At 71.0% G+C, this 112,032-nt stretch carries 100 protein-coding genes, 3 rRNA genes and 3 pseudogenes (2 of these 106 running past the window's edge); 45 read left to right on the top strand and 61 right to left on the bottom strand.

Features of this window, described 5'->3' with window-relative positions; genetic code table 11:
• Positions 1-942, bottom strand: partial view of a glutamate-1-semialdehyde 2,1-aminomutase gene (hemL, locus tag ACJ9NR_RS22715; RefSeq protein WP_412494170.1) — the 5' portion only. It extends 378 nt beyond the left edge of the window; the window shows 942 of its 1,320 coding nt (coding positions 1-942); its start codon is at positions 940-942; its stop codon lies beyond the left edge, outside the window.
• Between the two features lie 550 nt (positions 943-1,492).
• Between hemL and ACJ9NR_RS22710 the strand changes: the two genes are divergently transcribed.
• On the top strand, positions 1,493-1,930 hold the full coding sequence (locus tag ACJ9NR_RS22710) for a hypothetical protein (RefSeq protein WP_003974483.1): 438 nt from the start codon (positions 1,493-1,495) through the stop codon (positions 1,928-1,930).
• A 67-nt stretch (positions 1,931-1,997) separates the two neighbouring features.
• Here the strand turns inward: ACJ9NR_RS22710 and ACJ9NR_RS22705 are convergent.
• Positions 1,998-2,234, bottom strand: a pseudogene (locus tag ACJ9NR_RS22705) (site-specific integrase); the annotation flags it as partial.
• A gap of 34 nt (positions 2,235-2,268) precedes the next feature.
• Between ACJ9NR_RS22705 and ACJ9NR_RS22700 the strand changes: the two are divergent.
• A pseudogene (locus ACJ9NR_RS22700) lies at positions 2,269-3,398 on the top strand (hypothetical protein).
• Complete coding sequence (locus tag ACJ9NR_RS22695; protein ID WP_412494169.1) at positions 3,395-3,748, top strand: ASCH domain-containing protein; 354 nt, start codon at positions 3,395-3,397, stop codon at positions 3,746-3,748. The pseudogene ACJ9NR_RS22700 and the gene ACJ9NR_RS22695 overlap by 4 nt, the downstream one beginning before the upstream one ends.
• A gap of 279 nt (positions 3,749-4,027) precedes the next feature.
• Here ACJ9NR_RS22695 and ACJ9NR_RS22690 read toward each other — a convergent pair whose 3' ends face one another.
• Positions 4,028-5,164: a sensor histidine kinase gene (locus ACJ9NR_RS22690; RefSeq protein WP_412494168.1), complete on the bottom strand. Its 1,137-nt coding sequence runs from the start codon at positions 5,162-5,164 to the stop codon at positions 4,028-4,030.
• Positions 5,161-5,829, bottom strand: a complete 669-nt coding sequence (locus tag ACJ9NR_RS22685) for a response regulator (RefSeq protein ID WP_412494167.1) — start codon at positions 5,827-5,829, stop codon at positions 5,161-5,163. The genes ACJ9NR_RS22690 and ACJ9NR_RS22685 overlap by 4 nt, the downstream gene beginning before the upstream one ends.
• Positions 5,830-6,016: 187 nt before the next feature.
• Between ACJ9NR_RS22685 and ACJ9NR_RS22680 the strand changes: the two genes are divergently transcribed.
• The 10 genes from ACJ9NR_RS22680 to fxsT all read left to right on the top strand — a co-directional run bounded on the left by ACJ9NR_RS22680 (position 6,017) and on the right by fxsT (position 21,309).
• Complete coding sequence (locus tag ACJ9NR_RS22680) at positions 6,017-6,505, top strand: hypothetical protein (RefSeq protein ID WP_412494166.1); 489 nt, start codon at positions 6,017-6,019, stop codon at positions 6,503-6,505.
• Between the two features lie 183 nt (positions 6,506-6,688).
• Positions 6,689-7,402 carry a DUF5819 family protein gene (locus ACJ9NR_RS22675; protein ID WP_412494165.1) on the top strand — a complete coding sequence of 238 codons (714 nt, stop codon included), beginning with the start codon at positions 6,689-6,691 and terminating at the stop codon, positions 7,400-7,402.
• On the top strand, positions 7,399-8,490 hold the full coding sequence (locus ACJ9NR_RS22670) for an HTTM domain-containing protein (protein ID WP_412494164.1): 1,092 nt from the start codon (positions 7,399-7,401) through the stop codon (positions 8,488-8,490). Before ACJ9NR_RS22675 ends, ACJ9NR_RS22670 begins: the two co-directional genes overlap by 4 nt.
• Positions 8,483-8,851 carry a thiol-disulfide oxidoreductase DCC family protein gene (locus tag ACJ9NR_RS22665; RefSeq protein ID WP_412494163.1) on the top strand — a complete coding sequence of 123 codons (369 nt, stop codon included), beginning with the start codon at positions 8,483-8,485 and terminating at the stop codon, positions 8,849-8,851. The genes ACJ9NR_RS22670 and ACJ9NR_RS22665 overlap by 8 nt, the downstream gene beginning before the upstream one ends.
• Complete coding sequence (locus ACJ9NR_RS22660) at positions 8,839-10,032, top strand: M23 family metallopeptidase (protein ID WP_412494162.1); 1,194 nt, start codon at positions 8,839-8,841, stop codon at positions 10,030-10,032. The genes ACJ9NR_RS22665 and ACJ9NR_RS22660 overlap by 13 nt, the downstream gene beginning before the upstream one ends.
• Before the next feature lie 89 nt (positions 10,033-10,121).
• Complete coding sequence (locus tag ACJ9NR_RS22655; RefSeq protein WP_412494161.1) at positions 10,122-12,068, top strand: S53 family peptidase; 1,947 nt, start codon at positions 10,122-10,124, stop codon at positions 12,066-12,068.
• Between the two features lie 831 nt (positions 12,069-12,899).
• Positions 12,900-13,943, top strand: coding sequence for an effector-associated domain 2-containing protein (locus tag ACJ9NR_RS22650; protein WP_412494160.1), 1,044 nt, complete (start codon positions 12,900-12,902; stop codon positions 13,941-13,943).
• The gene (locus tag ACJ9NR_RS22645; protein WP_412494386.1) at positions 13,943-15,505 is read left to right on the top strand and encodes a VMAP-C domain-containing protein; all 1,563 of its coding nucleotides are present in this window, start codon (positions 13,943-13,945) and stop codon (positions 15,503-15,505) included. Before ACJ9NR_RS22650 ends, ACJ9NR_RS22645 begins: the two co-directional genes overlap by 1 nt.
• 6 nt (positions 15,506-15,511) lie before the next feature.
• A complete protein-coding gene (locus ACJ9NR_RS22640; RefSeq protein WP_412494159.1) occupies positions 15,512-16,720 on the top strand; it encodes an AAA family ATPase in 1,209 nt (402 codons plus the stop codon).
• A complete protein-coding gene (gene fxsT / locus ACJ9NR_RS22635) occupies positions 16,717-21,309 on the top strand; it encodes an FxSxx-COOH system tetratricopeptide repeat protein (protein WP_412494158.1) in 4,593 nt (1,530 codons plus the stop codon). Before ACJ9NR_RS22640 ends, fxsT begins: the two co-directional genes overlap by 4 nt.
• Here the strand turns inward: fxsT and ACJ9NR_RS22630 are convergent.
• Positions 21,306-23,222 carry an aKG-HExxH-type peptide beta-hydroxylase gene (locus ACJ9NR_RS22630; RefSeq protein ID WP_412494157.1) on the bottom strand — a complete coding sequence of 639 codons (1,917 nt, stop codon included), beginning with the start codon at positions 23,220-23,222 and terminating at the stop codon, positions 21,306-21,308. The two genes, fxsT and ACJ9NR_RS22630, sit on opposite strands and share 4 nt — an antisense overlap.
• Positions 23,223-23,576: 354 nt before the next feature.
• Between ACJ9NR_RS22630 and ACJ9NR_RS22625 the strand changes: the two genes are divergently transcribed.
• On the top strand, positions 23,577-23,981 hold the full coding sequence (locus tag ACJ9NR_RS22625; RefSeq protein ID WP_412494156.1) for a CU044_2847 family protein: 405 nt from the start codon (positions 23,577-23,579) through the stop codon (positions 23,979-23,981).
• A gap of 20 nt (positions 23,982-24,001) precedes the next feature.
• Here the strand turns inward: ACJ9NR_RS22625 and ACJ9NR_RS22620 are convergent, their stop codons facing one another.
• The 4 genes from ACJ9NR_RS22620 to ACJ9NR_RS22605 form a co-directional block, all read right to left on the bottom strand.
• Complete coding sequence (locus tag ACJ9NR_RS22620) at positions 24,002-25,441, bottom strand: sensor histidine kinase (RefSeq protein WP_412494155.1); 1,440 nt, start codon at positions 25,439-25,441, stop codon at positions 24,002-24,004.
• Positions 25,442-26,149: a response regulator transcription factor gene (locus ACJ9NR_RS22615; RefSeq protein WP_412494385.1), complete on the bottom strand. Its 708-nt coding sequence runs from the start codon at positions 26,147-26,149 to the stop codon at positions 25,442-25,444. It abuts the gene before it with no gap.
• 186 nt (positions 26,150-26,335) lie between these two features.
• On the bottom strand, positions 26,336-26,938 hold the full coding sequence (locus ACJ9NR_RS22610) for a CE1759 family FMN reductase (RefSeq protein ID WP_412494154.1): 603 nt from the start codon (positions 26,936-26,938) through the stop codon (positions 26,336-26,338).
• Complete coding sequence (locus ACJ9NR_RS22605) at positions 26,935-28,095, bottom strand: LLM class flavin-dependent oxidoreductase (protein ID WP_412494153.1); 1,161 nt, start codon at positions 28,093-28,095, stop codon at positions 26,935-26,937. The genes ACJ9NR_RS22610 and ACJ9NR_RS22605 overlap by 4 nt, the downstream gene beginning before the upstream one ends.
• 156 nt (positions 28,096-28,251) lie before the next feature.
• Here ACJ9NR_RS22605 and ACJ9NR_RS22600 point away from each other — a divergent pair, with 156 nt between their 5' ends.
• Entirely contained in the window at positions 28,252-29,067 is an 816-nt protein-coding gene (locus tag ACJ9NR_RS22600) for a DUF6597 domain-containing transcriptional factor (RefSeq protein ID WP_412494152.1), read from the top strand.
• Positions 29,068-29,255: 188 nt separating this feature from the next.
• Here the strand turns inward: ACJ9NR_RS22600 and ACJ9NR_RS22595 are convergent, their stop codons facing one another.
• Entirely contained in the window at positions 29,256-30,146 is an 891-nt protein-coding gene (locus ACJ9NR_RS22595) for an NADP-dependent oxidoreductase (RefSeq protein WP_412494151.1), read from the bottom strand.
• 123 nt (positions 30,147-30,269) lie between these two features.
• Here ACJ9NR_RS22595 and ACJ9NR_RS22590 point away from each other — a divergent pair, with 123 nt between their 5' ends.
• Positions 30,270-30,698: a winged helix-turn-helix transcriptional regulator gene (locus tag ACJ9NR_RS22590; protein ID WP_412494149.1), complete on the top strand. Its 429-nt coding sequence runs from the start codon at positions 30,270-30,272 to the stop codon at positions 30,696-30,698.
• Between the two features lie 89 nt (positions 30,699-30,787).
• On the opposite strand, the gene ACJ9NR_RS22585 is transcribed toward ACJ9NR_RS22590, so the two are convergent.
• Positions 30,788-31,207, bottom strand: coding sequence for a hypothetical protein (locus ACJ9NR_RS22585; RefSeq protein ID WP_412494384.1), 420 nt, complete (start codon positions 31,205-31,207; stop codon positions 30,788-30,790).
• 204 nt (positions 31,208-31,411) lie between these two features.
• Here ACJ9NR_RS22585 and ACJ9NR_RS22580 point away from each other — a divergent pair, with 204 nt between their 5' ends.
• Genes ACJ9NR_RS22580 through ACJ9NR_RS22570 form a run of 3 tightly spaced genes read left to right on the top strand, consistent with a single transcriptional unit; the run spans position 31,412 to position 32,720 of the window.
• A complete protein-coding gene (locus ACJ9NR_RS22580) occupies positions 31,412-31,750 on the top strand; it encodes a YnfA family protein (protein ID WP_412494148.1) in 339 nt (112 codons plus the stop codon).
• A 53-nt stretch (positions 31,751-31,803) separates the two neighbouring features.
• Positions 31,804-32,580, top strand: coding sequence for an SDR family NAD(P)-dependent oxidoreductase (locus ACJ9NR_RS22575; protein ID WP_412494147.1), 777 nt, complete (start codon positions 31,804-31,806; stop codon positions 32,578-32,580).
• Positions 32,580-32,720 carry a hypothetical protein gene (locus tag ACJ9NR_RS22570; protein ID WP_412494146.1) on the top strand — a complete coding sequence of 47 codons (141 nt, stop codon included), beginning with the start codon at positions 32,580-32,582 and terminating at the stop codon, positions 32,718-32,720. Before ACJ9NR_RS22575 ends, ACJ9NR_RS22570 begins: the two co-directional genes overlap by 1 nt.
• Positions 32,721-32,732: 12 nt before the next feature.
• On the opposite strand, the gene ACJ9NR_RS22565 is transcribed toward ACJ9NR_RS22570, so the two are convergent.
• The gene (locus tag ACJ9NR_RS22565) at positions 32,733-33,926 is read right to left on the bottom strand and encodes an RtcB family protein (RefSeq protein ID WP_412494145.1); all 1,194 of its coding nucleotides are present in this window, start codon (positions 33,924-33,926) and stop codon (positions 32,733-32,735) included.
• A gap of 216 nt (positions 33,927-34,142) precedes the next feature.
• Between ACJ9NR_RS22565 and ACJ9NR_RS22560 the strand changes: the two genes are divergently transcribed.
• The 3 genes from ACJ9NR_RS22560 (at position 34,143) to ACJ9NR_RS22550 (ending at position 37,478) form a co-directional block, all read left to right on the top strand.
• Positions 34,143-34,997 carry a DUF3558 domain-containing protein gene (locus ACJ9NR_RS22560; protein ID WP_412494144.1) on the top strand — a complete coding sequence of 285 codons (855 nt, stop codon included), beginning with the start codon at positions 34,143-34,145 and terminating at the stop codon, positions 34,995-34,997.
• 135 nt (positions 34,998-35,132) lie between these two features.
• The gene (locus ACJ9NR_RS22555; protein WP_412494143.1) at positions 35,133-36,050 is read left to right on the top strand and encodes a DUF3558 domain-containing protein; all 918 of its coding nucleotides are present in this window, start codon (positions 35,133-35,135) and stop codon (positions 36,048-36,050) included.
• 156 nt (positions 36,051-36,206) lie between these two features.
• Complete coding sequence (locus tag ACJ9NR_RS22550) at positions 36,207-37,478, top strand: DUF2637 domain-containing protein (protein WP_412494142.1); 1,272 nt, start codon at positions 36,207-36,209, stop codon at positions 37,476-37,478.
• Positions 37,479-37,493: 15 nt separating this feature from the next.
• Here ACJ9NR_RS22550 and lysS read toward each other — a convergent pair whose 3' ends face one another.
• Complete coding sequence (gene lysS, locus ACJ9NR_RS22545; protein ID WP_412494141.1) at positions 37,494-39,230, bottom strand: lysine--tRNA ligase; 1,737 nt, start codon at positions 39,228-39,230, stop codon at positions 37,494-37,496.
• A gap of 128 nt (positions 39,231-39,358) precedes the next feature.
• Here lysS and argS point away from each other — a divergent pair, with 128 nt between their 5' ends.
• Positions 39,359-41,119: an arginine--tRNA ligase gene (argS, locus tag ACJ9NR_RS22540; RefSeq protein WP_412494140.1), complete on the top strand. Its 1,761-nt coding sequence runs from the start codon at positions 39,359-39,361 to the stop codon at positions 41,117-41,119.
• Between the two features lie 63 nt (positions 41,120-41,182).
• Here the strand turns inward: argS and ACJ9NR_RS22535 are convergent, their stop codons facing one another.
• A complete protein-coding gene (locus ACJ9NR_RS22535; RefSeq protein WP_412494139.1) occupies positions 41,183-41,995 on the bottom strand; it encodes a class I SAM-dependent methyltransferase in 813 nt (270 codons plus the stop codon).
• Positions 41,996-42,069: 74 nt separating this feature from the next.
• On the opposite strand from ACJ9NR_RS22535, the gene ACJ9NR_RS22530 reads away from it, so the two are divergent.
• Positions 42,070-42,660, top strand: a complete 591-nt coding sequence (locus ACJ9NR_RS22530) for a TetR/AcrR family transcriptional regulator (protein WP_412494138.1) — start codon at positions 42,070-42,072, stop codon at positions 42,658-42,660.
• Here the strand turns inward: ACJ9NR_RS22530 and ACJ9NR_RS22525 are convergent.
• Positions 42,652-43,059 (bottom strand): ATP-binding protein, encoded by a 408-nt coding sequence (locus tag ACJ9NR_RS22525; protein ID WP_412494137.1) that lies wholly within the window; start codon positions 43,057-43,059, stop codon positions 42,652-42,654. The genes ACJ9NR_RS22530 and ACJ9NR_RS22525 overlap by 9 nt on opposite strands.
• 112 nt (positions 43,060-43,171) lie before the next feature.
• Between ACJ9NR_RS22525 and ACJ9NR_RS22520 the strand changes: the two genes are divergently transcribed.
• Positions 43,172-43,987 carry a helix-turn-helix domain-containing protein gene (locus ACJ9NR_RS22520; RefSeq protein WP_412494136.1) on the top strand — a complete coding sequence of 272 codons (816 nt, stop codon included), beginning with the start codon at positions 43,172-43,174 and terminating at the stop codon, positions 43,985-43,987.
• Positions 43,984-44,166: a DUF397 domain-containing protein gene (locus ACJ9NR_RS22515; protein WP_412494135.1), complete on the top strand. Its 183-nt coding sequence runs from the start codon at positions 43,984-43,986 to the stop codon at positions 44,164-44,166. The genes ACJ9NR_RS22520 and ACJ9NR_RS22515 overlap by 4 nt, the downstream gene beginning before the upstream one ends.
• Before the next feature lie 238 nt (positions 44,167-44,404).
• On the opposite strand, the gene ACJ9NR_RS22510 is transcribed toward ACJ9NR_RS22515, so the two are convergent.
• Positions 44,405-45,307 carry an SAM-dependent methyltransferase gene (locus ACJ9NR_RS22510; RefSeq protein WP_412494133.1) on the bottom strand — a complete coding sequence of 301 codons (903 nt, stop codon included), beginning with the start codon at positions 45,305-45,307 and terminating at the stop codon, positions 44,405-44,407.
• A gap of 268 nt (positions 45,308-45,575) precedes the next feature.
• Between ACJ9NR_RS22510 and ACJ9NR_RS22505 the strand changes: the two genes are divergently transcribed.
• Positions 45,576-45,767 carry a hypothetical protein gene (locus tag ACJ9NR_RS22505; RefSeq protein WP_412494132.1) on the top strand — a complete coding sequence of 64 codons (192 nt, stop codon included), beginning with the start codon at positions 45,576-45,578 and terminating at the stop codon, positions 45,765-45,767.
• Positions 45,768-45,788: 21 nt separating this feature from the next.
• Here the strand turns inward: ACJ9NR_RS22505 and hemB are convergent, their stop codons facing one another.
• Complete coding sequence (gene hemB, locus ACJ9NR_RS22500; protein WP_412494131.1) at positions 45,789-46,781, bottom strand: porphobilinogen synthase; 993 nt, start codon at positions 46,779-46,781, stop codon at positions 45,789-45,791.
• 122 nt (positions 46,782-46,903) lie between these two features.
• A complete protein-coding gene (locus ACJ9NR_RS22495) occupies positions 46,904-47,548 on the bottom strand; it encodes a class I SAM-dependent methyltransferase (protein WP_412494383.1) in 645 nt (214 codons plus the stop codon).
• Between the two features lie 9 nt (positions 47,549-47,557).
• Between ACJ9NR_RS22495 and ACJ9NR_RS22490 the strand changes: the two genes are divergently transcribed.
• A complete protein-coding gene (locus ACJ9NR_RS22490; RefSeq protein ID WP_412494395.1) occupies positions 47,558-47,746 on the top strand; it encodes a hypothetical protein in 189 nt (62 codons plus the stop codon).
• A 19-nt stretch (positions 47,747-47,765) separates the two neighbouring features.
• On the opposite strand, the gene ACJ9NR_RS22485 is transcribed toward ACJ9NR_RS22490, so the two are convergent.
• The 6 genes from ACJ9NR_RS22485 to ACJ9NR_RS22460 all read right to left on the bottom strand — a co-directional run bounded on the left by ACJ9NR_RS22485 (position 47,766) and on the right by ACJ9NR_RS22460 (position 54,433).
• On the bottom strand, positions 47,766-48,467 hold the full coding sequence (locus ACJ9NR_RS22485; RefSeq protein ID WP_412494130.1) for a hypothetical protein: 702 nt from the start codon (positions 48,465-48,467) through the stop codon (positions 47,766-47,768).
• A gap of 170 nt (positions 48,468-48,637) precedes the next feature.
• Positions 48,638-50,344, bottom strand: coding sequence for a bifunctional uroporphyrinogen-III C-methyltransferase/uroporphyrinogen-III synthase (locus ACJ9NR_RS22480; RefSeq protein WP_412494129.1), 1,707 nt, complete (start codon positions 50,342-50,344; stop codon positions 48,638-48,640).
• The gene (gene hemC / locus ACJ9NR_RS22475; protein ID WP_412494128.1) at positions 50,341-51,339 is read right to left on the bottom strand and encodes a hydroxymethylbilane synthase; all 999 of its coding nucleotides are present in this window, start codon (positions 51,337-51,339) and stop codon (positions 50,341-50,343) included. The genes ACJ9NR_RS22480 and hemC overlap by 4 nt, the downstream gene beginning before the upstream one ends.
• A complete protein-coding gene (locus ACJ9NR_RS22470; protein WP_412494127.1) occupies positions 51,336-53,114 on the bottom strand; it encodes a glutamyl-tRNA reductase in 1,779 nt (592 codons plus the stop codon). Before ACJ9NR_RS22470 ends, hemC begins: the two co-directional genes overlap by 4 nt.
• Entirely contained in the window at positions 53,111-53,875 is a 765-nt protein-coding gene (locus ACJ9NR_RS22465) for a redox-sensing transcriptional repressor Rex (protein ID WP_412494126.1), read from the bottom strand. The genes ACJ9NR_RS22470 and ACJ9NR_RS22465 overlap by 4 nt, the downstream gene beginning before the upstream one ends.
• A 288-nt stretch (positions 53,876-54,163) precedes the next feature.
• Entirely contained in the window at positions 54,164-54,433 is a 270-nt protein-coding gene (locus ACJ9NR_RS22460; RefSeq protein ID WP_412494124.1) for a glutaredoxin family protein, read from the bottom strand.
• A 161-nt stretch (positions 54,434-54,594) separates the two neighbouring features.
• Between ACJ9NR_RS22460 and ACJ9NR_RS22455 the strand changes: the two genes are divergently transcribed.
• The 3 genes from ACJ9NR_RS22455 (at position 54,595) to ACJ9NR_RS22445 (ending at position 58,062) form a co-directional block, all read left to right on the top strand.
• Positions 54,595-55,506, top strand: coding sequence for an HAD family hydrolase (locus ACJ9NR_RS22455; RefSeq protein ID WP_412494122.1), 912 nt, complete (start codon positions 54,595-54,597; stop codon positions 55,504-55,506).
• Between the two features lie 329 nt (positions 55,507-55,835).
• On the top strand, positions 55,836-56,612 hold the full coding sequence (locus tag ACJ9NR_RS22450; RefSeq protein ID WP_412494121.1) for an ECF subfamily RNA polymerase sigma factor, BldN family: 777 nt from the start codon (positions 55,836-55,838) through the stop codon (positions 56,610-56,612).
• Positions 56,613-56,838: 226 nt separating this feature from the next.
• Positions 56,839-58,062 carry a DUF5667 domain-containing protein gene (locus ACJ9NR_RS22445; RefSeq protein WP_412494120.1) on the top strand — a complete coding sequence of 408 codons (1,224 nt, stop codon included), beginning with the start codon at positions 56,839-56,841 and terminating at the stop codon, positions 58,060-58,062.
• Between the two features lie 48 nt (positions 58,063-58,110).
• Here the strand turns inward: ACJ9NR_RS22445 and ACJ9NR_RS22440 are convergent, their stop codons facing one another.
• From ACJ9NR_RS22440 to ACJ9NR_RS22420, 5 genes are all read right to left on the bottom strand, one after another.
• Positions 58,111-59,163 (bottom strand): lysophospholipid acyltransferase family protein, encoded by a 1,053-nt coding sequence (locus ACJ9NR_RS22440; protein WP_412494119.1) that lies wholly within the window; start codon positions 59,161-59,163, stop codon positions 58,111-58,113.
• 14 nt (positions 59,164-59,177) lie between these two features.
• Entirely contained in the window at positions 59,178-60,239 is a 1,062-nt protein-coding gene (locus ACJ9NR_RS22435) for an NAD-dependent epimerase/dehydratase family protein (RefSeq protein ID WP_412494118.1), read from the bottom strand.
• Between the two features lie 280 nt (positions 60,240-60,519).
• Complete coding sequence (locus ACJ9NR_RS22430; protein ID WP_003948845.1) at positions 60,520-60,618, bottom strand: 30S ribosomal protein bS22; 99 nt, start codon at positions 60,616-60,618, stop codon at positions 60,520-60,522.
• A gap of 154 nt (positions 60,619-60,772) precedes the next feature.
• Positions 60,773-60,982 carry a helix-turn-helix domain-containing protein gene (locus tag ACJ9NR_RS22425; RefSeq protein ID WP_016437488.1) on the bottom strand — a complete coding sequence of 70 codons (210 nt, stop codon included), beginning with the start codon at positions 60,980-60,982 and terminating at the stop codon, positions 60,773-60,775.
• Between the two features lie 129 nt (positions 60,983-61,111).
• Positions 61,112-61,927 carry a phosphatase gene (locus ACJ9NR_RS22420; protein ID WP_412494117.1) on the bottom strand — a complete coding sequence of 272 codons (816 nt, stop codon included), beginning with the start codon at positions 61,925-61,927 and terminating at the stop codon, positions 61,112-61,114.
• 241 nt (positions 61,928-62,168) lie between these two features.
• Here ACJ9NR_RS22420 and ACJ9NR_RS22415 point away from each other — a divergent pair, with 241 nt between their 5' ends.
• Complete coding sequence (locus ACJ9NR_RS22415; RefSeq protein ID WP_412494116.1) at positions 62,169-62,624, top strand: spore-associated protein A; 456 nt, start codon at positions 62,169-62,171, stop codon at positions 62,622-62,624.
• An 86-nt stretch (positions 62,625-62,710) separates the two neighbouring features.
• Here the strand turns inward: ACJ9NR_RS22415 and ACJ9NR_RS22410 are convergent, their stop codons facing one another.
• The 7 genes from ACJ9NR_RS22410 to ACJ9NR_RS22380 all read right to left on the bottom strand — a co-directional run bounded on the left by ACJ9NR_RS22410 (position 62,711) and on the right by ACJ9NR_RS22380 (position 71,838).
• Positions 62,711-63,883, bottom strand: a complete 1,173-nt coding sequence (locus tag ACJ9NR_RS22410) for an acetoin utilization protein AcuC (RefSeq protein WP_412494115.1) — start codon at positions 63,881-63,883, stop codon at positions 62,711-62,713.
• On the bottom strand, positions 63,834-65,072 hold the full coding sequence (locus ACJ9NR_RS22405; protein ID WP_412494114.1) for an MFS transporter: 1,239 nt from the start codon (positions 65,070-65,072) through the stop codon (positions 63,834-63,836). Before ACJ9NR_RS22405 ends, ACJ9NR_RS22410 begins: the two co-directional genes overlap by 50 nt.
• A 95-nt stretch (positions 65,073-65,167) precedes the next feature.
• A complete protein-coding gene (locus ACJ9NR_RS22400) occupies positions 65,168-65,896 on the bottom strand; it encodes a VC0807 family protein (protein ID WP_412494113.1) in 729 nt (242 codons plus the stop codon).
• Positions 65,897-65,988: 92 nt separating this feature from the next.
• Positions 65,989-66,633 (bottom strand): HAD family hydrolase, encoded by a 645-nt coding sequence (locus tag ACJ9NR_RS22395; RefSeq protein ID WP_412494382.1) that lies wholly within the window; start codon positions 66,631-66,633, stop codon positions 65,989-65,991.
• 62 nt (positions 66,634-66,695) lie between these two features.
• A 5S ribosomal RNA gene (gene rrf, locus ACJ9NR_RS22390) occupies positions 66,696-66,812 on the bottom strand.
• Positions 66,813-66,882: 70 nt separating this feature from the next.
• Positions 66,883-70,002 (bottom strand): 23S ribosomal RNA (locus ACJ9NR_RS22385).
• 310 nt (positions 70,003-70,312) lie between these two features.
• Positions 70,313-71,838: ribosomal RNA gene (locus tag ACJ9NR_RS22380) — 16S ribosomal RNA — on the bottom strand.
• The 16S, 23S and 5S rRNA genes sit together here, the layout of an rRNA operon.
• A 756-nt stretch (positions 71,839-72,594) precedes the next feature.
• Here ACJ9NR_RS22380 and trpS point away from each other — a divergent pair.
• On the top strand, positions 72,595-73,692 hold the full coding sequence (gene trpS, locus ACJ9NR_RS22375; RefSeq protein ID WP_412493538.1) for a tryptophan--tRNA ligase: 1,098 nt from the start codon (positions 72,595-72,597) through the stop codon (positions 73,690-73,692).
• Here the strand turns inward: trpS and ACJ9NR_RS22370 are convergent.
• From ACJ9NR_RS22370 to ACJ9NR_RS22340, 7 genes and pseudogenes are all read right to left on the bottom strand, one after another.
• Positions 73,650-73,925 (bottom strand): annotated as a pseudogene (locus ACJ9NR_RS22370) (helix-turn-helix domain-containing protein); the annotation flags it as partial. The gene trpS and the pseudogene ACJ9NR_RS22370 overlap by 43 nt on opposite strands.
• Before the next feature lie 18 nt (positions 73,926-73,943).
• Positions 73,944-74,756, bottom strand: coding sequence for a pyrroline-5-carboxylate reductase (gene proC / locus ACJ9NR_RS22365; RefSeq protein WP_412493539.1), 813 nt, complete (start codon positions 74,754-74,756; stop codon positions 73,944-73,946).
• A 95-nt stretch (positions 74,757-74,851) separates the two neighbouring features.
• Positions 74,852-75,589, bottom strand: coding sequence for an ABC transporter permease (locus ACJ9NR_RS22360; protein ID WP_412493540.1), 738 nt, complete (start codon positions 75,587-75,589; stop codon positions 74,852-74,854).
• Positions 75,586-76,386: an ABC transporter ATP-binding protein gene (locus ACJ9NR_RS22355; RefSeq protein ID WP_412493541.1), complete on the bottom strand. Its 801-nt coding sequence runs from the start codon at positions 76,384-76,386 to the stop codon at positions 75,586-75,588. Before ACJ9NR_RS22355 ends, ACJ9NR_RS22360 begins: the two co-directional genes overlap by 4 nt.
• Before the next feature lie 177 nt (positions 76,387-76,563).
• The gene (locus tag ACJ9NR_RS22350) at positions 76,564-77,337 is read right to left on the bottom strand and encodes a class I SAM-dependent methyltransferase (protein WP_412493542.1); all 774 of its coding nucleotides are present in this window, start codon (positions 77,335-77,337) and stop codon (positions 76,564-76,566) included.
• A 78-nt stretch (positions 77,338-77,415) separates the two neighbouring features.
• Positions 77,416-77,934, bottom strand: coding sequence for an EamA/RhaT family transporter (locus tag ACJ9NR_RS22345; RefSeq protein WP_412493543.1), 519 nt, complete (start codon positions 77,932-77,934; stop codon positions 77,416-77,418).
• Between the two features lie 54 nt (positions 77,935-77,988).
• Positions 77,989-78,339: an SH3 domain-containing protein gene (locus ACJ9NR_RS22340; RefSeq protein ID WP_412493545.1), complete on the bottom strand. Its 351-nt coding sequence runs from the start codon at positions 78,337-78,339 to the stop codon at positions 77,989-77,991.
• A 182-nt stretch (positions 78,340-78,521) separates the two neighbouring features.
• On the opposite strand from ACJ9NR_RS22340, the gene ACJ9NR_RS22335 reads away from it, so the two are divergent.
• Entirely contained in the window at positions 78,522-80,705 is a 2,184-nt protein-coding gene (locus ACJ9NR_RS22335) for a serine/threonine-protein kinase (protein ID WP_412493546.1), read from the top strand.
• 86 nt (positions 80,706-80,791) lie between these two features.
• On the opposite strand, the gene ilvD is transcribed toward ACJ9NR_RS22335, so the two are convergent.
• The 4 genes from ilvD to ACJ9NR_RS22315 all read right to left on the bottom strand — a co-directional run bounded on the left by ilvD (position 80,792) and on the right by ACJ9NR_RS22315 (position 85,439).
• Entirely contained in the window at positions 80,792-82,645 is a 1,854-nt protein-coding gene (gene ilvD / locus ACJ9NR_RS22330; protein ID WP_412493547.1) for a dihydroxy-acid dehydratase, read from the bottom strand.
• Positions 82,646-82,914: 269 nt separating this feature from the next.
• Positions 82,915-83,526 (bottom strand): TetR/AcrR family transcriptional regulator, encoded by a 612-nt coding sequence (locus ACJ9NR_RS22325; RefSeq protein ID WP_412493548.1) that lies wholly within the window; start codon positions 83,524-83,526, stop codon positions 82,915-82,917.
• Positions 83,523-84,347, bottom strand: coding sequence for a sugar phosphate isomerase/epimerase family protein (locus ACJ9NR_RS22320; RefSeq protein ID WP_412493549.1), 825 nt, complete (start codon positions 84,345-84,347; stop codon positions 83,523-83,525). The genes ACJ9NR_RS22325 and ACJ9NR_RS22320 overlap by 4 nt, the downstream gene beginning before the upstream one ends.
• 159 nt (positions 84,348-84,506) lie before the next feature.
• Positions 84,507-85,439: a Ppx/GppA family phosphatase gene (locus ACJ9NR_RS22315; RefSeq protein ID WP_412493550.1), complete on the bottom strand. Its 933-nt coding sequence runs from the start codon at positions 85,437-85,439 to the stop codon at positions 84,507-84,509.
• A gap of 71 nt (positions 85,440-85,510) precedes the next feature.
• Between ACJ9NR_RS22315 and ACJ9NR_RS22310 the strand changes: the two genes are divergently transcribed.
• A complete protein-coding gene (locus ACJ9NR_RS22310) occupies positions 85,511-86,359 on the top strand; it encodes a DUF3109 family protein (protein ID WP_412493551.1) in 849 nt (282 codons plus the stop codon).
• Positions 86,360-86,686: 327 nt separating this feature from the next.
• On the opposite strand, the gene ACJ9NR_RS22305 is transcribed toward ACJ9NR_RS22310, so the two are convergent.
• Positions 86,687-88,393, bottom strand: coding sequence for a BACON domain-containing protein (locus ACJ9NR_RS22305; protein WP_412493552.1), 1,707 nt, complete (start codon positions 88,391-88,393; stop codon positions 86,687-86,689).
• 217 nt (positions 88,394-88,610) lie between these two features.
• On the opposite strand from ACJ9NR_RS22305, the gene radA reads away from it, so the two are divergent.
• Positions 88,611-90,020, top strand: coding sequence for a DNA repair protein RadA (gene radA, locus ACJ9NR_RS22300; protein WP_412493553.1), 1,410 nt, complete (start codon positions 88,611-88,613; stop codon positions 90,018-90,020).
• An 80-nt stretch (positions 90,021-90,100) separates the two neighbouring features.
• Entirely contained in the window at positions 90,101-91,225 is a 1,125-nt protein-coding gene (gene disA, locus ACJ9NR_RS22295; RefSeq protein ID WP_412493554.1) for a DNA integrity scanning diadenylate cyclase DisA, read from the top strand.
• A gap of 469 nt (positions 91,226-91,694) precedes the next feature.
• Here the strand turns inward: disA and ACJ9NR_RS22290 are convergent, their stop codons facing one another.
• Positions 91,695-92,555: a hypothetical protein gene (locus tag ACJ9NR_RS22290; RefSeq protein ID WP_412493555.1), complete on the bottom strand. Its 861-nt coding sequence runs from the start codon at positions 92,553-92,555 to the stop codon at positions 91,695-91,697.
• A gap of 168 nt (positions 92,556-92,723) precedes the next feature.
• Here ACJ9NR_RS22290 and ACJ9NR_RS22285 point away from each other — a divergent pair, with 168 nt between their 5' ends.
• The 5 genes from ACJ9NR_RS22285 (at position 92,724) to cseC (ending at position 97,224) form a co-directional block, all read left to right on the top strand.
• Complete coding sequence (locus tag ACJ9NR_RS22285; protein ID WP_412493556.1) at positions 92,724-93,656, top strand: HhH-GPD family protein; 933 nt, start codon at positions 92,724-92,726, stop codon at positions 93,654-93,656.
• 240 nt (positions 93,657-93,896) lie between these two features.
• Positions 93,897-94,436, top strand: a complete 540-nt coding sequence (locus tag ACJ9NR_RS22280) for a SigE family RNA polymerase sigma factor (protein ID WP_412493557.1) — start codon at positions 93,897-93,899, stop codon at positions 94,434-94,436.
• The gene (locus ACJ9NR_RS22275) at positions 94,424-95,065 is read left to right on the top strand and encodes a hypothetical protein (protein ID WP_412493558.1); all 642 of its coding nucleotides are present in this window, start codon (positions 94,424-94,426) and stop codon (positions 95,063-95,065) included. Before ACJ9NR_RS22280 ends, ACJ9NR_RS22275 begins: the two co-directional genes overlap by 13 nt.
• 90 nt (positions 95,066-95,155) lie before the next feature.
• Positions 95,156-95,860 (top strand): two-component system response regulator CseB, encoded by a 705-nt coding sequence (cseB, locus tag ACJ9NR_RS22270; protein WP_412493559.1) that lies wholly within the window; start codon positions 95,156-95,158, stop codon positions 95,858-95,860.
• Entirely contained in the window at positions 95,749-97,224 is a 1,476-nt protein-coding gene (gene cseC / locus ACJ9NR_RS22265) for a two-component system sensor histidine kinase CseC (RefSeq protein WP_412493810.1), read from the top strand. The genes cseB and cseC overlap by 112 nt, the downstream gene beginning before the upstream one ends.
• A 119-nt stretch (positions 97,225-97,343) precedes the next feature.
• On the opposite strand, the gene ACJ9NR_RS22260 is transcribed toward cseC, so the two are convergent.
• On the bottom strand, positions 97,344-98,915 hold the full coding sequence (locus tag ACJ9NR_RS22260; protein WP_412493560.1) for an MDR family MFS transporter: 1,572 nt from the start codon (positions 98,913-98,915) through the stop codon (positions 97,344-97,346).
• Positions 98,916-99,082: 167 nt separating this feature from the next.
• On the opposite strand from ACJ9NR_RS22260, the gene ACJ9NR_RS22255 reads away from it, so the two are divergent.
• Positions 99,083-99,679: a TetR/AcrR family transcriptional regulator gene (locus ACJ9NR_RS22255; RefSeq protein ID WP_412493561.1), complete on the top strand. Its 597-nt coding sequence runs from the start codon at positions 99,083-99,085 to the stop codon at positions 99,677-99,679.
• A 34-nt stretch (positions 99,680-99,713) separates the two neighbouring features.
• Here the strand turns inward: ACJ9NR_RS22255 and ACJ9NR_RS22250 are convergent, their stop codons facing one another.
• On the bottom strand, positions 99,714-100,463 hold the full coding sequence (locus ACJ9NR_RS22250) for a M23 family metallopeptidase (RefSeq protein WP_412493562.1): 750 nt from the start codon (positions 100,461-100,463) through the stop codon (positions 99,714-99,716).
• Between the two features lie 512 nt (positions 100,464-100,975).
• Between ACJ9NR_RS22250 and ACJ9NR_RS22245 the strand changes: the two genes are divergently transcribed.
• A complete protein-coding gene (locus ACJ9NR_RS22245) occupies positions 100,976-101,575 on the top strand; it encodes an HAD family acid phosphatase (RefSeq protein ID WP_412493563.1) in 600 nt (199 codons plus the stop codon).
• Positions 101,576-101,678: 103 nt separating this feature from the next.
• Here the strand turns inward: ACJ9NR_RS22245 and ACJ9NR_RS22240 are convergent, their stop codons facing one another.
• Entirely contained in the window at positions 101,679-104,204 is a 2,526-nt protein-coding gene (locus tag ACJ9NR_RS22240) for an ATP-dependent Clp protease ATP-binding subunit (RefSeq protein ID WP_412493564.1), read from the bottom strand.
• Between the two features lie 459 nt (positions 104,205-104,663).
• Here ACJ9NR_RS22240 and ACJ9NR_RS22235 point away from each other — a divergent pair, with 459 nt between their 5' ends.
• Entirely contained in the window at positions 104,664-105,248 is a 585-nt protein-coding gene (locus ACJ9NR_RS22235) for an SCO3374 family protein (RefSeq protein ID WP_412493565.1), read from the top strand.
• An 8-nt stretch (positions 105,249-105,256) separates the two neighbouring features.
• Here the strand turns inward: ACJ9NR_RS22235 and ACJ9NR_RS22230 are convergent, their stop codons facing one another.
• From ACJ9NR_RS22230 to panC, 9 genes are all read right to left on the bottom strand, one after another.
• Positions 105,257-105,592, bottom strand: a complete 336-nt coding sequence (locus ACJ9NR_RS22230; protein WP_412493566.1) for a histone-like nucleoid-structuring protein Lsr2 — start codon at positions 105,590-105,592, stop codon at positions 105,257-105,259.
• 331 nt (positions 105,593-105,923) lie between these two features.
• On the bottom strand, positions 105,924-106,475 hold the full coding sequence (locus ACJ9NR_RS22225; protein WP_412493567.1) for an amino-acid N-acetyltransferase: 552 nt from the start codon (positions 106,473-106,475) through the stop codon (positions 105,924-105,926).
• A gap of 9 nt (positions 106,476-106,484) precedes the next feature.
• Complete coding sequence (locus ACJ9NR_RS22220) at positions 106,485-106,928, bottom strand: BlaI/MecI/CopY family transcriptional regulator (protein ID WP_412493568.1); 444 nt, start codon at positions 106,926-106,928, stop codon at positions 106,485-106,487.
• A gap of 94 nt (positions 106,929-107,022) precedes the next feature.
• Positions 107,023-107,202 (bottom strand): hypothetical protein, encoded by a 180-nt coding sequence (locus ACJ9NR_RS22215; RefSeq protein WP_412493569.1) that lies wholly within the window; start codon positions 107,200-107,202, stop codon positions 107,023-107,025.
• A 72-nt stretch (positions 107,203-107,274) separates the two neighbouring features.
• Entirely contained in the window at positions 107,275-107,934 is a 660-nt protein-coding gene (locus tag ACJ9NR_RS22210) for a hypothetical protein (RefSeq protein WP_412493811.1), read from the bottom strand.
• A gap of 117 nt (positions 107,935-108,051) precedes the next feature.
• A complete protein-coding gene (locus ACJ9NR_RS22205; RefSeq protein WP_412493570.1) occupies positions 108,052-108,849 on the bottom strand; it encodes a type III pantothenate kinase in 798 nt (265 codons plus the stop codon).
• A gap of 9 nt (positions 108,850-108,858) precedes the next feature.
• Positions 108,859-109,836 (bottom strand): carboxylating nicotinate-nucleotide diphosphorylase, encoded by a 978-nt coding sequence (gene nadC, locus ACJ9NR_RS22200; RefSeq protein ID WP_412493571.1) that lies wholly within the window; start codon positions 109,834-109,836, stop codon positions 108,859-108,861.
• A gap of 5 nt (positions 109,837-109,841) precedes the next feature.
• Positions 109,842-111,611 (bottom strand): L-aspartate oxidase, encoded by a 1,770-nt coding sequence (locus ACJ9NR_RS22195; protein WP_412493812.1) that lies wholly within the window; start codon positions 111,609-111,611, stop codon positions 109,842-109,844.
• Between the two features lie 11 nt (positions 111,612-111,622).
• On the bottom strand, positions 111,623-112,032 hold the 3' portion of the coding sequence (gene panC / locus ACJ9NR_RS22190; RefSeq protein ID WP_412493572.1) for a pantoate--beta-alanine ligase. Its footprint extends 640 nt past the window's final position; 410 of the gene's 1,050 nt are visible here — the last part of the coding sequence; its start codon lies beyond the right edge, outside the window — the gene reads right to left on this strand; its stop codon occupies positions 111,623-111,625.

The raw sequence follows: 112,032 nt of genomic DNA, 5'->3' as shown, positions 1-112,032 counted from the left end.
CGTGGCGACCGGGTTCCCGGAGAGGGTGCCCGCCTGGTAGACGGGTCCGGCGGGCGCGAGGTGCGCCATGATGTCGGCGCGACCGCCGAAGGCCGCGGCCGGGAAGCCGCCGCCCATGACCTTGCCGAAGGTCATGAGGTCGGGCCTGACCCCGTCGACGCCGAACCAGCCCGCGCGGCTGGTGCGGAAGCCGGTCATGACCTCGTCGGAGACGAACAGGGCGCCGTTCTCCGAGCAGGCGTCCTTCAGCCCCTGGTTGAAGCCGGGCCGCGGCGGTACGACGCCCATGTTGCCGGGCGACGCCTCGGTGATCACACAGGCGATCTCGCCGGGGTGCCGGTGGAAAGCCTCGTTGACGGCCTCGAGGTCGTTGTAGGGAAGGACGATCGTGTCCCCGGCCTGGGCCCCGGTGACGCCGGGGGTGTCGGGCAGGGCGAAGGTGGCCACACCGCTGCCCGCCGAGGCCAGCAGTGAGTCGACGTGACCGTGGTAGCACCCGGCGAACTTGATCACCTTCGTGCGCCGGGTGAACCCGCGGGCCAGCCGGATGGCGCTCATGGTCGCCTCGGTCCCGCTGGAGACGAGGCGCACCTGCTCCAGGGGCTCGACCCGCCCGACCATCTCCTCGGCGAGGGCGACCTCGCCCTCACCGGGCGTACCGAAGGACGTGCCGTGCGCGACCGCCGCCTGCACGGCGTCGATCACGGCCGGGTGGGAGTGCCCGAGGATCATCGGACCCCAGGAACACACCAGGTCGACGTAGTCCCGCCCGTCCGCGTCCGTCAGATAGGGCCCCTTGCCGGACACCATGAACCGGGGCGTGCCGCCCACGGCCCGGAAGGCGCGCACCGGGGAGTTCACACCGCCGGGCGTGACGGCCGCGGCCCGGTCGAACAAAGCCTGCGAGACAGGCGCTTCGTATGCATATGGCAGTTCGCTCATGACCTGCGACTTCTCCGACCTTCTCCGAATCGTCGGGCTCCGGGTTGCCAGTGACCTCCTCAGGGTAGGCCAGGGTGTGACCACGGCAGCCGGGCGCCGCCGCTGACCCGGGAGACAGCCGCCCGCCGGCTCGATCTGCGAAACTGAGTGCTGACACACACAGCTCGATGGGCCCTTGCGTACGTATAGGAGTACGAAAGGGTGTACGGAGGCTTCTTCAGAGGCTGCGGAGATCCTGCGGACAGGTGTTTCACCGCACGTTTCGGCGCGCGGCCGTGGGGGAGGTCACTGACACGATGATCGGGTTGCGCGGCGGGGGCCACGCGTCCTAGAAAAGCACTCGGGTGGAGATATGCATCGCGGTGGCGGACTGGGCGAGGGGACTGACGACCTGGGTCCTCGACGTGCCCGGCGGGGAAGGCACCGACGCGAGGCGGAGGAGGCCGAACCCCGGCAGGCTCAGGGTGTACCGAGTGAGTCCGGGCGGATCGACCGGCGGATGGACCGGCGGGACGAGATGCTCCGGGCGGGGAGCAGGAATGGTGGTCGGGTGGGGGTGACGTACAAGTACTTCGGCGCGCCGGACGGTGCGACGGCGGCCCGCGTCCCGATCTCGATGCGCCCCGAGGAACTCGGCGGCGACGAGCTCGGCATGAACGGCATGTTCACCAAGATCAAGCCGGAGACGATGGCCGCGATGGTGCTGACCGGCATAGAAGGCGTCCCCCTGCACAAGGTCCCGCCGCTGGAACTGGTCGTCCTGCACCCCGACTACGCGGTGGTCAAGCTCCCCATGACGGTCGTCGACCCTCTGCGCGGCATAGGCGAGGAGGCGGTCGGCGCGGCGGCGTTCATCTGGTCGACGGTCCCCGACCGCGGCGGCCCGCGCGACGCGTTCAACGTCTACCAACTGCTGCACGAGTGGCAGGACTTCTCGCATCGCCTTCATGAGGCGGGGCATCAGCCTTATTGCCTTGTGTGGCCCTGAGCTGGGGTTTCTTGCGGATCGGGCGGGGTCTTCGGGCCTCGCCCTTTTTGGTGCCGGACGGGGGCCGTCAGGCGGCCAGGGCACATTGAGGGCACATTGGTTTTGTTGGGGGTGCTGATGTGCCCTGGGTTGCGGGCGGGCCGCCGTCGTCTTCCGCTTCCGCCTCGGCTTCCGTTTCCGTGAAGGCGTCGTTGATCGCCTTGCGGGTGCGGGTCTCGCTGGACGGCAGCAGGTGCGTGTACGTCCGCAGCGTGAAGCCCGGGTCCGAGTGGCCGAGGTACTCGGAGAGTGCCTTGATGCTCTCCGCCTTTCTGCCCCAACCTCTCAAGGGGACATGTGTGACAACCCACCTCGTCTCACCGAACACCGTTCTCGCCAACGCACTTCTCCGCGCCGAGGACATCCTGACTCCACGCATCCTGGCCACCCCATCCGAGCGGATCGTGCTCGTCGTAGGCACCCAGATCAACGGTGCCCCGCACATCGGCACTTCCCTCGTGCAGTCCCTGGCCTTCGCCATAGCCGCCCGCCTGCGCGACCGCTTCGGTATCCCCACCGAGGTCCTCTTCAGCGCCCTCGACAACGCCCCGTACGAACTGGCCATCGACCCCGCCAGCGGCCACCGCTACCAACGCGCCTACGCCCAAGGCCTCGGCGACACGGCCGTGGCCGACCTCGTCAGCGCCCTCTATCAACCCCTCTTCACGGCGCTGTCCCCGGCGCCTGGGAATCCCGCACCGCATCGAGACCTACACCCAGCAGCAGGCCAGCCAGCACTTCCGCCGAACCTGGCTACGACTGCTCCCCCGCCTCGACGCCGCCCGCTGGTGGCTCGCCCCCTCGGCCTCCCTCCATCGGCACCCCGCACCTGCGCATCCCCTGCCCACATACAGGCTGCGGCTGGGCGGAGAAACACGCGGAACACACACGAGTCCATCTCACCGACCGAGAAAGAGCCACCGTCGCCGCAGTCTGCCTCCACCACGGCCCCTACCGAACCACCATCACACCCACCGCCGGTGCGTACCTCGACCTAGCCACCCTCTACCGCAACCTCGTGAAGGAACTCGCCCTCACCGGCGCACCGCCCTATGGGACTCTGCACGTCATGGTCAAGGGCGGCGACTGGATGTTCGGCTCCCTCCTCGTCGACGAGTCTCTCCAGGCCGTCGGCCTCACTCGCGCCCAACTCCCCGCCCGCCTCTTCTGCCCGCAGGTCGTCACCGACACCGGCGCGAAGCTCCCCAAGTCCCTCATCTGCGAAGGCCATGCCCCCTTGCCGGAAGGCGCCGCCGGCTGGATGCTTGACACCCAGCAATGGCCGGGCACTGTCACCGAATACGCCGACCAACTGCTGGCCACGGCCCAGACCCTGCTCTCCGCCCCCCGACACTTCTTGCGCTCGTACTCCGCGGCCGAGATCGGTCGCCTGATCACACCAGCGCCCAGGAGCATTTCCGCCCGATGAGCAACGCCGCCCCACGCGTCCACGAACTCAACCTCTACCGCCAGTACTTCGACCTGGTCGCCGCCGGCACCAAGACCATCGAGGTTCGGGTCAAATACCCCCACCTCGCCGACCTTGCCGCCGGCGACACCATCCGCTTCCGAATCAAAGGGACCGACGAGACCTGTCATGTGAGCATCCAACGGGTCACCGAGTACGCCGACTTCGAAGCCATGCTCGACAGCGAGGGGTCGGACAACGTCAACCCGACGGCCACCCGCGACGAACAACTCGCCAACATCCGGAAGATCTACCCATCCGAGAAGGAAGCCCTCGGCGTCCTGGCCATCCGGATGAAGCTCAGCGGCTGACGCACTGCGAGCAGCCCCTCGTCCGGGCATCGCCCCCGCTCCTGCCGTCCAGCACCACCGCCCAGCCAGGCGCTTCCGCCATCGAAGCCACTGCCGCTGAGCGGGACCATCGTACTCGGCACCTTGGGCGGCACTCTCGACGAGGAGTGGAGACCAGCAGCAGCGACTCCACGTCCACGTCGCCCCCGGCCAGCAACTCGCGGGAGAAGGTGATGTTCTGGCCGGTATCAGCGGCCTTCGGCCCGCCCGGCACGCCCACGCCCAGCGCATGCTGGCGGGCTACCTATGCCAACCGTGTTGGAACACCGCCTGTACGAAAAAACCGCCCTCGTCGGTCTTGCCGTACGTGAACTTGCCCTGAGCTTTGACCACTTGGCTGGCCAAGCCCGTGAGGCCGTGCCCGCCATGTGGCATCGACGACACGGCGACGCGAGGGGGCTCGTTGCGCACCATCACGACCAGCCGCTCCGACGAACTGTCCCGAGCAGACGACTCGATTGTCACCTCGATCCGCGCCCCTGGCGCGTAGCGCACCGCGTTCGTCAGGGCCTCCTGTACAACACGGTAGGCGGCGCTCTGGATGTCGGCGGGCCAGCGGTCGGGCTCTTTCACGGCTATTCGGGCTGTGTCAAACAGGTCGGCACGGGCTAGAAGCTGTGCGATCTGCCGCAGGCTGCCCGTCCGCGGATCGTTTTCCGGGGGGCGCAGCATCCCGGTGACGGCACGCATCTCGTCGAGCGCCCTGCGACTGAGTGAATGGATGGCGGCGGCGTCCTCGGCAACAGCCAGGTCCTGTGTGCGGGAACCGAGAGCCTCCGCTCGCAAGGCGATCAGGCTCGCCGCGTGGCCGATGGAGTCGTGCAGCGTACGGGCCAGCGCGGACCGTTCCTCCATGGAGGCCAAGCGCCGGGTGAGACGCAGTTCCTCGGACCGGCTGCGCCTGAGCTCGATGTAGCTGCTGACGAGCGCCCTGTGGGAGCGGAACTGGAGGCCGATCGCCGTCGGCGCGGCCGAGGCTGCGGCAGCGTGGACGATGAAGATGACCCAGCCTTTGAGCGTGCTGGGCGTTCCACGCCCGGGCAGCAGGGACTGCGCGACAGCGACGGTCGTGACCGCTGCAGTGCAGGCGCCGGCGATCCGCAGTGAGTACCGCCTCCCGATGTGAAAGAGGGCGATGATCGGAGCAAGCACGATGTCGCCGTCGGCCATGCCCACGAGGGCGAGCGCGAGGACGGTCAGCGGGCAGCGGCGGCGCATCACCAGGGCGAGGACAGTGACGATGGACACAGCAAGCTGGTGCGGATGCCAGCCAGGTGCGTGGGCATGCCACTGCAGCAGGTCGACTCCCGCGAGGAGCAGCACCCCGGCGTCGACGGCCCGCTCGCCGGTGAGCCTCCTGCGTCTCCTGCCGATCACGCCGACTTGTTGAGCAGCCCGAGCCTTTCCGCGGTCAGCGCGGCCCGCACCCGGTTCTTTGTGCCGAGCTTGGCCAGGACCGCGCTGACATGTGTCTTGACGGTCTCTGGACTCAAGACAAGGCAGTCGGCGATCTCACGGTTAGTGAGGCCGCTGCCCAGGAGTTCGAGGACTTCGCGCTCGCGCTGCGTGAATTGTGCGGCACGGTCGCGGGCTTCGGCGTCCCTCACGGAGCGAGATGCGAACCTGCGGTAGCCGTCGATGACGGTCGGCGCGACGGGCCGAGACACCGCGCCGACTCCGGCGACTGCCTCTCGGACGGCGTCGGCAAGTTCGGCAGCGGTTGCGTCCTTCAGCAGATAGCCGATGGCGCCCTCCGCGAAGGCCCGCAATACGTCCGAGTCGGCCGCGAACCGCGTCATCATGACGACGGCCGGTGGATCGGCCAGCCTCCTGAGGCCGCGCAGCACCGTGATGCCGTCCACCTCAGGCATCCGCAGATCGAGCAGGACGACATCCACCCTGTTCTCCCGAGCGAGCCGGACCGCCTCCCGTCCGGAACAATCGCCCGCCACGCGCAGATCGGAGCATTCGGGACGCTGAAGCATCGCGCGTAGAGCGGACCGTACCAATGACTCGTCATCAACTATCAGCACGCTGGTCATGACTCCCCCATGGCTGCCAGTGGCTCTCCCCGTGCACCCGGTGGTCAGCCGGGTGGTGTGGCTCAAGAGCTGTCCGTGACTTGAGGATACGCGTGCGCCTTCCCCCGGCTGGGGGGAGAAGGACGCGAAAACTGGCCAGATCAGGGGATGGGAACAGACGTGCCATTGACGCAAGCATGATCCCTGCATGCAAGCGCGTACGAAATCGTACGAAACACAACAGTTGAGCATCGTCGATGTGAACTGCCTTGCTCGATCTGACCACATCCGAAGGGAAAGCTTTGTGAGAGGTAAGAAGCTCATAGCAGGCTCCGTGTTCGTCGGCGTGGTCGCCGCGGCAGCCAGCGGTCTCATGGCATCGACCGCGTCCGCGTCGTCTCTGCCCCAGCAGAAGACCGCGGCCGACGACTCGGTGCAGCGCGCGACCGTCCTCGATGGCGGCGCCAACCCGCAGTTCCTGCACGCCATCGCCAACGACATCGTCGCCGGCGTGACCGGAGCCGTCGGCGCGAAGGCCGTGGAGACGGCTGTGAAGGTCACGACCAAGCTCAGGTCGTCCTCCAGCGAATCGTCTTCGTCGTCCGAATCGTCCTCTTCATCCAGCGGCGGCCCGGTGACGAGCCCTGCCTCGCTGCACGGCATCATCCCGGGCGACGCACAGTTCGACGCGAACTGAGCTCCGACCGTGAAGTGACCGGCCGGAGTTGACCCCGGCCACGGCCGCCCGGCGCGCCGCACCAGACGCGCCGGGCGGCCGCCCGACCGACACACATGGGGGATGCATTCCCGGATGGCAGCGCACACGAAATCCCTTGACGGGACGGACCTCGGCGCATCAAGTCCTTACTCATCGCATGACATGGCACCCGACACCTCGAACGACGGCGAGTCCCTGCCCCACCGCCATTCCGCAATTGCCCGCGTCTCCGTTCCGGTACGAGTCCGGCTCTGCGTGGTCCTCGGCATGCTGCCCGTGCTTGCCTTCACGGCGGCATGTCTGGTGTACAACGCCCCGCAGTCACCGGCTTCCGTGCGGTTGATCGGACCCGCCCGCCAGGTTCTCGAACCGTACTTCTGGCAGGACTGGCAGCTCTTCGGCCCCACACCTGGCACCAGCAACGACCAGGTCTACCTGCGGGCGCGGATTCAGTACGGAGGAAAGGTGGTCGAGACGGCCCCGGTCGAGGTCGAGAAGGCGATCGACGAAGCCCCCCGTGGTTTCCGTATCAATCCCACGAAGCTGCCCGGCATCATGCTCGCCTTCGACCAGGCCAGCAGTCACTACGCGAGTGCGGCCACCCGGATCAAGAAGCTTCCCGCGGCGCAGCACAAGGCCGCGCAGGCTGCCTTGGACAAGCGGTACAAGGCAGACTTCGAGGAGATGCAGCGGTTCTTCTCGGCCCGTGCGCACTCGTTGTACCCAGGGGCGCGAATCCTTGCCGTGCAGGCGACCTACAAGACGCAACCGATCATCCCGTTCTCGGAGCGGTACGAGAATCCCCGTCCGAAGGAGACGATCAAGGGACTCTTGCAAACGTCGTGGATGCCCTACGTACCAGGAGTGGCCAAGTGACAAGGCATCCATCTCGCGCAACGCGCGCCTGCAAAGTGGCAGGCTCCTTCTTCCTCGCCCGCCTGGACGGGTTCGCGCTGCGGCTCGCCGGCCGGGAGCGGCGCCTGATCGGTCTCGCCCTGATGCGGCTGGTCATCGGCTTCGCAACCATCCTGTACTGCCTCGCCGACTACTCCAACCGGCAGTTCCTGTGGGGCCCGCACGCCTACAACAGCCCTTCCACGGCATCCGCCCAGATCCCGGGCGGCGGCTTCTCGCTATACCTGCTCAGTGACTCGCAGGCATGGTTTGAAGTCCTCTTCCACGTGACGATCTTGGCCTCCGCCGCGTTCATGGTTTTCGGCGGCCGCATGCTCACGGTCGTACAGGCGGTGCTGATGTGGTCACTGCACTACCGCAACCAGGACCTTCTGGAAGGCGGCGACAACCTCGCCCAGATCCTTGTGATCTTCCTGGCCTTCACTGTCTCCAACGCCTACTTCGCCCCCGGCGCCAAGAAGCGGCGTGAAAAGCTCCTCGCCCCCGACCGGACGCCGGCCGTTTCCACCGTGCTGCACAACCTCGCCACGTATCTCATCATCTTCCAGACCGCCGTCCTGTACTTCGCGGCCGGCTACTGGAAGATCTTCGGCAAGGTCTGGCAGGACGGTGTTGCTATGTACTACATCAGCCGCGAGACCGAGTTCCACATGTCGGCCAGGTTTGCCCATCTCATGGCCAACGCATATCTGGGCACGGCAGTCTCATACGCGACGATCGCCATCGAGTTGGCCTTCCCGTTTGCCCTACTGTCGTCGCGGGCCTGGCTGCGCAAGGCCAACACCCTTGCGCTGGAGGCGATGCATCTGGGCATCGCAGCTTTCATGGGCCTCGTCTGCTTCGGGCTGCTGATGATCGGCGCGGATTGTGTCTGCCTGCGTGACGAGGACTACCGGTCGTTGTGGCGAAGCCTGCAGACAGGCCGGGCCCGGATGGCAGCGAATTGGCCGGGGGAGGCGGGTCGCCGCCCGCGCGAACTGCTGATAGGCGGCTCCGCACCCCGAATACCGGGTACACCTCTTCGGAAGGGAGTCCACGATCATGTCTGAGCCTCTGCTCGTCTTCGACGGCGCCTGTGGCTTCTGCCGCGCCACGGTGACGCGCCTCGCGTGTACCCCCCGTCTGCGCCTTACGGGACGCCTCTTGCCGTATCAGGCCGTGGATCTGGCCTTATACGGGTTGACCGAGCAGGATGCGCGCGAGCGCATGTGGCTTGTGTACGACGGCCGGCGCCACGGCGGAGCACAGGCGTTCGCCGCGTGGTTCGCGACGGGCGGCCCTCCCGCCCGGCTGATCGGCCGGACACTCGCCCTGCCCGGCGTACGGCATGCAGCCGACGCGATCTACAGACTGGTCGCCCGCAATCGGCACCGCATCCCCGGGCCGTGGGAGCACACGTGCGCGATCTGACGCCCGAGCCGCAGCTCCCGGCCCAACTGCCGGAAGCACAAGCTCTGTCGCGGTTCCTGACCGCGGGACCGGACGAGTGGCCCCACCTCGCACCGCGCGTGACGGAAGAGGTCGGAACGGACACTCTGGAGCGGATCGTCCGCGCCACCACCGCCCGCATCGGAGAGCTCCTCACCGTGACAGACAGCCCCGACGGGCTGATCCTTTCCGGTAGCAACGGCCAGGTACGCGCCTGGGCCCAAGCGGCACCCGACGGCGAACTCACGGCACTGCGCATCGAAGGCGCCCGCTACACGCCTCCCCGGCGCCGCCGGCGTATGCCTGCTCCCCTGGCCTGGGCGGGGTATCTGGCCCTGGTCACCCTCTGGAACGTCCTGACCGTCTGGACGGCCACAGACCGCACCGCTTGGCTCGGCGACATGGCTGGCCTGGCCGCCTTCTACGTGGCCGTCGAGGGATGCGGCGCGCCTGCGCAGCAACCCCGGCTGCTGCGCCGCACGGTCGAAGCAGCCGCCGTCGCAGCCCTCGCCTCCGCATGCCGACTGCCCGGTCTGCCGACGGGGCACGGCATCCCGCGCCTCGCAGGCGGCGTCGCCCTCCTGGCGGGAGCCGTGTGGCTGGTCGCCGCCGCCCGACGGCACCGCTGGAAGGCACCCCTGTCCCAGCCGCTGCTGTTCCCACTGGAGGGCACGTGGTATGTCGTGCAGGGTGGCGGCCGCTTACTGAACCACCATGCTCAGGTACCAGAGCAGCGCGGCGCCCTCGACCTGGTAGCGCTCGGCCCGCGAGGCACCCGTACTCGGCCGGGCCGTGACCTGACCGCATACGCCGCCTACGGGCGCCCTGTCCGCTCTCCTTGCGACGGCCGCGTGATCTCCGCCGCCGACACGGTCCAGGACCAACAGCCGGGTGAAATCCGCTACCAGCCGCCCTATGGAAACCACGTGTTCCTCGACACCGGCCGGGAGATCGTCAAGCTGGCACATCTACGCCCCGGCTCGGTGACGGTGGCCAAGGGCGACATCGTCCGCGCGGGCCAACTCCTCGGCGAGGTCGGCAACACCGGTAACAGCACCGAGCCGCACCTGCACATCCACGCCGAACGCGACGGCATCGGGCTGGACCTGGAATTCACCGGAGTGTCTGGGCGCCTGCACCGCGGGCGAATGATCCGCGCCTGAAGCAACACGCACCCTCCAACACTCCGCGATGCGCCACATCCTCCCCCAAAGGCGCCCACCTGACCCTCTCAAAGGAAGCCTGCGCTCCTATGCGCCCTCTTCACATACGCCGCGCTTTCGCCGCCGCGACAGCCGTGGCCGCAATGGCCGCCGCCCTCGCTCCCACCGCCCGCGCCGCCGAGCCGCCGAGTCCCGTGTCTCTCTCGACCAACCGCCCCCACCACGCCGCCCCGGGGACCGACGCCGGCCGGATCCCCGCAACCACGAACCTCACCGCCCGCCTTTACCTGGGCACCCGCGACCCGGACGGTCTCGGCGCCTTCCTCACCGCCGTAACCACCCCCACCAGCCCCCACTACCGGCACTTCCTCACGCCGACCCAGTACGAGAGACGCTTCGGCGTGACCCCCAGTACACGGCACAGAATCAGGCAGTGGCTCACCAGCGCACACCTGCGCATCACTGCGGACGCTCCGCACTATCTCCAACTTGTCGGCACTGAAGCCGACTTCGCGAGGGCTCTGGGCACCGGTATCCACCGCTACAACACCCCGGGCGGGACCGTCCAGGCACCCGCCGGTGACCTACGCGTTCCCCCCTCTCTGACCCAAGATGTGAGGGGCATCGAGGGTTTCGCCTTCAACGTGCCAGCCGCCGCCCGGCCCCTGGGCCGCCCAGAGCCGAACTCTATCGATCAACAGGCCGCCTGTTCCTCGTACTTCGGTGAACGCCCCGCCACCACCCTCCCGAAGGCATACGGGAGAACGCAGACCTACGCCCCCTGTCCCTACACTCCGCCCCTACTGCGCGGCACCTACGGCGTGACCGCCTCAGGAGCAACCGGCAAGGGCCGCACCGTCGCCATCGTGGGCGCCTACGGCAGCCCCACTGCAGAACAGGACGCGAACACCTACGCCACGGCCACCGGCGACCATCCCTTCCGGCCCGGTCAGTACCGCGAGCGCCTCACCCCGTCCGACTGGAACATCACCAAAGCATGTGCACCACCGGAGAGTTGGGCAGGCGAGCAGGCACTTGACGTGGAAATGGCCCACGGGTACGCACCCGATGCGGACATCCTCTACGTCGGCGCCAACTCGTGCCTGGACGCGGACCTCATGGACGCCGAGTCGTACATCATCGACCACCGCGCCGCCGACGCCATATCGAACTCGTGGGCCGAGGTCATCCACACCAGTCGGCCACACCTCTCGCCCGACCTCCTCAGAGCCTGGAACATGCTGTTCCGCCAGGCAGCAGCTGAGGGCATCGGTGTGTACTTCGCCGCCGGCGACTGCGGCGACCAGTCACCCGACGCGACCCCTGGCGGCCTAAACTGCGACCCGAACACCACCCAGGCACAGGCCGACTTCCCCAGCGGCTCGCCCTGGGTGACCTCTGTCGGCGGCACGACACTGGCTACCACCAAGGACGGCAGCTACGCCTGGGAGACCAGCATGGGCGACAACCTGTCGATCCTCTCCCCGCAGGCAACCGAGTGGGAGCCCATGCCCGGCCTGTTCACCTTCGGCAGCGGCGGCGGCCCCAGCGACTTCGGCCGGCCCTGGTACCAGCGCGGCACCGTCCCCGCCTCGCTCGCCCACGGTCACCGCGTCACACCGGACATCTCGATGGAGGGCGATGGCGCGCTTCCTGTCATGATCGGCTATACCGTCTCCGGGCGGTACGAAACGGTCGGCTACGGAGGCACCTCCGCCGCCACCCCGGCCTTCGCCGCCCTCCAGGCGGACGCCGAGCAGCTGTCCGGCCACAGCCTGGGCTTCGCCAATCCCTTGCTGTACGCGATGCGAAACGCCGGAGTCTTCCGCGACATCCGGGACCCGTCCCGGCCGACCGCCGTCATCCGCGACATGGGTCCGGAGGCCGGAACGTATCGCTATCTCCTCTACACACTCGGCCACGACCACGGTCTCAAGGCGACCAAGGGCTACGACATGTCCTCCGGTCTGGGCTCACCCGCCCCGTCGTACCTGGATTGGTTCCGACGCCAAGGCGGCTGGAGGGCAAAACGGTGATCGGTGGTGCTCCCGCTCCCATCCGATCGTTGCCGCCCGTCTGCGGGCCCCATGACGCTCGTACCCTGAGCCCATGAGGGGCACATCCAGGGCACATGAGCCTGGGAAACGGCGTTGACCTGTGAGAACTACCGAGAGGAGTTTTCCCAGGTCAACGCACATTTCCCTGCGAAGCCGCAGGTCAGCGCCCTCCCACCACCAATCGCTGCACGAGTGGCAGGACTTCAGCCACCGGCTGCATGAGGCGGGGCATCAGCCCTATTGCCTGGTGTGGCCCTGAGCCGGGCTTCATCGGCTGCCGTCTGCTGACAGCGGGCGGGGACTTCGGGTCTCGGCCGGCCGATCAGTGTCGTGCGGCCGTCGGGCAGGCGGGTGGGGAGCGGGAGCCGCTGCCGGCGTGCGGACTCGGCGAGATCGGCCGGATCGGCGGGACGGGCCCGCCCGGTGCTGGTCGCGGCACGCGAACCGGACGTCGCCGCGGACGATCCAACGGTCGGCGGCGCACAGGTTATTGGCATGGCGACCACGACCTCCCCGGACCTCCCCCTGCGCGCGCCCGCCGCGTGCTCGGCACAGGTGGTTCGTGCACGGCGTCGCCGGCTCCGCCGTCAAGGGTGATCACGGCACGGACCGCACGGGCGCCGACGTCCTCCGAGCGCTGTGAACCCCCGTGTCACCGTGCGCCCCCGCGTACACCGATGATTCGCCGTAGCCCCTTCCGGTAAGGCTCCGGGATACGCACAGCCCGTGTGCCGGGCGCATGCGCTTCGTACGCTGGTTCATTGGTGGGGCTGTCCGTCGACGGTTCCACGCGGGGGAAGGGGCAAGACAGTGGTCAACGGGGACACGGCGGACTCGGCGGCGTTAGGAGGGGTCCGCGTCCTGTCACCGCGCGGAGCCGTGCAGGGTGCCGGCATTCTGGTGCTGCCGGGAACGGTGCTGACCTGCGCGCACGTCGTGGCGTCGGCCCTCCGCCCGGGCCGGGACGGTCTCGAGGCGCCGACCCGCGCGGTACTGGTCGACGCCCCCGGGCATCCGGACGTCGCGGCCGGCGAGGCGGTTGTCGTCGCCCGCGGCTGGTTCCCCGGCCCGCTGGCGGGCGGTTCCGGCGCAGACCTCGCCGTACTGCGCACTCGGTGGTCGCCCCCGCGGAGCCTGGCCCCGGCGCGGCTCGGTCCGTGCGGTGAGCCGGACCTGCGCGAAGTGGGCGCCTGCGGCCACCCGGTGGGCGCGCCCGACGGCCTGTGGTCCACCGCCCGGCTGGTGGGGCGCGGCGGCCCGCACCGGGACTGGATCCAGCTGGAGGGGCTCGGCGCGGCCGGCGCGCGGGTGGGCCCCGGCTTCAGCGGGGCCGGGGTGTGGGACCCGGCGGCCCGTCGCGTCGTCGGGATGATCACCGCCGCGTACGGCGACCGGCAGGCCAAGGTGGCCTGGATGCTCCCTATGGAGGCCGCCGCGCGGATGTGGCCGGATCTGGCCGGGGCGGTGGAGCCGCCGGGGCGGGGCGTGCCCGGCGGGCCGGGACGGGATGCACCCGGCGGGCCGGGGTGGTGGGCCGGTCCGCCGTCCGACCGGGACCAGTTCGCGCTCGCCGACGCCCTGCTGAACGTGGCTCAGGTCGAGGAGGACCACGGGGCCGCGCTGCGCGGCCTGCTGCCGCCCGCGATCCGGCGCGCCGTCCGCACCCACGCCCGGCCCCGGTTGCAGCTCTTCTTCCTCGTCCAGGCCTGCGCCGAACACCCCGGCGGCAGAGAGGCGTTGGTCGGTGCCCTGCGGTTGCTCGACGACGAGTCGCAGGCCGCGAAGGCGGCCCTCGGCCTCTTCGAGGACCTCTGGCCGGCGGCCCCCGCGGCCCCCGGAGGCGGGGCCCGGTGATGCACAACCACGGTGCCTGGGGACCGCCCAAGGTCCTCCTCGACGCGCTGGACGCCCTGCCCTGCCTGGAGGAGCCGGGGATGCTCCAGGAGTGCGCGCGCCAGGTGGGCCGGGCACTGGGGATCAGGGTCGCCCTGCCGGAGACCAGCCGCCGCCGCGTGTCCCTGCTCTTCCTGCTCCAGGCGGTGGTCCCCTGCCCGGACGGCCTGCAGGTGCTGGGCAGCGTCGTCGGAATGGTGGAGGGGGAGACCCGCCACATGGCCCGGGTGCGGACCGCGATCGCGCTCGCCGAGGTACCGCTGTTCTCCCCCGACACCTGGCAGCGGCTGATGAACCTCCTCGGCGACCTGGACGTGCTCGACATCGCCGGCGCCTTCCGCGCGGCCCTGGGCGACCTCCCCGAGCCCCTGCCGGCCCACTGCGAGGAGCCCTGGCTCGCGGTGCTGTACGCGGCCACCCTCAACGCCCGGCCCGGCGAGCCGCTCCCCTGCGTCCTGCTCGTCGAGCACCTCGCCCGGTACGCGCAGGGACAGCAGCGCCAGGCACTGCTCGAATGGGCGGCGGAGCACCACTGCAGCCCGGAGGCGCACCCGGGCAGCGCGGCCGAGACCGCCCTGCCCGCGGCCGCCGGGGGCGAGACCGGCCCCCCGGCCGACCGGCCCCCCGCCGGCTACGGCCCCGTAGGGCCCCCGGCGCCCGCGGTGCCGCTGCCGGGAGTCGACGCGGACGGCGTCTGGGCGCCGGCCACCTGGCTGCTGATCCGGCTGCGCCCGCTGCCCTATCCCGAGCACGACGGTGTCCGGCAGCTGACGTACTGGCGCCAGAACGGCGACGATCTGAACCCCTATCCGGTCAAGGGCGGGGATCTGCAGATCGACGTCGCCGACCTGCCCGACAAGGTGAAGTCGCTGGTGCACGAGGCCGAGACCGGCTGGGCCTATCTGTGCAGGGAGGACCCGACGCTGGAGTTCGTCCTGCCGCGGGACCTCATGGACCTGCCGGTGGAGACGTGGGCGAAAGAGGGGTTCGGAAAGGCGGGCGCAACCCTCGGGAAGGACCATCCGGTCGTGCTGCGCAGCCTCGAACGGGTGGAAAGCAAGGCCACGCATGGACGCTGGTTCAGGCGCTGGGACGCCCTGAAACCGGGGTGCCGGGGGCCGGTCCACTGGTTCCCCGAGGAGCACCCCGACCGGCTGCTCGCCAACCCGCACCCGGTCATGGTCGTGCTCAGCGGGCCGCCCGGCGGGCAGCAGGGCGCGCGGCACGGGGTCGATGAGCTGGACGCGTCCCTGCGGGCGGGAGTGCCCATCGTGGTGTGGGACCGCAGAGGGGGCGTCGATCCTGTTTTTCGTAACGAATTGCAGGAACTGGCATCGGCCAAAGGCATACACCGGTTACCTGACGAAGTCAGGTCGTTGCGTATTGAGCCCGGGGGCGGGGATGCTGCTGGGGGCGGCTCGTCTACGCTCGGTCGCCACGCGGCATTGCTCTGGGACGACCCCTACCGCCTGCCGGGCGGGCAGGGAGAGGCGGCGGATTCTTCCGCGCAGGGGGAAGGGTAGGACGAGATGCTTCCAGAGGACGGTGTGTCCGGGGGGACGCGTCCGGCCGGGGACGCGCCCGCGGACGGCACCGGCGGGTCCGGACCCGACGGCGCGGACCGCGGCGGCCCCGACCACCGGTGGTGGATCTACCGCGGGACGGGCCGGCCCCTGTACGACACCGGCCTCGCCGAGCTGCTGCCGCCGCCCCCGCCGTGGCGCCGTTTCGCCGGCGGACCGGCGGTGGCGCCGCCCCCGCCGGACGACGAGGAGATCGAGCGCCGGCTGGGCCGGATCAGCGCGTTATCCAGCGGTTCGGACCAGGTCAGGCGCGAGGCCGACATGGTGAACGCGGCTCTGCTGCTGCGCCGCCCGCTGCTCGTCACGGGGCGCCCGGGCACCGGCAAGTCCTCCCTCGCCTACCGGATCAGCCGGGAGCTGAGGCTGGGCCGCGTCCTGCGCTGGCACATCACCAGCCGCACCACACTGCGCTCGGGACTCTACGAGTACGACGCGATCGGCCGCGTCCAGGACTCGGCGGCCCTGCGCGCCCTGGACCCGGTGAGCGGGAACGGCGCCGCGGCGAACGGCCGGCCGCCGGGCGAGGAGCAGCTCCCGGGGATCGGCGACTACCTCCAGCTCGGCCCGCTGGGCACGGCGCTGCTCCCCTACGAGCTTCCCAGAGTGCTGCTCGTCGACGAACTCGACAAGAGCGACCAGGATTTGGCCAATGACCTACTGAGCGTGTTCGAGGAGGGGCAGTTCCCGATCGCCGAGCTGGTGCGGGCGCGGCGGCTGCACCCGCGGGTCACGGTGATGACCGACGACCCGGGCCGCAGCGCCGAGATCGTCGACGGCGTCGTCAGGTGCCGGGCCTTCCCCCTCGTCGTGATCACCTCCAACGGCGAGCGCGAGTTCCCCCCGGCGTTCCTGCGCCGGTGCCTGCGGCTGCGGATGCCGGAGCCCGACCGGCCGCAGCTCGTCGACATGGTCATGGCCCATCTGCGCGAGGCGGCCGGCGGCACGGGGGGCACCGACCGCGCCGACGGCCTGATCGACCGCTTCCTGCACAACAGCCGGGAACGGGGCGGCCTGGCCGTGGACCAACTGCTCAACGCCGTGTTCCTGGCGACCTCGGGCCGCTTCCCCGGTGACGACGAGGAGGCACTGGAGGACCTCGTGGACGCGTTGTGGCACCGGCTCGACGGAGCGGGGGCGGAATCGAGGGCCGGATGACATCGGCGTCCCCCGAACCGCCTTCCCCGGGCACGGCACCCGGAGGAGGGCCGCGGCCTGCCCCGGACCAGGAGCTGCCGGCCTGGACGGAGCTCGCCGACGCGCTGTACCTGGCGGCCTGCCAGGACGCGGCGGTACCGCTGTTCGACGCTCCCGGGCGGGCGGCCCGGGAGCGCGGCGAGCGGCCCCGGCAGCCCAGGCACCGCCCCGAGGCGCCCACCGGGCCCGACGGGCGTGACCCGCGCCGCTCCGCCGGGCCCGCGGCCGGCGGGGATCCGCAGCCGTCCGACGCCCTCCCGGCGCTCGGCGTGCTCCCGTCGGCCGGCGGCACCCGGTTACGCCCGCCGGCCGCCCCGGGCTCCGGCGGGGAGACGGACCCCGAGCAGACCGGGTGGCCCGCGTCCCCCCGGCTGGCCGACGCGCTCGCCCTGGCGCGGTCGCTGCGCCCGCTGCGCCTGTTCCGCGACTCGCCCCGGGAGGTGGAGCTGGACGAGGAGGCGACCGCCGAGCGAGCGGCGATGGCGGGGATGTGGACACCGGTGTGCCGTTCGCTCCCCGAGCGCCGTCTGGACCTGCTGCTCCTGGTGGACGAGAGCCCCTCGATGGCCCTGTGGTCGCACACCACCCGCCAGATCGCGGAACTGATGGAGCAGACGGCGGCGTTCCGCACCGTGCGGCTGGTCCGCTGGGACCTGGACGACGACGCGCCGGCGGGCCTGCGGGCGGCCGACGTCCACACCGGTGACCGGCAGCTGCTGCTGGCCGTGACGGACGGCGGCCACGGCGCCTGGCGCACCGGCCGCGCCGCCTCGGTACTGCACCGGCTGGGCCGCCTGTCCCCGGTCGCCGTACTGAGCCTGCTCCCCCAGCACCTGTGGGACCTGACCCTGCCCACGGTCACCCGCACCCGGTTACGGGCCGTCTCGCCCGCCGCGCCCAACCGCTCCTACGACGCCGACCGGAAGCACCCCCACAGCGACTCCCTCGGGCTCCAGCCGCGCGACGCCCCCGAGCCCGGCCCGCAGAACGCCGTCCCGGTGCCCGTCGTCGAGCTGCGGCCGACCTCGCTGGGCCGCTGGGCCCGGCTGGTGGCCGCCACCGGCGGTGAGTGGCACGGCCTCGCGGCGCTGTGGACCGCCCCGGGCCGGGACCTGCGCTCGGCGGCGGTCGGCCCGGTCCCCGAGGACCTGGCCGACCTGGTGGCCGAACCGCCCGGCGCCGAGGCCGGCGACGCCGTCTCCGCCGAGTCCTCGGCCGTACGGCGGGCCAAGCGGGCCGCCGCCATGGTGCGCCGCTTCCGGGCCACCGCATCCCCCGCCGCCTACACCCTCGCCCAGCGGCTCGCGGCGGCCCCGCTCAACCTCCCCGTCATGCGGCTGATCCAGCAGGCCCTGCCGGAGGCGCGGTTCTGGAACCTGGCCGAGATCATGCTGCTGGGCCTGGTGCGCCGTACCGACGACGAGGCCGACGTCGAGGACGCCCACCGCGTGTCCTTCGACTTCGAGGAGGGCGTGCGCGAGGAGCTGCTCGCCCTCGGGAGCAGGGCGGAGACGATCCGCGCGCTGCGCCGCGTCCAGCGCCATCTCGGCCCGCGGCTCGAGGCGCTGTGGGGAGAGGGCGGCGAGGCTCTCGTGGCGCCGGAGGGCGAATTCGCCGACCCGCCGATGACGGAACAGACGCGCCCGTTCGTCTCTCATCTGTACACGGCACTGTGCGCGGTGTCGGGTCCCTACCTCGCGCGCGCCAACCATCTGGGCCGTCTCCTGCAGCACACGGGCGGCCCCCGACCGGCCAGGCAGGTCACCGCCGTCGGCGGCCCGGCCACGCCGGGACACAAGCGGCCATCAGGGTACTCATCCGGCGAAAAGCAGGCAAAGTTGCATATTCCACCCGAGGGCACGGTAAAATCCGGGCCTCGAACATCTCAGGCCCCGGACCCGGCGAACACCCCGCGCCCTACGGGGACTTCGTCCACGGCGCCGCCATCCGCCGCCGCCCAGCCCACCCCGACCACCCCCTCCCCTGCGCCTGTGCCTGCGCGTCCACGACAAGGAGGCCTGCCCGTGTCTGCCGGTCTGCCCGTTGCCCCGGGTCCGCGAAGCCCGCACGACCCGCCCCGCATCTGGGGGAACGTACCGCAGCGGAACCGGAACTTCACGGGCCGGGAGACGCTGCTCGACCGGCTGCAGGAGCGGCTCGGCAGCGGCGTCACCGCCGTCCTCCCGGAGGCCCTGCACGGCATGGGCGGTGTGGGGAAGTCCCAGATCGCCATCGAGTACGTCTACCGGCACAGCCGTGAGTACCGGCTCATCTGGTGGGTCCCCTCCGAGCAGGAGAGCCAGATCGTCCAGTCGCTGATCGAACTGGGCGAGCAGATGGGCCTGCAGGCGGGTTCCGAGATGAGCGCGGTGCCCGCCGTCCTCGACGCCCTGCGCCGGGGCGAGCCGTACCGCGACTGGCTGCTGGTGTTCGACAACGCGGAGAACCCCAGGGAGGTACGCAAGTACTTCCCCAGCGACGGGCCGGGCCGCATCGTGGTGACCTCCCGCAACTCCCAGTGGTCCACCGACGTCAGCTCCCTGGAGGTCGACGTCTTCGCCCGCGAGGAGAGCGTCGCGCTGCTGCGCCGGCGCAGCCAGAACCTCCCCGACGAGGCCGTCGACCACCTCGCCGCCGCCCTCGGCGACCTGCCGCTGGCGGTGGAACAGGCGGCGGTCTGGCTGGCCGAGACGGGCATGCCGGTGCAGCAGTACCTCGAGGTGTACGAGCGCAACTTCACCGAGATCATGCGCTCCGACCCGCCGGGCGACTACAACCGGCCGGTGGCCGCCGCGTGGAACGTGTCCCTGGGCCGCCTGCGCGAGACCCGCCCGGACGCCCTGCAACTGCTCCAGGTCTGCGCGTTCTTCGCCCCCGAGCCGATCGAGTGGGACCTCTTCTCCGCGGTGCGCGGCATCTCGGTCCCGCAGGAACTGCAGTCCGCCCTGGACGACCCGGTCAGACTCGGCCGCGCGGTACGCGAGATCGGCCGCTACGCCCTGGCCCGGATCGACCACCGCCAGAACACGGTCCAGATGCACCGTCTGGTGCAGCGCGTGCTGATCGAGCAGATGAATCCGCAGGAACAGGCGACGATGCGGCACGCGGCACATCAGCTGCTGGCGCACGCGGACCCGCGGATCCCGCGGCGTGCCGCCTACTGGCCGCGCTACTCCTCGCTTCTGAGCCATCTGAGGGCCTCCAGTGCGGTGGAGTGCGAGGATGCCTGGGTCCGGCGGCTGGTCCTGAACGAGGTGCAGTTCCTGCGCGCGCGGGGCCAGCACGAGGAGGCGCTGAACCTCGGAGAGCGCGCCGCGGAGATCTGGCGCGAGCGCCTGGGTGAGGACCATGAGGAGGCCCTCGCCATCGACCAGCAGATCGCCGAGGCACTGCGCGAGCAGGGCGTCGACCTCCCCCGTGCCTACGCCCTGCAGTCCGGACTCGTGGAACGCTTCCGCCGTGTCCTCGGCGAGGGCCACGAGGACACGCTGCAAGCCCAGAGCTTCATGGCCATCCACCACCGCAACCGTGGGCACTTCGAGGAAGCCCGGGAGATGGACCAACGGGTCTACGAGACCAGTCTGAGGGAGTTCGGCAGGGACGACCCGGCCACCCTGCTCGCGGCCCACAACTACGCGGTGAGTCTGCGCCTCGCCGGGGACTCGGCGACGGCGCGCGAACTCGACTACGACACCTGGCAGCGCAGGATCGAGGTTCTGGGCGAGGACCACCTCTCCACACTGGCCACCCGGGACGCCTATCTGCTCGACCTCCAGGAAGTCGGCCGGTACGAGGAAGCCCTCGAGGGCATCGAGCTGCTGGCGGAAGAGGTCACCGAGAGGCTCGGTGAGCAGCATCCCTTCACGGCGCTGGTGAACCGCGGGCGATGTGTCATCCGCCGCAAGATGGGCGACCACGAGGGCGCGTACGCGCTGTCACGCCGTTACATCGAGCTGGTCCGGGACATCTTCGGCGCCGACAGCCGCACCTACCTGCTGATGGCCGTCAGCCACGCCAACGACCTGCGCCAGATCGGCAAGCTCCAGGAGTCGCGCGCGCTGAGCGAGGAGGTGCTGGAGCAGCACCGCGCCAGGTACGGGCGGGAGCACCCGCACAGCTATGCCTGCGCCATGAACCTCGCGGTGACCCTCCGGCTGCTCGGGCAGCCCGAGGCCGCGCTGGAGCTCGACCTGGAGACGGTCGAGGGTCTGAACCGCACACTCGGTCCGGTGCACCCTCGTACGCTCCTCGCCCGGATGAACCTGGCCAGCGACCACTTCGCCCTCGGCCGCCCCGAGGAGGCCTGTGCCATCGACGAGGCGGTCGCCGAGAAGTCGGCGCAGCTGCGGGAGAACCACCCGGCGAACCTGGCCGTGCAGCTCAATCTCAGCTATGACCTGAAGGCGCTGCGCCGGACCGAGGAGAGCGAGCGGATGTACGCCGAAGCCCTCCAGCGGTACCGGGACGCACTGGGCCCGTCCCACCCCGCCACGCTGGACGGTGAGAAGGGGCTGCGGGCCAATGCCGACATCGACCTGATCTCGCTCTAGTCGTCGACCCGCACGCTCCGGTCGGTCCGGGCGGGGCCGGAAACGGCTCCGCCGAGCCATGCGGCCAGGTGGAAGGGGTCCGGGAAACCGCTCCCCGAGGCGGCGACCGCCCGGCAGACGCCGGCCACCACCTCCGGTCTGTCCAACAGGATCGCGCTGCCCGTCTCCCGGGTGCGGGCCGGCACGGCCAGCGCGGCGCCGATCCACGCTTCGACGTTTCGCGGGTCGCGCTCGGTCACCTCCCGGTAGCAGCGCTCGGCCCGCCGGGCGTCCCCCGCGACCACCGCGTATTCGGCCCGGCGAGCCGGATCCGCACCGCCCTCCGCCTGCCGGCGTTCACGGGCGAATCGGTCCGGCGCCGACAGGCGATACCTGGCCAGCGGCCCGAAGGTGTCCAGACGGACCAGCTCCGGGCGCGGGCGCAGGACGGACGGCGGTACGGCGGGTGCCGGGTCCCCGGCCGTCCAGGCCGCGGCGCACCGCGCGGCGTCGGCCTGCCCGATCTCCAGGTGCCGCGCCCGCCAGAGCGCGCGGCGCAGCAGGCAGTAGTCGCGCGCCAGGCGGCCGGGGACGGCCGGCACGTCGTCCTGCTGCCACTCCCGGACGAGGGCGGCGATCCCGTCCACGAACAGGTGGCCCGCCTCCGTCAGGCCGCTCTGGGTCACGAGCGGGGTGACGGCCTCCTGCAGCTGTTCCCTGAGCACGGCGAACTCGAAGTCGGCGCGCTCCGCCTCGGTCCCCGTCACATGCCTGCGGTGGATCCGCCAGAACCGCGCGGCCCCGCTGAACGCGTACAGGCCGTGCAGCAGCCCCAGCGCCGGGCGGGGGTCGCTTCGCCAGGGGGCGTAGTAGAGCCGCGGTGTCCGCGGACCCCCGGGCACGTCGTCGGGAGCCTGGACCAGCCGCACCACGGTGAGCAGCGCGTTCAGCTGCTGGTGCCGGGTCTCGTGGACGAGGACGGCGGCCGTCTGCGTCGCGTCGTAGGGCAGGGAGAGCGTGATCGCGCCGAAGGAATCCACCGAGGACGCGCTGGCCACCAGGCCGCCGCGGGCCGTCTGGAAGGGTCTCGGCACGAACGCCCTGACGAGCGCTCTCAGCGCCGCGGCGTCCGCCGGGGACTCACGGTCCAGCACGGCGTACGCCTCGGCGAGGCGGTCCTCCCACAGCTGTGCTCGGCGCCCGGCCAGCCGGCCCGGCGACTTCGGGTGCCGCATGAAGTCGCGGTACGGCGTCACCGTGTCCAGCCACGGTCCCCTTCCGGCCACGCTCCCGGTGGTGTGCGGCGCGAGGGCCCCCAGCACGCGCAGCGGACGCCATCCCGGCGCCTCACCGGCGGGGAGGCGCGGCAGCTCCACGACCGCGAGTTCCCCCCGTACGACGGCGCCGTCCCGCTCCACCCGGACCTCCGCCTCGCTCCACCGGCGCCGCGCCACCGGACCCGCCACTCCCAGGCCGGGCATCCACACCGTGCCGCGGTGGGCCGGCACCCGGAGCACGGCCGGGATCCGGGCGCGCGCGGCGGCCGCCGCGGCCAGCGCCTGGAACTGGCCGAGATCGGCCCACAGCGGTACGGGCGACGGCGTGCCGTCGGATCCGCCCAGGCGCCTGAGCAAGCGCGTCGCCCAGGCCATGACGGCGGGATCGGTGAGCACGCTCTCCACCGCCTCGGGCGCCTCCCGCTGGGCCAGGCCCAGCAGACGCCAGGCCTCGTGCGCCGACGGTACGCCGCCACGGCGCCGGGCCCGCCCGGACGCCTCCTCGGCGTGCTCCAGCAGCGCACGCAGTACCAGAAGGAGCTGGCTGCGCTGGGTGGAGCGGAGCAGGTGCAGGTCGGCGTCGCTCGCACGACCCGCCGCGATGGCCCTGAGGGACTCCCGGGAGAGCCGGTGGACGTCCAGCGACCGGCCGGTCACGGTCGTCGCTGGCCCTGCCCGCGCTCACGCAGGAATCTCATCTCCTCGCTGTTGGACTCGTTGAGCGTTCCGAAGGCCAGGCTGACCCTGTGCTCCGCCCGCCTCAACGCGCGTCGCAGCGTTGGATCGTCGCGCGAGTGCAGCTCCGCCAAAGAGATCCCAGACAGATCGAGCAGGTCGGAACAGAAGTCCTTCGCAGACTCTGCCATACCGTGGTTCCCCCTGACGTGGTGGTTTGGCGGCTCGCGGTGCGCTTCCATGGTGGCTGCATTGGCTCTGGAGCGGAAGACGGCCGCAGGTCATACAGCGTGGGGCCGACGTGGGTGCGGGGCAGGGACCAGGAGGGGGCAGGGTATGACGCAGTTGGTGCGCTTCTCGTCGCGGGAGGGCGGCGGGGACGTGGTCGTGGAGGTCGCGGAGGACGAACCGGGCGTGGTGGAGGTGTCCCGGCTGGGCAACGCCGTCGCCGACGCCACCGCCTCGTTCGAGGAGGGCATCGACCGTATCCGGACCGCGGCCTCGTCCGCACTGCGGCGGCTGCGGGAGATGCCGAGCCGTCCGGACGAGGTCGGCCTGGAGTTCGGCATGCGGTTCAACGCCGAGTTCGGCGCCGTCATCGCCAAGTCCCAGGGCGAGGCGCACATGACCGTGACGCTGACCTGGCGGGCGGACGCGGACGGCGACGGTGCCGCTGCCCGTGCCCGTGCCGACGGCGACGGCGACGGCGACGGCGACGGCGACGGCGACGGCGACGGCTGAGGGTCGGCCCGCGCGCGTCGTCAGTCCCTCTCGCGCGCCCCGCCCGCCGGCACCCCCACGACCGTGAACCCGATGACCGACCCCCCGCCCTCCCGCTGGAGGGCGAAGGGCGCGCCGCCGTGGGCCGTGGCGACCTCGCGGACGATCGACAGGCCGAGCCCGGAGCCGGGCAGGGAGCGGGCGTCGGCCGCGCGGTAGAAGCGGTCGAAGACGCGGATCAGGTCGCCGTCGGCGATGCCGGGGCCGCGGTCGAGGACCTCGACGCGGACCGTGCCGGGCCGGGCCGGGCCGGCGACGGAGATCTCGATGGGGCCGGTGCCGTCGCGGTCGAACTTGGCCGCGTTCTCCACCAGGTTGGAGATCGCGCGCTGGAGCATGCCGGGGCGGCCGTCGGCCGTCGTGTCGCCGCTCGCGCGGACCGTGATCTCGTGGCCGGTGCGGCGCCGGGCGAGCCCCGCGACGTCCTCGGCGATCTCGGCGAGGTCCACCCGCTGCGGGGGCTCGGTGTCGGACTGCCCGGCGGCGAGGTCCACGAGCTCGTTGACCAGGTCGGTCAGCTCGCGGGCCTCCTGGCCGAGGTCGGCGACCAGCTCCTCGCGGGCGGCCGGGGGCAGTTCGTCGATACGGCGCAGCAGTGAGATGTTGGTGCGCAGGGAGGTGAGCGGGGTGCGCAGTTCGTGGCCCGCGTCCTGGACCAGCCGGCGCTGGTCCTCCTCCGACTGCGCGAGCCGGCCCAGCATGCGGTCGAAGGCGCGGCCGAGGCGGCCGACCTCGTCGTAGCCGGTGACGGGCACGTCGACACCAAGCCGGCGGGTGCGGGCGACGCCCTCCGCGGCCGAGGTCAGGATGATCAGCCGGCGGGTGATGCGCCGGGCCAGCCACCAGCCGAACAGACCCGCGGCGAGGACCACCGCGGCCATCAGGATCAGGGTGCGCTGCTGAAGCGCCCGCAGCAGGTCCTCGGTGTCGCTGAACTCCTGCGCGACCTGCACCGCGCCCCGCCCGTCGCCGAGGGAGACGGTCGCGACGCGGTAGACGTCGGCGGCGACGTCGACGTCCTTGTGCTCGAGGAGCTTGCCGGCCGTCCGGCTCGCCGCGATCGCCCGGTCGCCGGCGCCGACCGGGAGCGCCGGCCGGCCGCGGTCGACGACGTCCCCGGCCGGTCCCAGCACCTGCACGTCCGTCCGGGCGGGCCGTACCACGTCGTGGCCGGGCGCGGACGAGGAGAAGTCCTCGGGTGTCATCCGGTGCTGCCGCACCTCGTCGCGCACGTCCTGCACGACCTGGTCGAACACCGATTCCTGGTCGACGCGGACCAGCCGGGCGGCCGCGCCGTACGACAGCACCCCGACCAGCACCGTCACGGCCGCGGTGACCGCCGCGAACGACACCGCGAAGGTGGTGCGCAGCGAGACCAGCCCGGGCCGCCGTCTGTCCAGCAGCCGCCTGAGCCGGCTCACTCAGTCCTCCCGCAGCACGTACCCCACACCGCGGACGGTGTGGATCAGTGCCGGTGCCCCCGGCTCGTCGAGCTTGCGGCGCAGGTAGCCGACGTAGACGGCGAGGTTCTTGGAGCCGGGACCGAAGTCGTAGCCCCAGATGCGGTCGTAGATGGTGGAGTGGTCGAGGACGATCCCGGCGTTGCGGACCAGCAGTTCCAGCAGCTCGAACTCCGTGCGGGTCAGCTCCAGCTCGCGCTCCCCGCGCCAGGCGCGCCGCGCCTGCACGTCCATGCGCAGCCCCGCGGCCTCGATCTGCCGGTCGGGGGCGTGCGGCCGCTCCTTGGGCACGTCCACGGGGGTGCCGTGGTCGGGGCTGGTGCGGCGCAGCAGCGCGCGCAGCCGCGCGAAGACCTCGTCGACGTCGAACGGCTTGACCACGTAGTCGTCGGCGCCCGCGTCCAGGCCCGCGATCCGGTCCGCGGTCTCGACGAGCGCGGTGAGCATGAGGATCGGCGTGCGGTCGCCCTCGGCCCGCAGCACCCGGCAGACCTGGAGCCCGTCGATGCCGGGCATCATCACGTCCAGCAGGAGGACGTCCGGCGGGGACTTGTGGGCCTGCGCCAGCGCCTCGACACCGTCGGCGACCGCGGTGACCTGGTAGCCCTCCAGGCTCAGGGCCCGCTCCAGGGCATGTCGGATGGCGCGGTCGTCTTCGGCGAGCAGCACAGTCTGGGGCACGTACCCAGTCTGCCTTGGCCTCCGGCGGTTCAGCCGGGCGTACCGGCCTACGATCAGCCTTTTTACCGCGCTCTCACCGTCACAGAGGCAACCCGGGCGCGATGTCTACCGTCTTCTCACCCTCCGTCGCCCACCCCCCGGGGACCCGTGGGGCGGCCCCGTCGGGCCCCGTCCTCACGCGTCGGGCGGGCCGGCGGGCGACAGTGCGGCGAGTTGCTCGGCGAAGGGCACGACGGCGAGGCCGTCCTTCGGCGGGCGCGGCGCCGACGGGCCCGTCATCAGGGCCGCCAGCTCCCCCGCCGCCCGTTCGATCCGGTCGGCCAGGCCCTCCGCGCCCCAGTCCTCCGAGGCGGCGAAGACGCCGGTGGGGACGACCACCGCGCGCAGGTGGGCGAAGAGGGGGCGCATCGCGTGCTCGAGCACCAGTGAGTGCCGGGCCGAGCCGCCGGTCGCCGCGATCAGCACCGGCCTGCCCGTCAGCGCGTCCCTGTCGAGCACGTCGAAGAAGGACTTGAACAGGCCGCTGTAGGACGCCGAGAACACCGGCGTGACGACGATCAGGCCGTCGGCCCCGGTCACGGTGTCGAGCGCGGCGGACAGGCCGCGGCCCGGGAACCCGTTGGTGAGGTGGTGCGCGATCTCGACGGCGAGCTCGCGCACCTCGACGACCTGGACCTCGACCGGGGCCCGGCCGGTCACCGCGGCCGCGAGCCGGTCGCCCAGCAGCCGCGTGGCGGAGGGGACGCCCAGTCCCGCCGATACGACGACGAGTCTCATACGGCGGCCTCCTCCTCGGCGCCGGTGGAGTCCCCGGCACCGGCGGAGTCCCCGGCTGCGGTGGAGCCCTTGGCCGCGGTGGAGCCCCTGGCCGCGGCCAGCAGGGACGCGTGGGTCGGTGCCTCGGGCACACCGGCCGGGCGCCGGGCGGCGAACTCCTCGCGCAGCACCGGCACGACCTCCTCGCCCAGCATGTCGAGCTGCTCCAGCACGGTCTTCAGCGGCAGCCCGGCGTGGTCCATCAGGAACAGCTGGCGCTGGTAGTCACCGGCGTACTCCCGGAAGGCGAGCGTCTTCTCGATCACCTGCTGCGGGGAACCGACGGTCAGCGGGGTCTGCTCGGTGAAGTCCTCCAGCGAGGGACCGTGGCCGTACACCGGGGCGTTGTCGAAGTACGGGCGGAACTCGCGGACGGCGTCCTGGGAGTTCCGCCGCATGAACACCTGGCCGCCGAGGCCCACGATCGCCTGCTCGGGCGTGCCGTGCCCGTAGTGCGCGTAGCGGGTCCGGTACAGCTCGACCATGCGCTGGGTGTGGTCGGCCGGCCAGAAGATGTTGTTGTGGAAGAAGCCGTCGCCGTAGTACGCGGCCTGCTCGGCGATCTCCGGCGAGCGGATGGAGCCGTGCCAGACGAACGGCGGGACCCCGTCCAGCGGCCGCGGCGTGGCGGTGAAGCCCTGCAGCGGCGTGCGGAACCTGCCCTCCCAGTCGACCACGTCCTCGCGCCACAGCCGGTGCAGCAGCGCGTAGTTCTCGATCGCCAGGTCGATGCCCTGCCGGATGTCCTTGCCGAACCAGGGGTAGACCGGGCCGGTGTTGCCGCGGCCCGTCATCAGGTCCACCCGGCCGTCGGCCAGGTGCTGCAGCATCGCGAAGTCCTCGGCGATCTTCACCGGGTCGTTGGTGGTGACGAGGGTGGTGGAGGTGGACAGGATCAGCCGCTCGGTCCGCGCCGCGACGTAGCCGAGCATGGTGGTGGGCGACGAGGGCACGAACGGCGGGTTGTGGTGCTCACCGGTCGCGAAGACGTCGAGCCCGACCTCCTCCGCCTTCAGCGCGATGGCGACCATGGCCTTGATGCGCTCACGCTCGGTCGGCGTACGGCCCGTCGTGGGATCCGGGGTGACGTCTCCGACGCTGAAGATCCCGAACTGCATGGTCGCTCAACCTCCACTTTGTTGACGCTTCAACCATACCGCCGAACGGTGACCTCCCCCCGCGTATTCCGCGGACCGGACCGCCAGTGCCCGGGTCACGACCACCGGAACCTGAGTATCAGCATCAATGTCAGTGCCCCGTCCTAGGCTCGGCGCATGGCCGCCCCACGCCGTGACACCCGAGGCATCGTCGACGCCGCGGAGCTCTTCGCGCGCGTCCGCTTCCGCCGCCGCGAACCGGCCCGGCCGCTGCGGCCCTACCTGGAGCACTACTGGCTGATCGACTGGGACCTCACCCAGCCGTACGCCTCCCACGTGGTCCCGCACCCGTCCGTGAACATCGTCTTCCAGCGGTACGGCGGCCAGGAGCCCTTCGCCGAGGTGTCCGGGATCGGGCTGGAACTGTTCACGCAGAAGCTGGAGGGGCGGGGGCGGGTCTGCGGGATCCAGTTCCGCCCGGGCGGGTTCCGGCCCTTCTTCCCCGACCGGCCGGTGTCGCAGTGGACGGGCCGCCGGGTCCGCCTCCCGGACACCGGCACCCGGGCCGCGGACGCCGACGTACGCGCCGTCCTCGCCCCCGACGCCGAGGACGCCCGCGTGGCCGCCCTCGACGCCTTCCTGCTCTCCCTCGGCCCCGGCCCCGACCCGCAGGCCGAGCTCGCCATGGCCCTGGTCGACCGCATCCGCACCGACCGCACGATCCGCCGCGTCACCGGCTTCGCCCGGGTCGAGGGGATGTCCGTACGGCTGCTCCAGCGCCTGTTCGCCGGGTATGTGGGCGTCGGCCCCAAGTGGGTCATCCTGCGCTACCGCATCCACGAGGCCCTGGAGCGCGCGGAGAGCGACCAGGACGTGGACTGGGCCGCCCTCGCGGCCGACCTCGGCTATGCCGACCAGGCCCACCTGGTACGGGACTTCACGGCGACGGTGGGGGTGCCGCCGACGGCCTACGCGGCGCGGGGCGTGCGCTGACCGACGGGCGCCACCGCGCGGGAAGAACCACCTTGCCGGCCGGCCCGCCGCCCTCTCGCCCTGCCGGGCGCCCCGCGGGGTGGCGGCGGCCACGGAAGCCGCCGGGCAGCCACGGGGGCCGTCGGGGCCGGTCGCGCGGCCCCGGGCCCCTTCGCGGCGCGCCCCGGACGAGACCCCGTCCCGGCCGTTCAGGGGACCAGGACCAGGCGGCCCCGCACGCCGCCCTGGTCCAGGCGGGCGTGGGCCTTCGCGGCCTCCTCCAGGGGGTAGGTCTCGGCCACCCGGAGGGTGAGTACGCCCTCGTCCACCAGGGCCGCCAGCTTCGCGAGGCGGGCGCCGTCTGCGGTCACGGCGACCGCGGTGCTCCGCACGCCGCGCACCGGCTCCGGGTGGCCACCGGGGCGGACGCCCACGTAGGCCCCGCCGTCACGCACCCACTCCAGGGCCGTCCCGCCGAGGACCGCGGCGTCCAGCACGCCGTCGTAGGCGCCCGCCTCGGCGGTCCCGGACACGAAGTGGGCGGCCCCCAGCGACCGCAGCAGCTCCTCGTCGCCCTCCCTGGCGAGCGCGGTCACCGTCAGGCCCCGGTGGGCGGCGAGCTGGATCGCGAACCCGCCGACCGCGCCCGCGGCACCCGTCACCAGCAGGGTCTGTCCCGCCTCCAACTCCAGCAGCTCCAGAGCCTGTTCGGCGGTCAGGGCGTTCAGCGGCAGCGTCGCCGCGTGCACGGCGTCGACCGTGGCGGGCGCCTTCGCCACCGCGTCCGTGTCGACGACGACGTACTCGGCGTGCGTGCCCAGCGGCCGCACCATGCCCGGGTCCAGGGCCACCACCTCCTCGCCGACGCTCCAGGCCGTCGCGACGCCGGTGGCGTCCACGGTCCCGGCGACGTCCCAGCCGAACCCGATCTGCTTGCCCGCGCCCCCGAAGAAACCGCCGCGCACGCCCGCGTCCACCGGATTCAGCGTGGCCGCCGCGACCTTGATCCGCACCTGGCGCGCGCCCGGCTCGGGCACCTCCGTCTCGACGACCTCCACGGCCTCGGGCCCCCCGAAGGTCTTCACCACTGCAGCACGCATGACTGTTTCTCCCGTGATCGAGATGATTCGTGACGTTTTCCTGTGCTGCGACAACCCTAGGAAGAGCTACTATCCAGGAGGAAGTAGTTACCTGAAGGTGCCTACCTCACCCGGAGGGAACCCATGGCGACCATGACCGCGGCCCAGAAGCGCGACCAGGCCCGCGTCGCGTACGACGCCTTCCTGCGCGCCTGCCCGACCAACCAGCTCCTCGACCGTCTCAGCGACAAGTGGGTCAGCCTGGTCGTCGCGGCCCTGTCCACCGGGCCCATGCGCTACAGCGACCTCAGCCGCAAGATCGCGGGCGTGAGCCCCAAGATGCTGACGCAGACGCTGCGTTCGCTGGAGCGCGACGGCATCCTCACCCGCACGGTCACCCCCTCCGTGCCGGTCCGGGTGGACTACGAGCTCACCGAACTCGGCGGCAGCCTCGCCCAGTTGATGACGGCGGTGAAGACCTGGGCCGAGACCCACTTCGACGAGGTGCACGCGGCACGCGAGCGCTACGACGCCGGGAACGACGGCGCGCGGACCCCGGCGCAGCGGACGTGACGGCGCGCGCGCCACGGCCCGGGAACGTCCGTCCCTGCCCGGCAGAAGCAGGACCCGGCAGAGCCAGGACCCGGCAGAAGCAGGACGCGTCAGAAGTAGTACTCGTCACCGGTGTCGAGGACGAGCACCCGCAGCCGGTCGTTCGGCCGGTTGCGGTCGACCGAGCCCCCGCTCCACACCGTGTCCGTCTCCAGGACCACCTCCGGCGGCGCGCCCCGCAGCCGCACCCGCAGCCCGATCGGCCGGCCCACGGCGTCCGCGGCGAGCGCCCCCACCCGGCACAGCACCACCCGCGTCCCCGACCTCGCGCACCCCTCCGGCAGCGCCTGCCCGTTGACGAGCGGCACCGACCAGCGCAGCCGCACCGTCGCGTCCGGCACCGCGGACGGCCCGTGGTTGCGCGGGACGAGCCGCAGGTCCACCCGGCCGCCGGTCAGGGAGACGGCGCCGTGATAGGAGAGATCGGCCTCGGGAGCGCCGCCGGCCGTGGCGGGCGCCGCCGCGCCCATGGCCGCCAGCGCGGCACCGCACACCGCGAGGGTCCGCGTCCTTCGCCGCATACCGCCTCCTCACTCCACAGGGCCGCCGGGGCGCGTCGGACGTGTCCCGCGCGCGCCCCGGGCGGCCGGACGTAGTGGGATGTATCCCACGCGGAGCGCGGTGCGAGGCGCCTGCCATCAGGTGACAGCGCCCGCGCGTGCGAAGCTGCCGTCATGCCGATCGCCCGCTCCGCAGCCCTGTTCGTCGTCGCCGCGATCTTCGAGATCGGCGGCGCCTGGCTGGTCTGGCAGGGGGTGCGCGAGCACCGCGGCTGGCTGTGGGCGGCCGGGGGCGTGCTGGCCCTCGGCGCCTACGGCTTCGTCGCCACCTTCCAGCCCGACGCCCACTTCGGCCGCATCCTGGCCGCGTACGGCGGGATCTTCGTGGCCGGCTCGATCCTGTGGGGCGTGGTCGCGGACGGCTACCGCCCGGACCGGTGGGACATCACCGGGGCGCTGGTGTGCCTGGCGGGGATGGCCGTGATCATGTGGGCGCCGAGGAACGGCGGCTGAGCCTCACTTACGCTGAACGGAGCCGACCGCTCACTCCGGACCAGGAGCACCCCATGCCCACCGCAGCCCCGTCCGCCGCCTCCCGTATCGCGATCGTCACCGGTGCGAGCAGCGGCATCGGCGCCGCCACGGCCCGGCAGCTCGCCGCGGCCGGCTACCGCGTCGTCCTCACCGCCCGCCGCAAGGACCGTATCGAGGCGCTGGCGGAGGAGATCGCCGCGGCGGGCCACTCGGCCACGGCGTACCAGCTCGACGTCACGGACCGCGCGGCGGTGGACGAGTTCGCGAGCGCCTTCAGGACGGTCGGCGTGCTCGTCAACAACGCGGGCGGCGCGCTCGGCGCCGACCCGGTGGCGACCGGCGACCCGGCCGACTGGCGCGCGATGTACGAGACGAACGTCATCGGCACCCTGAACGTCACCCAGGCGCTGCTGCCCAAGCTGGTGGCGAGCGGCGACGGCACGGTGGTCGTCGTCTCCTCCACCGCCGGGCACGGCACGTACGAGGGCGGCGCGGGCTACGTCGCCGCCAAGCACGGCGAGCACGTGCTCGCCGAGACCCTCCGCCTGGAGATCGTCGGCCGGCCGGTCCGCGTCATCGAGATCGCCCCCGGCATGGTCAGGACGGAGGAGTTCGCCCTCACCCGCTTCGCCGGCGACGAACAGAAGGCGTCGAAGGTCTACGAGGGCGTGGCCGCACCCCTCACCGCCGACGACGTGGCGGAGACGATCACCTGGGCGGTGACCCGCCCCAGCCACGTCAACGTCGACCTCCTGGTGCTCCGCCCCCGGGCCCAGGCATCCAACACCAAAGTCCACCGGGAGGTGTGATGTCACAGGACGCGGACCGCCGGCGCCTGGCCCTGGAGACGAAACGCGAACGGTACGTCTGGTACTACCTCGCGTACTTCCTCTTCGGCATCCACGTCGTGGCGTTCGTCATGATCTACGCGGTGCTGCACGCGAAGTAGGCCCGCCTCGGGTCAGCCCTTCACGCAGACGACCTGCCTCAGCTTCGCCACGACCTCCACGAGGTCCCGCTGCTGCTCGATGACCTGCTCGATCGGCTTGTAGGCGCCCGGGATCTCGTCCACCACGCCGGAGTCCTTGCGGCACTCCACGCCCCGCGTCTGCTCCTCCAGGTCCTTCGTCGAGAAGCGCCGCTTCGCCGCGTTGCGGCTCATCCGCCGACCCGCGCCGTGCGAGGCCGAGTTGAAGGACCTCTCGTTGCCGAGACCCTTCACGATGTACGAACCCGTGCCCATGGAGCCCGGGATGATCCCGTACTCGCCGGAGCCCGCCCGGATCGCGCCCTTGCGGGTCACGAGCAGGTCCATGCCCTCGTAGCGCTCCTCGCTGACGTAGTTGTGGTGGCAGGAGATCTCCGGCTCGAAGGCCGGCTTCGCCTTCTTGAACTCCTTGCGGATCACGTCCTTCAGGAGCGCCATCATCAGCGTGCGGTTGTACTTCGCGTACTCCTGCGCCCAGAACAGGTCGTTGCGGTACGCCGCCATCTGCGGGGTGTCCGCGACGAAGACGGCGAGGTCGCGGTCGACCAGACCCTGGTTGTGCGGGAGCCTCTGGGCCACGCCGATGTGGTGCTCGGCCAGTTCCTTGCCGATGTTGCGGGACCCGGAGTGCAGCATGAGCCACACCGCACCGGATGTGTCGACGCAGATCTCGCAGAAGTGGTTTCCGCCGCCGAGCGTTCCCATCTGCTTCGCGGCCCGCTCCGCACGGAACCTCACCGCCTCCGCGACCCCGTCGAACCGCCCCCAGAAGCCGTCCCACCCGGCCGTCGCCAGCCCGTGGAGGCGGCCCGGATCCAGCGGAGCGTCATGCATCCCCCGCCCCACCGGGATCGCCTGCTCGATCTTCGACCGCAGCCGGGACAGATCACCCGGCAGGTCGTTCGCCGTCAGCGACGTCCTGACCGCCGACATGCCGCAGCCGATGTCGACACCCACCGCCGCGGGGCACACCGCGCCCCGCATGGCGATGACCGAGCCGACCGTCGCGCCCTTGCCGTAGTGGACGTCCGGCATGACCGCGAGGCCCTTGATCCAGGGCAGGGTCGTGACGTTGCGGAGCTGCTGCAGGGCCGCGTCCTCGATCGTCGCCGGGTCGGTCCACAGGCGGATCGGGACCTTCGCGCCCGGCATTTCCACGTACGACATTTCGTCCTCATTCCCCCGGAAACACAACAGAAGCAAGAAAACGCAAAACCGGCGCCACGGTCGATGAAACAGGACAACGGACCGGCGTCCACGGCAGTGCGTGCGATACACATTGTCTCCAGGGGACGCCCCCGCCCGGCAAGCGAATAACCAGCGAACAACCAGCGGGGACACTGGAGCCACGGCCCCACTCCCCACGTCGAGAGGAGCCAGCCCGTGCAGCGGAAGGCCTACGTATCCGGCGTCGCCGCACTTCTCGTGGCGCTGCTGGCCGGCTGCACCGGCGGCTCGGGCGACGGCGGTTCGACGGACGACGCCAACCCCGGTGACACCGGCACCGCGACCGCCGCGGCCCAGCCGGGCAAGTACCGCACGCTCCCGGAGCCGTGCAGCGCGGTCGGTCACGGCACCCTCGACTCGCTGCTGCCGGGCATCAAGCAGATCCCCGACGAGCAGCAGCGCGAGAAGGCGTACGAGGGCGAGGCCACCCTCACCTACAACACGGACCGCAAGGTGGGCTGCCGCTGGAAGGTCCAGTCGCAGGACGCCACCGACCATCTCCTCGTCGACTTCGAGCGCGTGGTCTCCTACGACAACTCCGTGAGCGACGACACCCAGGCGCAGGAGCTGTTCGCGCAGAAGCAGGCGGCGGCCGACCTGCCCGCGCCCGGGGCCTCCGGCAGCGCAGGCGCGGATTCCGGGGCAGGCGCCACCGGCGGCATCCGGCCCGGCAGTTCGCCCTCCGCCCCGGCCTCCCCCTCCGCCTCCCCCTCCGGCTCGGCCTCGGGCCCGGCTTCCGCCTCCGGCTCCCCCTCCGTCGCACCCTCCGATCTGCAGCCCCGCGTCCTGAGCGGCCTCGGTGACGAGGCGTATCTGGACGACGCTCTCAGCGGCTCCGCCTCGACGGCTCAGCAGCGCACGGTGATTGTGGCGTTCCGCACGTCCAACGTGATCGTGACCATCCAGTACGAGGAGCAGCCGGCGGTCGTCGGGACGGCGCCGGACAGCAAGGAAATGCAGGACAGGGCCCGGAAACTGGCGGCTCAGCTGGCCGACGCCCTGGGCGGCTGACGCTCTTTCGGCCGCCTGGGACGTACGGCCGCAAAGCCTGTGAAGCAGAAGCACACAGTTTCCTCACCGCGTACCGTGGCCCCTCGGACCCGAACCGCCGACCGCAGGAACCACAGCGTCATGAGTGAAGGAACCATGCAGCGAGCAGCAGAGCGAGAGCAGCGCGACCAGCGAGACCGGCAGCCGAGGCGCGCGGGGCGTGTCGCCGTCTGCGCACTCGCCCTGCCCGTGATGGTGTTCGCGGCCGCCTGCTCCTCGGACTCCGGCTCCGGTGACGGGGGGAGCAAGGACGCGGGTGGCGACACCCCCTCGTCCGCCTCGGGTGCGAGCGCCTCGCCGACGGTGCAGGCGGCGGCGTACCGGAAGCTGCCGGGTTCGTGCGGGGTGCTGTCGAAGAAGACGCTGACCTCGCTGGTGCCCAAGGGCGTGAAGTCCGGCAAGGAGGGCACGTCGGACGACACCGCGACGCGGGCGAGCTGCTCCTGGAGCAGCCTGGACAACAACGGCGTGAAGGGCTCGCAGTTCCGCTGGCTCAACGTCTCGCTGCTGCGCTTCGAGTCGGACGCCCGGCGCGGCGAGGGCAACCAGCTGGCGCACGCGTACTACGCGAAGCAGGTCAAGGACGCCCAGGGGACCGAGGGCGCGAAGAACACCACGTCGCAGCCGGTGGCCGGGACGGGCGACGAGGCCACGCTGGTGCGCTACGACCTGAAGAAGAAGGAAGGCGCCTTCAAGCAGCAGACGGTCGTGACGCGCGTCCAGAACGTCGTCGTCACGATCGACTACAACGGCGCGGGCCTGGCCGGTGAGAAGACCCCGGACGCCGGTTCCCTCGCGAAGTCCGCGGAGCGGGCGGCGAAGGAGGCGGTTGCCTCCGTCGCGTCGGCGAACGGTGACGGCACGGGCGGCGGTTCGGGCTCCGGCACGGGTTCGGGCACGGCGAAGCCCTCGCCCTCCGGGTCCGCCCCGGGCAAGTCGGCGTCCCCGTCACCGTCGAAGGCCCGGAAGTCCTCTTCGCCCGCCCCGTCCTCTTCAGCGTCCAAGAAGAGCTGACCGTCACATCTGGACGCCGATTCGCAGCTCAGCCAGGCTTTTTGACGGAGCCCGGCCCCCTCGCGGGACCGGGCTTCTGCCGTCCCGGCACCGCGTTCGCCGGACACTTGTGCCACTCTGTTGCGCGCAACAGCACGCATGGGGAGGGGAGTACGGGTGGCCGCGCCACTGCAGCTGACTCGGATGCACCGCGTTCTCATCGGCGTGGTCGTGACCGGCGCCGTGATCATCGCCGGCATCGGCTTCGCCGGTTCGTACGCGGCGGTGCGCGAGTTGGCGCTCAAGAAGGGCTTCGGGAATTTCGCCTACGTCTTCCCGATCGGCATCGACGCGGGCATCTGCGTCCTGCTGGCCCTCGATCTCCTGCTCACCTGGATCCGCATCCCGTTCCCGCTGCTGCGGCAGACGGCGTGGCTGCTGACGGCGGCGACGATCGCCTTCAACGGCGCCGCCGCCTGGCCGGACCCGCTGGGCGTGGGCATGCACGCGGTGATCCCGGTGCTGTTCGTGGTCTCCGTCGAGGCCGCCCGGCACGCGATCGGCCGTATCGCCGACATCACGGCCGACAAGCACATGGAGGGCGTCCGCATCACCCGCTGGCTGCTCTCGCCGGTCCCGACGTTCCTGCTGTGGCGGCGCATGAAGCTGTGGGAGCTGCGCTCCTACGAGCAGGTGATCAAGCTGGAGCAGGAGCGGCTGGTGTACCAGGCCCGGCTGCGCTCCCGCTTCGGCCGCGCCTGGCGCCGCAAGGCCCCGGTGGAGTCCCTGATGCCGCTGCGCCTGGCGCGCTACGGCGTCCCGCTCGCGGAGACCGCTCCCTCGGGCCTGGCGGCCGCGGGGATCGAGCCGGCGGTGCTGCCGCCGGCGCGCGTCCAGCAGATCGCCCCGCCGGCGGCCGGGCGGGCGCCGGAGCCGGCGCCCGTCCCGCAGCAGCGGGCACCCGAAGCCGAGCAGTACGGGCCCGAGCAGTACGGGCCCGGGCAGTACGGGCCCGAGCAGGACCAGAGCCCCTGGTTCAACGTGCCCCAGCAGGTCGAGTACCAGGGCGACTACGACCCCGACTTCGACCCCGAGCAGTACGCCCAGTGGTACGCGGAGCAGCAGCAGGCCGACGAGTACCAGCAGGAGCAGGAGCAGCAGCAGTACGACGAGCCCTCACCCGAGGAGACGGGCAGCTTCCAGATCCCGGTGAGCCCGGGCCGTACCCGTGACCTGGGCGAGGGCGGGGGCAGCCCGGAGCCGGACGAGGAGTCCTACTACCAGGTCTTCAAGCAGTCGATCAACGGCAGCTACCCGACCCCGCGGGAGTTCAGCGACAACGCCGAGGCCACCTTCGGCGCCGCGATCCCGGACGCCGAGGCCAAGCGCATGGTGATGCGCTTCCAGAACCGCCACACGGCGGAACTGGAAGACGATCACATCGCGTAGACCCCGGCGCCGGGGCTATGCGCCGAGCAGGCGCCGCACCCGCTCCTGTCCCACCGCCAGCAGCAGCGTGGGCAGGCGCGGACCGGTGTCGCGCCCGACGAGCAGGTGGTACAGCAGCGCGAAGAACGTCCGCTGGGCGGTCTTGATCTCCGGCGGCAGTTCCCTGGGCGTGGCGTCCGCGGCGAACCCGGCCTGGACCTTGGGCACGCCGTAGACGAGGTGGGTCAGCCCGTCGAGCGACCAGTGCCCGGCGAGTCCGTCGAGCAGCAGCCGCAGGGACTGCCGGGACGGCTCGTCGAGGGACTTCAGCAGCTCGGCGTCGGGCTCGTCGCGCACGATGGTCCGCTGGTCGGCGGGGACCTGGGTGTTGATCCAGGCCTCGGCCCTGTCGTAGCGCGGCCGGACCTCGTCCAGCGTGCCGAGGGGGCGGGCGGGGTCGAGTTCGCCGAGGATGCGCAGTGCCTGGTCCTCGTGCCCCGCGGTGATGTCCGCGACCGAGGCCAGCGTCCGGTACGGCAGCGGGCGCGGCGTCCTCGGCAGCTCGCCGGCGGCCGTGCCGACGGCCCGCGCGTGCGCGGCCACGTCCCCCGGGAGGGCGGCACCGTCGGCGACCTTGGCGTCGAGCTTGTCCCACTCGTCGTAGAGGCGCTGGATCTCCTGGTCGAAGGCGATCTTGAAGGACTGGTTGGGCCGGCGGCGGGCGTACAGCCAGCGCAGCAGCTGCGGCTCCATGATCTTCAGCGCGTCGGCGGGCGTGGGCACGCCGCCGCGCGAGGAGGACATCTTCGCCATGCCGGAGATGCCGACGAAGGCGTACATCGGACCGATCGGCTGCTCGCCGCCGAAGATCCCGACGATCTGCCCGCCCACCTGGAAGGACGATCCCGGGGAGGAGTGGTCGACCCCGCTGGGCTCGAAGATCACGCCCTCGTACGCCCACCGCATCGGCCAGTCGACCTTCCAGACCAGCTTGCCGCGGTTGAACTCGCTCAGCCGGACGGTCTCGGAGAAGCCGCAGGCCGTGCAGGCGTACGTCAGCTCGGTCGTCTCGTCGTCGTAGGAGGTGACCGTGGTCAGGTCCTTCTCGCAGTTGCCGCAGTACGGCTTGTACGGGAAGTAGCCGGCCGAGCCGGAGCCGTCGTCCTCGGCGGCCGCGCCGGAGCCCTCCGCGGCCTCCAGCTCGGCCTCGTCGACGGGCTTCTGCTGCTTCTTGGCGGGGGCCTTCTTCGTCCGGTACTGGGCGAGGACGGCGTCGATGTCCTTGCGGTGCCTCATGGCGTGCAGGATCTGCTCGCGGTAGACGCCCGAGGTGTACTGCGCGGTCTGGCTGATCCCGTCGAACTCCACGCCGAGTTCGGCCAGCGAGGCGGTCATGGCGGCCTTGAAGTGCTCGGCCCAGTTCGGGTACGGCGAGCCCTTGGGCGCCGGGACGGAGGTCAGCGGCTTGCCGATGTGCTCGGCCCACGTCTCGTCGACCCCGGCGACACCGGCCGGCACCTTGCGGTAGCGGTCGTAGTCGTCCCAGGAGATGAGGTGGCGCACCTCGCGGCCGCGGCGCCGGATCTCGTCGGCGACCAGGTGCGGGGTCATGACCTCGCGCAGGTTGCCCAGGTGGATCGGTCCCGACGGGGAGAGCCCGGACGCGACGACGACCGGTTTGCCCGGGGCCCGGCGCTCCGACTCCTCGATGACCTCATCCGCGAAACGGGAGACCCAGTCGGCTGTCTCGGTGCTCTGAGCCACGATCGGCACGTCCTTCTTTCTGAACGGGGTGACGCTCCATTCTCACAGACGGGCATGCGACGGAGAAAACCGCTTTACCCTCCGTGGGATACTTGCTGGGTCTATCCATCCCCACGAGGAGAACGGCACCCATTCCTATGGCCTCGGTCACGTCCCTCAGCGACTCCGTCCAGCAGCAGCTCGCGTCCGCCCTCTCGGCCACCCTGCCGGAGGCCGCCGGTGCGGACCCGCTGCTGCGACGCAGCGACCGGGCCGACTTCCAGGCGAACGGCATCCTCGCGCTCGCCAAGAAGGCCAAGGCCAACCCCCGGGAGCTCGCGGCGCAGGTCGTCTCCCGGGTCGCGACCGGCGACGAGCTGGTCAAGGACGTCGAGGTGTCCGGACCCGGCTTCCTGAACCTCACGCTCGCCGACCGGGCGATCACCGAGAACCTCGCCGCCCGGTACGCGGACGGCGACCGGCTCGGCGTGCCGCTGAAGCAGAACGCGGGCACCACGGTCATCGACTACGCCCAGCCGAACGTGGCGAAGGAGATGCACGTCGGTCACCTGCGCTCCGCGGTCATCGGTGACGCGCTGCGCGGCATGCTCGACTTCACCGGCGAGAGGACGATCGGCCGGCACCACATCGGCGACTGGGGCACCCAGTTCGGCATGCTCATCCAGTACCTGTTCGAGAACCCCGGCGAGCTGGCCCCCGCGGCCGACGTCGACGGCGAGCAGGCGATGAGCAACCTCAACCGGGTGTACAAGGCCTCGCGGGCCGTCTTCGACGCGGACGAGGAGTTCAAGGAGCGGGCGAGGAAGCGGGTGGTCGCCCTCCAGTCCGGCGACAAGGAGACCCTCGAGCTCTGGCAGCAGTTCGTCGACGAGTCGAAGGTCTACTTCTACTCCGTCTTCGAGAAGCTGGACATGGAGATCCGCGACGACGAGATCGTCGGCGAGTCGGCGTACAACGACGGCATGCCGGAGACCGCCCGCCTCCTGGAGGAGATGGGTGTCGCGGTGCGCTCCGAGGGCGCGCTCGTCGTGTTCTTCGACGACATCCGGGGCAAGGACGACCAGCCGGTGCCGCTGATCGTGCAGAAGGCGGACGGCGGCTTCGGCTACGCGGCCTCCGACCTGACGGCGATCCGCAACCGGGTCACCGACCTGCGCGCCACCTCGCTCCTGTACGTGGTGGACGTGCGCCAGTCGCTGCACTTCAAGATGGTCTTCGAGGCGGCCCGGCGGGCGGGCTGGCTGACCGACGCCGTGACCGCGCACAACATGGGCTACGGCACGGTGCTCGGCGCGGACGGCAAGCCGTTCAAGACGCGTGAGGGCGAGACCGTACGGCTGGAGGACCTGCTGGACGAGGCGGTGCAGCGGGCCGCCGAGGTCGTCCGGGAGAAGGCGCAGGACCTCACCGAGGACGAGATCCAGGAGCGGGCCGCGCAGGTCGGCATCGGCGCGGTGAAGTACGCCGACCTGTCCACCTCCCCCAGCCGGGACTACAAGTTCGACCTGGACCAGATGGTGTCGCTGAACGGCGACACGTCCGTCTACCTCCAGTACGCCTACGCCCGGATCCGGTCGATCCTGCGCAAGGCGGGCGAAGCGAAGCCGGCCGCGCACCCGGAGCTGGAACTGGCGGCGCCGGAGCGGGCGCTGGGCCTGCACCTGGACGCGTTCGGCGACACGGTCTTCGAGGCGGCGGCGGAGTACGCCCCGCACAAGCTGGCGGCGTACCTCTACCAGCTGGCCTCGCTGTACACGACGTTCTACGACAAGTGCCCGGTGCTGAAGGCCGAGACGCCCGCGCAGGTGGAGAACCGCCTCTTCCTGTGCGACGTGACGGCCCGCACCCTGCACCGGGGCATGGCCCTGCTGGGCATCCGGACGCCCGAGCGGCTCTGAGCCACCCCGGTACGCCGGCGTCCGCGAACCGCGGCCCGGCGAAGGGCGCCGGGGAGGAACGCGTCAGCTCCGTCTCGCGGTGACCGCCAGCGTCGCGTACGGCATGGTGATGCTGCCGCCCCGTGCGTCGATGGCGGCGCCCGCGGCGTGCAGGACCTCGGCGAGGGCGTCGGGCGGGAGGCGGGTGAAGGCGCCCTGGGTGGGCACGACGTCCAGCCAGGCGTCGCGGGTGTAGGTGAACTCCCAGTCGTGGCGCCACTGTCGGGGTTCGCCGAAGCCGCCGACGTCCCGGATCACGTCGGCCATCCCGGCCAGGAAGGTCTGGTAGCCGTCCACCATCGACCTCGTCAGGGCCGCGCGGAAGTCGAACGGCGCGTCGGGCATGACGCGTTCGCAGACGTCCGCGACGGCTTCGGCGAGGTCGGCCGGGATGTCGGCCACGTTCCAGAAGGGGGCCAGCAGACCCCCGGGCCGCAGCACGCGCGCCGCCTTGGCCACGCCCGCGACGGGGTCGACCCAGTGCCAGGCCGTCCCGGCGACGACCGCGTCGAACCGCCGCTCCCCCGGCTCCCACGCCTCGAACGCCGCCACCTCCACGTCGAGGTCCGGGTCCGAGCGCCGCGCCCACGCGGCCATACGGGCGTCGGGTTCGACCCCGAGCACCCGGCACCCGGCGGCCCGGAACTGCCGGGCGGCGATCCCGGTGCCGCAGCCGACGTCGAGGACGTCCGGCCCGGGAAGGGCGCCGACGATCCGCCGTACGAGGGCATCGGGATAGCGGGGCCGGGCGCGGTCGTAGCGCTCGGCGTCGCCGCCGAACGATTCCGCGATGTCCCGCCGCTGATGGGGCTGGTTCCCGGAGGGTACAGTGGGCATGCGCCCACTATGAGTGGGCGAGCGCCCACTCGTCAATGGGCATGCGCCCACTCGCGCCGTGAACAGGAGGCGGTATGCCGACCGGTGTGGCCATCCGCGACCCGCGCCAGCAGCTCTTCGACGCCGCCGAGCGCATCCTGCTCCGGGACGGCGCGAACGCGCTGACCAGCCGGGCGGTCACGGCGGAGGCGGGCGTCGCGAAGGGAGTGCTGCACCGGCACTTCGCGGACTTCGACGCGTTCCTGGCGGAGCTGGTGCGGGAGCGCATCCGGCGGCTGGAGGGTCTGGGCACCGCCCTGAACGAGTCCGCCGGCACGGGCACGGTCACCGGTAACCTCACCGGAGCCCTGGTGGACCTCTTCGACCCGGTGGCCACGTCGGTCGTCGGCCTCGTCATCGCCCGCGACGAACTCCGCGCCCGCCTGCGCGCGGCCGGCTCGGCGGGCATCCCGCTCATGGGGGAGGCGGCGGCCGTGCTGGCGGCCTACCTCACGGCGGAACGCGACCTCGGCCGCATCGCGCCGGACGCCGACGTCTCCGTCCTGGCCCCGACCCTGCTGGGCGCGGCACACCTGCTCCACGCGGACCGGGAGGCGGGGGCGCCGGACCGGGAGACGGTACGCAGGACGGTGACGGCGGTCGTGGCGGGCGCCGTGTCAGCGTGACACCAGGTCCCACTCACACCACACGGCTTTGCCGGGACGGCGCGGCTGCACACCCCACTTGTCGCTCAGCGCGGCGACCAGCAGCAGCCCGCGGCCGGCCTCGTCGGCGGCGTCGGGGACGCGCGGCTCACCGGGGCCGCTGTCGTGCAGCTCCACGCGCAGCAAGTCACCGTCGTACCGGACGCGCAGCAGGAACCCGCGGCCGGGCGGCACACCGTGCGCGAGCGCGTTGGTGGCCAGCTCACTCACGCACAGCGACAGATCATCGGCACGGTCCCAGTCGGCGAGGCCCCAGTAGTGCAGCGCGCCGCGCGCCAAACGCCTGGCGGCGGCGACGGAGCGGCGGTCGCGGGCGTAGAACTGGTCGCGCTGGAAGGGGGGTTGAGTTGCGGTGTTCACGGTACGACGGTCGCGCAGTGTCACTACCGTGGATCACCGAGTGAGCCCGTACGGAATTTCTGTACGGGTTCGCACGGGGTGCGGCGCGACGTGGCTGGGGAGTTGGACGGGCATGAACTCCAGGAAGAAGAACCTGTCGGCCATGAAACTGGTGGGCGCGCAGGTGGGGACGGCCCGGCGGGCGGCGGGGCTCACCCAGCGCCGGCTGGCCGAGCGGCTGATGGTGGACGAGGAGACGGTCGCGTCGATCGAGCAGGGCCGCCGTCCGCTGAAGCCGGACCTGGCCGAGCAGCTGGATCACCTGCTGGACACGAAGGGGACTCTGGCGGCCGGGGTGGCCAACCTGCCGGAGATCGACCAGTTCCCGATGTGGGCCGAGCTGTACGTCCAGCACGAGCGCGAGGCCATCGCCCTGTCGTGGTACGACGCCCTGGTGGTCCCCGGCCTGCTCCAGACCGAGCCGTACGCCCGCGCGCTGCTGGGCGGGCGCGTCCCCGCGTACCACGCCGACGAGTTGGATACGAAGGTCGCGGCACGCGTCGGACGGCGGGAGATCCTGCACCGCCAGATCCCGCCCACGGTGAGCTTCGTCGTGTGGGAGCCCGCGCTGCGGATGCCGACCGGCGGACGGGACATCCATCTCGACCAGTTGCGGTTCCTGCGCGAGTACTCCGAGCTCCCGGGCCTGGCCCTGCAGATCCTGCCGTTGAACCGCGCGTCGCACGCGGGGGATGCGGGACCGTTCACCCTGCTGGAAACGCCGGACCACCAGCACCTGGCGTACACCGAGTCACAGCGCGGCAGCCAGTGGGTTTCTGACCCGGACGAGGTGTCCATCCTTGCGCGCAAGTATGCGATGCTGCGGACGCAGTCCCTCACCACCGAGGACTCCAGAAGCCTGCTGGAGCGTTTGCTAGGAGAGCAATGAGCACCACACTTCAGTGGTTCAAGTCGAGCTACAGCAGCAGCGAAGGCGGCCAGTGCGTCGAAGTGGCCGTATCCCCCGGTGCCGTTCACGTCCGCGACTCCAAGAACGGCGAAGACGACGGCCCCGCCCTCCGGGTGAGCCCCGGCACCTGGACCGCGTTCGTCGAAGCCACGCGGTGACCCAGGCGCCGGAGGGGTTCCGGGAGGCGGGACCCGGGGCCGTCGCCGAGGCGGAGGCGTTCAGAGGACGCCGAGAACACCGTGCAGAATCGCGACCACAGCAGCGAGCAGACCACCGACGAGCGTGCCGAGCATGGGAGACCTCCGTGAGCGGAATGTGAGTTTTCTACCGCTCTCGATAACGCCCCGTGATCGTCCGCGTTACGGTTCTGCCCGCGGCCTTGCCCGGCCGCCCGCCTCAGGTCTTGTTGCCGACTCCCGCGTACACGTTGATGTCGGCGTCCGTGACGTCGTTGATGTCGGCGTAGCGGACCTTCTCGATGTCGTCGAGGCCCGCGAGGTACGAGGGCTCGGGCTGGTCCGGGACGGGGGCCGCGTGGTCGGCGCGCCAGTGGTGGACGGGCACCACCCCCGGCTCCACCACCTCCAGGGAGCTCTCCGTGAAGAAGCGCTCGACCTCCGCCCGGGTGCGCAGCACGAAGGTGAAGCCCCGCTCGGTGTAGGTCCGCTGGACCGCCCGGATGTTCTCGGGGTTGAGGTCCTCGGTGAGATGGCTGAGCACCAGCCGGCTGCCGGCCGGCAGCGCGTCGACGAGCTCGCGCACGATCGGGTACGCCTCCTCGTCCTCGACGAAGTGCAGGATCGCCACGAGGCAGAGCGCGATCGGCTGGTCGAAGTCCAGGGTCTTCGCGGCCTGTTCGAGGATCTGCGCCGGGTTCTTGAAGTCGGCGTCGATGTAGTCCGTACGTCCCTCGGGGCCGCTGGTGAGCAGCGCCCGCGCGTGGGCCAGCACGACGGGGTCGTTGTCGACGTACACCACCCGTGCGTCGGGGGTGGTCCGCTGGGCGATCTGGTGGACGTTCTCCGCGGTGGGCAGGCCGGTGCCGATGTCGAGGAACTGGCGGATGCCGTCCTGCTGGACCAGCGTGCTCACCGCCCGGCGCAGGAAGTCGCGGTTGTGCCGTACGTCGAGGTAGCCGCGCGGGTTGGCGGCGAGCCCGGCGGCCGCCGCCGCGCGGTCGACGGAGTAGTGGTCCTTGCCGCCGAGGAAGACGTCGTAGACGCGGGCCGGGTGCGCCTTGCTGGTGTCGATCCTCCTTCTCAGCTCGGCGGGATCCTGGCTGAGGGCGTCACCGGGCATGGGCGTCTCCCTGGAGAGTCGGCGGGTCGTTCAACAGGCAACGGGCAGTCGCCAACAACCTAACTCCCCGCGGGACTTGATGGTGCCCATAGCGTGGTCCCGGCACGGCGGCGTCCCGGACGGGCCTTCCGGGACAGGGCGTCCCAGCAGGTCAGGACGGGTACCGCGAGTGCGGCGTCCCGAATCCCCGGACGGGAGTGGCGGGCCGGGCGGATCACCGAGCAGGCTGGTGTCCCGACCCCGAGTTCACCATCGAGAGGGCCGACCCATGTCCGCATCCCCCACCCGTGTCCGGGCCCGCCTGCTCCTCGCCGCGACGGCCGCGCTCGCCGCGCTCGTGCTGACGGCGTGCCGGGACGGCGAGGGGCTGCGCGACGAGGGACCGTCGTCCCTGACCACCCCGGCCGCGCGCTCGGCCCCCGCCGCGTCCTCGCCACCCGCGTCACCCGCGGCGCCCTGAATGCCCGCGCCCGCGCCGCGCTCAGCGCAGCTTCTGCGCGACCTCGACGGCCCAGTAGGTGAGGATGTTCTGCGCGCCGGCCCGCCGGATGCCGGTCAGGGCCTCCAGGATGGCGCGGTCGCGGTCGATCCAGCCCTTCTCGGCGGCGGCCTCGATCATCGAGTACTCGCCGGAGATCTGGTAGGCGACGACCGGCACGTCCACGGAGTCGGCGACCCGCGCCACGATGTCGAGGTAGGGGCCGGCCGGCTTGACCATCACCATGTCGGCGCCCTCCTCCAGGTCGAGGGCCAGCTCCCGCATGGACTCCCGCGCATTGGCGGGGTCCTGCTGGTACGTCGTGCGGTCACCCCGCAACGACGAGCCGACGGCCTCGCGGAAGGGGCCGTAGAAGGCTGAGGCGTACTTCGCGGTGTAGGCGAGGATCGCGACGTCCTGCCGCCCGATCCGGTCGAGCGCCTCACGGACGACACCGATCTGCCCGTCCATCATCCCGCTGGGGCCCACCACATGGGCGCCCGCGTCGGCCTGCACCCGAGCCATCTCGGCGTACCGCTCGAGGGTGGCGTCGTTGTCGACCCGCCCCTGCGCGTCCAGGACGCCGCAGTGCCCGTGGTCGGTGGTCTCGTCGAGACACAGGTCGGACATCACCAGCAGGTCGTCGCCGACCTCGGCCCGCACATCGCGGATCGCGACCTGCAGGATCCCGTCCGGGTCGGTGCCCGGCGTCCCGCAGGCGTCCTTCTTCCCGTCCTCCGGCACCCCGAACAGCATGATTCCGGAGATCCCCGCCGCCACCGCCTCCGCGGCCGCCTTCTTCAGACTGTCCCGCGTGTGTTGCACGACCCCGGGCATCGCCGTGATCGGCACGGGCTCGTCGGCGCCCTCACGGACGAAGGCCGGCAGGATGAAGTCGGCGGGGTGCAGCCGCGTCTCGGCGACCATCCGGCGCATCACAGGGCTGGTCCGCAGCCGCCGCGGCCGCGCACCGGGGAAGGATCCGTACTTCGACATACCCCCTACGCTACGCCCGCCCCGGGAGCACCTTTACCGACGCGGCGTCGGGGCCGCACCCCCCGCCCTCCCGGCCGCGCCGCTCCCCCGGCGCACGCCGGAACGCGGCCGGGCGTGCCCCGTCAGTCCGTCCTGCGCGCGGTGAGCAGCAGGTACTCCCACTCCATGACCGTCGCGCCGGCCGTGCCGACGTCGTGGGTGCGGGCCAGGTCGGCCAGGTCCCGGTCGAGGGAGGCGACGCGCTCGGGGTCCTCGGCGTTGGCCCGGTAGACGCTGATCGTCGGGCCGTAGCGCTCCTTGAAGTAGTCCCGGAACGCCTCCGGCGTGGGGAACCGGTCGACCACGACCGTGCGCCGCTCGGCACTCACGTCCGTGGCACGGTCCCCGAGGAGGGCGCGCACGTACTCCGGGTCGCCCCACAGCGGAGGCGGCTGCGCGCCCGGCGGGGGCGGCGGCGCGTACGGCTTCATCGCCGCCAGCATCCGGCCCAGGAAGCCCTGCGGCGTCCAGCTCAGCACGCCGAGGGCGCCGCCCGGCCGGCAGACCCGGAGCAGTTCGTCGGCGGCCCGCTGGTGGTGCGGGGCGAACATGACCCCGACGCAGGACAGGACGGTGTCGAACGCGGCGTCACCGAACGGCAGCGCCTCGGCGTCGCCCTCCTGCCAGCGCAGCCGGGCACCGGACTCCTCGGCCAGCCGGCGCCCGGCGTCCAGCAGCGCCGGGGTCAGGTCGCAGGCCACCACGTCGGCGCCCGCCAGCGCCGGGATCGCGGCGCCGTGGCGGTGACGTTCACCGCGAGCCTGCGCAGCCTGGTCCGGGTCTGGCGGGGCGACCTCGGCTGGTCCGACGCGCTGCGCGCGGGCTCCGTCCGCGTGGACGGCCCGGAGGCACTGCGCCGCGCGGCCCCCGGCTGGTTCACCCTGTCGACGTTCGCGTCGGTACCGCGGCCGGGCCGGCACGCCTGACCGCGGACCCGCCCGCCCCTCAGCGTCCGCCGACGCCCGCGAGCACGCGATCGACGATCTCCCGCCGGTCGGTGGCGCGGAACAGCCGGGACCGGAGGTCCTCCAGCCGGCGGACCGCACTGAGCGGAACCCGCTCCGCCTCCATGTCGTCCACGCATCTGCCGACGGCCTGGAGCCCCCAGTACTGGTTGAAGGGGAGCGGTTCACCGCTCGCCGCGTCCACCAGCACGCTCAGCACCTCCGGCTCGGGCAGCGCGTACAGACGCGCATAGGCCGCCAGGCGCAGTCCGGCGTCCTGGGAGCCGAGCAACGCGGCCGCGTCGAAGTCACGCACCCGCTGCGTCGCGCGCACCAGGCGGGCGAAGATCTGGTCCATCCGGTGGTTCCGCGCCTGGCCGCTGCGCTGCTGGAGGCGTACGTTCACGTATTCGGCGGCCAGTTCCCGGACCGCGCCCATGGCGGCGGTGTCGTCCACGGCCCCGCCGTCGGGACCGTCACCGACGAGCGCCGCGCTCGCCGTCCGCTGGACGGCCTCGATCCTGCGCTCGATGTCCCGGAACTCGATCCTGCCGATACCCGGCACCTCGATACTGCGGAACAGCTCGCCGAGCCACGGCACCGCGGCCACCACCAGCAGCGTCACCGTGACACCGTCGATCCGCAGGCCCGGCGCCAGCACATGCACGACCGCCAGTCCCGCACCGGCACACGTCAGCACCACCGCGGCGCCCCGACGCCGTAACCACCGGGCCCCACCCGCACGCCGTTCCCGATCTCCCTCACCCATGGGGATCAGCATCGCAGGCGGGCGAGGGCGAGGAAGGCGGTTATCACGAGGCGGAGCGTTCCTGCAGAAACGCTCCGCCTCGTCGGGTCCGCCGCCGGAACGGCTCAGGTCGTCGTACGCCGCCGCCGGGCCCCCGGCCGCCGCTCGCTCGGCCGCGTCACCGGGTCCCCGGCCTCCAGCGCCGCGGCCCGCCGCCGCAGGCCGAAGTCCGCCAGCGCCTCGGCCAGTTTGGAGACGGACGGCTCCGGGGCCATGACGTCGACCCGCAGCCCGTGCTCCTCGGCCGTCTTGGCGGTCGCCGGGCCGATGCACGCGATGACGGTCACGTTGTGCGGCTTGCCGGCGATGCCGACCAGGTTGCGCACGGTGGACGACGAGGTGAACAGGACCGCGTCGAAGCCGCCGCCCTTGATCGCCTCCCGGGTCTCCGCCGGCGGCGGCGACGCCCGCACGGTCCGGTACGCCGTGACGTCGTCGACCTCCCAGCCCAGCTCGATGAGCCCGGCGACCAGGGTCTCGGTGGCGATGTCCGCACGGGGGAGGAAGACACGGTCGATCGGGTCGAAGACCGGGTCGTACGGCGGCCAGTCCTCCAGCAGGCCCGCGGCCGACTGCTCACCGCTCGGCACCAGGTCCGGCTTCACACCGAAGGCGACGAGCGCCTTCGCGGTCTGCTCGCCCACCGCCGCGACCTTGATCCCGGCGAAGGCACGGGCGTCCAGCCCGTACTCCTCGAACTTCTCCCGCACCGCCTTGACGGCGTTGACGGAGGTGAAGGCGATCCACTCGTAGCGCCCGGTGACGAGCCCCTTGACGGCCCGCTCCATCTGCTGGGGCGTGCGCGGCGGCTCGACGGCGATGGTCGGCACCTCGTGCGGCACGGCGCCGTAGGACCGCAGCTGGTCGGAGAGCGACGCCGCCTGCTCCTTCGTGCGCGGCACGAGCACCTTCCAGCCGAACAGCGGCTTGGACTCGAACCACGACAGCTGGTCGCGCCGGGCGGCGGCGGAACGCTCACCGACCACGGCTATCACCGGCCGCCCGCCCTCCGGCGAGGGCAGCACCTTGGCCTGCTTCAGGGTCTGCGCGATGGTGCCGAGCGTCGCCGCCCAGGTCCGCTGACGCGTGGTGGTGCCCGCGATCGTCACGGTCAGCGGCGTATCGGGCTTGCGGCCCGCCGACACCAGCTCCCCGGCCGCCGCGCCGACGGAGTCGAGCGTCGTCGACACGACCACGGTCCCGTCGGAGGCCCCCACCTCCGTCCAGCAGCGGTCCGAGGCGGTACGGGCGTCCACGAACCGCACGTCCGCACCCTCGGCGTCGCGCAGCGGGACACCGGCGTACGCGGGCACGCCGACCGCGGCCGCGACACCGGGGACCACCTCGAAGGGCACGCCCGCGGCGGCGCAGGCGAGCATCTCCTCGGCGGCGTAAGCGTCCAGGCCAGGGTCCCCGGACACCGCTCGGACGACCCGCCTGCCGCCCCGCGCGGCCTCCATGACAAGATGTGCGGCATCCCGTACCGCGGGGACCCCAGCGGTTGTTGACGAACCGTCAACAACCGCCAGCTGAGGTGTGCCCGTGCCCGGGTGGGAGTCCGAGGAAGGGCCCCCGTCCGTGTGCACCTCGGCGGCGCCTTGTCTGGCGTGCTTGCGCACCACGTCGAGCACGTCGTGCTCGGCGACCAGAATGTCCGCGTTCGCCAGCGCCTCCACGGCGCGCAGAGTCAGCAGTCCCGGATCCCCGGGTCCGGCACCCAGGAAGGTGACGTGCCCGTGTTCGAGGCCGGTGGGAAGGGTGGTGGGGCTCAATGTGCTCGCTCCCCCATCAGACCGGCCGCGCCCTGGGCGAGCATCTCGGCCGCGAGTTCACGGCCGAGCGCCATTGCCTGGTCGTACGTCTCGGGCACGGGACCGGTGGTGGACAGCTGCACCGTGCGCGCGCCGTCGGGCGTGCCGACCGTCCCGCGCAGGCGCATTTCGTTGACAGTCTGCCCGTCGCCCTGGGGGTCGCCCCAGGCTCGAGCGAAGTCGAGGACCGGGGGAAGGTCGGCCAGCGCGCCCACGGGGGCGCTGCAACCGGCCTCCAGGGCGGCGAGCAATGACCTCTCGGCGGTCACGGCGGCCCGGGTGAACGGGTCGTCGAGCTCTTCGAGTGCGGCGATCAGGTCCGCGTGGTCCGCGGCGCACTCGATCGCCAGTGCCCCCTGGCCGGGGGCGGGCAGAACCGTGTCGACCGACAGGAAGTCGGTCACCTCGTCGCTCCGGCCCAGCCGGTTCAGGCCGGCGGCGGCCAGGACGACCGCGTCCAGCTCGCCTTCCCGCACGTACCGGATCCGGGTGTCGACGTTGCCCCGTATCGGGACCGTGCGTATGCCCAGCCCGTGGGCGGACGCGTACGCGTTCAGCTGTGCCATGCGGCGCGGCGAGCCCGTCCCGACGCGCGCGCCGCGCGGCAGGTCGGCGAACTTCAGCGCGTCCCGGGCGACGATCACGTCACGCGGGTCCGCACGCGGCGGGACGGCGGCCAGCACCAGTCCCTCTGGCTGCGCGGTGGGCAGGTCCTTGAGCGAATGAACCGCGAAGTCGACCTCGCCCCGCAGCAGCGCCTCACGCAGCGCCGTGACGAACACGCCCGTGCCGCCGATCTGGGCGAGGTGCTCGCGGGAGGTGTCGCCGTAGGTGGTGATCTCGACGAGCTCGACGGGCCGTCCTGTCACCCGGCTCACGGCGTCCGCCACCTGCCGGGACTGGGCCATGGCGAGTTTGCTCCGCCTGGTGCCCAGTCTCAATGCCTTGCTGTTCATGCCGGCCCTCGGTTCTTGCTGTTCTCTGAGTCGTCGTCGGCGCGGGAGACCGCGGCCACCGCCTCCTGGTCGAGGTCGAAAAGGGTCCTCAGGGCATCCGCGTACCCCGCTCCGCCCGGTTCGGCCGCGAGCTGCTTGACCCGTACCGTCGGCGCGTGCAGCAGCTTGTCCACGACGCGCTTGACGGTCTGCGTGATCTCGCTGCGGTGCTTGTCGTCGAGCCCGGGCAGCCGCCCCTCGAGCCGCGCGATCTCGTTCGCGACGACATCGGCGGCCATCGTGCGCAGCGCGACCACGGTGGGCGTGATGTGCGCGGCCCGCAGCGCGGCGCCGAAGGCGGCGACCTCGTCGGAGACGATCCGGCGGACCCGGTCGACGTCGGCGGCCATCGGCGCGTCGGCGGAGGCCTCCGCCAGCGACTCGATGTCGACGAGCCGGACGCCGGCCAGCCGGTGCACGGCCGCGTCGATGTCGCGCGGCATCGCGAGGTCCAGCAGGAAGAGCACGGGCGCGGGCCTCGGGGGCCCGGCGACGGGCTCGGGCCTGCGGAGCTCGGGGATCCGGCCGACCCTCGCGGTGAGGGCGGCGAGCGCGGTGATCAGCTCGGCGTCGGACTCGGGCGTGCGGCGCGCCTCGCCCGCCGCCCTGAGGGCCTGGGAGGCGCCCCCGTCGCGGCGGTCCACGGTGCCGTTGTCCACCCAGGCCGCGTGCTGCTCCAGGGTCGCCGCGTCCATCCCGGCGACGGCGGCCTCCCCCATCACGGAGAAGCCGGCCTGCGCGGCGGACAGGTCGAGCGGGCAGTTCTCCTCGGTGCCGGCGGAGGCGGGCGGCAGCGCAGACGCGTCGGTGCGCGCGTCCGGTTCGGCGCTCTTGGGCGCGCCGGCGGGCGCGACCGGCCCGGCAGCGCTCTCCGGCACGGCGGCGGGTGCGTCCGTACGGTCCTCGACCGCCGCCGTGACCGCGTCGGCCGGCAGGACGAGGCCCGTGGCGCCGGTGCAGGAGACGACGACGTCGGCACGTGTCAGCTCGACCGGCACCGATGCCATCGGTACCGCGCGGGCGGCCACGTCCGTGCCGTCGGCCTCGGTGAGTATCTGCGCCAGGCGCTCGGCGCGCTCGGCGGTGCGGTTGGCGATGACGATCTCGGCGACCCCGGCCCGCGCGAGCGTGGCGGCGGCCAGCGAGGACATCGAACCGGCCCCGACGACCAGCGCCTTCTTGCCGCGCGCCCAGTCATCGACACCGCCCCCTGCGGCCAGCTGCTCCAGGCCGAAGGTGACCAGGGACTGCCCGGCGCGGTCGATGCCGGTCTCGGAGTGGGCCCGCTTGCCGACCCGCAGCGCCTGCTGGAACAGGTCGTTCAGCAGCCGTCCCGCCGTGTGCAGGTCCTGCGCCTTCGCCAGCGAGTCCTTGATCTGCCCGAGGATCTGCCCCTCGCCCACCACCATGGAGTCGAGGCCGCAGGCCACCGAGAACAGATGGTGGACGGCGCGGTCCTCGTAGTGGACGTAGAGGTACGGCGTGAGCTCCTCGAGACCGACCCCGCTGTGCTGGGCGAGCAGCGTGGACAGCTCGGCGACCCCGGCGTGGAACTTGTCGACGTCCGCGTAGAGCTCGATGCGGTTGCAGGTGGCGAGGACCGCGGCCTCGGCGGCGGGCTCCGCGGCGACCGTGTCCTGCAGCAGCTTGATCTGGGCGTCCGGGTTCAGCGCGGCGCGCTCCAGGACGCTGACGGGGGCGCTGCGGTGACTCAGTCCGACGACGAGCAGGCTCATGCCGGCATCACGGCGGGTACGTCCCCGTCCGGGCCCTTGTCGGCCGAGTTCCCGCGCGCGGCGGCGACCGGTCCGGCGCCGTCGGTCCCGGCGGCCTCCTCCCCGGCCTTGCGCTGCTCGTGGAAGGCGAGGATCTGCAGCTCGATGGAGAGGTCGACCTTGCGTACGTCGACCCCTTCGGGGACGGACAGCACGGTCGGCGCGAAGTTCAGGATGGAGGTGACCCCGGCGGCCACGAGCCGGTCGCAGACCTGCTGGGCGGCGCCGGCGGGGGTGGCGATGACGCCGATGCTCACCCCGTTGTCCTCGATGATCTTTTCCAGGTCGTCGGTGTGCTGCACGGGGATGCCCGCGACGGGCTTGCCCGCCATCGCCGGATCGGCGTCTATCAGGGCGGCCACCCGGAAACCGCGGGAGGCGAACCCGCCGTAGTTGGCCAGGGCGGCGCCGAGGTTGCCGATACCGACGATCACAACCGGCCAGTCCTGGGTGAGCCCGAGCTCGCGTGAGATCTGGTAGACGAGATACTCGACGTCGTAGCCCACACCACGGGTGCCGTAGGAGCCCAGGTAGGAGAAGTCCTTGCGCAGCTTCGCGGAGTTGACCCCCGCCGCGGCCGCGAGCTCCTCGGAGGAGACCGTGGGCACCGAGCGCTCCGACAGTGCGGTCAGAGCGCGGAGGTACAGCGGAAGCCTGGCGACGGTGGCCTCGGGAATCCCTCGGCTGCGGGTCGCCGGTCGGTGAGTTCGGCCAGTTGCCACGGTGCTCCTGCGGGTAGAGCGGGGCTGTGGGCGGTCACGTGTACCCAGACCGCCCCGTCGACAGCAGGCTATGTCTTTGTGAACGCGTGCACAAAGATGGTGTCCGATTTGCCCGGCCAACGTGACCGGGGTCACGCGCCCCCGGCGCACTGATACGGAACCGGCGCACGCGCACCACAATTCCTTTACTTCGGGGGGCAAAACCGCACACTCTCCTCAACGATCCCCACCCCCGAGACCAGACACCATCGATCCTAAGCGACACACCGGGGAAGGCGGCCCCGTCGGTCAGTCGGTCAGCGCCTTGCGCAACCGCTCCTCGTCCACGCGCCAGAAGGTGTGCTGCCTGCCGTCGACGAGCACCACGGGGATCTGCTCCCAGTACTGGTCGTGGAGTTGCCGGTCCCGCGAGATGTCCTTGCTCTCCCACGGCACGCCCACCTCCGCGCAGACCTTCTCCACCACCGACTGTGCGTCATCGCACAGATGGCACCCCTGCTTGCGGATGAGGGTGACGAGACGGTCCTGCGGGGGCCTGCGGCGAAAGAGGGGGCTCATGTCGGCCATTCTCGCGCGAGCGCCCCGGTGCGGCACACCCGCGAAAACGCCGGGCGACGCGCGGACGGTACGAGTTCTTTAACGACACGGTCGCGGAGAGTTCACGGGCTTCGAACCTCGGGCGCATGGAGGCACCGAACAAACTGGCTATGCTCACGGGCATGGCCGCTCTCGGATGGCTCACTCCCCGTAGGCGTTCCGCCACGGCGCGCAGTGTGTTGGCAGGCGAGGCTTCTGCGGAGGCAGCGCGCAAGTCCTCGCAGGACGTCCCCGCGGAGGAACAGGAGTTCCCCGTACTCGGCGACGACAAGGCTGCCGCGTTCTTCGACCTCGACAACACCGTGATGCAGGGCGCCGCCCTCTTCCACTTCGGCCGGGGACTGTACAAGCGGAAGTTCTTCGAGACCCGCGACCTCGCCAGGTTCGCCTGGCAGCAGGCCTGGTTCCGGCTGGCCGGCGTCGAGGACCCCGAACACATGCAGGAGGCCCGCGACTCGGCGCTGTCCATCGTGAAGGGCCACCGCGTCGCGGAACTGCGGTCGATCGGCGAGGAGATCTACGACGAGTACATGGCCGAGCGGATCTGGCCGGGCACCCGCGCCCTGGCCCAGGCCCACCTCGACGCGGGCCAGCGGGTGTGGCTGGTCACCGCGGCGCCGGTGGAGATCGCGACCGTGATCGCCCGCCGCCTGGGTCTGACCGGCGCCCTGGGCACGGTCGCGGAGTCGGTGGACGGTGTCTACACGGGCAAGCTGGTCGGCGAGCCGCTGCACGGCCCGGCCAAGGCGGAGGCGGTGCGCGCCCTCGCCGCCGCGGAGGGCCTGGACCTCTCCCGCTGCGCCGCCTACAGCGACTCCCACAACGACATCCCGATGCTGTCGCTGGTCGGCCACCCCTACGCCATCAACCCCGACACCAAGCTCCGCAAGCACGCCCGCGACCTGGAGTGGCGGCTGCGCGACTACCGCACGGGCCGCAAGGCGGCGAAGGTCGGCATCCCGGCGGCGGCCGGGGTGGGTGCGGTCGCCGGGGGCACCGCGGCGGCGATCGCTCTGCACAAGCGGCGCCGCTGACGCCGTGAACTGCGTGCGACACGGCGGGCCGGGACATGTTTCCCGGCCCGTTCCGCGTTTGTGCAGTCCCGTTGGCTGCACACCGCCACAACACGCCCCGTTCTCATACGTAATCCGAACCGATTCGATCAACAACCGATCACGCAGAGGTACTTGAACGGGCGTCAATCGGTTACAGAAGCGACGGAATCGGTGATTTGAGCAACTGGGTGTAGCAGCGCCTGTACGAAGCGTTATTCTCCTCAGACGCAAACCGGTACCACTCCGTCGCTACGACGGGTGAACGGTTCCGCACTGCACGTGATGGAAGCTCTGCCTCTGGGAGTCCCGTGTACCCACACGTCGGGGTTGACGCCTCGGGCCTGGCTACGCTGCGCGCAACGGTCCTGGACCTGTTGCGCGGCTTCGTCCCCACCGCGTACGCCGTCCCCGCCCTCGCCGTTGCCACCACCCCCGTCGGCCCGTGCTACGCGCTCGCCGACGGCAGCGCCGCCGTCGGCAGACGCGGCCGGGTGGCCGGCACCGCCACCACCACCCGCCGACCGGCCGCGGACAGCGACAGCGCCCGGATGATGGACCTGGTCGAACGCGCCCAGGCCGGCGAGGCCGACGCCTTCGGCCGGCTCTACGACCAGTACAGCGACACCGTCTACCGGTACATCTACTACCGCGTGGGCGGCAAGGCCACCGCCGAGGACCTCACCAGTGAGACGTTCCTGCGCGCCCTGCGCCGCATCGGCACCTTCACCTGGCAGGGCCGCGACTTCGGCGCCTGGCTGGTCACCATCGCCCGCAACCTCGTCGCCGACCACTTCAAGTCGAGCCGCTTCCGCCTCGAGGTCACCACCGGCGAGATGCTCGACGCCAACGAGGTCGAGCGCTCCCCGGAGGACTCCGTCCTGGAGTCCCTCTCCAACGCCGCCCTGCTCGACGCCGTACGACGCCTCAATCCCCAGCAGCAGGAGTGCGTGACGCTCCGCTTCCTGCAGGGCCTGTCGGTCGCCGAGACCGCCCGCGTCATGGGCAAGAACGAGGGCGCCATCAAGACGCTCCAGTACCGCGCGGTGCGCACCCTGGCCCGGCTGCTGCCCGACGACGTCCGCTGACGCTGGGTGACAACCAACTAGCGGCCCGTGATACTCCGTTGACTTCTCGTTCCGATCATCCGTCGTCCGTAACCCAAGTGCCGAGACGCTCGTTGTGCGGGATGCAGGCTCCCTGTGGTCACTCCCTGGCCGTCTCCGATCACTCGATCGTGTGGATGTGGTCAGAGCGTGCAACCCTCAGGACCCCCTGGGGAGTCGACCGTCATGATGAGAGGAGGTGCCGCCAGTGATCGCGAACGTATCGGCACACCGGCGGGCGAACGCCTTCGCCCAGGCCCTGGAGGAACAGCCGGACCGGGGCACGGCGGCCGAGCAGTCCGAAGGACCGGCCCCGTCCACGGCTGCTGCGGAACAGACCGAGCAGGTTCGGCTGTTGGCCCTCACGGAGTGTCTCGGCGAGCTGCCCAGACCGAAGCTGGACCCCGAGGTGAAGGCCGTCCAGCGGGCCCAGCTGGTGGCCGCGTTCGAGGCCATGCTGCAGGAAAGCGCCGGCGGTGAGACGGCGGACCCGTCGCTGCCCGTCCAGCGTGCGCGCGGTGCCCACCGCGCGAGCCCGCTGGGCAAGCTGCGGCCGCGGTCGCGGCTGACCAAGGGCCTGGCGGCGGGCGGACTGAGCGTCGGCGTCGCGGCGGGAGCCTTCGGCGGAGTCGCCGCCGCCAGCCAGGACGCCCTGCCGGGCGACTCGCTCTACGGGCTCAAACGCGGCATCGAGGACTTCAAGCTCAACTACATGTCCGAGGGCGACGACCAGCGCGGTGTGGCCTATCTCGACCAGGCCTCCACCCGGCTGAGCGAGGCGCGCCGCCTGATGGAGCGCGGCCGCGGCAACACCCAGCTCGACCACGAGTCCCTCGGCGAGATCCGCCGCACCCTGGCCGGCGTCACCCACGACGCGTCCGAGGGCCACCGGCTGCTGCACGAGGCGTACGAGCGCGACCCCGACTCGCTCGGCCCCATCCAGGCCCTGTCCACGTTCTCCCGCTCGCACCGCGAAGTCTGGGGCGCCCTGCGCGAGCGGCTCCCGCTCCAGCTCGGGGACGTCAGTCAGCAGGTGTCGTCGGTGTTCGACGCCATAGACCAGGAGGTCGCCCCGCTGCAGTCCCTGCTGCCCCCGTCCCCGGCCCAGGGGCGCGGCGACGGCAAGCAGCACGGCTCGGGCAGGGCGTCCCAGGGCACGTCCGGTTCCGCCCGGAAGCCGGCGTCGCCCAGCGCCGGCGGCGACTCCTCCGAGCACAGCCGTCCCAGCAGTCCCAGCCAGTCGGCCGACTCCACCGGCGACGGCCTCCTCGGTGGCAACACCGGAGGTCTGCTCGACCCGCCGAAGGACAGCGGCAGTGCCTCCCCGTCCGAGACCAAGTCCCCCTCCAGCGGGCCGGACGTGACCATCCCGCCGCTGCTCCCGGGCCTGCTCCCCGGCCTCGGCATCGACAGCGAGGACACCGGCCAGTAAGACCCCACGGTGGTCATGGGGGCGTCCTTCCCAGGGAGGACGCCCCCGTCAGAAGAACACCGACCGCCGCTGCACCAGCAGCTTGTAGAGCGTGTGCTGGATCTGCTCCCTGACCTGGTCGGTCAGGTTGAACATCAGCATGGGGTCCTCGGCGGCCTCCGGCGGATAGCCGTCGGTCGGGATCGGCTCGCCGAACTGGATCGTCCACTTCGTCGGCAGCGGGATCGCGCCGAGTGGGCCGAGCCACGGGAAGGTCGGCGTCAGCGGGAAGTACGGGAAGCCCAGCAGCCGCGCGAGGGTCTTCGCGTTGCCGATCATCGGGTAGATCTCCTCCGCGCCCACGATGGAGCACGGGATGATCGGCGCGCCGCGGCGCAGTGCCGTGGAGACGAAGCCGCCGCGGCCGAAGCGCTGGAGCTTGTACCGCTCGCCGAAGGGCTTGCCGATGCCCTTGAAGCCCTCCGGCATCACCCCCACCAGCTCACCCTGGCCCAGCAGCCGCTCGGCGTCCTCGGCGCAGGCCAGGGTGTGGCCCAGCTTGCGGGCCAGCTCGTTGACGACCGGCAGCACGAAGACCAGATCGGCGGCGAGCAGCCGCAGATGGCGGCCCGCCGGATGGTGGTCGTGCACGGCGACCTGCATCATCAGGCCGTCCAGCGGGAGCGTCCCGGAGTGGTTGGCGACGAGCAGCGCGCCGCCGTCGGACGGGATGTTCTCGACGCCCTTCACATCGACCCGGAAGTACTTCTCGTACACCGGCCGCAGCACGGACATCAGAACCTGGTCGGTCAGCTCCTCGTCGTAGCCGAAGTCGTCGACCTCGTAGTCGCCGGTGAGGCGGCGGCGCAGGAAGGACAGGCCGCTCGCGACGCGCCGCTCCCAGCCGCCGTCCTCCTGCGGCTGCTGCGGCGGCTCCTCCTCATGCGTCACGGGAACATCATCCTGCGCGGACATCCTGCTGGGCAGGGGCTGGACCTCACCTACCAGCGCGGGCTCCGTGGTCTTGCGCCGGCTCCCCGCGCCCCGGCGCCGCGAGGGCCGCTGTACGGCGCCTCCGCGGGACCGGTCGTCGTCGAACGGAATGACCTTGGCATCCGCCATCGTTGATGCGCTCCTCAGTTGGCGCTCTGCGTCGGGGCGTGGCCGCCGCCCAGGACGGGCAGCGCGGCGATCCGGTCGACGGCCCCCGCAAGGGCCTCCGGCGGCACGAGCCCGGGGCCGTGACCACGCGCGAAGTCCGCGAAGGTCTCCGCCGTCGAGTACTTCGGCCTGAATCCGAGCGTCTCCCGCATCTGGTCCGTCGCCACGACCCGGCCATGGGTCAGCAGTCGGATCTGCTCGGGCGAGAAGTCCGTCATTCCCAGCGTACGCACCAGCGAGCCGGCCCAGGTGACCGCGGGCAGCAGCAGCGGCACCGTGGGGCGGCCGAGCCGTCTGGAGCACTGGGAGAGCAGCAGAACCCCGTCGCCGGCGATGTTGAAGGTGCCGCTGTTGAGCGTGCCCCGCGCCGGCTCCCGCGAGGCGATCCGCAGCACCTCCATCACGTCGTCCTCGTGGACGAACTGCAGCCGCGGGTCGTAGCCGAACACGGTCGGCAGGACCGGCAGCGAGAAGTAGGAGGCGAGCGGCGTGTCCGCCGTGGGCCCCAGGATGTTGGCGAAGCGCAGCACGCACACGGCCACGTCGGGCCGCCGCCGCGCGAAGCCCCGTACGTAGCCCTCGACCTCGACGGTGTCCTTCGCGAAGCCGCCGCTGGGCAGCGACTTGGGCGGGGTGGTCTCGGTGAACACCGCGGGGTCGCGGGAGGCGGAGCCGTAGACGTTCGTACTGGACTTCACCACGAGCCGCTTGACCGTCGGGGACTTCTGGCAGGCACCGAGCAGCTGCATGGTGCCGATGACGTTGGTCTCCTTGATCGCCGTCCGGCTGCCGCTGCCCAGCCCGGTCGCGCTCACATCCATGTGGACGACGGTGTCGGCACCCGTCTCGGCGAGCACCCGCCCGATGGTGGGCTGCCGGATGTCGGCCTGGATGAACTCCGCGCCGCCCAGATGATGCTCGGGCGCGACCGCGTCCACGGCGATGACCCGGTCGACCCCCGGGTCACGCTGGATCCGTCGTACGAACCGGCCCCCCAGCCAGCGGGCCACTCCGGTCACGAGCACGACCTTGCCCAAGATCTGCGCCTTCCTTCCAGCCCATCCGGTACTCGTAGCCTGCCGCGTTCCCCGCCTGCGGCCAACTTAGCGGGTCGATGTTGCGCTGTGATGACCACCCAATGCACGAAGTGACGGCATCCACAGACATACGAACAGACCAGGCCATGTGAAACCCATGCGTAGGCACAGGACGGGCGCGTGATCGCGGGTGCTCGTGGTGGCTTCCGTGAAGCCCGGACGCGTGTGGCCCCCCACCGGTTGCGGTGGGGGGCCACAGAACACGCTCCTAGAGCATCGCTCACTTCTTGTTGCGACGCTGAACGCGCGTGCGCTTGAGCAGCTTGCGGTGCTTCTTCTTCGCCATCCGCTTGCGCCGCTTCTTGATAACAGAGCCCACGACTACCCTCGCTCACTTCTCATCACTCGGTGTTGGGCGCCATGGGCCCATACGACCTACGAGGGGCCAGCCTACCCGTCCGAGCGCTGAGGTCGTAATCGAGGTTGCCGGGGGAGATCCCTGTAGTGCCCTGAGGATCCCCCCGGGCCGTTCGTCAGGCGGTTTCCACCCCCACGTAACTCTCGCGAAGGTACTCGTGAACCGCGTTCTCGGGGACGCGGAAGGACCGCCCCACCCTGATCGCGGGCAGATGACCGCTGTGCACCAGCCGGTACACAGTCATCTTCGACACTCGCATCACCGAGGCGACCTCCGCCACGGTAAGGAACTGGACCTCACTCAGAGGCCTCTGCTCAGCAGCCATGACACACCTGAACCTTCCGCACTCGACGGCCACCGGCTTCCCCTTCCGGTGACTCTTCGTCGCTGCGTGCTCACTCCCCAATGTAGGGGCGGGTGATGCGAGTGGGGAAGAGGTGCACCCATCGGCGGCCTACTGTGACAGACACGCTCGATTGAGTACGTAGCGGGTCAGCGGCCGGTAGTAATCAGACCGCACAGCGTCATCAAGTGGAACGACGACGGACACGGACCCCTCGGCCTCCCCCACGAAGAGGGCGGGATCGTCCGTATCGGCGAGACCAATGGCCTCGAACCCCAGCTGACCTGCCCCGCAGACCCAGCCGTGGTCCCCGACGACCAGCTCGGGAAGGGCCCCGCCGGCCTCGGCCGCCGCGGCCAGGGCGGTACGAACCGGGAGCGGCGAGTGGGTGTGCACGCCGGTCGCACAACCGGGGCGGGGTGCCCCGGGTTCCCGCACCAACGCGACTCCTTGTACGTAGTCAAGGTTGTACGTACGTAGGCCGAACCGGGTCGTTATGTCGATACGGCGACCATACGCCGGTGTGAGGACGGTACATCCCGCCGCCGACAGCGCGTCCGCCAAGGCGGCGTAGAAGCCGAGCAGGCGGTGCGGGTGACCGGTCCCGAGGAGCACAGGGGCGCTGCGCTGGGCCGCTGCGGCGAGACGGGCCGCGAAGGCATCCAGAGCGGTCAGAGTTCGCTCCGGATCGATCACATCCTGACCGGAGACATGCTGCGGATCGGCCGAAACCCCGCACTTGTCCGCCATCAACCCGATCAGATCCCGCTGTCTCCAGGTCCATTCAGGGTCAAGCCCGATCAGCACGCGGGGATCGCGCGCGGCGAAGAGCCGATAGCTGCGGAGGCTCTCCTCACGCGACGTGGCCACGGGCCCGGCGAGACGGGCCGCCAGGAGATGGGCGCGCAGGGCTCCGGTGCTCAACACGTCTGCGATGGTGACGGACCACGGGGACCAGCACGGCCAAAACAGGTGAATTACCGCACGAGTGGCGTAATGAGCCGCATGATGCCGCCCCTGACGGGCAGTGACAGAACGGTGACAGAAGACGCCACAACCAACGTCCGGACTCTCCGGTCTCATCCTGCGTGAACGGCAACGACCAACCGTTCACGGCACGTCGGCCCACACGGGTCACGTGGACCACACCACAGCAGGGGGAACAACCATGCACAAGCCGTCCCGTCGCGCCACGACCGCCGGCGCGCTCGCCGTCCTGGCGCTCGGCGGCACGCTCGCCGCGACCACTCCGGCCTCGGCGGCCACCCGGCCGACCGCCGCCGCCAGGCCGGCCGCCGCCTCCGCCACATACAACGGCGCCTGCGGCACGGGCTACAAGGTCATCGGCTCCACGCCGGTCGGCAACTCCGGCAAGGTGTTCATCACCTGGAACCAGTCGACCGGCAAGAACTGCGCCGTGACCATCCGCAACACCGCGGGGGCGAGGATCTACATGTCCGTCGAGCTCAAGGCCGACCTCGGCCACGAGACCACGCCGGTCCGGGACCAGGGCCAGTACACGTCCTACGCCGGCCCGGTCTACGTCGCCGCGCGCGGCCACTGCATCGAGTGGCGCGGGGTCATCGGCAACGCCTCGGGCGGCGACTCGGGCCACTGCGGCTGAGGCACCGGCTCACCCGGCCGCCGGGACGGCTCCCGTCCCGGCGGCCCTTTCCTGCCGCCCTGCAACCTCCCCGGGGCAGCAGCCTCCTACGGAAGCAGCCCCCGCAGCGGAAAGGCGGCCCGGCGCGTGGCCAGCACCGCCTGATCCAGCCGGTCGGCCGGGTCGTACCCCGCCTCCCACCCGGCGAAGGACACCGGCCACCGCCCGTCGGTCATCCGCCCGGGCGCCAACTGCCGGGTGCGGGCGAAGACTTCCTGCCGCCACCCCTCGGGGACCGCCGTCTCGGGCGCGATCTCCCGTCCCGCCGCGATCCCCACGAGATGCGTCCACGACCGCGGCACGACCTCGACCACCGCGTATCCCCCGCCGCCCAGCGCGACCCACCGCCCGTCGGCGTGCTCGTGGGCCAGCTCGTGACAGGCGACCTGCACGGCCCGCTGCGCGTCCAGCGACACGGCCAGGTGCGCGAGCGGATCCTCGAAGTGCGTGTCGGCCCCGTGCTGCGACACCAGCACCTGCGGCCGGAAGTCGGCGATCAGTTCCGGTACGACGGCGTGGAAGGCCCGCAGCCATCCGGCGTCCCCGGTCCCGGCGGGCAGCGCCACGTTCACGGCCGAACCCTCCGCGGACTCCGCCCCCGTCTCCTCCGGCCACCCGGTCTGCGGGAACAGCGTCCGCGGGTGCTCGTGCAACGAGATCGTCAGCACCCGGGGATCGTCCCAGAACGCCGCCTGCACGCCGTCGCCGTGGTGCACGTCGACGTCGACGTACGCGACCCGCTCGGCCCCCAGCTCCAGCAGCCGCGCGATCGCCAGCGCCGCGTCGTTGTAGATGCAGAACCCGGAGGCACCGCCCGGCATCGCGTGGTGCAGCCCGCCCGCGAAGTTCACCGCGTGCGGCACGTCACCGCGCCACACGGCCTCCGCGGCCCCCACCGACTGACCGGCGATCAGCGAGGACACCTCGTGCATCCCGGCGAACGCGGGATCGTCCAGCGTCCCCAGCCCGTACGCCCCGTCCGCCGCCTCCGGATCGGCCGAGGCCGCCTTCACGGCGTCGATGTAGTCCTCCCGGTGGACGAGCCGCAGCGTCGACTCCCCGGCGGGCTTCGCCGCCACCATCCGGACCTCCTTGTCGAGCCCGAAGGCGTCGACGAGGTGCCTGGTCAGGGCCAGCCGGACCGGGTCCATCGGATGGTCCCGACCGAAGTCATAGCCCGTTACTGCCTCGTCCCACATCAGCTGTGCGCGGCCGCTCATGCCCGCCACCGTATCGGTCCGGCCGAGGCGCGAACGAGCGGGCGTAGACCAGTGTCACCAGCACCAACACCATCGGCACGAGCATCGCCCACCGATAGCTCCACGCGTCCCCCAGCGCGCCCACCAGCGGCGAGCCGATCAGGAAGCCGACGTAGTTGAAGACGTTCAGCCGCGCCACAGCGGCATCGGAGGCGCCCGGGAACAGCCGCCCGGCCGCCGCGAAGGTCTGCGGCACCAGCACACACAGCCCCAGTCCGACCAGCGTGAACCCGAGCATCCCGGCCCACGCCCCCGGCGCCACGGCCACCACCGCGAACCCCAGCGCCGCCACCAGCGCCCCCAGCCGCACGACCGCGACGGCCCCGAACCGGCGCACCCCGGTGTCCCCCAGCGACCGCCCCAGCAGCGTCGTCACCATGTAGACGTTGTACGGCACCGTCGACAGCTGCTCCGAGCTCCCGAGCACGTCCTTCAGGTACTTCGCGCTCCAGTTGGAGACGGTCGAGTCCCCGATGTACGCGAAGGTCATCACCAGACACAGCGGCAGCAGCACCCTGAAGACGACCCTCTGAGCCTGAGCCTGTACCCGCTCCTGCTCCTGCTCCTGCCGCTCCTTGACGACCTCCCGGGAGCCCCCGTCGACGTACCAGCGGCTGCCCACCAGCGTGGCGGGCAGCAGCACCGCGACGACCGGCAGGTACGACACCCACAGCGCCAGGTGCCAGTGCGCTCCCACCCAGGCCAGCGACGCCCCGAGGATTCCGCCGAGGCTGAACGCGGCGTGGAAGCTGAGCATGATGCTTCGGCCGTACGCCCGCTGCAGGCTCACGCCGAGCATGTTCATGGAGGCGTCGAGCCCACCGACGGCGAGCCCGAACGCGGCCAGCGCCAGCCCCAGTTCGGCCAGGTGCTCTCCCGCCCCGACACCGAGAAGCGCGAGCAGCACCACGGGCTGCAGACACCGCAGCAGCAGACTCGGCCGTATCCGCTTCACCAGCTGCTCGGTCGTCACGCTGCCGACGCCGGCCAGGACGGGCACGGCGGCGAGGAAGACGGGCAGCAGCGCGTCGGACACCCCGTACCGGTCCTGAATGGCCGGGATGCGAGTCACCAGCAGGGCAAAGGTGGCGCCCTGAGCGAGGAAGCTGAACGCCAAGGAGGCCCTGCCGCGCCGCAGCACATCTGTCATGGCGGCGAGCGTAAGGCCCCTGGCTACTTGTGGGTAGATCAAGCCAAAGATGAATTTCCCTCAGCTTCATCTTTTCCGTCCCTACGGCGACCCGCTCAGGCCGCGACGGCGACCTCGGCTCCGGCGGCAGCCCTTTCGGTCCTCGCCTCGGCGCGGACCATCGCCTCCATCGGCCCGGCGGCCAGCCCGCCGCTGACGAGGAAGGTCAGCGTCATCACACCGGCCATCAGGACCCCGCCGAGCCACACCATGGTGTCCACCGGGACGGTGTACGCCCCCACGACCCGCGCCACGCACTCGGCGAGCAGCGCCACGCCCCACACCACGGAGAACGTCCGCTCCTTGCGCAGGAAGTCCACCGAGCCGGCCGCCCGGCCCGACACCAGCCGCTGCCACGCGGCCTCCTTCGCCGGGTCGCCCTTCACCAGGAACGGCTTCATGCCGGCGGTCATCATCGGCCGACCGAGAGCCACCGACACGAGGATGCCGATGCCGACGGTGCTGCTGACCGCGCCGTCCTTGGCGAGCATCAGCCGCGGGTCGCCGGAGACGAAACTCAGCAGCAGGGAGACCACGTTGACGACGAGGATCAGCCCCGCCAGCCCGTTCACCCTGCGTTCCTTCACCACGCTCCAGACCGTCCGCACCGCCGGGACCACGCTGCTCCAGGCGAGCGCCGCGAAGGTGCTCATCCCGAAGGCGCCCTTGAACAGGTAGTACGAACCGAGCGGAACCGCCACGTCCACGATCAGCGGACGGAAGTTGTCGAGCGCGCTGGGAGTCCGGGTGCTGCTCCGGCCCTGGGACACCGTGTTCGTCGTCATGCCCTCAGCTTCTCGTCCGCCCCCTGGTCGCCAGTAGGAACGATCGTCCGGAGCTCGGCGTGACAAATGTCAGCCGGGCACCCACGCCGGCGTCACACGAGCAGGTCGGCCAACTCGCCGAAATCGCTGAAGAGCCGCGTGGCACCGGAGAGCCGCTCGGGCGGCGTCATGGCGGTGAAGCCGTACACGTCCATGCCGGCCGCGTCGGCCGCCAGCACACCCAGCGGACTGTCCTCGACGACCGCACACCGCTCCGGCGCGACACCCATCCGCTTCGCCGCGTACAGAAACAGATCGGGCGCCGGCTTCCCCCGCCCCACGTCCTGCGAACTGAAGATCCGCCCGTCGTCGAACCACCGGTCCAGCCCGGTCTTCCGGTGCCCCACCCGGATCCGCTCATGGCTCCCGGAGGACGCGACACAGTACGGAACGCCGTCGGCAGCCAGCTTCTCCAGCAGCCCGACAGCCCCTGGGACCGGCTCCAGGTCCCGCTCGAACGCCGCGAACACCCGCGCGTGGAAGACGTCGTCGAAGTCCGCCGGCAACTTCCTCCCGGTCCGCTCCTCGACGAGGTCATGGACCCGGTGCATGGCCGCCCCCATGTAGTCACGAAGAGAGTCCTCGTACGAGGTCGGATGCCCGAGCTCGGTCAGATAGGCGGCGAGGAGCCGGTTGGAGATGGGCTCACTGTCGACGAGGACGCCATCGTTGTCGAAGATCACAAGGTCGTATCGCATGATCCTGAGCCTAAACGCAGAAAACCCCCGCATCGAATGATGCGGGGGTTTTCTCAAAGATTGTTCGGCGGCGTCCTACTCTCCCACAGGGTCCCCCCTGCAGTACCATCGGCGCTGTAAGGCTTAGCTTCCGGGTTCGGAATGTAACCGGGCGTTTCCCTCACGCTATAACCACCGAAACACTATGAAGTTACAACCGGACACCACACGGTCGTTGCCTCAGAACAAACACAGTGGACGCGAGCAACTGAGGACAAGCCCTCGGCCTATTAGTACCGGTCACCTCCACCAGTCACCTGGCTTCCAGATCCGGCCTATCAACCCAGTCGTCTACTGGGAGCCTTACCCTCTTATAGAGGTGGGAGTCCTCATCTCGAAGCAGGCTTCCCGCTTAGATGCTTTCAGCGGTTATCCCTCCCGAACGTAGCCAACCAGCCATGCCCTTGGCAGAACAACTGGCACACCAGAGGTTCGTCCGTCCCGGTCCTCTCGTACTAGGGACAGCCCTTCTCAAGACTCCTACGCGCACAGCGGATAGGGACCGAACTGTCTCACGACGTTCTAAACCCAGCTCGCGTACCGCTTTAATGGGCGAACAGCCCAACCCTTGGGACCGACTCCAGCCCCAGGATGCGACGAGCCGACATCGAGGTGCCAAACCATCCCGTCGATATGGACTCTTGGGGAAGATCAGCCTGTTATCCCCGGGGTACCTTTTATCCGTTGAGCGACGGCGCTTCCACAAGCCACCGCCGGATCACTAGTCCCGACTTTCGTCCCTGCTCGACCCGTCGGTCTCACAGTCAAGCTCCCTTGTGCACTTACACTCAACACCTGATTGCCAACCAGGCTGAGGGAACCTTTGGGCGCCTCCGTTACCCTTTAGGAGGCAACCGCCCCAGTTAAACTACCCATCAGACACTGTCCCTGATCCGGATCACGGACCCAGGTTAGACATCCAGCACGACCAGACTGGTATTTCAACGACGACTCCACACGAACTGGCGTCCGCGTCTCAAAGTCTCCCAGCTATCCTACACAAGCCGAACCGAACACCAATATCAAACTGTAGTAAAGGTCCCGGGGTCTTTCCGTCCTGCTGCGCGAAACGAGCATCTTTACTCGTAGTGCAATTTCACCGGGCCTATGGTTGAGACAGTCGAGAAGTCGTTACGCCATTCGTGCAGGTCGGAACTTACCCGACAAGGAATTTCGCTACCTTAGGATGGTTATAGTTACCACCGCCGTTTACTGGCGCTTAAGTTCTCAGCTTCGCCCGACCGAAATCGGACTAACCGGTCCCCTTAACGTTCCAGCACCGGGCAGGCGTCAGTCCGTATACATCGCCTTACGGCTTCGCACGGACCTGTGTTTTTAGTAAACAGTCGCTTCTCGCTGGTCTCTGCGGCCACCCCCAGCTCGGAGTGCAAGACTCGTCACCAGGTGTGGCCCCCCTTCTCCCGAAGTTACGGGGGCATTTTGCCGAGTTCCTTAACCATAGTTCACCCGAACGCCTCGGTATTCTCTACCAGACCACCTGAGTCGGTTTAGGGTACGGGCCGCCATGAAACTCGCTAGAGGCTTTTCTCGACAGCATAGGATCATCCACTTCACCACAATCGGCTCGGCATCAGGTCTCAGCCGTATGCAAGGCGGATTTACCTACCTTGCGGCCTACACCCTTACCCCGGGACAACCACCGCCCGGGCTGGACTACCTTCCTGCGTCACCCCATCACTCACCTACTAACCGCTTGGTCCGGCGGCTCCACCACTCCCCTTCGCCCGAAGGCTCCGGGGCGGCTTCACGGCCTTAGCATCACGATGCTCGATGTTTGACGCTTCACAGCGGGTACCGGAATATCAACCGGTTATCCATCGACTACGCCTGTCGGCCTCGCCTTAGGTCCCGACTTACCCTGGGCAGATCAGCTTGACCCAGGAACCCTTAGTCAATCGGCGCACACGTTTCTCACGTGTGAATCGCTACTCATGCCTGCATTCTCACTCGTGAACCGTCCACAACTACCTTCCGGTGCTGCTTCACCCGGCACACGACGCTCCCCTACCCATCACAGCGGGCGTTGACCCTCATGCTGCAATGACACGACTTCGGCGGTACGCTTGAGCCCCGCTACATTGTCGGCGCGGAATCACTAGACCAGTGAGCTATTACGCACTCTTTCAAGGGTGGCTGCTTCTAAGCCAACCTCCTGGTTGTCTCTGCGACTCCACATCCTTTCCCACTTAGCGTACGCTTAGGGGCCTTAGTCGATGCTCTGGGCTGTTTCCCTCTCGACCATGGAGCTTATCCCCCACAGTCTCACTGCCGCGCTCTCACTTACCGGCATTCGGAGTTTGGCTAAGGTCAGTAACCCGGTAGGGCCCATCGCCTATCCAGTGCTCTACCTCCGGCAAGAAACACACGACGCTGCACCTAAATGCATTTCGGGGAGAACCAGCTATCACGGAGTTTGATTGGCCTTTCACCCCTAACCACAGGTCATCCCCCAGGTTTTCAACCCTGGTGGGTTCGGTCCTCCACGACCTCTTACAGCCGCTTCAACCTGCCCATGGCTAGATCACTCCGCTTCGGGTCTTGAGCATGCTACTAAAACGCCCTCTTCGGACTCGCTTTCGCTACGGCTACCCCACCCGGGTTAACCTCGCAACACACCGCAAACTCGCAGGCTCATTCTTCAAAAGGCACGCAGTCACGAGATGGAAGCAAGCTCCCATCCGACGCTCCCACGGCTTGTAGGCACACGGTTTCAGGTACTATTTCACTCCCCTCCCGGGGTACTTTTCACCATTCCCTCACGGTACTATCCGCTATCGGTCACCAGGGAATATTTAGGCTTAGCGGGTGGTCCCGCCAGATTCACACGGGATTTCTCGGGCCCCGTGCTACTTGGGTGTCTCTCAAACGAGCCGCTGACGTTTCGACTACGGGGGTCTTACCCTCTACGCCGGACCTTTCGCATGTCCTTCGCCTACATCAACGGTTTCTGACTCGTCCTGTCGCCGGCAGACAACAGAAGAGAGATCCCACAACCCCGCACACGCAACCCCTGCCGGGTCTCACACGTATACGGTTTGGCCTCATCCGGTTTCGCTCGCCACTACTCCCGGAATCACGGTTGTTTTCTCTTCCTGCGGGTACTGAGATGTTTCACTTCCCCGCGTTCCCTCCACACTGCCTATGTGTTCAGCAGCGGGTGACAGCCCATGACGACTGCCGGGTTTCCCCATTCGGACACCCCCGGATCAAAGCCTGGTTGACGACTCCCCGGGGCCTATCGCGGCCTCCCACGTCCTTCATCGGTTCCTGGTGCCAAGGCATCCACCGTGCGCCCTTAAAAACTTGGCCACAGATGCTCGCGTCCACTGTGCAGTTCTCAAACAACGACCAACCACCCACCACCCCGAACCACCCGGTTCGAGTTCACTGGGGCCGGCACCTGAAGGCGACCTCACGGCCGTACCCTCAGACACCCAACAGCGTGCCCGGCCAGGTCCCGTCCGGAGATCATGCGTTCCACGCTCTTGCGAGCAGTACTAGCAGCCTCCGACCCGAGGTCCCGGCCGAGTAGTCAACGTTCCACCCATGAGCTGACCACCGCCGGACGTTTGCCGGCGTAGTGGCTCTGGCTGCTCTGCGGCAGCAAGATGCTCCTTAGAAAGGAGGTGATCCAGCCGCACCTTCCGGTACGGCTACCTTGTTACGACTTCGTCCCAATCGCCAGTCCCACCTTCGACAGCTCCCTCCCACAAGGGGTTGGGCCACCGGCTTCGGGTGTTACCGACTTTCGTGACGTGACGGGCGGTGTGTACAAGGCCCGGGAACGTATTCACCGCAGCACTGCTGATCTGCGATTACTAGCGACTCCGACTTCATGGGGTCGAGTTGCAGACCCCAATCCGAACTGAGACCGGCTTTTTGAGATTCGCTCCACCTCACGGTATCGCAGCTCATTGTACCGGCCATTGTAGCACGTGTGCAGCCCAAGACATAAGGGGCATGATGACTTGACGTCGTCCCCACCTTCCTCCGAGTTGACCCCGGCGGTCTCCCGTGAGTCCCCAGCACCACAAGGGCCTGCTGGCAACACGGGACAAGGGTTGCGCTCGTTGCGGGACTTAACCCAACATCTCACGACACGAGCTGACGACAGCCATGCACCACCTGTACACCGACCACAAGGGGGCGACCGTCTCCGGCCGTTTCCGGTGTATGTCAAGCCTTGGTAAGGTTCTTCGCGTTGCGTCGAATTAAGCCACATGCTCCGCCGCTTGTGCGGGCCCCCGTCAATTCCTTTGAGTTTTAGCCTTGCGGCCGTACTCCCCAGGCGGGGCACTTAATGCGTTAGCTGCGGCACGGACGACGTGGAATGCCGCCCACACCTAGTGCCCACCGTTTACGGCGTGGACTACCAGGGTATCTAATCCTGTTCGCTCCCCACGCTTTCGCTCCTCAGCGTCAGTATCGGCCCAGAGATCCGCCTTCGCCACCGGTGTTCCTCCTGATATCTGCGCATTTCACCGCTACACCAGGAATTCCGATCTCCCCTACCGAACTCTAGCCTGCCCGTATCGACTGCAGACCCGGGGTTAAGCCCCGGGCTTTCACAACCGACGCGACAAGCCGCCTACGAGCTCTTTACGCCCAATAATTCCGGACAACGCTTGCGCCCTACGTATTACCGCGGCTGCTGGCACGTAGTTAGCCGGCGCTTCTTCTGCAGGTACCGTCACTTGCGCTTCTTCCCTGCTGAAAGAGGTTTACAACCCGAAGGCCGTCATCCCTCACGCGGCGTCGCTGCATCAGGCTTGCGCCCATTGTGCAATATTCCCCACTGCTGCCTCCCGTAGGAGTCTGGGCCGTGTCTCAGTCCCAGTGTGGCCGGTCGCCCTCTCAGGCCGGCTACCCGTCGTCGCCTTGGTGAGCCATTACCTCACCAACAAGCTGATAGGCCGCGGGCTCATCCTGCACCGCCGGAGCTTTCCACCACCCGACCATGCGGTCAGCGGTTGTATCCGGTATTAGACCCCGTTTCCAGGGCTTGTCCCAGAGTGCAGGGCAGATTGCCCACGTGTTACTCACCCGTTCGCCACTCTTCCCCACCGAAGTGGTTCATCGTTCGACTTGCATGTGTTAAGCACGCCGCCAGCGTTCGTCCTGAGCCAGGATCAAACTCTCCGTGAATGCTTCCCCGTCATCGGGGCGACACACACGAGAGCGGTGCGAGAGGAGGAATAATCCCCCCGCACACAGCGTCCTCGCTGTGTATTTTTTCAAAGGAACCTCGCCCCGACCGTATGGCCGGAGACGGGTTATCAACATATCTGGCGTTGACTTTTGGCACGCTGTTGAGTTCTCAAGGAACGGACGCTTCCTTCGTACTCACCCTCTCGGGTTTTCCTCCGGGCGCTTCCCTTCGGTCTTGCGTTTCCGACTCTATCAGATCCTTTCGGCGTCTGATTCCCAGTCAGAGGGGGTTGTCTTCCCGGCCGTTGGGCCGTTCCGACGAGTGAGACTTTAGCGGACTCCCTGCCTCCCGCGCTAATCGGGGGCTGCGTCCTTTCGAACGCGGATTCCTCATTCCGTGAATACGCATGCCAATTCAACGACAGGCGACGGATCGACGACTGTCGAGCAGTGGTGGGTACTGACGGAATGGCTGTCCGGGGACCGACCGGAGTCGGCGCTCACGTCGGACAACTCGGAGAACAGTACGGATCCGGTCCGGGCGTGTCAACTCGCCTCCGGACCGCACCCGGAAGGCGTAGCCTGAGGCCATGACTACGCGTACGTGTACCCAGCTGTGGTGGGCCGCCTGACGGCGGCCGGACTCACGTATGCACTCAACGGCCGCCGCCCCGGCGGCCGTTTCTCGTATCTCCTCCTGATCTTCGAGGGGTGGCCGTCCGGGACGGCGGCCCGAACGGAGAAGGAGCGGAGATGACACGGGTCTTCAGTGGGATCCAGCCGACCGGCAACCTGACGCTGGGGAACTACCTGGGTGCCATGCGGCGGTGGGCCGAGGCCGACCAGTACCAGGCTGACGCGCTGTTCTGCGTCGTGGATCTGCACGCGCTGACCGTGGAACACGATCCGGCCCGGGTCCGAAGGCTCAGTCGGCAGGCGGCCACGCTGCTGCTCGCGTCGGGGCTGGACGCCGAGTCGTGCACGCTCTTCGTGCAGAGTCACGTGGACGAGCACGCGCGACTCTCGTACCTGCTGGAGTGCGTCGCGACCGACGGTGAGATGCGGCGGATGATCCAGTACAAGGAGAAGGCCGCCAAGGAGGCCGCCCGGGGCAGAAGCGTGCGGGTGTCGCTGCTGACCTATCCGGTGCTGATGGCGGCGGACATCCTGGCGTACGGGACGGACGACGTACCGGTCGGTGAGGACCAGGCGCAGCACGTGGAGCTGGCCCGGGATCTGGCGGTGCGGTTCAACCAGCGGTACGGGCACACGTTCACGGTTCCGCGCGCGACGCTTCCGAAGGTCGCCGCACGCGTGATGAACCTCCAGGAGCCGACGCGGAAGATGGGCAAGTCCGACGGATCGGGACTGGGGGTCGTCTATCTGCTGGACGAGCCGGACGTGGTGCGGAAGAAGGTGATGCGGGCGGTGACGGACAGCGGCCGGGAAGTCGTCTACGACCGGGAGGAACGGCCGGGGCTCGCGAATCTGCTGGAGATCCTCGCGGCCTGCACGGGTGGGAACCCGGAGGCCCTGGCCGGTGTATATGAGTCGTACGGCGCCTTGAAGAAGGACACCGCAGAGGCCGTGGTCGAACTTCTCAGGCCCGTGCAGGAAAGGCACAGTGCGCTGTGCGCCGATCCTGGCTATGTGGAGGGGGTGCTGCGGGATGGTGCGGAGAAGGCGCGGGCGATGGCCCGGCCGACTGTCGACGCCGCTTATCGCGCGATCGGGCTACTGCCGGCTGCTTCGGATGCGGGCGCGTCCGATACCGGCGTCGTGGGCGATACCCGAGCGGTGGGCGAGACCCGCGCGGTCGGTACCGGTGCCGTGCTGAACGCTGCCCGGTAGGCACGGGGGCTGGTGGCGAGGCGCGATGCGAAGTGCTGGCGCATCGTGACCTCGCTGCCGAAGCCGGCGCGGCGAGCGACCTCGGGCATGGGCAGGTCGGTGCGTTCGAGGAGCTTCTGGGCTGCGGAGATGCGCCGGTCGAGGAGCCAGCGGAGCGGGGAGGTGCCGGTCTCCGCGGCGAAGTGACGGGCGAAGCTGCGGGACGACATGCCCGCGCGGGCGGCCAGGCCGGCGCCGGGCGGGCTGCTGTGTCAGTCCTTCTTGCCCGTGGCCAGTTCGCGGCTGCGGTCGCGGGCGGCCTCGAGCGCTGCGATGAGGGCGGCTCGTACGCCGTGGTTCTCGAGTTCGCGGATGGCGTTGATGGTGGTGCCCGCGGGGGAGGTGACGTTCTCGCGGAGCTTGACCGGGTGCTCACCGCTGTCGCGGAGCATGGTCGCGGCGCCGATCGCGGACTGGACGATCAGGTCGTGGGCCTTGTCCCGGGGCAGGCCGAGCAGGATGCCGGCGTCCGTCATGGCTTCGACGAGGTAGAAGAAGTAGGCCGGGCCGGAGCCGGAGAGGGCGGTGCAGGCGTCCTGCTGGGACTCGGGGACACGGAGCGTCTTGCCGACGGCACCGAAGATCTCCTCGGCGTGGGCGAGGTGCTCGGCGGTGGCGTGGGTGCCGGCGGAGATGACGGACATGGCCTCGTCGACGAGGGCCGGAGTGTTCGTCATGACGCGGACGACCGGGGTGCCGACGGCCAGGCGCTCCTCGAAGAAGGAGGTGGGGATGCCGGCGGCGCCGCTGATGATCAGGCGGTCGGCCGGGGTGTGCGGGGCGAGTTCGTCGAGGAGGGAGCCCATGTCCTGCGGCTTGACCGTGAGGATCAGGGTGTCGGCGCCCTTGGCGGCCTCCGGGTTGGTGACCGGGGAGACTCCGTAGCGCGTGCGGAGTTCTTCGGCACGTTCCTCGCGGCGGGCCGTGACCAGGAGGTCCGACGGGGCCCAGCCGGCGCGGATCATTCCGCTGAGCAGCGCTTCGCCGATCTTGCCGGTGCCGAGGACTGCGACTTTCTGCGTCATGGCTGGGGTGCCCTCCGGAGGTTGCGTCGTCCGGTTCATCCTCGCACCGAGGACGGGGGCGCGGCGGGCGTGTCCGGTGGGCGGGATGCCCGTGCTCAGGCCGTCCGGCGCCTCAGCGTGGCGGCACCCAGGGCCAGTACCAGCACCGCACAGCCGGCCACGATGAGGGCGTCGCGTACGAAGTCGGTCGTCATGTCGGTGTGTTTGAGGACCTCGTTCATGCCGTCGACGGCGTAGGACATGGGCAGGACGTTGGAGATGCCTTCCAGGACGGGCTGCATCTTCTCGCGGGGTGTGAGGAGGCCGCAGAGGACGAGCTGGGGGAAGATCACCGCCGGCATGAACTGGACCGCCTGGAATTCGGAGGCGGCGAAGGCCGAGACGAACAGGCCGAGGGCCGTGCCGAGGAGGGCGTCGAGAAGGGCGACCAGGAGCAGCAGCCAGGGTGAGCCGATGACGTCCAGGCCCAGGAACCACAGGGCCAGTCCGGTGGCGATGGCGGACTGGACGATGGCGAGGGCGCCGAAGGCGAGGGCGTAGCCGCCGATGAGGTCGCCCTTGGCGAGGGGCATGGCGAGAAGACGTTCGAGGGTGCCCGAGGTGCGCTCGCGCAGGGTGGCGATGGATGTCACCAGGAACATCGTGATCAGCGGGAAGATGCCGAGCAGTGAGGCGCCGATGTTGTCGAAGATCTGCGGGCTGCCGTCGTAGACGAAGCGGAGCAGGAACAGCATCAGGCAGGGGACCACGATGAGCAGGGCGATGGTCCTGGGGTCGTGGCGGAGTTGGCGCAGGACGCGGGCCGCGGTGGCGAGGGTGCGGGAAGCGTTCATCGGACGGTCTCCTTGCGGGCGCCGGCCGCGGCGGCCTGGTCGACGAGGTGGAGGAAGGCGGCTTCGACGGTTGCGGAACGGGTGCGGGTGCGCAGGGCGTCCGGGCTGTCGTCGGCGAGGATCTCGCCCTCGCGCATCAGCAGGAGGCGGTGGCAGCGTTCGGCCTCGTCCATGACGTGGGAGGAGACGAGGAGGGTGGCTCCGCGTTCGTCGGCGATGCGGTGGAAGAGGTTCCACAGGTCGCGGCGCAGGACGGGGTCGAGGCCGACGGTCGGTTCGTCCAGGATCAGCAGTTCCGGGGTGCCGAGCAGGGCCACGGCGAGGGAGACGCGGCTGCGCTGGCCGCCGGAGAGGTTGCCGGCGAGGGCGTCGGCGTGCGAGACGAGGTCGACGTCGGCGATGGCGCGGCTGACGTTCCGCCGGCGGCGCTCGGCGGCGGCGCGGCCGGGGTCGAGGACCGCCGCGAAGTAGTGCAGGTTCTGCCGGACCGTCAGGTCGTCGTAGACGGACGGGTCCTGGGTGACGTAGCCGATGCGGGAGCGGAGGGAGGCCTCGCCGGCGGGGCGGCCGAGGACTTCCAGGGTGCCGGTGATCCTGGCCTGGGTGCCGACGATCGCGCGCATCAGGGTCGTCTTGCCGCAGCCGGACGGTCCCAGCAGTCCGGTGATCTGGCCGGGCGGGACGGTGAAGTCGAGGCCGTGGAGGACCTGCCGGTTGCCTCGTACGACGCGGAGTCCCTCGGCGCGGACGGCCGGTGCTCCTGGCGTGCCCGGACGCTCGGTAGCATTATTCATCATGCGATGAATAATGCTACCGGCGCATGGGCCAGTCAAGGGCCGAACGGCCTCATGGCTCCCTGGCCTCCTGGTCCCCTGATCTCCGACCCCTCGGCTCCCGCCCCCTCCGCTCCCTGGCCCCCAGACCGCTGGCCCCTGGGCCCCTGGGCCCCTGGTGCGGATCGTCGCCGTGCGACGTCATGACGGGGTCGTGGCCACCAGCAGCTCGACCACGTACGTCTCCTCGACGATCCCGTCAGGGAAGACCGCCAGCAGGTGGCCGCGTTCCTCGGTGAGGAAGGCGCTCGCGCTCCGTTCGCCCTGGACCAGGAAGACCGAGTGGCTGCCGATGTTGGCGAGGTGGGTGTCGACCGGGACGTGGCGGCTCCAGCGCACCCGGCGGTGGGTGAACTCCAGGCGGCCGCTGGGGTCGGCGAGTGCGGTGCGGAGCCCGCTGCCCTTGCGGTCGACGACTGTGTCGGCGCCGAAGCGACGTCCGATCCGGGCCGTCTGGGCGTCGATCCACGGAACGTCGAGGGCGCTGGTGTTCCACCACAGCGCGAGCGAGCCGCCCGGACGCAGCACCCGCAGGGCCTCCGGCACGGAGCGGGTGGTGTCGGTCCAGTGCCAGGCCTGGGCGTAGGTGAGGAGGTCGGCGGAGCCGTCGGCGAGGGGCAGGGCGTTGCCGCTGCCGCGGACGACCGGAATGAGGGGGTGGGCGCGGCGGAACTCGGAGGCCATGCCCTCACCGGGCTCCACGGCGACGACGTTCGCGCCGCGGGCGGCCAGGAGCGCGGTGGCGATGCCGGTGCCGGCGCCGATGTCGGCGACGCGGGCGCCGGCGAGCGGGCGGCCGGCCAGGTCTTCGATCAGGTCGAAGAGGGCCGGCGGGTAGGAGGGGCGGTTCGCGGCGTACTGGGCTGCGGCGGCGTTGAAGGAGTGGGCGCGGGCGGTGTGTGAAGAGGCCGTCATACGGCCATGGTGACCCCGCCGCGCGCAGGGGGCAGCGGGTTTTTCGGTGCGCGGCGGCCCGACCGGCGGGTGGGCCGGTCAGCCGCGGCGGCGCTTCTTCGCCGGGTTGCCCGACCGGCGCGTGGTGCGCTTCTGGTAGTGCTCGAGGGCCGCCTCGTACTCCGCGCGGTGGAGCTTCTCGCCGGGTGCCTCGGTGAGGGAGCGGAAGAAGTAGGCGAGGAGTGAGCCGACGAAACCGATGGCCAGCAGGCCGCGCAGGGAGGCCTGGCGGTCGGGGTCGGGGCGGCGGGTGAAGGAGTCCCAGGTGGTGCGGAAGGCCAGCGCGCTGCAGATCGCGAACATCGCGACCATCAGGACGGTGACGAAGGCGCCGGTGTCGGCGATCTGCAGGCCCTGGTAGGCGAACCGGAAGGCGAGGCAGGAGGCGACGGCGGCGGCGAGGGAGCCGGCGGTCGCGCCGATCCGGCGCGCGGTGTAGCGGTTGTCGTGGTCGACCCAGGTGGTGCCGAACAGGCGCAGGGGTTCAGGGTGGGGGCTTTCCGGGTGGGGGGCGGGGGAGCCCGCGCGGGTCGCCGAGGTGCCGTTTTCGTCGCTCACGGGACGATTATGGCTCCGGGGCCGGGGCGGGCTCCCTGCCGGGAGGGTGCCGGGTCAGCCGCAGCGTGAGGCGACGTAGCCGTCGCTGCCGGTGTACACGTAGGCGTCCGAGACGTACTCGCCGTCGTCGATGTTGTCCCAGATGTTCGAGGTGCCGTACGGGCCGCTCACCGTGGTGCCCGGCGTCTGGCAGTAGATCGGGACGCGGGAGCCCTCCGGCAGGACGCGCACGATCTGGTAGTTGGTGCCGGGGCCCCTGCGGACGTTGAGGCGTACGCCCGGAGCGATCGGATAGGTGTGCACGGACGCGGTCGCGGCGACGGATTCGCCCGCGACGGCCGATTGCCCGACGGCCGCCCTTCCCGTCTCGCCGTCCTCGGTCGCTTCGACGCGGTCAACAGACATGAAAAACCTCCCCCGTTGGTCCCCATGGCGGCCATGGGGCCCCATTGATTCCCCTGAAACACGCCATGAAACACGTGTACGCAACTCGCACGCGGAGACTAGCAAGCCGCCTCGGTCCCGTGCGGCACATCGACTAGGCTCCAAGCGTCGCGCGCGCGGACGAACAGCACGGGGGTGGTCCCATGGCGCCACAGGGAAACACCGGAGCGGGCGCGGAAGCGGAACTTCCCGAGTACGCCGGTCACTACCGTCTCGAGTCATGCCTCGGCTCCGGCGGCATGGGTGTGGTGCACCTCGCCCGCAGCGCCTCAGGAATGCGGCTCGCGGTGAAGGTCGTACATGCCGAGTTCGCCAAGGACCCTGAGTTCAGGGGCCGTTTCCGGCAGGAGGTGGCCGCCGCGCGCAGGGTGAGCGGCGCCTTCACCGCACCCGTCGTCGATGCCGACCCGGAGGGTGAACGGCCCTGGATGGCGACGCAGTACATACCCGGCCCCACGCTCTCCGAGCATGTGAAGCGGAACGGCCCGATGGCGCCGGCCCAGTTGCGCCGGCTGATGGCCGGGCTGGCCGAGGCGCTGCGCGACATCCACCGGGTCGGGGTCGTCCACCGGGATCTCAAACCCAGCAACGTGCTGCTCGCCGACGACGGCCCGAGAGTCATCGACTTCGGCATTTCCCGGCCAAAGGACAGCGAGCTGCGCACCGAGACGGGGAAGTTGATCGGCACGCCGCCGTTCATGGCGCCCGAGCAGTTCCGGCGGCCGCGGGAGGTCGGGCCCGCGGCGGACGTCTTCGCGCTCGGGTCGGTGCTGGTGCACGCGGCGACGGGGCGGGGGCCGTTCGACTCCGACAGCCCGTACGTCGTCGCCTACCAGGTCGTGCACGACGAGCCGGACCTGACCGGCGTACCGGAGAACCTCGCGCCGCTGGTGGTGCGCTGCCTGGCCAAGGAGCCCGCGGACCGGCCCACACCCGATGAGCTCATGCGGGAGCTGCGGTCGGTGGCGGCGTCCTACGACACCCAGACCTTCATACCGGCGCAGCGGACCGGGGACACGCCGGGCCCGGAGCCGCGGGAACCGCAGAAACCGCGGGAGTCCCAGGAGCCCCGGACATCGCAGAAGCCGCGGGCATCGCAGAAACTGCGGGCATCCCGGGAGCCGCGGGAGTCCCGGGAGCCGCGGACCGGGAGACGCGGCGGCAGGAAGGCGGCCTTGGCGGGCCTCGCGCTGGTCCTCGTCGCCACGGGCGCGCTCGGCGCGGCCCGGCTGCTCGGCGGGGGCGGGAACCGGGACGGCTCGTCCCGCGGCGGCACCTCGCCCACCGCCGCGGCCGGGTTGCGTGCCTGGGTGTCCGGGCCCGTCGCCGCCCACGGTGGCATGCCCCACTGTTCGTACGGTGCCGGGGAGCTGATCTGCGGACAGGCCGGCGTGGTCTTCGCCCTCGACCCGGCCGACGGCGGCCTGCTGTGGCGGCACCTCGACGGTACGTCCTCCAGGAGCAGGCCGCCGGAGCTCTCTGGCGGGCTCGTACAGCCTCTGCCGGACGACTCCCGGCGCCTGGTCGCGCTCGATCCCGCCTCCGGCAGGACACGGTGGCGCGGGACCGAGTCCGGCTACAGCGGCCTGCAGCGTGCGGGGAACATGCTCCTGCTCACCGGCGCCGACGGGACGGTCACCGGCGTGGACGGCGCCTCGGGCAGGACGAGGTGGAGTCACCGCGTGCCCGGCCAGAGCATGCCGCAGTTCGCCGCGTTCCCCGGCAGTCCGCTGGCGTACGCGGCGAACACCTCCGACGACTCGCACACCACGGTCACCGCCGTGGACCCGGCCACCGGCGACGTGCGCTGGACGGCGCGGTTGAAGGGGTCGCTCAAGCCGGTCGGCGCCTCGGGCGGTTCGGTCTACTTCCTCGCCGGCGACGCCTCCGGCGCCACGAGGGCCGTCGTCCGCTACACGCCGGGCTCGAAGGCGGTGCGCCGGATGCCGCTGCCCGTGCCGCGCTTCGGCGTGCGGGCCGCCACGCGCGGGGACATCGTCTACCTGCTGGCCACGGGCGGCGCCCTGGAGGCCCTCGACCTGGGCGCGCACAGGCAGCTCTGGCACCTCGAGACGTCCGTGAGCCGCGGCTCGGCGCCCGCCGCGGACGGCTCGCACGTGTTCGTCACCGCTGCCGACGGGCGGCTGCTCGCCGTCGACGCCCGCACGGGCACCCTCGTCGGGCAGACCGGGCCACGGCTCGGCAGCGACTCCGGCGTGGTGATGGGCTCCCTGCCGCAGCCCGTCCTCGCCCGCGGCCACGTCTACGCCACGGCCCCCGACGGCACCGTCTTCTGCGTCGACGCCCACGACCCCGCAGCCTGGTGACGGCGGACCCGGCAGCAGCGGGCCGGGCCACCGCAAAAAAAGGGGAGGGCCGCCCCCGAAGGAGCGGCCCCATGGGAAACGGTGCCTCAGCCGAGCTTCGACACGTCCCGCACCGCGCCCTTGTCCGCGCTGGTCGCCATCGCGGCGTACGCGCGCAGTGCGGCCGACACCTTGCGCTCACGGTTCTTCGGGGCGTGGACGCCGCCCAGCGCGGCCTCGCGGCGGGCCAGTTCGGCGTCGTCGACCAGGAGGTCGATGCGGCGGTTGGGGATGTCGATGCTGATGCGGTCGCCGTCCTCGACGAGGGCGATGGTGCCGCCGCCCGCCGCCTCCGGGGAGGCGTGGCCGATGGACAGGCCCGAAGTGCCGCCGGAGAAGCGGCCGTCCGTGACCAGGGCGCAGGCCTTGCCGAGACCCCGGCCCTTCAGGTAGGAGGTCGGGTAGAGCATCTCCTGCATGCCGGGGCCGCCCTTGGGGCCCTCGTAGCGGATGACGACGACGTCGCCCTCCTTGACCTGCTGGGTGAGGATCTTCTGGACGGCCTCCTCCTGCGACTCGCAGACGACCGCCGGGCCCTCGAAGGTCCAGATCGACTCGTCGACGCCGGCCGTCTTCACCACGCAGCCGTCGACGGCGAGGTTGCCCTTGAGCACGGCGAGGCCGCCGTCCTTCGAGTACGCGTGCTGGGCACTGCGGATGCAGCCCTCCGCCGCGTCCTCGTCCAGCGCCTCCCAGCGTTCCGACTGGGAGAACGCCTGCGCCGAGCGGACGCAGCCCGGGGCCGCGTGCCACAGCTCCAGGGCCTCGCGGGAGGGGGAGCCGCCGCGGACGTCCCAGGTCTTCAGCCAGTCCGCCAGGGAGGGGCTGTGGACCGCGTGCACGTCCTCGTTCAGCAGGCCCGCGCGGTGCAGCTCGCCGAGGAGGGCCGGGATGCCGCCGGCGCGGTGCACGTCCTCCATGTAGTACGTGCGGTTCTTGGCGACGTTCGGGGCGACCTTCGCAAGGCACGGCACACGGCGCGAGACCGCGTCGATCTCCTCGAGACCGAACGGGACGTCCGCCTCCTGGGCCGCCGCCAGCAGGTGCAGGATCGTGTTGGTCGAGCCGCCCATGGCGATGTCCAGGGCCATCGCGTTCTCGAAGGCGGAGAACGTGGCGACCGAGCGGGGCAGGACCGTCTCGTCGTCCTGCTCGTAGTAGCGGCGGGTGATGTCCATGACCGTACGGGCCGCGTCGACGTAGAGCTGCTTGCGGGCCGTGTGGGTGGCGAGGACCGAGCCGTTGCCGGGCAGGGAGAGGCCGATGGCCTCCGTCAGGCAGTTCATCGAGTTGGCGGTGAACATGCCGGAGCAGCTGCCGCAGGTCGGACAGGCGTTCTCCTCGATACGGAGGATGTCCTCGTCGGAGATCCTGTCGTTCACGGCGTCCGAGATCGCGTCGACCAGGTCGAGCGTGCGGACGGTGCCGTCGACAAGCGTCGCGCGGCCGGACTCCATCGGGCCGCCGGAGACGAAGACGGTCGGGATGTTCAGGCGCAGGGCCGCGTTCAGCATGCCCGGGGTGATCTTGTCGCAGTTGGAGATGCAGACCAGGGCGTCGGCGCAGTGGGCCTCGACCATGTACTCCACGCTGTCCGCGATCAGGTCGCGCGAGGGCAGGCTGTAGAGCATGCCGCCGTGCCCCATGGCGATGCCGTCGTCGACCGCGATGGTGTTGAACTCGCGCGGGATGCCGCCGGCCTCCACGATCGCCTCGCTGACGATCCGGCCGACCGGCTGCAGGTGCGTGTGGCCCGGCACGAACTCCGTGAAGGAGTTGGCCACAGCGATGATCGGCTTGCGGCCGATGTCCGCACCGGGTACACCGGAGGCGCGCATAAGGGCGCGTGCGCCCGCCATGTTGCGGCCGTGGGTGACTGTGCGGGACCTCAGCTCGGGCATCGTCGCTCGCTCCTTCAGACAGATAGGGCTGATACCGACAGTACGCCGGTCATCCAGGGGTCGGGACGCAGTGTCCGGAATACGGGACGCCTGTCTCGGAGGTCTGTCTGTTTCGGGGGTCTGTCTGTTTCGGGTGTCCGTCTCGGGGTCTGCCCTCAGACGTCCGCCTCGGGGTCCGCCCTCAGACGTTGGTCTCGCGCGGCCGGGCTCGGGGGTCCGTCTCGCCCGGTCGGGCTCTGAGGTGGGACGTGCGGTCCGGCCGTCACGGTTCAGGGACCGGTCAGGTGGCCCTGCACGACCGGCGCCACCCGGGCGATCACCTGCTCGATGTCCGCCGACACCAGCGGCTCCACCTTGATCACGTACCGCAGCATCGCGCATCCCACGAGCTGCGCGGCCGCGAGTGCCGCGCGCAGCTCCGCGTCCGGCAGGTCCAGTTGGGAGGCGATACGGCGCAGCAGCTGGGAGGCGATCAGGCGTCGGAAGACGGCGGCCGCCGTCTCGTTGTTGACGGCTGAGCGCACGATCGCCAGCAAGGGCGTACGCGTGGTGGGGTTCTCCCAGACGCCGAAGATGAAGCGGGTCAGCCGCTCGCCGACCTCGGCCGGCGGGCCGTCGGCGATCGCGGCCGGCGCGTTGAGCGCGGGCGCGAAGGCGACCTCGACCGCCGCCTCGAAGACCTGTTCCTTGGTGCCGAAGTAGTGGTGCACCAGTGCCGAGTCCACCCCGGCCGCCTTGGCGATGCCGCGCACGGACGTCTTCTCGTAGCCGCGTTCGGAGAACTCCTCGCGGGCCACGGCGAGGATGCGGTCGCGGGTGCCGGCGGACTCCGTACGGGGGCGGCGGCCCCGGCGGCGGGAGGCGGTCTCGGGCCCGGTCACGGCCTCGGCACCTTCACCGCGGACGCCAGATGCAGTCGTGTGAAGGCCAGGGCCTCCGCCAGGTCGGCCTCGCGTTCCGCGCCGGACATCGCGCGCCGGGTGTTGACCTCGATGACGACGTGGCCGTCGAAGCCGGTCAGGGCGAGCCGCTCCAGCAGTTCGGCGCAGGGCTGGTTGCCGCGCCCCGGGACCAGATGCTCGTCCTTCGCCGAGCCCCGGCCGTCGGCCAGGTGGACATGGCCGAGTCGGTCGCCCATGCGGTCGATCATGTGCATCGCGTCGACCCGGGCGGTCGCGCTGTGGCTGAGATCGATCGTGAAGTGGCGGTAGTCCTCCTTCGTCACGTCCCAGTCGGGGGCGTACGCGAGCATCTCGCGGTCGCGGTAGCGCCAGGGGTACATGTTCTCGACGGCGAACCGCACGTCCGTCTCGTCCGCCATGCGCCAGATCCCGGTGACGAAGTCGCGCGCGTACTGGCGCTGCCACCGGAACGGCGGGTGCACGACGACCGTGCCCGCCCCGAGCTTCTCCGCCGCCGCCCGGGCGCGCTGCAGCTTGACCCAGGGGTCGGTCGACCACACCCGCTGCGTGATGAGCAGGCAGGGGGCGTGGACGGCCAGGACCGGGATCCGGTGGTAGTCGCTGAGTCTGCGCAGCGCCTCGATGTCCTGGCTGACCGGGTCGGTCCACACCATGACCTCGACTCCGTCGTACCCGAGGCGCGCGGCGATCTCGAAGGCCGTCGCCGTGGACTCCGGGTACACGGAAGCCGTGGACAGCGCGACCTTCGCATCCGGGATGCGCACGACTGGCTCCGCCATGCTGGACAGGTTACGGGGTGGGGTCGGCTGCCGTGGTGCGCCTATGCGCCGTTGTGGACTTCGCCACTGGCGGGTGAGGGTGGCGCGTGGTCGCCCGCCCCGTTCCCCGCGCCCCGCGGCGCCGGGCGCCCCGCGGCGCCGAGTGCCCCTCAGGGTGCGCTACACCGATCCCATGTGATCCAGGCGGCGGAGGATGACGCCCTCGCGCAGGGCCCAGGGGCAGACCTCGAGCCTGTCCACGCCGAACAGGTCCATGGCGCCCTCGGCGACCAGCGCGCCGGCCAGCAGCTGGCCGGCGCGGCCGTCGGAGACGCCCGGGAGTTCGGCGCGCTGGGCCACCGTCATGCCGGCCAGTCTCGGGACCCAGGCCTCCAGCGACTCCCGCTTCAGCTCCCGCTGGACGTAGAGGCCCTCGGCGGAGCGCGCGGCGCCGGCGATGCGGGCGAGCTGCTTGAAGGTCTTGGAGGTGGCGACCACGTGGTCGGGGGTGCCGAAGCGGGTGAACTCGCCCACCGTGCGCGCGATCTGTGCCCGTACGTGACGGCGCAGCGCACGTATCGAGTCCGGGGCGGGCGGGTCGCCGGGGAGCCAGCCGGCGGTGAGCCGGCCGGCGCCGAGCGGGAGGGAGACCGCGGCGTCGGGCTCCTCGTCGATGCCGTAGGCGATCTCCAGGGAGCCGCCGCCGATGTCCAGCACCAGCAGCTTGCCCGCGGACCAGCCGAACCAGCGGCGGGCGGCGAGGAAGGTCAGCCGGGCCTCCTCCTCACCCGCGAGCACCTGCAGCTCGACGCCGGTCTCCTCGCGCACGCGCGCCAGGACGTCGTCGGCGTTGCTGGCCTCGCGCACGGCGGAGGTGGCGAAGGGGAGGACGTCCTCGACGCCCTTGTCCTCGGCGGCCTGCAGGCACCCGTGCACGACGTCGACCAGTTGCGCGATGCCGTGGGAGCCGATCGCCCCGCTGTCGTCGAGGAGCTGGGCGAGGCGCAGTTCCGCCTTGTGAGAATGCGCCGGCAGCGGGCGCGCGCCGGGGTGCGCGTCCACCACCAGCAGATGCACCGTGTTCGATCCCACGTCGAGGACACCGAGTCTCATGTACGGAACGCTACTGCCAGCAGCGCGGTCCGCCGTACGGGATGGTGCCGCCGGAGCCTTAGGCTGGTCGTGTGCCAAAGACGAAAACGGCGAAGAAGGACAAGTCCGCCAAGGGTTCGGCGCAGGCGCGGCCTGCGAAGACCGCGAAGAAGTCGAAGAAGGACCCGCGGGCCGACGAGCAGGGCCTCGACTTCGCGCGCGCGTGGGTGGAATTCCCTGATCCGGCGGACGACGAGCAGGTCTTCCGGTGCGATCTGACATGGCTGACCTCTCGCTGGAACTGCATCTTCGGCAGCGGCTGCCAGGGCATCCAGGCGGGCCGCGCGGACGACGGGTGCTGCACGCTGGGAGCCCACTTCTCCGACGAGGACGACGAGAAGCGCGTCGCCGGGCACGTGGCGAGGCTCACACCGGAGATCTGGCAGCACCATGACGAGGGCCGTCGGCACGGCTGGGTCTCCGAGGACGAGGACGGCGACCGCCAGACCCGTCCCTTCCAGGGCTCCTGCATCTTCCAGAACCGGCCCGGATTCGCGGGCGGCGCGGGCTGCTCGCTGCACATCCTGGCCCTGCGGGAGGGCCGCGAGCCGCTGGAGACCAAGCCGGACGTCTGCTGGCAGCTGCCGGTCCGGCGGACCTACGACTGGATCGACCGGCCCGACGACACCCGGGTGCTGCAGGTGTCGATCGGCGAGTACGACCGCCGGGGCTGGGGCCCGGGCGGCCACGACCTGCACTGGTGGTGCACGTCGGCGACCTCGGCGCACGGCGCGGGCGACCCGGTGTACGTGTCCTACCGGGCGGAGCTGACCGAGCTGATGGGCAAGGCCGGCTACGACCGCCTGGTCGAGCTGTGCGAGCAGCGGCTGGCCTCGCAGCTGCCACTGCTGGCACCGCACCCGGCCGATCCGGCCGACTGACCCTCCCGTCGGCGGTGCCGCGCCCTGACCGGCGGTGCCGCGCCGCACTGTGCCGCGCCGTGCCGCACTCGGCCGTGCCGACGGCGTCGGGGTGCACCGGCTGCGGCGTCGGGGTGCACCGGCCGCGGCGCCGCGGTGCGCCGGTCGCGCCGACGTCCTGGCCGCTCGCGTGTCCCCTCAGGGCGCCGCCGGACCGCGGCGGGTTTCGTCCGGGCCGCTCGGAGCCGGGGCCGCTCGGAGCCGGGGCCGCTCGGAGCCGGGGCCGCTCGGAGCCGGGGCCGCTCGGAGCCGGGGCCGCTCGTGGCCCGCGCCCGCCCGGGCCCGCGCTCACGACGCCGTGGGACTCGGGCCGCCGCTGCCGGTGGGCGAGGGCGTCGAGCTCGTCGGCGCGGTCGGGGCGGAGTCGGTGGGCGAGGGGTCCGGGGAGGGCGACGAGGGCGGCGTGCTGGACGGGGGGCCGGAGGGCTCGGGGCTGCTCGGCGCCGGGTCCGGGCCGGGCGAGGACGGCGGGTCCGAGGGGCTGCCCGGGGCCGGGTCGCCCGGGCTGGGCGCAGTGCCGTAGCCCTCGATGGAGACGACGGCGCCGGCCGGTGCGACGGCCACCTTCGCGCTCCACGCGCCGGACGGCTCACGCAGGTGATCGACGTACACCTTGATCGTCAACGACTGGCCGGGCGCGAGCGTTCCCGACGACTGGCTCAGATAGAGCCAGGAGGCTCCCGTGGACGCCGACCAGCGCACCGGCGCGGATCCGGTCGCGGTCAGGGTGACGAAGGTGGTGTCGCCGTGGTGGCCGGCCGAGACGTCGAGCGGTCCGGAGCCATGGTGCGCCGCGCCGGTGACGCCGACGACCTCCACGGAGACGTCCGTGTCACCGCCCGTGCCGAAGCGGCCGCCGGGCGTTCTGCTGGCGTTGCCGGCGTTCTCGTAGCCACCGCCCGCCGCCTCGCCGCCGAGACTCTCGGGGCCGTGCGCCTCGCTGGCGGTGGGGAAGCGGCCGTCCGGGCTCTCGTCGGCGGGTGAGCCGCGGTAGGCGGCCCACAGGGCGAGCACGGGGGCCGCCACGACGGTGGCCACGACCGTCGTGGTGACGGCACGCGCGCGGATGCGGTCCCGGCGCGCGGCGCGGTCCTTGGGGTCCATCGGGAAACCGCGCCGGTCGAAGCGTGGCGCGGCGGCGCCGCGCGCGCGTGCGCGGTGGGCGACCGCCGCGTGCAGGGCCGCGCGGGGCGCCGCCAGGACGGGGAGTTCGGCGGGGGTGACCATGGCGCCGGGCCAGCGGCCGGGAATCGCGCGCTCGGCGCTGCGGCGGCAGCGCGGGCAGTCGTCGACGTGCCGGACGAGTTCCTTGCGCAGGGCCGAACTGAGCACCAGCTGGTTGTCCCCGGTGAGCCGGGCGACGCCCGGGCAGCCGCCGGCCTCGACGACGGCCAGGGCCGCGCGCGTGCGCTCGACCTCGCAGGCGGCGGAGGCCAGCAGCTCGCGGGCGGTGGCGAGGTCCAGGCCGAGCACGGCGGCGACCTCGTGGGCGGCCAGGTGGTGGCGCACGGCGAGTTCGAGCGCCTCGCGCTGCTCCGGGGTGGTGCCGGCGGCCTCCGGCCAGGCGAGCAGGGCGAGTTCGCGGCGGCGCCGCTCCTGGACCTCGTCGTCGGCGGCGGGAGGTGCTTCGGCGGGCTGCCGCTCGGCGCCGGCGCGGCCCGCGGCGTGGCTGCCCTGACGTTTCTGCTTGGCCTCCGCCAGCTTGCGCAGACAGGCCCAGCGGGCCAGCGCGTACAGCCACGGCCTGCGGTCCCCGGCCGTCTCCGGGCCCCGGCGCCGCGCGGCGAGCGCGAGGGCGTCACCGAGGGCCTCGGTCGCCGCGTCGTGGTCGCACAGGACCGACAGACAGTAGGTGAACAGCCCGTCGAGGTAGGGCTCGTGGCGCGCGGCCGGCCGCTGCGCCAGCGTGCGAGCCGCCGCGCGGTCGCGGGCCTCCCGGCGCGCCCGGTGTGCGCCGGTGGTGCGGGTCGGGGTCTGCGAACTGCTGCTCATCATCCGTGGACCGTAGGCGGCTCGGGATGGCCGCTTCTTCACCCTTGAGCACATTTAATCCATACGGGTGAAACGATCCCTCAATCGGGTACAGGAATCCCTCGTTCCATGGCCGGTTCCTGACGGCGGTGGCCGGTTCGCGGTGCGAGAGGGACCGGCGGCCGGGAGGAACCGCCCGCGCCGTCCGGCGCTGTCAGTGGCCTCGGTTACGGTTCTCGGCATGGCTGCCCGTACGAAGTCCGCCAAGGACCGCCCGTCCTACCGCTGCACCGAGTGCGGCTGGCAGACGGCCAAGTGGCTCGGTCGCTGCCCGGAGTGCCAGGCCTGGGGGACGATCGACGAGTACGGCGCGCCCGCGGTGCGTACGACGGCGCCGGGCCGGGTGACCACCTCCGCGGTGCCCATCGGCCAGGTCGACGGCCGTCAGGCCACCGCCCGCTCGACCGGCGTGCCGGAGCTGGACCGGGTGCTCGGCGGCGGGCTCGTGCCCGGCGCGGTCGTGCTGCTCGCGGGCGAACCCGGCGTCGGCAAGTCGACGCTGCTGCTGGACGTGGCGGCCAAGTCGGCGAGCGACGAGCACCGCACGCTGTACGTCACGGGTGAGGAGTCGGCGAGCCAGGTGCGGCTGCGCGCCGACCGCATCAAGGCGCTGGACGACCATCTGTATCTCGCCGCCGAGACGGATCTGTCCGCCGTGCTGGGCCACTTGGACGCGGTGAAGCCCTCACTGCTCGTCCTCGACTCGGTGCAGACCGTCGCCTCCCCGGAGATCGACGGCGCCCCCGGCGGCATGGCGCAGGTGCGCGAGGTCGCCGGCGCCCTCATCCGCGTCTCCAAGGAGCGCGGCATGTCCACGCTGCTGGTGGGCCACGTCACCAAGGACGGCGCCATCGCCGGTCCCCGCCTGCTGGAGCACCTCGTGGACGTCGTCCTGCACTTCGAGGGCGACCGGCACGCGCGCCTGCGCCTGGTACGAGGCGTCAAGAACCGCTACGGCGCCACGGACGAGGTGGGTTGCTTCGAACTGCACGACGAGGGCATCACGGGCCTCGCCGACCCGAGCGGGCTCTTCTTGACCAGGCGTGACGAACCGGTCCCCGGCACCTGCCTGACGGTCACCCTGGAGGGCCGCCGCCCCCTGGTCGCCGAGGTCCAGGCACTCACCGTGGACTCCCAGATCCCCTCCCCGCGCCGGACGACCTCGGGCCTGGAGACCTCCCGCGTCTCGATGATGCTCGCCGTCCTGGAGCAGCGCGGCCGGATCAGCGCGCTCGGCAAGCGGGACATCTACTCCGCCACGGTCGGCGGGGTGAAGCTCTCCGAGCCCGCCGCCGACCTCGCCGTCGCCCTCGCGCTGGCGTCCGCGGCGAGCGACACCCCGCTGCCCAAGAACCTGGTCGCGATCGGCGAGGTCGGCCTCGCGGGCGAGGTCAGACGGGTCACGGGCGTCCAGCGCCGGCTCGCCGAGGCGCACCGTCTGGGCTTCACGCACGCACTCGTCCCGGGCGATCCCGGAAAGATCCCCGCGGGCATGAAGGTCCTGGAAGTGGCCGACATAGGCGACGCCCTCAGGGTCCTTCCGCGCTCCCGTCGCCGAGAGGCCCCACGGGACGAGGAGGACCGCCGGTAGACTTTGCCCTGGTCTCGCCCGTCCGTACGAACAGAATGTGCGACAGGGGGGCGCCCAGAACCTGTGACCGGAGGAGTGCAGTGGCAGCCAACGACCGGGCAGCGGCTCCCGGAAAATCCGGTGGGAGTTCCGGTGCCGATGGCCTGATGCGCGCCTCACTGAGCGCCGTGGCTCCCGGCACGGCCATGCGCGACGGCCTGGAGCGCGTCCTGCGGGGCAACACCGGCGGACTCGTCGTGCTCGGCTTCGACAAGACGGTCGAAGCGATGTGCACGGGTGGATTCGTGCTGGACGTCGAGTTCACGGCGACGCGCCTGCGCGAGCTGTGCAAGCTGGACGGCGGCATCGTGCTGAACTCGGACCTGTCGAAGATCCTTCGGGCGGGTGTGCAGTTCGTGCCCGACGCGACGATCCCGACCGAGGAGACCGGCACCCGGCACCGCACGGCGGACCGGGTCAGCAAGCAGGTCGGCTTCCCGGTCGTCTCGGTCTCGCAGTCCATGCGCCTGATCGCCCTCTACGTCGACGGCCAGCGCCGCGTCCTGGAGGACTCCGCGGCGATCCTCTCCCGCGCGAACCAGGCCCTCGCCACCCTGGAGCGCTACAAGCTCCGGCTGGACGAGGTCGCCGGCACGCTGTCGGCCCTGGAGATCGAGGACCTGGTGACGGTCCGCGACGTCTCGGCGGTGGCCCAGCGGCTGGAGATGGTGCGCCGCATCGCCACCGAAATCGCCGAATACGTGGTCGAACTGGGCACCGACGGCCGCCTGCTGGCCCTCCAGCTCGACGAGTTGATCGCGGGTGTGGAGCCCGAGCGCGAGCTGGTGGTGCGGGACTACGTCCCCGAGCCCACGGCCAAGCGCTCCCGCACGGTCGACGAGGCCCTCCACGAGCTGGACGCCCTCAGCCACGCCGAGCTGCTCGAACTGCCCACGGTGGCACGGGCGCTGGGCTACACCGGATCTCCGGAGACCCTGGACTCGGCGGTCTCGCCCCGCGGCTTCCGCCTGCTGGCCAAGGTGCCGCGCCTGCCGGGCGCCATCATCGACCGCCTCGTGGAGCACTTCGGCGGCCTGCAGAAGCTGCTCGCCGCGAGCGTCGACGACCTCCAGACCGTCGACGGCGTCGGCGAGGCACGGGCCCGCAGCGTGCGCGAGGGCCTGTCCCGGCTCGCCGAGTCCTCGATCCTCGAACGGTACGTCTGAGAACCACTCCCGCGGCCATGCCAGGGCCCCCGGCCCCGCACCTCCTGCCGCACCGCGCGCCCGCAGTCCCGCTCCCCGGTCGCCCCGCAGCCCCCGGGTCGCGTCCCGCTGCCGAGCCACCGGCCCGCAGCCCACTGCGCCCACTGCGCCCACTGCGCCCACTGCCACGTCACGAGCCCAGGCCCCGGGCCCGCTCCCGCTGCCGCCTCCCAGCCCCCCCGGTCCCCCATCCCGCTACCCAGCCACGGGCCCGCACCACCGCTCCCCCTTGCGCCGCGCCACAGGCCCTCGGTCCCGTCCAGCCTGGTCCCGTCCAGCCCGGTCCCGCTCCTCCGGCCGTCTCGCCGGCCCCCGGCCCGCCCCCACTGCCGCGTCACAGCCCTGCGAGTCCGCATCCACTGCGAACCGCACCCACCGCCGCACCGTGCGCCCGCGGTGCGGCGCGGCGCGGTGCGGCGGTGGGTGCGGCTCAGTCCGCCTTGAGCAGGAACGACGTCTGGGCCTTCGGGAAGCCCGCCGCCGTCGCCTCCACCAGATAGGTACCGGCCTTCGCCGACCCCGCCGGAGGCGTCGCGCACTTCGGGGCGCTCGGCTTGCGGTCCCACTTCACCGTGTAGGTGATGCCGGTCTTCGCGGGCACCCGGAAGACCAGGCTGCCGGGGCCCTTGGGGCAGTCGGCGGAGGACCAGTAGTCGTTGTCGCTGCCCGCCTGGGTGATGGTCAACACCGCGCTCTTGGGGCCGAGATCGATCTTGCAGTCGTAGGGCGAGGTGTTCGAGGCCGTCAGCAGCAGGGTGGGCGGCTGGCCGGGCGAGTAGGTGTTGTGCAGGCTGCGCACGCTCAACTTCACCGCGCTCGCGGTGCAGTTGGGGAGGGTGGAGCCCGGCGCGAGGGTGTCGCCCGCGCCGACAGCGACGCCCGAGCCGACGCCGGCCGCGCCGCCGCCCGCACCCTCGGTCCCCCCGGACCCGGCCCCGGAGCCGCCGCCCGCCGCGGCCCCGCCCGCGGAGCCGGACCCCGATCCGGCACCGCCGGAGCCGGACCCCGAACTGCCCCCGGAACCCGCCCCGCTGGAGTCCCCGCCGCCCGAGTCGTCACGCCCGCCCGGCGCTTGACTGATGGCGGGGCCCGAACTCGAGGGCCCCGCGGTGATCGTGGGCGCGGGGCCCTTGCCGTTCGTCCCGCCGTCCTTCTTGCCGCCGCCCCCGCCCGACGTCACGACCCAGGTGATCAGCAACGCCAACAGGGCGACCACGGACACGAGTACGGCCCTCCGGCGCCAGTAGATGGAGCGGGGGAGCGGACCGACAGGATTGCGCAGAGATCCCACGGCGCAAACTGTACGAGAGATCGGCGCCTTCGCTTGCCACACCCGCCGCCAGTCCGTCAACTTTTCCGGATCATCATCCCGGTCCGCGCCCCAACCCCCGTCCGCACGACGCACCGCAGGCGGCGCGACCGCCCAACCGACCCCGGCCGTGGCAGGATCGTAAGAGCCATGACTGCGCCAACGAAGCCTCCGCACAACAGCCCCGCCGACGGCCCCTGCGGGCCCCCTCCCGGCGACCTCCACTCCCCCGTCATCGACTGGTTCGAGGACCACGCCCGGGACCTGCCGTGGCGGCTCCCGGAAGCCGGCGCCTGGGGGGTGATGGTCAGCGAGTTCATGCTGCAGCAGACACCCGTGAGCCGAGTGCTGCCCGTCTACGAGCAGTGGCTGGCCCGCTGGCCGCGCCCTGCCGACCTGGCCAAGGAGGCGCCCGGCGAGGCGGTCCGCGCCTGGGGCCGGCTCGGCTACCCGCGCCGCGCGCTCCGGCTGCACGGCGCCGCCGTGGCCATAACGGAGCGGCACGGCGGGGACGTACCGACCGACCACGCCCAGCTGCTCGCGCTGCCCGGCATCGGCGAGTACACGGCGGCGGCCGTGGCCTCCTTCGCCTACGGGCAGCGGCACGCGGTGCTCGACACCAACGTCCGCCGGGTCCTCGCGCGCGCCGTCACCGGCGTCCAGTACCCGCCGAACGCCACCACCGCCGCCGAGCGCAAGCTGGCCCGCGCCCTGTTGCCCGAGGACGAGCGCACCGCCTCCCGCTGGGCCGCCGCCTCCATGGAGCTCGGCGCGCTCGTGTGCACCGCCAAGAACGAGTCCTGCCACCGCTGCCCCATCGCCGCACAGTGCGCCTGGCGGCTCGCGGGCAAGCCCGGGCACCAGGGCCCGCCGCGGCGCGGGCAGACGTACGCGGGTACCGACCGCCAGGTGCGGGGCAAGCTGCTCGCCGTGCTGCGCGAGGCCCACGGACCCGTGCCGCAGCCGGTCCTGGACCGCGTGTGGCACGAGCCGGTGCAGCGCGCCCGGGCACTCGACGGGCTCGTCTCGGACGGACTCGTGGAGCCCCTTCCCGGTGGTTTGTATCGGCTCCCGTTGACGTAACCGCTCGTAACCCCGCGGCACATCACGACCCGCCACCCGCACGAATCATCCCAAAGCACCGCAGGTCGGTGCACGTGCTTACCCCGTTCCTACGTTCGTTACACAACCGACGGACAGCCGAGTCCTAGCCGCGCGCTGGCTCGCACAGCGCCGTGACAACGCCTCCGTAGCTTCATTGCCACACGGAAGGAACCGACGGCGAGGGGCCGGGCGGGAACGGGGATCGGGAGGCGGTTCGACATGGCGCAGGGAGAGGTGCTCGAGTTCGAGGAGTACGTCCGCACCCGGCAGGACGCGCTGCTGCGCAGCGCGCGCCGGCTGGTCCCGGACCCGGTGGACGCGCAGGACCTGCTGCAGACGGCGCTGGTCCGGACGTACCACCGCTGGGACGGCATCGCGGACAAGCGCCTCGCCGACGCCTACCTGCGCCGGGTGATGATCAACACCCGCACCGAGTGGTGGCGGGCGCGGAAGCTGGAGGAGGTCCCGACCGAGCAGCTGCCGGACGCCTCGGTCGACGACTCCACCGAGCAGCACGCGGACCGCGCCCTGCTGATGGACATCATGAAAGTGCTGGCGCCCAAGCAGCGCAGCGTCGTCGTGCTGCGACACTGGGAGCAGATGTCGACGGAGGAGACGGCCGCGGCCCTCGGCATGTCGGCCGGAACGGTCAAGAGCACGCTGCACCGGGCGCTCGCCCGGCTCCGCGAGGAGCTGGAGAGCCGCGATCTGGACGCACGCGCGCTGGAGCGTGGGGAGCGGGAGCGTTGCGCGGTCTGACGGACTCGGGCCGGGGGAACCTGCAGGCGGCGTGCACGGCGACGGCCGTGCTCGCCGCCCTCGCCCTTTTCGTCTCCGCCTGCGCCACCGGCGGCACCGGCGCCCGTGACGAGGGCCCGGCGCACGCGGCCTCGGACTCGGTGGCGGGCGCCGCCGTCTCGCCGTCGCCCAGCCCTTCGACGGCCCCTTCGCACGTGAACGCGGTCAAGCTGGTCAAGGACGACCCGTCGGTGTCGGCGGAGGTCAAGCGCGATCTGAAGCCGTGCGTCGCGGACGAGTACCCGGTCGACGTCTCCTACGGCGACCTGACCAAAGGCTCGGCCGACGACATCGTGGTGAACGTGCTGACCTGCGGAGACGCGGTGGGGATCGGCTCGTACGTCTATCACAGGCAAGGCGGCCGGTACGAGAATGTGTTCCGGGCCGAGGAACCCCCGGTCTACGCGGAGATCGACCGCGGCGACCTGGTGGTGACCAAGCAGGTGTACGAGAAGGGTGACCCGGTGTCGAGTCCGTCCGGTGAGATCGTGACCACGTACAGCTGGTCCGCGGGCCGCTTCGTCAAGCGGTACAACACGCGCAACGACTACAGCAACGCCGTCGGGGGCAGCGCGTCGCCGTCCACGTGAACCGTCCGGGCCGCGCGGACCGTTCCACCGGCGGCGGGCCGTGCGCGCGCCACGACCGACACCACCGATACGAGAACTGAGAGCACCGGGATGGCAGACCAGACCCACGTCCTGTTCGTCGAGGACGACGACGTCATCCGCGAGGCCACCCAGCTCGCGCTGGAACGGGACGGCTTCGCGGTCACCGCGATGCCCGACGGGCTGTCGGGCCTGGAGGCGTTCCGGGCGAACCGCCCCGACATCGCGCTGCTGGACGTCATGGTGCCCGGTCTCGACGGCGTGAGCCTGTGCCGCCGTATCCGGGACGAGTCGACCGTGCCGGTCATCATGCTGTCCGCGCGGGCCGACTCGATCGACGTCGTACTGGGCCTGGAGGCGGGCGCCGACGACTACGTGACCAAACCGTTCGACGGCGCCGTGCTGGTCGCGCGGATCCGTGCGGTGCTCCGGCGCTTCGGCCACGCGAGCGGCGGCGAGAAGGCCGACGAGGGCGAGGGCCCGATGGCCGGCGGGGTGCTGACCTTCGGTGAGCTGGAGATCGACACGGAGGGCATGGAGGTGCGCCGGGCCGGGCAGCCGGTGGCGCTGACCCCGACCGAGATGCGGCTGCTCCTGGAGTTCTCCTCCGCACCCGGCACGGTCCTCTCGCGCGACAAGCTGCTGGAGCGCGTGTGGGACTACGGCTGGGGCGGCGACACCCGCGTGGTGGACGTCCACGTCCAGCGGCTGCGCACGAAGATCGGCCAGGACCGGATCGAGACGGTCCGCGGCTTCGGCTACAAGTTGAAGGCCTGAACGGGGAAGCCAGGGACATGCGGGGGACATCCAGGCGCCCGACCGCCCCGGACGACGCGGGTGGCACGGGCATGCGTACGGGTCTGAGGTGGAAGCTCAGCGCGGCCATCGCCCTGGTCGGCGCGCTGGTGGCGATCGCGCTGAGCCTGGTGGTGCACAACGCGGCCCGGGTCTCGATGCTGGACAACGCGCGCGACCTCGCGGACGAACGCGTCCAGATCGCGCAGCGCAGCTACGAGCTGTCCAACCGGCCGAACTTCCCCAACGTCCAGATCGACGATCCCCGGCTGCCGCCGGCCCTGCGCACGAAGGTCCGGGAGGGCCGCCGGGCGACGTATGTGACGGACGGACGCGGTGGCGTGCCCGACATCTGGGCCGCCGTGCCGGTCAAGGACGGGCACGTGCTGTCGCTGCACACCAACTTCACCGACCGCAGCACGGACATCCTCCACGACCTCGACCAGGCCCTGGTGATCGGCTCCATCGCGGTGGTCCTCGGCGGCAGCGCGCTGGGCGTGCTCATCGGCGGCCAGCTCTCGCGCCGGCTGCGCAAGGCGGCCGCCGCGGCCAACCGGGTCGCCAGGGGCGAGCCGGACGTGCGGGTGCGGGACGCCATCGGCGGCGTCGTACGGGACGAGACCGACGACCTGGCCCGCGCGGTGGACGCCATGGCGGACACCCTGCAGCAGCGGCTGGAGGCCGAGCGCCGGGTCACCGCGGACATCGCGCACGAGCTGCGCACCCCGGTCACCGGGCTGCTGACGGCGGCCGAGCTGCTCCCGCCCGGCCGCCCCACGGAGCTGGTCCTGGACCGCGCCAAGGCCATGCGCACCCTCGTCGAGGACGTGCTGGAGGTGGCGCGGCTCGACGGCGCCTCCGAGCGGGCCGAGCTGCAGGACATCATGCTCGGCGAGTTCGTCGGCCGGCGGGTGGCGGCGAAGGACCCGGCCGTCGAGGTGCGGGTGGTGCACGAGTCGATGGTCACGACCGATCCCCGGCGCCTGGAGCGGGTCCTGTTCAACCTGCTCGCCAACGCCGCCAGGCACGGCAAGCCGCCGGTCCAGGTCACCGTCGAGGGCCGCGTGATCCGCGTGCGCGACCACGGCCCCGGCTTCCCCGCCGACCTCCTCGCCGACGGCCCGAGCCGCTTCCGCACCGGCAGCACCGACCGCGCGGGCCACGGCCACGGCCTGGGCCTCACGATCGCGGCCGGCCAGGCCCGCGTCCTGGGCGCCCGCCTGACCTTCCGCAACGTCCGCCCGGTGGGCGCTCCCGACGGCGTCCCGGCGGAGGGCGCGGTGGCGGTGCTGTGGCTGCCGGAACACGCTCCGACGAACACGGGCAGCTATCCGATGCTGCCGTGACCGATGCGCGGGCCCGGCGCCGAGAGCGGCGTGGCGCCGGCGCCGGCGCGCACCCGGACATGACGAAGGCCCCCCGTGGCGGACACCATCCGGGGGACCTTCAGCTCACCTTCGCGGCATCACACCGCTTCGACGACCGCCGGCGGCGCGGCATCCTCCTGGCCGGGCTTCGGCGCGACCGCCCCGCGCAGGGCGACCTCCCTGACGAACACCGCCGCGATCAGCGCGCCCACGGCCACCGCCGAACCGAGCAGGAAGGCCGTGTGCGTACCCGCGGACACCGCGTGCTGGTACGCCTCCCGGGCCACCGCCGGCAGCTTCTCCAGGCTCTTCGCGTCCAGCTGCGCCGACTGCTCGGTGATCTTCGATCCCAGCGCCCCGGCCCGCCGGGACATGACGTCCTGGACCTGGTTGTTGAACAGCGCGCCCATGATCGCGACACCGAAGGAGGAGCCGAGCGTACGGAACAGGGTGGTCGAGGAGGACGCGACGCCCATGTCCTTCATCTCGACGCTGTTCTGCGCGACCAGCATGGTGATCTGCATCAGGCAGCCCATACCGAGGCCGACGACGGCCATGAACACGCCGGAGGTGAGCCGCGAGGTGCCGGTGTCCATCGTCGACAGCAGGTACAGCCCGACGATCATCAGGGTGCTGCCGACCACCGGGAACACCTTGTACCTGCCGGTGCTCGTGGTCACCCGGCCGGCCACCATCGAGGTGACAAGCATCGCGCCGAGCATCGGCAGCAGCAGCAGACCCGAGTTGGTCGCGGACGCGCCCTGCACGGACTGCTGGTACAGCGGCAGGAACAGCGTCGCGCCGAACATCACGAAGCCGGTGATGAAGCCGATGACCGACATCAGCGTGAAGTTGCGGCTGCGGAAGATGTGCAGCGGCACCACCGGTTCCGCGGCCTTCGTCTGCCAGAACACGAACCCGATCAGCGCGGCCACGCCGATGCCGATGAGTTCCATGATCCGCGCGGACGTCCAGGCGTACTGCGTGCCGCCCCAGGTGGTGACCAGCACGATGGAGGTGATGCCGACGGTCAGCAGCACGACACCGAGGTAGTCGATGCCCGCCTTGGACCGCTTCTTCGGCAGGTGCAGCACCACGCTGATCAGACCGAGCGCGACGACGCCGAGCGGCAGGTTGATGTAGAACGACCAGCGCCAGCCCCAGTTGTCGGTGATGGTGCCGCCGACCAGCGGACCGCCGATCATCGCGAGCGCCATGACGCCGGCCATCATGCCCTGGTACTTGCCGCGCTCCCGCGGCGGGACCAGGTCACCGATGATCGCCATGACGCCGACCATCAGACCGCCGGCGCCGAGCCCCTGGATGGCCCGGAAGCCGATGAGCTGGCCCATGTTCTGGGCCATGCCGCTGAGCGCGGAGCCGGCCAGGAAGATCACGATCGACGTCATGAACATGGTCTTGCGGCCGTACATGTCACCGAGCTTGCCCCAGATCGGCGTGGCCGCCGCGGTGGCCAGCGTGTACGCCGTCACCACCCAGGACAGGTGCTCGAGTCCGCCGAGCTCGCCCACGATCGTCGGCATCGCCGTACCCACGATCATGTTGTCGAGCATCGCGAGCATCATGGTGATCATGAGCGCGAGCAGCACGACCCGCACGCTCTTCGGTTGTTTGTCCGGCTTGGTCTCGACCGTCTGCGTGTCCGCCATCGTCCCCACTCCCCTAGGTGCCACTTCGTTCCCCCGGCCGACTACTTACTTGCCGCCCGGCTAGTTGTTTACACTGGGAGAAGTTAGACCGGCAACTAGCCGGGCGTCAAGTAAGTTTTCTAGTCGGGCGGCAAGTAAGTTTCCGTGCGAGCGCGAGGAGTACGAGGATGGGCCTCACCATGGACGGCACCAAACAGCATCGCCGCGGAAACACCCGCCAGCGCATCCAGGACGTGGCGCTCGAGCTCTTCGCCGAGCAGGGCTACGAGAAGACGTCGCTGCGGGAGATCGCCGAGCGCCTCGACGTCACCAAGGCAGCGCTGTACTACCACTTCAAGACGAAGGAAGAGATCCTCGTCAGCATCTTCGAGGACGTCTCCCAGCCGATAGTGGACCTGATCGAGTGGGGCAAGGCGCAGCCCCGGACGCTGGAGACGAAGCAGGAGATCATCCGCCGCTACAGCGAGACCCTGGCGAGCGCGTCCCCGCTCTTCCGGTTCATGCAGGAGAACCAGGCGACGGTGAAGGAGCTGCGCATCGGCGAGACGTTCCGCAACCGCATGATGGGGATGCGCGACATCCTCATGGACCCGGACGCCGAACTGGTCGACCAGGTGCGCTGCGTCAGCGCGATGTTCACGCTGCACGCCGGGATGTTCGTCCTCAACGACGTCGAAGGCGACCCCGAGGCCAAGCGCAAGGCCGTCCTCGAGGTCGCCACCGATCTGGTCACCCAGGCGCACCGGTCCACGAACACGCCGTAGCCGACCGCGTTCCGGGGCCTTGGGGCCGGTACACCTACACGCTCACGCCCTTGGCGTGCAGGAAGGCGACCGGGTCCACCGCGCTGCCGTAGTCGGCGGTCCTGCGGATCTCGAAGTGCAGGTGCGGGCCGGTGGAGTTGCCGGTGTTGCCGGACCGGGCTATGTGCTGGCCGGTGGTGACGACCTGGCCGACGCGGACGTCGATCCGCGACAGGTGGGCGTACTGGGAGTACGTCCCGTTGCCGTGCTTGATGACGATGGCGTTGCCGTACGCGGGGCCGTCCCCGGCGCCGTTGCCGCCGGCCTTGACGACGGTGCCGCCGTGCGCGGCGACGACGTTCGTGCCGCTCGGCACGGCGAAGTCCTGACCGCTGTGTTTGTGCTGCCACATGCCGCCGGCCTGGTTGAAGGCCGCGGAGAGCGCGTACTTCGCCACCGGGTGCACCCAGGAGCGGGCCTTCTTCGCCGCGGCCGCCTTCTTGGCGGCGGCCTTCCTGGCGGCGGCGGCCTTCTTGGCTGCGGCCGCCTTCTCGGCCGCAGCAGCCTTCCTGGCCGCGGCAGCCTTCGCCTTCGCCTTCGCGGCCGCCGCGGCCTTCGCGGCCTTGGCCTGCGCGGCGGCCTGCGCCTCGACGGCGCTCGCGGCGCTGGACGCGGAGGAGACGTCGGCGGCGACCGCGGCCCCGGCTCCCAGCACGACCGAGACCCCCAGGCCGGCGGCCAGGACGGCGGCGCGGGTGCGGAGGAGGGACGTACGGGGGAAGCGGGACCTGACGGGCGAAGACATGGGCACCTCGGGATGACGGGGGCAGAGAAAAGCCACCCGGCGCGTTCGCGGCCGCCGGATGGGCTCATCTTTGGTAACCCCGGAACCCGTCGTTCCCAAAACGGGTGATCTACGACGGCAGCTAGTACTTCACCTGAAGTCCTGAGACTTCTTGACACGCATCCCATTCGGGATGAATCGGTCATTCATTGTTCCGGGGCGAACGGATTCGCGGCCGCGGCCTCCGGTCGAGGGCCGGGCGTTTCCACCCCACGGATCCACTATTCCGCCTAGTAACGGACAAATCACCTGTGCGGCATGTCACCGGTCGGCGAGATCCAGAACGTCCGGGATGTGACGGCCACTACGTCGCCCAACCTCCGCGCCCACCGGGGTCGATGAAAGTACAGGGCCTCATGTGACGCAGATCTCTGGCCACTTACCACCGAGTAACCCTACGGTTCCCCTCGCGCCACCCTCGTCCCCGAACATGCACCAGACAACGGCATACGGACGTGAGAGGACCCCCCACCATGACAAGACGACGCCCCTGGGCGCTGAGCACCGTGGTCACCGCAGTCTCCACCACCGCCCTCGTGGCACTGGCCGCCCCCGCGAACGCGGCGACCAGCGCCGGGGACGTCGACTACGCGACCTGGCAGAAGGACTGCCAGGCGGTGATGGACCAGGCGCTGCCCTACCTGAAGCAGCGGATCGCCGACGCCGCGCCGGGTGAGAAGCAGGCGATCGTCTTCGACGTCGACAACACGACGCTGGAGACCGACTTCGGCTTCACGTACCCGCAGCCGGCCAACAAGCCCGTCCTGAACGTCGCCGAGTACGCCCAGCGGCACGGCGTCTCGGTCTTCTTCGTCACGGCCCGCCCGGGCATCCTCTACGCGCCCACCGAGTGGAACCTGGAGCACGACGGCTACCAGGTCTCCGGGCTCTACGTCCGCGGTCTGTTCGACCTCTTCAAGGACGTCGCCGCCTACAAGACCGCCCAGCGCGCCAGCATCGAGAACAAGGGCTACACGATCATCGCGAACATCGGCAACAGCGCCACCGACCTGTCGGGCGGCCACGCCGAGAAGACGTACAAGCTGCCGGATTACAACGGGCAGCTCTCCTAGGCCCCCGGGCCCCTCCCCGGGGCCCTCGTTCCCGGGACCCCATGCGAGAGGGGCCGGTGCCTCTCGGCACCGGCCCCTCTCGTCGGCTCGACCCCCGGGGAGGTCAGGCCTCCTTGCTCAGGTTCGGCCCGGCTCCGCCGGCCGCCTGCTCGATCGGCGGGACGTCCGGCAGGGCCGACTTCTCCTCGCCGCGGAAGGTGAAGGTCTGGGACTCGCCCTCGCCCTCGGTGTCGACGACCACGATGTGACCGGGACGCAGCTCGCCGAAGAGGATCTTCTCGGAGAGCGAGTCCTCGATCTCGCGCTGGATGGTGCGGCGCAGCGGCCGCGCACCGAGCACGGGGTCGTAACCCTTCTTGGACAGCAGTTCCTTGGCGGACTGGGAGAGCTCGATGCCCATGTCCCGGTCCTTCAGGCGCTCGTCCACCTTGCTGATCATCAGGTCGACGATCGCGAGGATGTCGTCCTGGGTCAGCTGCGGGAAGACGACGACGTCGTCCACGCGGTTGAGGAACTCGGGGCGGAAGTGCTGCTTGAGCTCGTCCGACACCTTGTTCTTCATGCGCTCGTAGTTGGACTTGGTGTCACCCGCGGCGGCGAAGCCGAGGTTGAAGCCCTTGGAGATGTCCCGGGTGCCGAGGTTGGTCGTCATGATGATGACCGTGTTCTTGAAGTCCACGACCCGGCCCTGGGAGTCGGTCAGACGACCGTCCTCCAGGATCTGCAGCAGCGAGTTGAAGATGTCCGGGTGGGCCTTCTCGACCTCGTCGAACAGGACGACGGAGAACGGCTTGCGGCGGACCTTCTCGGTCAGCTGGCCGCCCTCTTCGTAGCCCACGTAGCCGGGGGGCGAACCGAAGAGACGCGAGACCGTGTGCTTCTCGCTGAACTCCGACATGTCGAGGGAGATCAGCGCGTCCTCGTCGCCGAAGAGGAACTCGGCGAGCGCCTTGGACAGCTCCGTCTTACCGACACCGGACGGACCGGCGAAGATGAACGAACCACCGGGACGCTTGGGGTCCTTCAGACCCGCGCGGGTACGGCGGATCGCCTTCGACAGCGCCTTGACGGCGTCGACCTGGCCGATGACCCGCTTGTGGAGCTCGTCCTCCATGCGCAGCAGCCGCGAGGACTCCTCCTCGGTCAGCTTGAAGACCGGGATGCCGGTGGCGGTCGCGAGGACCTCGGCGATCAGCTCGCCGTCGACCTCGGCGACGACGTCCATGTCGCCGGCCTTCCACTCCTTCTCCCGCTTGGCCTTGGCGGCCAGCAGTTGCTTCTCCTTGTCGCGCAGGGACGCGGCCTTCTCGAAGTCCTGCGAGTCGATCGCGGACTCCTTGTCGCGGCGCACGCCCGCGATCTTCTCGTCGAACTCGCGCAGGTCCGGCGGAGCCGTCATCCGGCGGATGCGCATCCTGGAGCCGGCTTCGTCGATCAGGTCGATCGCCTTGTCCGGCAGGAAGCGGTCCGAGATGTAACGGTCGGCCAGGGTGGCCGCCTGGACCAGCGCCTCGTCGGTGATGGAGACGCGGTGGTGGGCCTCGTACCGGTCGCGCAGGCCCTTGAGGATCTCGATCGTGTGCGGCAGGGACGGCTCGGCGACCTGGATGGGCTGGAAGCGGCGCTCGAGGGCCGCGTCCTTCTCCAGGTGCTTGCGGTACTCGTCCAGCGTCGTCGCACCGATGGTCTGCAGCTCACCGCGGGCCAGCATCGGCTTCAGGATCGAAGCGGCGTCGATGGCGCCCTCGGCGGCACCCGCACCGACCAGCGTGTGCAGCTCGTCGATGAACAGGATGATGTCACCGCGGGTGCGGATCTCCTTGAGCACCTTCTTCAGGCGCTCCTCGAAGTCACCGCGGTAGCGGGAGCCGGCGACCAGCGCGCCGAGGTCCAGGGTGTAGAGGTGCTTGTCCTTGAGGGTCTCGGGCACCTCGCCCTTGACGATGGCCTGGGCGAGGCCCTCGACGACGGCGGTCTTGCCGACACCGGGCTCACCGATCAGGACCGGGTTGTTCTTGGTACGGCGGGACAGCACCTGCATGACCCGCTCGATCTCCTTCTCGCGCCCGATGACCGGGTCGAGCTTGGACTCACGAGCGGCCTGGGTGAGGTTCCGGCCGAACTGGTCGAGGACCAGGGACGTCGAGGGAGTGCCCTCGGCAGGCCCGCCGGCGGCGGCGGTCTCCTTGCCCTGGTAACCGGAGAGCAGCTGGATGACCTGCTGCCGCACCCGGTTGAGATCTGCGCCCAGCTTCACGAGGACCTGGGCGGCGACGCCCTCGCCCTCACGGATCAGGCCGAGCAGGATGTGCTCCGTGCCGATGTAGTTGTGGCCCAGCTGGAGAGCCTCCCGGAGCGACAGCTCCAGGACCTTCTTGGCACGGGGGGTGAAGGGGATGTGCCCGGACGGGGCCTGCTGGCCCTGGCCGATGATCTCCTCCACCTGCTGGCGGACCGCCTCGAGCGAAATCCCGAGGCTCTCAAGGGCCTTGGCGGCGACACCCTCACCCTCGTGGATCAGGCCCAGGAGGATGTGCTCGGTGCCGATGTAGTTGTGGTTGAGCATCCGGGCTTCTTCCTGAGCCAGGACGACAACCCGCCGCGCGCGGTCGGTGAACCTCTCGAACATCGTTAATCGCTCCTCAGAGCGGTCAGGCAGTGGGGGGAACTTCCCCTCCCTGTCCTTCCGCAGCTTAGTCCCGCAAGCGGGGACCGCTCATTCCAACTGCCGACACCGGACCGAGAACCAACGCTGCCTCCTGACCCCGAACGCCGACATCTGCTCCAACCCGATGGTGCGAGACGATGTTCCCGCAGGCCAGACAGTTACCCACACCATCACTACGCCGATGGCGAACGTGAGACGTCCTCGCCTGCGTGTCGCCCCCTCCCACTAGGGATGTCTTACCCGCCGGGACTGACAGTCCATGCAGCGCGGCCCCGTTCCCTCCGCTACGGGCGAACAACCTTGCACCACCCCGCACCCCCGCACGCCCCCGCATCCGCCACCCTGTGCATCCGTGAGGCCACCCAGCGTAACCCGGGAGCCGTTCGGGCGGTTGCACTTGTCATGGTCGGCAGCCTCCGCATGATCCCGCTCCCCCGCGGTCCGCTCGATCCGGGCGATCACGTCCGCCGGTGGTACGAGAGAGAACTGGGCTGGGCGACGCTGCCCGCTCCCGCGCAGGACCCCGGAGCCGGCCCACGGCTGCGGGTGGGCGACCGCTTCGACGTCCTGGAGGTGCCGGCCGAGGCGGGCCGGGCGGGGCTGCGCCATCTCGCGCCGGCCTCCCCGGTGGCCGTGCGGGGCGACCGGATGCGGCTGCTGGTGGCCGCGGGCAGCGCGCAGGAGCTGCCGGGGCTGCTGGACTGGCTGGAGTGGGGCGCGCTCGCCCTCGATCTGACGGCGACCGGCGAGGGCGGCGTCATGGAGGCACCGCTTCCCCCGGGCGGGCCGGGCGGCCCCGGGGGGCGGGGCGTCCTGCAGGGGGCCGCCGTGTGGCTGCGGCCCCCCGAGCCTGGGTGCGCGGTCGAGGCCTCGCTGCCGACGCTGTCGGCCGTGGGGGGCGTTGGGGGCGCCCCCGATCTCGTACGACTCGTGGACACGGTGGCAACGCAGTGCCACCGCCTGCGGCTGCGGCGCGCGTGCGCCCGGCCGTCGGTCCTGCCCTAGGAGGGCGATCAGGCGTTGGCCTTCTCGTATGCCTCGCGGATGGACGCCGGAACGCGGCCGCGGTCGTTGACCTCGTAGCCGTTCTCCTTCGCCCACGCGCGGATCTGCGCGGTGTCCTGGCTGCCGCCCGAGGCCGCGCGCGCCTTTCCGCGCCCGCCCGAAGAGCGACCTCCGGTACGCCGACCACCCTTCACGTAAGGCTCGAGAAGGTCACGGAGCTTGTCCGCATTGGCGGTCGTGAGATCGATCTCGTACGTCTTGCCGTCCAACGCGAACGTAACGGTCTCGTCCGCCTCGCCGCCGTCGAGGTCGTCGACAAGAAGGACCTGAACCTTCTGTGCCACCGGATTTCCTTTCATCCATAACTTGAGGGCCTGGGGTCTGCGGCGTCCGCCGTTTCGCCGTCCCCTGTTATATGCAGTACTGCAGTACGTCGGAAAGCAAACCGCTTTTGCCGGAAAAACACAAACCCCCCGTAGAGACGGAGGGAGAGACGCAGGGAGAGACGGGCGGAGAGAGAGGGAGAGAGACCGGCCGGGAGACAGCCCGGGAGACCGGCGGCGGACCGCTACGGGGCAAGAGCGAGACAGAAGACGCACCCCGTCCGGAAACGTGCGCGTTTCGGACATAGGGAACCTGGGCAGGGGCTGCGGAATACATCGCGGCGACCGGCGATCACAGATGCAGAAGCATCCGGCTGTTGCCCAAGGTGTTCGGTTTCACCCGTTCGAGACCGAGGAACTCCGCTACGCCCTCGTCATAGGAACGCAGTAGCTCCGCGTAGACATCGGTGTCGACGGGTGTCTCACCGATCTCGACGAAGCCGTGCTTGGCGAAGAAGTCCACTTCGAAGGTCAGGCAGAAAACGCGGCGAACGCCGAGCCAGCGCGCGGTCTGCAGCAACTTCTCCAGCAGTTGGTGGCCGACGCCCGCACCCTTCAGGCCGGGCTTCACCGCGAGAGTGCGGACTTCCGCGAGGTCTTCCCACATCACGTGCAGCGCGCCGCAGCCGACGACGTCGGCGTTGTCGTCCCGTTCGGCGATCCAGAACTCCTGGATGTCCTCGTAAAGCGTCACCGTCGCTTTGTCGAGCAGGATGCGGCCGCGGACGTAGGTGTCGAGGAGACGGCGCACGGCCGGGACATCGCCGGTACGGGCCCGCCGGACAGTGATGGCTTTAGCACTGACTTCGGGACCTTCGGGGCCTACACGGCTCTCTGCGGACATGTGCGGACGCTATCGCCCGTCGGTCTCCCGCGCCGACCCGGGGTTCTCGCGGCCCGTATCCCCACCGGTTTCCGGGGCCGGGTGAGATGTTTCCGGACCCTGGACGATGCGTACGGCGTCTCTGAGGGCCCGGCGCTGTTCCTCGCTCATCATCCCGAAGAAGGCGACGAGAGCGGCTGCCGGGTTGTCGCTCTGCGACCAGGCGTCGTTCATCAGAGCGGCCGCGTAGGCGGCCCTGGTGGAGACCGCCTCATATCGATAGGCCCGGCCTTCCGCCTCTCGGCGGACCCAGCCCTTCTGATGGAGATTGTCCAAAACGGTCATCACCGTGGTGTATGCGATGGACCGTTCCTGCTGAAGATCTTCCAGGACTTCCCGGACCGTCACGGGGCGGTTCCACTTCCACACCCGTGTCATCACCGCGTCTTCGAGTTCTCCCAATGGGCGAGGCACAGCTCAGCACAATAGTGGGAGAAGTCGGCATTGGCGTGCCGGACGGGCACATTCGCCAGCAAACGGGACAAAAGGGGCACTGCCGGGGAGGCGGTCAGGCGTCGGCCTTCGGGGAGGCCTGCGGTGCGCCGTCCCCGTGCGCGATGGCGGCGTCGACGGCCGCGTCCTCCTTGGCCTTGTTGGCCCCGCCCTGGGTCTTCACCATCACCCTGATCACTCCGATGAAGAGCACGGCCATGACGACCGGGGGCACGAGCGCGGAGACGTAGTCCATGCCTCCAGGGTAGCCACAGCGCCTGCGGCAGGGCGGGGCGGGGCCGGGGGGTTCAGGACGGTTCGGGCGCTATCAGCCCGCGGCGAGGCGCCTGCCCTGCCGGGAGCCGGGCGGCGGTGCAGGCTTCCGGCGCGGGAAGACCTCGCCCGGAGTGGGGATGGGACGGGCCGGCTTCGGCTCGGCCGGCGCGGGGGCCGGCTTGGGGGCGGCCGGCTTCTGGGCGGGCTTCTTCTCGGGCTTCCTCGCCGGTCCCCGCTCCGCGGCCGCGGCCGGCTGCGCCCCGGGGCCCTCCAGGCCGCCGGGGAGGGCGGTGAGGCGGCTGCGGGCGGCGGGGACGGTCGGGACGGCCCGGCGGCCCGCACCGGGCGCGAGACGGTCGCGTACGTCCTGCTCCGCGAGCATCCGGCAGCGTCCCAGCAGGACCGAGGCGGCCGGATTGCCGCGCAGGGCGCGCAGGGCGGCGAGATCGTCGGGCTGCGGGCGGTACCCGGCCGCCAGCGCCTCTTCCAGGAGCGTCAGATAGCCGGAGACGGTCCCCGGCAGAGCGGCGCGGTAGCGCGCGAGATCGGCCACCAGGAAGGCGCGCAGCCGGGCTCCCTCGCGCATCGCCTCGTCCAGGGACTCGGCGAGGCGGAGGCAGTCCTTGACGTCCCCGGCGGGCGTGGGGCCGGGCTGGAGGGCGAGGGCGAGGGCGCGGCGGAGCACACGCAGCTCCTCCGCGCCGAACACCATGCCGCCGCGGGATCCGTATGGCGTGGGCATACCGCGACAGTACGCGCTAATCAGACAAATTCGACAGAAGGGGCGGGTGTGGCGCGACGGCGCCACCCGGTTGCTCCCCCGCCGCCCTCACATGCGCGAGACGTTGCGCTCGTAGACCATCCGCAGGCCGATCAGCGTCAGCCACGGCTCGTGCTCGTCGATCACGGACGACTCCCCCAGCACCATCGGTGCCAGCCCGCCGGTCGCGATCACCGTGACGTCGTCCGGGTCCTCCGCCAGCTCACGCGCCATCCGGCCGACGACGCCGTCGACCTGACCGGCGAAGCCGTAGATGATGCCGGACTGCATCGCCTCGACCGTGTTCTTGCCGATCACGCTCCGCGGACGGGCCACCTCGATCTTGCGCAGCTGCGCGCCCCGGACGCCGAGCGCCTCGACGGAGATCTCGATACCGGGGGCGATGACCCCGCCGACGTACTCCCCGCGCGCGGAGACCGCGTCGAAGGTGGTCGCCGTGCCGAAGTCGACGACGATCGCCGGACCGCCGTAGAGCTCGACGGCCGCGACGGCGTTGATGATCCGGTCGGCGCCGACCTCCTTGGGGTTGTCGGTGAGGACCGGCACCCCCGTCTTCACGCCCGGCTCCACCAGCACCGCGGGGACGTCGCCGTAGTACCGGCGGGTCACCTCGCGCAGCTCGTGCAGCACGGACGGCACGGTGGCGCAGATCGCGATCCCGTCGATGCCGTCGCCCAGCTCGTCGCCGAGCAGGGGGTGCATGCCCATCAGCCCCTGCAGCAGCACCGCCAGCTCGTCCGCCGTGCGGCGGGCGTCGGTGGAGATGCGCCAGTGCTCGACGATGTCGTCCCCGTCGAACAGGCCGAGGACGGTGTGCGTGTTGCCTACGTCGATCGTCAGCAGCATGGCCGGTACCTACTCCGCCGCTCGCAGGTCGAGGCCGATGTCGAGGATCGGCGAGGAGTGGGTCAGGGCGCCCACGGCGAGGTAGTCGACACCGGTGCCGGCGTACGCGCGCGCGTTGTCGAGGGTGAGCCGGCCCGACGCCTCGAGGGCGGCCCGCCCGTGCACGAGGGCCACGGCCTCCTCGCACTCACCGGGCGTGAAGTTGTCCAGCAGGATCAGGTCGGCGCCGGCGTCGACGACCTCGCGCAGCTGGTGCAGGGTGTCGACCTCGACCTCGATCGGCACGTCCGGGAAGGCCTCCCGCACGGCCTTGAACGCCTGGGCGACGCCGCCCGCGGCGACGACGTGGTTGTCCTTGACCAGCGCCGCGTCCGACAGCGACATGCGGTGGTTGACCCCGCCGCCGCAGCGCACGGCGAACTTCTCCAGCGACCGCAGGCCCGGGGTCGTCTTGCGGGTGTCGCGGACCTTGGTCGTCGTGCCGTCGAGGGCGTCCGCCCACGCGCGCGTGGCGGTCGCGATGCCGGACAGACGGCACAGCAGGTTGAGCGCGCTGCGTTCGGCGGTGAGCAGGTCGCGGGTGCGCGTGGTGACCGACAGCAGCTTCTGCCCGGCCGCCACCCGGTCGCCGTCCTCCACGTGCCGCTCGACCTCGAACTCGTCCGTGCAGACCACGGAGAGCACGGCTTCGGCGACCCGGAGGCCCGCCACGACGCCCGCCTCGCGCGCGGTGAAGTCCGCGGTGGCGACGGCCTCCTCGGGGATGGTCGCGACGGTGGTCACGTCCACGCCCTGGTCGAGGTCCTCCTGGATGGCGACGTTGGCGATGTCCTCGACCTCCACGGGGTCGAGTCCGGCATCGGCCAGAAGCTGCGCGAGCGCGGGATCGAGCCCGCACTCCAGAAGTCCGGCGTCGTCGTCGGCGCCGCAGGCACAGCCGTCGCCGCAGCCGCCGTTCGGGGCGAGGGGGAGGTCGGGGGTGGTCACTTTCGTCACTGCTCCTGGGGACGGTGCGCGGGCCGGGGCCGCCGGGTCGGGGGGAAGTCTGGGCCATCGGTGGTGCCCAGAGCGAGCGTGCGGTCGGGATTCAGCCGTACGACGATGTGGCGGCGCCATGCCGTGTCGTCGCGGCCGGCGTGGTCCTCGCGCCAGTGGCAGCCGCGGGTCTCCTCGCGCAGCCGGGCGGCGGCGACCAGCACGCGGGCCACGCACAGGAGGTTGGTGGCCTCCCAGGTGTCGACGCCGGGCTCGGCGGTCTTGCCGTTCTCGGCGAGGGCGTCGCGGGCGTCGGCGTCCAGCCGCTGGAGCTGGTCGGCGGCCCTGGCGAGGGACTCGGCGGAGCGCAGCACGCCCGCGCCCTCGCTCATGATCCGCTGGATCGTGAAGCGTGCCTCCGGGGCGAGCAGCGGGTGCCCGGGCACCTCCGGGTGCTCCAGCGGCTCGGGCACGCGCGCGTGCAGGCCGTTCGCCGCCCGCGCCGCGGCGATGTCGGCGGCGATGCGCTCGGCGTAGACCAGGCCCTCGAGGAGGGAGTTGGAGGCGAGCCGGTTCGCGCCGTGCACGCCGGTGCAGGCGACCTCACCGCACGCGTACAGGCCCGGGACGGTCGTACGGCCGTGGGCGTCGGTGCGGACGCCGCCGGAGGCGTAGTGGGCGGCCGGGGCGACCGGGACGGGTTCGGTGACCGGGTCGATGCCGTGGGCGCGGCAGGCGGCCAGGATCGTCGGGAAGCGGTGCTCCCACATGTCGGCGCCGAAGTGCCGGGCGTCGAGGTACATGTGCTCGGCGTCCTGCTCCTGCATGCGGCGCGTGATGGCCTTGGCGACGATGTCCCGCGGCGCCAGTTCGGCCAGTTCGTGCTGACCGGCCATGAAGCGCACGCCGTCGGCGTCGACCAGGTGGGCGCCCTCGCCACGCACGGCCTCGGAGACCAGCGGCTGCTGTCCCTCGGCGTCCGGGCCGAGGAAGAGCACGGTCGGGTGGAACTGCACGAACTCCAGGTCGGAGACCTCCGCGCCCGCGCGCAGGGCCAGCGCCACCCCGTCGCCGGTGGACACCGACGGGTTGGTCGTCGCGGAGAACACCTGGCCCATGCCGCCGGTGGCGAGGACGACGGCGGGCGCGTGCACGGCGCCCACGCCGTCGTGCTGGCCCTCGCCCATGACGTGCAGGCTGACGCCCGCCGTACGGCCCTCGGTGTCCGTCAGCAGGTCCAGCACCAGCGCGTTCTCGAACGTGCGCACGCCGCGCGCGCGGACCGCCTCGACCAGCGCGCGGGAGATCTCCGCGCCGGTCGCGTCGCCGCCGGCGTGGGCGATGCGGCGGCGGTGGTGCCCGCCCTCACGGGTGAGCGCCAGGTCGCCCCCCTCGGACTCGTCGAAGTGCGCGCCGGTCGCGATGAGCCGCCGTACCGCGTCCGGGCCCTCGGTGACGAGGATCCGGACGGCCTCCTCGTCGCACAGGCCCGCGCCCGCCACCAGGGTGTCGTCCAGGTGCTGCTCGGGGGTGTCGCCCTCGCCGAGGGCCGCGGCGACGCCGCCCTGGGCCCAGCGGGTGGAGCCGTCGTCGAGGCGGGCCTTGGTGACGACGACGGTGCGCAGCCCGGCGGCCTCGCAGCGCAGGGCTGCGGTGAGGCCGGCGACCCCGGAGCCGACGACCACCACGTCCGCCGAGACGGACCACCCGGGGGCGGGCGCGGCCAGACGCGGCAGGCGGGCGCGCGGCGCCGCCGTTCGAGGGTGGTGGGCGACGGGAGGGCGTATGCCTGTGCTGCTCACGAGGCGGCTCCGAATGTTCCGAAAGTGAGAGGGATGTTGTCGATCAGCCGGGTCGTGCCGACCCGGGCGGCGACGGCGAGGACGGCCTCACCGGTGAAGCCGTCCTCGATCTCGGTGAAGTCGGCCGGATCCACCAGGGCGAGGTAGTCCAGCCTCAGCGGCGGCGACAGGCGCGCGGCGTCCTCGAGGACCAGGCGGGCGGCGGCGCGGACGGCGGAGGGGGCGCCGTAGGAGGTGCCGCGCGAGGCGTCTTCCCCCTGGGCGGTGGCGGGAGCGGGGCGGGACTTGGCGACGGCGTGCGCGTCGGCGGCCGCGCGGGACTCGCCGATCGCGCTGAGCGCCTCGGCACGCGCGTGCGTGGCGGGAACCTCACGTGCCCGCGCGCGCAGCGCCTCCTGGGCGGCGT

Origin of the sequence: Streptomyces sediminimaris, from assembly GCF_047049295.1 — a bacterium.
Lineage (GTDB): Bacteria > Actinomycetota > Actinomycetes > Streptomycetales > Streptomycetaceae > Streptomyces > Streptomyces sediminimaris.
Note: the sequence above shows the minus strand (reverse complement) of the source record. Positions and strands in the feature narration are given on the sequence as shown.

What these genes read in the sequence shown, in the direction of transcription:
- ACJ9NR_RS22695 (WP_412494169.1), top strand. Translation starts at nt 3,395, where the DNA reads ATGAGCAACGCCGCCCCACGCGTCCACGAACTCAACCTCTACCGCCAG.
- ACJ9NR_RS22685 (WP_412494167.1), bottom strand. Translation starts at nt 5,829, where the DNA reads ATGACCAGCGTGCTGATAGTTGATGACGAGTCATTGGTACGGTCCGCT.
- ACJ9NR_RS22680 (WP_412494166.1), top strand. Translation starts at nt 6,017, where the DNA reads ATGCAAGCGCGTACGAAATCGTACGAAACACAACAGTTGAGCATCGTC.
- ACJ9NR_RS22675 (WP_412494165.1), top strand. Translation starts at nt 6,689, where the DNA reads ATGGCACCCGACACCTCGAACGACGGCGAGTCCCTGCCCCACCGCCAT.
- ACJ9NR_RS22665 (WP_412494163.1), top strand. Translation starts at nt 8,483, where the DNA reads ATGTCTGAGCCTCTGCTCGTCTTCGACGGCGCCTGTGGCTTCTGCCGC.
- ACJ9NR_RS22655 (WP_412494161.1), top strand. Translation starts at nt 10,122, where the DNA reads ATGCGCCCTCTTCACATACGCCGCGCTTTCGCCGCCGCGACAGCCGTG.
- ACJ9NR_RS22645 (WP_412494386.1), top strand. Translation starts at nt 13,943, where the DNA reads ATGCACAACCACGGTGCCTGGGGACCGCCCAAGGTCCTCCTCGACGCG.
- ACJ9NR_RS22640 (WP_412494159.1), top strand. Translation starts at nt 15,512, where the DNA reads ATGCTTCCAGAGGACGGTGTGTCCGGGGGGACGCGTCCGGCCGGGGAC.
- fxsT (WP_412494158.1), top strand. Translation starts at nt 16,717, where the DNA reads ATGACATCGGCGTCCCCCGAACCGCCTTCCCCGGGCACGGCACCCGGA.
- ACJ9NR_RS22625 (WP_412494156.1), top strand. Translation starts at nt 23,577, where the DNA reads ATGACGCAGTTGGTGCGCTTCTCGTCGCGGGAGGGCGGCGGGGACGTG.
- ACJ9NR_RS22610 (WP_412494154.1), bottom strand. Translation starts at nt 26,938, where the DNA reads ATGAGACTCGTCGTCGTATCGGCGGGACTGGGCGTCCCCTCCGCCACG.
- ACJ9NR_RS22605 (WP_412494153.1), bottom strand. Translation starts at nt 28,095, where the DNA reads ATGCAGTTCGGGATCTTCAGCGTCGGAGACGTCACCCCGGATCCCACG.
- ACJ9NR_RS22600 (WP_412494152.1), top strand. Translation starts at nt 28,252, where the DNA reads ATGGCCGCCCCACGCCGTGACACCCGAGGCATCGTCGACGCCGCGGAG.
- ACJ9NR_RS22595 (WP_412494151.1), bottom strand. Translation starts at nt 30,146, where the DNA reads ATGCGTGCTGCAGTGGTGAAGACCTTCGGGGGGCCCGAGGCCGTGGAG.
- ACJ9NR_RS22590 (WP_412494149.1), top strand. Translation starts at nt 30,270, where the DNA reads ATGGCGACCATGACCGCGGCCCAGAAGCGCGACCAGGCCCGCGTCGCG.
- ACJ9NR_RS22585 (WP_412494384.1), bottom strand. Translation starts at nt 31,207, where the DNA reads ATGGGCGCGGCGGCGCCCGCCACGGCCGGCGGCGCTCCCGAGGCCGAT.
- ACJ9NR_RS22580 (WP_412494148.1), top strand. Translation starts at nt 31,412, where the DNA reads ATGCCGATCGCCCGCTCCGCAGCCCTGTTCGTCGTCGCCGCGATCTTC.
- ACJ9NR_RS22575 (WP_412494147.1), top strand. Translation starts at nt 31,804, where the DNA reads ATGCCCACCGCAGCCCCGTCCGCCGCCTCCCGTATCGCGATCGTCACC.
- ACJ9NR_RS22570 (WP_412494146.1), top strand. Translation starts at nt 32,580, where the DNA reads ATGTCACAGGACGCGGACCGCCGGCGCCTGGCCCTGGAGACGAAACGC.
- ACJ9NR_RS22565 (WP_412494145.1), bottom strand. Translation starts at nt 33,926, where the DNA reads ATGTCGTACGTGGAAATGCCGGGCGCGAAGGTCCCGATCCGCCTGTGG.
- ACJ9NR_RS22555 (WP_412494143.1), top strand. Translation starts at nt 35,133, where the DNA reads ATGCAGCGAGCAGCAGAGCGAGAGCAGCGCGACCAGCGAGACCGGCAG.
- argS (WP_412494140.1), top strand. Translation starts at nt 39,359, where the DNA reads ATGGCCTCGGTCACGTCCCTCAGCGACTCCGTCCAGCAGCAGCTCGCG.
- ACJ9NR_RS22535 (WP_412494139.1), bottom strand. Translation starts at nt 41,995, where the DNA reads ATGCCCACTGTACCCTCCGGGAACCAGCCCCATCAGCGGCGGGACATC.
- ACJ9NR_RS22530 (WP_412494138.1), top strand. Translation starts at nt 42,070, where the DNA reads ATGCCGACCGGTGTGGCCATCCGCGACCCGCGCCAGCAGCTCTTCGAC.
- ACJ9NR_RS22520 (WP_412494136.1), top strand. Translation starts at nt 43,172, where the DNA reads ATGAACTCCAGGAAGAAGAACCTGTCGGCCATGAAACTGGTGGGCGCG.
- ACJ9NR_RS22515 (WP_412494135.1), top strand. Translation starts at nt 43,984, where the DNA reads ATGAGCACCACACTTCAGTGGTTCAAGTCGAGCTACAGCAGCAGCGAA.
- ACJ9NR_RS22510 (WP_412494133.1), bottom strand. Translation starts at nt 45,307, where the DNA reads ATGCCCGGTGACGCCCTCAGCCAGGATCCCGCCGAGCTGAGAAGGAGG.
- ACJ9NR_RS22505 (WP_412494132.1), top strand. Translation starts at nt 45,576, where the DNA reads ATGTCCGCATCCCCCACCCGTGTCCGGGCCCGCCTGCTCCTCGCCGCG.
- hemB (WP_412494131.1), bottom strand. Translation starts at nt 46,781, where the DNA reads ATGTCGAAGTACGGATCCTTCCCCGGTGCGCGGCCGCGGCGGCTGCGG.
- hemC (WP_412494128.1), bottom strand. Translation starts at nt 51,339, where the DNA reads ATGAACAGCAAGGCATTGAGACTGGGCACCAGGCGGAGCAAACTCGCC.
- ACJ9NR_RS22470 (WP_412494127.1), bottom strand. Translation starts at nt 53,114, where the DNA reads ATGAGCCTGCTCGTCGTCGGACTGAGTCACCGCAGCGCCCCCGTCAGC.
- ACJ9NR_RS22460 (WP_412494124.1), bottom strand. Translation starts at nt 54,433, where the DNA reads ATGAGCCCCCTCTTTCGCCGCAGGCCCCCGCAGGACCGTCTCGTCACC.
- ACJ9NR_RS22455 (WP_412494122.1), top strand. Translation starts at nt 54,595, where the DNA reads ATGGCCGCTCTCGGATGGCTCACTCCCCGTAGGCGTTCCGCCACGGCG.
- ACJ9NR_RS22440 (WP_412494119.1), bottom strand. Translation starts at nt 59,163, where the DNA reads ATGGCGGATGCCAAGGTCATTCCGTTCGACGACGACCGGTCCCGCGGA.
- ACJ9NR_RS22425 (WP_016437488.1), bottom strand. Translation starts at nt 60,982, where the DNA reads ATGGCTGCTGAGCAGAGGCCTCTGAGTGAGGTCCAGTTCCTTACCGTG.
- ACJ9NR_RS22415 (WP_412494116.1), top strand. Translation starts at nt 62,169, where the DNA reads ATGCACAAGCCGTCCCGTCGCGCCACGACCGCCGGCGCGCTCGCCGTC.
- ACJ9NR_RS22410 (WP_412494115.1), bottom strand. Translation starts at nt 63,883, where the DNA reads ATGAGCGGCCGCGCACAGCTGATGTGGGACGAGGCAGTAACGGGCTAT.
- ACJ9NR_RS22405 (WP_412494114.1), bottom strand. Translation starts at nt 65,072, where the DNA reads ATGACAGATGTGCTGCGGCGCGGCAGGGCCTCCTTGGCGTTCAGCTTC.
- ACJ9NR_RS22400 (WP_412494113.1), bottom strand. Translation starts at nt 65,896, where the DNA reads ATGACGACGAACACGGTGTCCCAGGGCCGGAGCAGCACCCGGACTCCC.
- ACJ9NR_RS22395 (WP_412494382.1), bottom strand. Translation starts at nt 66,633, where the DNA reads ATGCGATACGACCTTGTGATCTTCGACAACGATGGCGTCCTCGTCGAC.
- trpS (WP_412493538.1), top strand. Translation starts at nt 72,595, where the DNA reads ATGACACGGGTCTTCAGTGGGATCCAGCCGACCGGCAACCTGACGCTG.
- proC (WP_412493539.1), bottom strand. Translation starts at nt 74,756, where the DNA reads ATGACGCAGAAAGTCGCAGTCCTCGGCACCGGCAAGATCGGCGAAGCG.
- ACJ9NR_RS22360 (WP_412493540.1), bottom strand. Translation starts at nt 75,589, where the DNA reads ATGAACGCTTCCCGCACCCTCGCCACCGCGGCCCGCGTCCTGCGCCAA.
- ACJ9NR_RS22355 (WP_412493541.1), bottom strand. Translation starts at nt 76,386, where the DNA reads ATGATGAATAATGCTACCGAGCGTCCGGGCACGCCAGGAGCACCGGCC.
- ACJ9NR_RS22350 (WP_412493542.1), bottom strand. Translation starts at nt 77,337, where the DNA reads ATGACGGCCTCTTCACACACCGCCCGCGCCCACTCCTTCAACGCCGCC.
- ACJ9NR_RS22340 (WP_412493545.1), bottom strand. Translation starts at nt 78,339, where the DNA reads ATGTCTGTTGACCGCGTCGAAGCGACCGAGGACGGCGAGACGGGAAGG.
- ACJ9NR_RS22335 (WP_412493546.1), top strand. Translation starts at nt 78,522, where the DNA reads ATGGCGCCACAGGGAAACACCGGAGCGGGCGCGGAAGCGGAACTTCCC.
- ilvD (WP_412493547.1), bottom strand. Translation starts at nt 82,645, where the DNA reads ATGCCCGAGCTGAGGTCCCGCACAGTCACCCACGGCCGCAACATGGCG.
- ACJ9NR_RS22320 (WP_412493549.1), bottom strand. Translation starts at nt 84,347, where the DNA reads ATGGCGGAGCCAGTCGTGCGCATCCCGGATGCGAAGGTCGCGCTGTCC.
- ACJ9NR_RS22315 (WP_412493550.1), bottom strand. Translation starts at nt 85,439, where the DNA reads ATGAGACTCGGTGTCCTCGACGTGGGATCGAACACGGTGCATCTGCTG.
- ACJ9NR_RS22305 (WP_412493552.1), bottom strand. Translation starts at nt 88,393, where the DNA reads ATGATGAGCAGCAGTTCGCAGACCCCGACCCGCACCACCGGCGCACAC.
- radA (WP_412493553.1), top strand. Translation starts at nt 88,611, where the DNA reads ATGGCTGCCCGTACGAAGTCCGCCAAGGACCGCCCGTCCTACCGCTGC.
- ACJ9NR_RS22285 (WP_412493556.1), top strand. Translation starts at nt 92,724, where the DNA reads ATGACTGCGCCAACGAAGCCTCCGCACAACAGCCCCGCCGACGGCCCC.
- ACJ9NR_RS22280 (WP_412493557.1), top strand. Translation starts at nt 93,897, where the DNA reads ATGGCGCAGGGAGAGGTGCTCGAGTTCGAGGAGTACGTCCGCACCCGG.
- cseB (WP_412493559.1), top strand. Translation starts at nt 95,156, where the DNA reads ATGGCAGACCAGACCCACGTCCTGTTCGTCGAGGACGACGACGTCATC.
- ACJ9NR_RS22260 (WP_412493560.1), bottom strand. Translation starts at nt 98,915, where the DNA reads ATGGCGGACACGCAGACGGTCGAGACCAAGCCGGACAAACAACCGAAG.
- ACJ9NR_RS22255 (WP_412493561.1), top strand. Translation starts at nt 99,083, where the DNA reads ATGGGCCTCACCATGGACGGCACCAAACAGCATCGCCGCGGAAACACC.
- ACJ9NR_RS22250 (WP_412493562.1), bottom strand. Translation starts at nt 100,463, where the DNA reads ATGTCTTCGCCCGTCAGGTCCCGCTTCCCCCGTACGTCCCTCCTCCGC.
- ACJ9NR_RS22245 (WP_412493563.1), top strand. Translation starts at nt 100,976, where the DNA reads ATGACAAGACGACGCCCCTGGGCGCTGAGCACCGTGGTCACCGCAGTC.
- ACJ9NR_RS22240 (WP_412493564.1), bottom strand. Translation starts at nt 104,204, where the DNA reads ATGTTCGAGAGGTTCACCGACCGCGCGCGGCGGGTTGTCGTCCTGGCT.
- ACJ9NR_RS22235 (WP_412493565.1), top strand. Translation starts at nt 104,664, where the DNA reads ATGATCCCGCTCCCCCGCGGTCCGCTCGATCCGGGCGATCACGTCCGC.
- ACJ9NR_RS22225 (WP_412493567.1), bottom strand. Translation starts at nt 106,475, where the DNA reads ATGTCCGCAGAGAGCCGTGTAGGCCCCGAAGGTCCCGAAGTCAGTGCT.
- ACJ9NR_RS22215 (WP_412493569.1), bottom strand. Translation starts at nt 107,202, where the DNA reads ATGGACTACGTCTCCGCGCTCGTGCCCCCGGTCGTCATGGCCGTGCTC.
- ACJ9NR_RS22210 (WP_412493811.1), bottom strand. Translation starts at nt 107,934, where the DNA reads ATGGTGTTCGGCGCGGAGGAGCTGCGTGTGCTCCGCCGCGCCCTCGCC.
- ACJ9NR_RS22205 (WP_412493570.1), bottom strand. Translation starts at nt 108,849, where the DNA reads ATGCTGCTGACGATCGACGTAGGCAACACGCACACCGTCCTCGGCCTG.